The following is a 113,497-nucleotide window of genomic DNA, read 5'->3' on the forward strand; positions in this document are numbered from 1 at the left end:
CTCGGCCAGCCGCGGGTGATCGTCGCGATGATGTGCGGCATGATCGCCTTCGCGCTGATGAGCCTGGTGATGACATCCACGCCGCTGGCCATGGTGGGCTGCGGCTACAGCCCGGACGACGCCGCCGACGTGGTGCGCTGGCACGCCTTCGCGATGTTCGCGCCCAGCTTCTTCACCGGCAACATCATCGCCCGCTTCGGCCAGCTGCCGGTGATGGCGGTCGGGCTGGCGCTGCTGGCAAGCTGCGGCGTGGTCGCGCTGACCGGCATCGACCTGACCCAGTTCTACGTCGCGCTGATCCTGCTCGGGCTCGGCTGGAACTTCGCCTTCATCGGTGCGACCAGCCTGCTGGCCTCCAGCCACACGCCGGAGGAGCAGGCCAAGGTCCAGGGCCTGAACGACTTCCTGGTTTTCGGGCTGGTGTCGATCGCCTCGTTCAGCTCCGGCGCGCTGCTCAACGCCTATGGCTGGCAGGCGGTGCAATACGCCATGGGGCCGGCGCTGCTGGTGGCCGGCGCCGCCATCGCGTGGCTGTCGCTGCACCGTCGGCGGCAGCGCGCCTGAGCCGGCGGGTCGCGATGGCCGGCAGGCTGCTCCGGGTCGGCGCCGCCCAGTTCGCCAGCACGGTCGGCGCGCTCGACGCCAATGTCGACAGGCACCTGCACTGGATCGGCCGGGGACGCGCCGTCGGGCTCGACCTGATGGTGATGCCGGAGCTTTCGCTGACCGGCCACCATGGCACCGAGGACCTGCTGAACGCCGCCATCCGCCGCACCGACCCGCGGCTGAAGCGGCTGGCCGAGGCCGCCGGCCCGATGGCGGTGGTGATCGGCTTCATCGAGGAGGGACCGGCCGCGCAGTTCTACAACGCGGCCGCGATCCTGCATCACGGCCGGCTGGCCTACCTCCACCGCAAGGTCAACCTGCCGACCTACGGCCTGCTGGAGGAGGGCAAGCACTTCGCCAGCGGCCGTTTCGTCGACACCCATGCGCTGGATGCCGACTGGCGGGCGGGCCTGCTGATCTGCGCCGACCTGTGGAACCCGGCGCTGACCCACCTGGCCTTCCTGCACGGCGCCACGCTGCTGCTGGCGCCGGTCAGCTCGGCGCTGGAGGCGGTCGGCGCCCGCTTCGACAACCCCGGCGGCTGGGCGCTGACCATGCGCTTCTACGCGATGATGTACGGCGCGCCGGCGATCATGGTGAACCGCACAGGCACCGAGGGCGAGCTCAGCTTCTGGGGCGGCTCGCGCATCCTCGATCCGTTCGGCCAGACCCTGGCCGAGGCCGGGCCCGACGAGGCGCTGATCACCGCCGACCTCGACTACGACGCGCTGCGTCGCGCCCGCCAGCAGTTGCCCACCGTGCGCGACAGCAACATCGCGCTGGTCCACCGCGAGACCGAGCGGCTGATCGGCAAGCTCGGCGTGCCGGAGTTCATCCGCGACGACGGCTGAGACGGCGGCGCCGCTACAGCCGGTCGGCGTAGTCCTGGTTGCTGCGCCTGAGCCCGCGGGCGTTGCCGAGCGCATAGTGCTTCGACATGTCGGCGGAATAGCGGCTGGCCGCCGGGCGGCGGCCGATCGCCTCGGCCATCGCGCGGATGTGGTGGGGGCCGGTGCCGCAGCAGCCGCCGATGTAACGCACGCCGGCGGCCAGCGCATCGCGGGCGAAGGCCGCCATCTCGTAGCGGGTCGCCGTGCACGGGTCGAGCGCCGTCGGGAAGGATCGCCCGGCCGGCAGGTCGGCGGCCGCGACCAGCCCGTCGCTGAGCGATTCGAACGTCGCGTGGGCATGGTCGGTCCTGTAGGCGACCGGCAGCGCGGCCACCGGGCAGGCGACGGCATCGACCACGGCGGCCAGATAGGGCTGCATCGTCGCCGGCCCGCGGATGCAGTTCAGCCCGACCACGTCTGCGCCGGCATCGGCCAGCGCCCTGCACGCGTCGGCCGGCGCGAAGCCGTCGCGGGTCCGGCCCTCGCCATGGATGGCGAAGGTGACGACGACGGGAAGGCCGGCCGCCTGCGCGGCCGCGAGGGCCAGCGCCGCTTCCGCCCGCCACGAGAAGGTCTCGGCGATCACGTAGTCGGCGCCCTCGTCGGCCGCCCACGCCACCTGCTCGTCGAACATGGCGCGGGCCTCGCGCGCCGACTGCGGGTCGGCCGGGTCGAAGATGTTGGTGTTGCAGATGTCGGCGGCGAACAGCGTGCCGGTCTCGCGCGCCACGGCGCGGGCCAGCCGCAACCCGCCGCGGTTCATCGGCTCCAGGTCGCCCTCGCGGCCGATCAGGCGCAGCTTCTCGCGGTGCGCGTAATAGGTGAAGGCGACGACCACGTCGGACCCGGCATGGACGAACTCGCGATGCAGGGCGCTGACAACCTCCGGATGCTCCAGCACCACCTCCGGCACGAAGGCGCCGGCCTGGAGGTAGCCGCGACGTTCGAGCTCGAACAAGTAGCCCTCGGCGCACAGCACGGGCCCGGCGGCGAGGCGGGCCATCAGGCCGGGACTGGCAGGCGACTCGGTTCGATCGGGCATCGGCGTTCCCTTCGCACGGCGCCGGCTGCGCCGACCCGACCGCACTGTGGGCGACGGATGCCGCCACGGCAACACTGTTGCGCCCCGGCAAGCGCCGGCGCTTCTTAAACAGAAATAACCGCGCCTGCATTCGAAGTTCAGCGCGGATCGGGCAGACTTGCCTCGTTGGCGGCGAAGTCCCCGCCGCCGCGGAAGCAAGGATTGGATACCATGGCCAAGCTCACGACCCTCGGCACTGTCGCCATCCTGGTCGCCGGCGTCGTTTCCGGCTGCGGCGCCAACCCTGCCGACCGCGCCGTCAGCGGCGCCGCGCTGGGTGCCGGCACCGCTGCGGCCGGGGCGGCCGTCGTCGACGGCAACGTCGGCGCCGCAGCCCTGGTCGGCGGCCTGCTCGGCGGTGGCGCCGGGCTGCTGACCGATCCCGGGCAGGTGAATTTCGGCGAGCCGTTCTGGCGCCAGTAGGCGCCACCCCCCGGCGGCGCGGCCGGTCCGTCCTTCCGTTTCTGCCCCTCCCAGACCGTCCCGTCCCCGGGGCCGGGCGGCAGGACGGACCGGCGCCCGCGACTACTCCAGGCCGGCCTTGCGCAGCCCGGCGACGAAATTCTCCATCTTGTCGTGGTCCTTGTGCGGCAGCACCACGCGCCAGTGCGAGATCGAGAAGGTCGGGTGGATGCGCATCACCTCGTTGGCGTGATAGCGCGCCTCGGACATCATGTTCAGGTGGGCATAGCTCGACGCCAGCAGGCGATGGCCCTCGGTGCGGTCCGACATCTGCTTCACCACCGAGATCGTCTTCTCGTAGTCGCCGAGGTCGAAATAGGCGTCGGCCAGGTACCACAGGTACCAGTCCGGGTAGTACGGGTTCAGCCGCATCGCCCGGATGATCAGCTTCTCGGCCCGCTTGGCGTCGCCGAGATAGGTCAGGGCGTCGCCGGCTTCCGCCAGCAGGTCGGCGTCGTTGGGGTTCAGGTTCAGCGCCCGCTCATAGGCCGCCAGCGAGGCCGAATAGTCCTTGTTGTAGAGCAACGCGAAGGCCAACTCGGCATGCCCGCGCGAATCGTAGGGGTCGCGGCTGACCGCGGCGCGCGCCAGGTCGATCGCCTGCTGCAGCCGCGTCTCCGGCGAATCCGACCAGCGATAGCGCCAGTCCAGGTTGAACGCGCGCGACATCGACGCATAGCTGCGGGCGTAATCGGGGTCGGTCTTGGTCGCCTGTTCGAACAGGCGCCGCGCATGGGCCACCGATTCGCGCCGCCACTGCGAGGCCAGATACTGGCCGCGCAGGATCAGCCCATAGGCCTGCAGGTCGCTCGGCGCGCTGTCGACCAGGCGCCGCCGCTCCGCCTCGCCGACCTGCACGGCCAGGCTGGCCGTGATCCGCTGGGTCATGTCGTCCTGGATCGTGAACACCTCGGACAGCTCGCCCTCGTAGCGTTCCGACCACAGATGCTCCTCGGTCGCCGCCTCGATCAGCTCGACATTGACCCGCAGGCGCCGCCCGTTGCGCTGCACCCCGCCCTGCAGCAGGTAGCGCACGCCCAGCCGCTGGCCGATCTGGTCGACCGGCACGTTGCGCGAGACCAGCACGCGGGCCGAGTGCGTCGCCGTGACCAGCAGGCCGCGGAACCGCGTCAGCTGGTTGACCACGTCGCCGACCACGCCCTCGCACAGATGCTCGTCGCCGGCGTTGCCGGACCGGTTGGCGAACGGCAGCAACGCGATCGAGGCCGATTCGGCGCGCCGGACCTTCACCATCGGGTCGCGCCGCGGCTCGGCGGCAACGATCGTCGCGCCTTCGTCGAAGTCCAGCTCGAACACCTCGACCGGCTCGCCGATGTTCTTCAGCGCCTGCGGGCCCATGGCGCGCGTGCGCCCCGGCATGGAGCCGGCCAGCGCCTGGCGGACGACCTCGGTGATGCAGATGCCGCCCGGCTCCGCCAGGTCCTGCACCCGCACGCAGACGTTGATCGCGTTGCCGTGCAGGCCGCTGTCGGAATCCATGATCTCGCCGACATTGATCCCGACCCGGAAGGCGATGGCGTCCTCCGGCGCGGTCCACACCGCGCTGCGCGCCATTTCGCGCTGCAGCTCGATCGCGAAGTTGGTGGCCTGCGATGCCGTCTCGAACACCGCCAGCACACCGTCGCCGGCGATGTTGGCGATCTGGCCGCCATAGTCGCCGACCAGCGTGCGCAATTGGCCCATCGCCTGGGTCACCCGGTTGAGAGTCGCGTCCTCGTCGCGACTCATCATCCCGGCATAGCCGCAGATGTCGGCAAAAAGGATCGCGGCCAGTTTGCGATCACCACGTTGCGGGATTGGCAGGGCCATGACCGGGCGCTTAAGATCGGACGATTGTTGGCAAGAATCCCCAGGGGCGCATGGCATCGCGGCGCCCGCTCAAATGCTACCGCAACACATGAACAGCGAGCAACGCGTCAATTCTCCAGGACCGCCTAGCCAATCGCAAAGATTCGACCGAGTCATCATGAGCGGATCATTAAGCAAATGTCACATTCGGTACCGGAATGGGCCCGGTTTATCGAGCCCGACCCGTCGCAGCCTGTTCACTGGCGGCTGCGCCGGGCCAAGGAAAACGATCACCCATTCTGCGAACGCCTTTACGTGATGACGATGGAACCGCTGTTGCGCCCGCTCGACGCGTGGAAGCCGGCGGACATGCTCGAGAAGCTGCGGTCCTCGTTTCGGCTGAGCGACGTCCTCGTCGTCGTTGCGGACCAGGCGGACGCGGGCTGGCTGCAGGTCACCGACGACGGCAGCGGCCTGATCCTGAACCAGATGCATCTGCTGCCGCAATGGCGGGCGCGCGGTATCGGCTCTTCGATCCTCGACGGTCTCATCGCCTATGCCCGCCACCACCGTCGCCGGATCGCGCTGTCGGTCGCACACAACAACCGCGCGCGGGCCCTTTACGAGCGCAAGGGCTTCAGTCAGGTCGCCCGCGAAGACTGGCGGCTCGACCTCGAGTTCGTCCCGCGCTAGCGCCACCCGGCAGGCCGGCGCGGCACGCGCCCGGATGGTGCCGCGTCGGGCGATGCCATTCTTCCTTCAGAAGCCGGGAACCGTCGAACGCGCCAACGGCGGTCGGTTTGCCATGCCGCGCAGCCGCACGACGCCGGAGGATCGGCCGGCGTCAGTCGTCGCCGCGACCGCGCGCGTGGCCGCCGGCACGGGCGTGACCGCCCGCCCGCGCGTGACCGCCGGCCCTGGCGTGGCCGCCGGCGGCAACCGACGAGGCGCCGTCGTCGTCCAGCTCGACGCCGAGCAGGATCTCGCCGATCGTGCCGGTGTCGACCTCGATCCGGATCGAGAAATCGGCCTGGTCATAGGCCCAGACCCGGATGCCGGCGGAGAACTGGCCGTCACGCCCGCCGACCCCGGACAGGTCGACGAAACCCGCATTGCGCGCATCGTCGGCCAGGCCGCCTGCCGGACTGACGCTGCCGCGGGCCTGTTCGGGATCGCGGCCCTCGCCATGGACCAGCATGATCACCGGCCGGGCCAGATCGTAGTACTGGCCCTCGTAGCTGAAGCCGTAGATGCGCGCGAGCCGGGCATCCTTGTCGGCGAACTGCTTGCGCAGGAACTGGTTGGTTCCGGCCTGCTGCGGACCCGGCGCATTGCCTTCGGGCGCGTCGGGATCGCCCCCGCCCTTCAGCTCGGCGCCGGCATTGATCACCAAGTCTCTGATTTCACGACCGAAAAGATGAACCATTGAGGAATTCAGTAGGGATTCGAAAACAGGCATCGTGGACCACTATCAATCTGGATTGAACAGGAGCGAATTGCGAAAAAAGGGCAAATCCGAGGCTGCCTGCTTCACCCGCCGCATACAATCGCGCGTCTAGCGCAAACGGGCGATCCCCCCTTTTACACCGCGAATTGAAACATGCCGCCGACGGCAATGCAATGGCCGTTTTGCGACAATGGCGCCGTCATCGGGCGTCAGCGTTCGCGCGGACGTTGCATGGCTCTGCGAAAATGTCTTGCCGCGCCTGGGGCCGAGCGGAACGTCGCCGATGCGGCGCCAGGCGAAATTCTCGCCGATCGACTTGCGATAGCGGCCGCCGGTGAGCACCGCGTCGGCCTCGATCACCGCCTGCTCGACGTCCGAATAGCCGATGCAGTTGCATTCGAGCCATTCCCACACCAGCGCCAGATAGCGGCCGACCAGGTCGCGGGTCTCGGTCAGCGCGCTGCGAAAGCCGGCCGGATCGACCGGATAGAGCCGGTCGAACCACGCCTGGATCTCGTCGGCCATGTGCGGCATCCCGGTGATGCCGTCGGCCATCTCGGCCAGCTGGCGCGGGATCAGGCCGCGGTCGCGCAGCTCGCGGTGGAAGATGTCGACCAGCAGGTCGAACAGCGCGCCGGTCAGCGGCTGGGCCAGCAGGTGCTCGTCGTCCCAGCCGTCGACGAAGGCGGTCATGCGGACGTCGTTGCTGGCCAGCCTGATCTGCGCGCTGTTCGACAGCTCGCCGAACCGGTTGAGCTCGTTCAGGGCATAGAGGTTGCCGCGGGTGCGCGCCATCAGCCGGTCGAGAACGGAGTCGAAGTGCAGCAGCGCGACCAGCGCCGCCATGTCGGCGGCGGATTCGTGGAAGCCGAAGAATTCGTCGTTGGCCACGTCCAGTTCGGGCAGGCCGACCTCCTGATACACGATCAGGTGGCCGAGCTCGTGGGCGACGATGTCGAAATTCAGCGCGAACGGCCGACGGCCGCCATCCTCGTCGCGGTGCGCGCCAAGCTCGAGAAAGCCGTAGCCGGCCTGGGCATTGTCCCAATCCTCGAACAGGCTGACCTCGAGCCGGTCGATGCTGTCGGCGAAGTGCCAGGGAATGGTGCGGCCGAAATAGTCTTCCCAGATGTCGAGCACGAACCGGGCCGTGCCATAGGCATGCACCAGGGGGAAATCGGGCGAATCGACCGGAATCCGGTCGAGATGGCCGTCGCCGTCGGGCACGACGCCGAAGCCGACCGGCCCGGTCCAGGGCGGCAGCGAGAGCCGCGAACCGGCGGGGCCGCCGCCGACGAAGCCGTACGGCGCGATCTTGCCGATCGGGCTCAGCGCCAGGATGCGGTCGTCGCACGGGCCCGGGCCGACGCTTCCCGACGGCGGGCGCAGCGTCACGGTGTCGGGCACGAGGTCCGGCTCGGCATAGGGCGGAATCGGAAACAGCCTGACACGGGTGCCGTGGCGTTGGTGCATGAGGTCGTGTCCAATATCACTTGCCCGGGCGGCCCTGCTGGGATCGGCTAGGTCTGCGCCAGCGCCCGGTAACGATGTTCTCGACGCAATATTCGGTACCACGCCTCGCGGTTGTCGAGTCCAATCTCGCGACAGAAGGCATCGAGGTCGTCGGGAACCGGCGCGCCGAGCCCCGCACCGAAGTACCAATCGACCAGCGCGGCGGCGCTGACCGCGGGGCCGGAACCGGCGCCGTCCAGCGCGGCCCGCTTGGTTGCGGCCCGGGCGGCGAGCGGCCCGTAGCGGCCTTCCGCGCCGAGTTCGTCGAGCATCGCGCCGGCCAGCAGGTCGGCGTGACGGCCGGCCGCCGCGGCCACCGCCGCACGGCCCGCCAGCACCCGGCCGAGCGCCTCGCCGGTCAGGCCGTTCTCCGCCATCCACGCCTCCAGACCGGCCCGGGTCATCAACCCGTGGCGCAGCCGCAGCGCATTGAGCGCGGCGGCGAGTACGGTCGCGTCGTCGTCGCCGGCGGCGGATTCGACCGCGCCCTGGGCGGCCAGCCGCAGCAGAGCGGCCGCCGCAACCGCGCGGTAGTCGCCGGGACGCAGCCGCAATTCGTCCAGCACGTCCGCGTCGCGCACCTCCGTGGCCGGCCGCTGCGCCGCCTCGCCGATCGCGCGCCGATGCAGGCGGTCCCACACGTTGGTCCACGCCAGCCGGTAGCGCACCGGGGTGGCGGGGCGGCGGTCCGCCGCGATCGCCTGCAGCTGCGCGAGCAGCGCCAGCGCGTCGTGCCGCTTCTGGTCGACCCGGCCGGATCCGAGCCAGTCCCGGAAGTCGTCAAGGACCATGCCCTGTGCCGCCGCCGCATCCAGCACCGCGTCCCAGCTGCGCCGCTTGTAGAAGATCGCGCGCGCGGCCTCGACCAGCGCCTCGGCCGCGGTCGCGTCGAGCACGCCGGCCTCGCGGGCGGCGAGCGCGGTGGCGTGGACATTGACCAGCGGCTCGGACAGCGCCGGATAGCCGACCTCGCCCGGCCCGTGGGTCAGCGCCACCGCGTCGTCCTGCCAGAACACGCCGTCGCGGTACCATTCGAACACGCGGCCGACCCCGATCATGCCGAAGCCGTGCAGCTCGGCCGCGCGCAGTGCGCCCATGCTGCTGCTGCCCAGCACCGGCACGCCCTCGGCCATCGCCCACAGGATCTCCTTGTGCCAGACCGCCGGAACGCTGTCGAAATAGCCGTCGACGATGCCGATGGCGGAGGCACCGCGGCGCACGGCGCGCACGACGTCGCCCTGGCGGACCGGCGGCAGCAGCTGCAGGCCCGCCGCGGCGGCGCGGTCGCCCGGCCGCAGGCTGGGGCCGACGAAGACGACCGCGGTCATCCGTCGTCGCCCAGCAAGGCCCGCGCCCGCCGCCCGGGCACATATTCGGCATGGGAGTCGATGCCCTCCAGGCCGGGCACGACGACCCGTGCGATCGCGATGCCGTGGGCCGGCTTCGACAGGTTGACCGCCAGCACCCGGTCCAGCCCGACGGCGGCGAGCCGGCCGCGCACCCAGCGCAGATCGGCGGCGGCACTGTCGGACCGGTAGTCCGGCACGTCGCGGAAATCGGCCAGCGGCGTATCGGCATCGCCCAGCAGCGCGCGCAGATAGCGCATGCGTGCGCGGCGGCCGCTGTCGGCATAGGCCGCGTCGCTGAGGTCGTCGCGTGCGCCGGAGATATAGGTCAGGCGGATCTGCGCCGCCTCGGTGATCGCGCGCACCGCGGCCACCGCCCGGCACGGATGGGTGCCGGTGCCCAGCGTCGGGTTGGCCTCGACCGCGTCATGCTCCCATGTGCCGCAGGCGAAGCTGGCCACGCCGACGTCGCCGGTCACGTCCCACAGCGCCGCGGCGATTCCGGCGGCCTCGAAGCGCTGCAGCAGGTCGGCGGCGAGGCCGGAATCGATGGTGGCGGGGTCGATCCGCGCCGCGGCACGCAGGTCCGGCGGGCTCAGGTTCCACAGGCTGACCGCGTCGCGCTCGATCACCTCGCACAGGCCGTGGCACACCGCTTCGGCCAGCGTGTTGCCGGAGGCGAGGCCGTTGGTGCTGGCGTCGAAGCAGCCGGCGTCCGGCGGCATCGGCTGGGCATAGTTGGTGTGGACGACGTCGTAGGGCACCGCCACTGCCTCGCCGCTGGCCAGGTCGACGGCGTCGACCCACAGCAGCGGGCGGTCGTCGTCGAATGCCGTGCCGGCCATCAGCGGCAGGTCGTGCGGCTCGACCGTTGCCAGGACGCGGGCGATATCGCGGCGGCTGCCGTAGCGCAGCGGCAGGTCGATGTGTTCGGCATGATGCAGCTCGATGCCTTCCATCACGCCGGACGCCCGCGCCGCGTCCAGCGTAGCGCCCTTGCCCTGGGAGACGGCGAGCGAGCGGCTGTTGGGCCGGTGCACCATCACCACCGGGATGCCGACGTTGTCGAGCCCGGTCACGTCGGCGACCCGGGTGATGCCGAATTCGGCCAGCCTCGGTTCGACGCGCCGGAAGGTCTCGGCCGGGTCGCAGGCCCGGTGCGCGCCGGCCAGGTAATGCTTCGCCGACCGCGACTCGTCGGCGGCCTCGGCCAGCAGGATGCGCAGGGGATCGGGAAGCGTCATGGCTTAACGGGGTCTGCTCGGTCCGGTCGGCGTGCTGTTCGGGCGCGATGCCCGCAGCATCCCCGATGGCGCCCGCCCGCGCCAGCCCCTCTGCGCCGCGCGTCAGCCGAGGCCGTGCAGGATGGCGGCCAGCTTGGGGATGGTGCGGTTCATCTCCTCCTCGCGAATGCCGGCATAGCCCATCAGCACGCCGCGATAGGCGGGCTCGGCGAAATAGTAGACCGACAGCGGGGCGAGGTTGACGCCGCCGCGAATGGCGGCCGCCGCTACCGCGCGGTCGTCGACCGGTCGGCGCAGCAGCGCGGCGACCTGGATGCCGGTGCGCCCGTCGATCGGGTCGAGCCAGTCGCCGAGATGGCGGTCGAGCAGCGCCAGGAAGTGCGCCCGGCGCCGCCCGTACAGCCGGCGCATGCGGTTGAGGTGGTGGAAGAAGAAGCCGCGCTCCATGAAGTCGGCCAGGGCCGCCTGCAGCAGCAGCGGCGGGAATTGGCCGGTGCCGGCGATCGCCGGCTTGATCCGCTCGGCGAGCGTGCCCGGCAGCACGGCGAAGCCGAGCCGCATGGCGGGGACCAGGGTCTTGGCGAAGGTGCCGACATAGATCACCCGCTCCTCGTCGGTCAGCCCCTGCATCGCCGGCAGCGGCTGGCCGCGGAAGGTGTATTCGCCGTCGAAGTCGTCCTCGATCACCCAGGCGTCGGCGGCGCGGGCGATGTCCAGCACCGCCAGCCGCTGCTCCACCGGCATGGTGGTGCCGAGCGGGTGGTGGCACGACGGCGTCAGGTAGATCAGCCGCGGCGGCGGCGCGGCGGCCGGCATCTGCCAACCGTCGCGGGTGACGCGAAGCGGCGCCAGCCGGGCGCCGGCGGCGAGGAAGGCGCCGCGCGCACCCAGATAGCCGGGCTCCTCCATCCACACCGTGTCGCCCTCGGCCAGCAGCAGCCGGGCGAGCAGGTCGAGCGCCGCCTGGCCGCCGGTGGTGACGACGATCTGCTCGGCGGTGCAGCGCACCCGCCGCATGGTGCCGAGAAAGGCGGCGATCATCCGGCGCAGGTCGGGGTGGCCGGCGACGTAGTGATAGCCGAACAGGTCCTGGCCGCCGGTGTGGGCGCGCCGCGCCAGCAGGCGGCCCCAGGTCTTGAACGGAAACTGGTCGAGCTCAGGCGTGCCGGGATGGAAGGCGGCATGCTCCGGGATCGTGCGAACCCTGGGCTGCGCCGCCATCAGCGCGCCGCGGGCGGACAGGTCGGGCATGCGCCGGGCCGCCGCCGTGCCGTCGCCCGCCGCCCCGGCCGGCAGGCCGACGTCCGCGACCCGGAAGCCGGAGCCGCGGCGCCCCTCCAGCAGGCCCTCGGCGACCAGCTGGTCGAGCGCGTTGACCACGGTGTTGCGCGAGATCGCCAGCTCGCGCGCGATGGTGCGGGTCGACGGCAGCCGCGACCGCACCGCCACCGCGCCGCCGAGGATCAGCTCGCGCAGCTGGTCGCACAGCTGCCGGTGCAGCGGCTTGGCCAGCCCGGCCTCGAGCGCGATCAGGTCGAGCGGATAGCTGAGCTGGCTGTCGATTGGACCCATCGTGCCGGACCGGAAAGCTGCGTTCTTCAGGTCCAGTCTAGGCGATCTCGCGCCGTCGCGGTACCGCGCCCGAGCACGCCGCCCCGATGACGCCGCCCGGCCCACGAATGTCACCCATGTCTCAGGTACGGTCCGTTACCCATCTCTCCGGGCCGGACAGATGAAACTAGATGCCCAGCGTCCGCGCGGTGTCCGCCGGCCCCATCGTGCACTGCCCGGTTGCCGGCGATCCGCAGCTGGTGGAACAGGTCGGCGACGTCCCGCGAAATGATCCAGTCGGCCGACAGGCGCCGCAGGACGTCGACAGCCTTCTCATCGGCGTCCGGCAGCCGCGCCGTCCGCGCTGCCACCTGCTGGGCCAACAGCTCCGAGAACTGCCGCAGCTTGATCAGGCTCGTGCTGGGGTCCTCGGCGAAATAGCGCTCGGCCAGCGCCGCATGACGGACCAACTGCGCATCGTACTGCGCTAAGAACCCGAAGTTGTCGGACCGTACGTCCATTGCCCCACTGCTCGATCTCGCGCAGTGAGATTAACGAAGCGAGTCATATTCAACAAACGGTTGGTACCGAATTTCGAGCGAGCGTCAGATGGCTGGCCGGCGCCACCACACGATCTCGGCCCTTCCTGAACGGTTCAGACGAGCCCGTGCGTCGGCCTTAACGCCGGCAATGAAACTGGTGCCCGGCGATGAGCGGATACCAAGTACCGCCCATTCGCTTGGACATCAATGTTCATTTGACCATCCCGTCGGGTTGTCAGGACATGTCTTTGCGGATGTCCCGAAATTGGATCGGGCAAGTAGGTCACATCTGGCAGCCCCTTGACCCGGTGTCGGTACCAAGCGTCGGTCTCCTGGCTATCGTATTGCCTACGGTCATCCGAGAAAATTACAGCCTCGGGTCGACAAATACTGAAGACCTCGTCACAGGTACCGCTCAGCCTGCCATGGTGTGAAGCGACAAGCAGGTTCACCGTGGCCAAGTCCCGCACAAACCACCGATTTCGCAACAGCGCTCGCCAACCGGCTGTCTCTAGATCGCCGCCGAACAAAATTGTGAATGGTCCGTAGCGAACGAATACAGCCAAGCTCAGGTTGTTGGTGTCCGAAAAATTGACCCCGAACTGGTTGGCGGCAACGCGTGAACGCCGCCAGCATCAGGAATGCGCTTACCGACAAAACCCGCTCCGAAGTGACTGATGATCTGATGCGCCGCCCGTAATCATGCCCATGCCATGTTCGCGCTTCATTGACGCAAGGGCTGCGGCTGTCACTGTCGGATTGCTAGCGAATGCTCTTATGGCGTCCCTTGCGCCGGACACCAAACCCCCTGACGATCTTCATCCAGGTTCTGTGCGATCAAGAGATCAATGATCTGGCCACCGAACGTCACACTGGGGTCCCGATGTCCACCTCCTTGTGTTTATCCATGGCGTCCGAACCTCCATTAAAGGCGGAGCATTGAGCACGACCCATGCCCGACATCAAAAATCTCAATCCTCATCCCGATCCTCCGACGACGCACCATGCCCACCCAGCGCGCCTCGACGGCATAGAGGCGATGGACCAGGTACCGATGGAACAAGCCGAGCCTCGACAATACCGGCCGCTGCCGCCTGTATCAGGGCTGCGCACGCAAGCTCTGGTCGAGTCGCCACGGACCAAGAGCGTAACAGCTGCCGCGAGCCCGACCCGCACAGCAACGAGACGAACGCGAGGTTGTGGCAGAAGCCGTACAGCCGCAGGAACTCCTGCATACGCGGGCAACCGCCATAGCGTCCTTCCCCGCATGCCTGTACGCAGACCAGAAGATCGCCTCGCCCGGATCGGCCGGTTCCGCCCGGTCCTCGCATCCTCTCGATCCGCCGCGAACCGTAGCATCCAGCGGGCGGAAGTACTCGGCCAGCAACGACCGCGCCGCGACGCCTGCCACCCGGTCGGCGGAGCCGAACTCGCGAGCACGGTGGCGGGCTGGCCAAGAATGCGCCGTTCGACCAACCGTTCGAGCAGCCGTCGACGGCGCAGCCATGATCTGCCCAACGACGTACGCGCGGCGATCACACCATTTCGCCCGGCACTGACCACTGCGTCGCCAACGACGAATGCACTGTCGAACCAGAGGTCGATGGTCGCCAGGCAGCGAACCCGCTCGCGATATAGGCGAACACGTCGCAGTCGGAGAATCGCAAGACTCGTCCATGACGTCGGGGCATATACCAGATCGTGTGCCCCAACGCGAGTCCAGGTCGCCAGCCGGCAGTGCAACGCGAATGCTTTCGCCAAAGAAACCGCTGAAACGGCATGGATATAACTGCAATCATCGACCGCCCCCGTGGGGGAACCGTCATCGCCAGTCGCGCAGAGTCTACTGGCCTGTGCAGGACCGAAAGCAAGCGGACGGGCATGCTTTCCCATAGCTCCCCGGCTTGGCGCCAGGGCGGGAGCGTCTCTGTAACTCATTGATTTCATTGCCGGCTGAGGGACTGACTCCCCGACCTACTGATTACAAATCAGCCGCTCTACCGAAGCCGAGCTTGCCGGCCTGCGTCTGTTGCGCGACGCCGTCCGCGCGACGCGGGAACGCGCCGCGCTCGGCGGCAACCGCCGTCGCGCGCCGGTATCGATACGCGCGGCGCCGCCGCGCAAGCGCTCGCCTCAGGTGATGGCGCGCCGATGCGCGCGGCGGCGGTGCGCAGCCGCGGGAGGAAATCGCGCAGCATGGCCGACTTCGACACCCGCGCCGCCTGGGTGCTGATGTTGATCGCAGCCATCGGCGCGCCGCGCCCGTCGCAGATCGGCACCGCGATCGAGCGCAACCCTTCCTCCAGCTCCTGGTCGACCAGCGCGTAGCCGTGCTCGCGGGTGGCGCGCACGCGCTGCAGCAGCGCCGCCGGGTCGGTCAGCGTGCGGCTGGTGAAGCGGCTGAGCTGCGCCTTGGCGCAGTAGGCCTGCCATTCGCGCTCGCCCAGCGCGCCGAGCAGCACCTGGCCCATCGAGGTCGCATGCGCCGGCAGCCGGCTGCCGATCCGCAGCACCACCGACATGATGCGGTGCCGGGCGGCGGAACGGGCGACATAGACCACGTCGGCGCCGTCCAGCACCGCGGCGGAGCAGGATTCGTTCAGCGCGTGGGTGACGTCCTCCAGATAGGGCCGGGTCGCCTCCCAGAAATCCAGCGACGAGAGATAGGAAAAGCCGAGGCTGAGCACCTTCGGCGTCAGCGCGAAGAACTTGCCGTCATAGGCGACGAAGCCGAGCTGGTGCAGGGTGAGCAGGAACCGGCGCGCCGCGGCGCGCGTCAGCCCGGTGCGCTCGGCCACCTCGGTCAGCGTCATCCGGCTGGCGTCAGCACCGAACGCCTGGATCACCGCGAGCCCGCGCGCCAGCGACCCGACGAAGTCTCCCGACCGTTCCGGTGCGGCGCGTTCCTGCTGCATGGGCTGATCCGTGATCAAGTTTGTGCGATATGCGAACAAATGTTTGATATGCGAACAACGTCGTTGACGCAAGGGTCGCACGACCCCTAGCGTATTGGAAAGCGAACTGCGCGACACGCAGGTCGAGACGAGCCCGGCTGCGGGCCGCGACGCAAGGGAGGGCTGCCATGAGTGGCGCACGCGCTGAGCCCGGCGGTCGGGCACATCCGGCCGCCGACTTCGAGTACACCACGGTCTTCGGCTCGCTGGCCGACTTTCGCAAGGGCGGCGTCGACGTGCTCGACGACGACCCGAAGAACTATGTTTTCTCCAACGTGTTCGAGGTCGCGTCCGCGGCGGCACCCTACGAGCGCGTCGTGGTGGCGAAGAACATGGAATATGTGATCGAGGCATTGCGGGCCGACGGCACCTCGCCCTGGTTCGCCAACGCCCATGACGAATTCGCCCTGTGCATGGACGGCACGGTCGAGGTGCATCTGCTGAAGCCGGACAAGCTGCCGCTGGCCGCCGACGCGGACGGCGGCCACCGGCTCGACGAGCCGCCATCCGGCCGCAAGATGGGACGCCTGGTGCTGCGCCGCGGCCATATGGGGCTGTTGCCGGCCGGCTGCGTCTACCGTTTCGCGGCGGCGGCCCCGGGCGTGCTGACCATCCAGACCGTGCAGGGGCCGGCAAGCGTCGAGAAATGGGCGGACATCTGCCTGAAGTGACACCGATCCCGCGCTGACCGACGGAGTGATTCCATGACCGAGATCGTCGACATCCAGCAGGCCTTCGAGGAACGGCCGGCCGACAATGCGACCGGCTACCGCTCGTTCAAGGCCGGTTCCTTCGCGTTCCGCCGCGATGAGTATTTCGCGCATATCGAATGGCCCAAGGGGCGCCATGTGATGGCGATCGACGCCTTCCTGCGCGCGCTGATGCGCGATGTCGCCTGGGGCTTCTTCTACGGCACCGTCAACTTCGACTCGGTTTTCGGTACCACCAACCTCTACGGCCAGGTCGACATGTTCGCCGGCCACTACAACGACGCCTATCGCAAGGCGGGCATCGACTGGCAGGAGCGCTTCGAGTCCGAGGACCTGATGCAGATCTTCAAGGCGATGATCGCCGACTGGACCAACCGGGGTTACGACCCGTTCGCCGCACCGCAGGAGACCGAGGACCCCTGGGGCCGCAAGAACGGCGACAACGACGGTGCCGTGATGCGCCAGCGGGTGACGGCGAAGCGCATGGTCGGCCTGCCCGGCGACACGCCGCGCCGCTCCGACGCCGCCGGCTATCCGGTCAACCGCATGTTCCGCGATGTGAGCCAGGACGAGCCGACGGTGGAGGTCGAGCCCGGCTTCGAGAACGAGGTCTCGGCGTTCAACCTGTTCGCCTACCTGTCCCGCTCCGACGTGACCTGGAACCCGAGCGTATGCTCGGTGCTGCGCGAGAGCCTGTACTGCCCGACAACCGAGGAGTTCATCCTGCCGGTCGAGCACGGCAACGACCGGGTCGAGTGGTTCGTGCAGCTGTCCGACGAGATCGTCTGGGACGTCAAGGACAAGGCGACGGGCAGGCCGCGCGCCAAGGTGACGATGCGAGCCGGCGACGTCGCGGCCATGCCGGCCGACATCCGCCACCAGGGCTATTCGCCGAAACGCTCGATGCTGCTGGTCTGGGAGAATGCGAGCCCGCGGGTGCCGGCGATGATCGCCAAGGGCGAGGCGCCGGTGGTGCCGGTGACGTTCTAGGCTAACGGAACCACGTGACGGCCGGGCCAGCCCCGGCCATCTCCTCGGGAATGAGAGACGACGGCCGGCTCGGCGCTTCATCGCCAGCGGGCAGTGCGCGGCGCCGGACGAATCCGGGCCTGACGATCCCGGGTATTGCAGGGGAGAGCGTGCGCGGATGGCGCTGCAGACCAAGCTGCTGATCGGCGGGACATGGGTCGACGGACAGGCGGGAGGTACGATTCCCGTGATCAATCCGTTCGACGGCACCACGATCTGTGCGATCGCCGAGGCGCGCGCCGCCGATGTCGATGCCGCCGTCGCGGCGGCAAAAGCGGCGTTTCCTGCCTGGGCGGGCCTGGCCGCGCACGACCGCGGCCGGCTGCTGCTCAAGCTCGCGGACCGGATCGAGGCCGAGGCGGGCGAGCTCGCCAAGCTGGAATCGATGGACACCGGCCATCCGATCCGCGACTGCCTGGCGCTCGACGTGCCGCGCACCGTGCTGTGCTTCCGCTATTTCGGCGGGATGGCCGACAAGCTGGAGGGCAGCGTCGTTCCGGTCGACGCCGGCTTCCTGAACTGGGTCCAGCGCGAGCCGATCGGCGTGGTCGGACAGATCGTGCCGTGGAACTTCCCGCTGATGTTCACCAGCTGGAAGATGGGCCCCGCACTGGCCGCCGGGAACACCGTGGTGATCAAGCCGTCGGAGCTGACGCCGCTGTCGACGCTGAGGATCGGCGAGCTGATGCTGGAAGTCGGCATTCCGCCCGGCGTCGTCAACATCGTGCCCGGCTATGGCGACCAAGCCGGGCAGCGCATCGCCGCGCATCCGGACATCGGCAAGATCGCCTTCACCGGCTCGACCGCCACCGGCCGCCGGATCGTGGAGGCGTCCGCCGGCAACCTGAAGAAGGTCCAGCTCGAACTCGGTGGCAAGGGCCCCAACATCGTGTTCGAGGATGCCAACCTGGCGGCGGCGGTCGGCGGCTCGGCCTGGGCGATCTTCCACAACCAGGGACAGGCCTGCATCGCCGGCTCGCGGCTGCTCCTGCACGAGCGGATTGCCGACGCCTTCCTGGACAGGTTCGTCGCCCTGGCCCGCTCGATCCGGCTCGGCGATCCGCGCGACCCGGGCACCGAGATGGGCCCGCTGACCTCGCGGCTGCACCAGGAACGGGTGCTGGCGTTCGCGGAGATCGCCCGACAGCAGGGCGGCGAGATTCTGACCGGCGGCAAGACGCCGGACGATCCCGCGCTGGCGGCCGGCTGCTTCGTCGAACCCACCGTCGTGCGTGCGCATCCGGACGATCGCGTGGCGCACGAGGAGGTATTCGGCCCGTTCGCCAGCGTGTTCACATTTCGCGACGACGACGAGGCGCTGGCGCTGGCCAACAACACCCGCTACGGCCTGGGCGCCGGCCTGTGGACCGCCAACCTGCAGCGGGCACACCGCTTCGCCAAGGGCATCCATGCCGGGATGGTGTGGATCAACTGCTACAAGCGGGTCCATCCAGGCTCGCCGTTCGGCGGCTTCGGCGAGAGCGGCTACGGCCGCGAGATGGGCTTCGAGGCGATGCGCGAATACACCCAGCCGAAATCGGTCTGGGTCAACGTCGACGCCCAGATCCCGCCGTTCTATCGGAGGTGACGGGATGGCCGAGATCACCACGCTGAGCGAAGCCGTCGCCGGCCTGGTCAGGGACGGTGACACCGTTGCTCTGGAGGGGTTCACCCATCTGATCCCCTTTGCTGCCGGCCACGAGATCATCCGCCAGCGGCGCACCGGTCTGACCCTGGTCCGCATGACGCCGGACCTGATCTACGACCAGATGATCGGCATGGGCTGCGCCGACCGGCTGGTGTTCTCGTGGGGCGGCAACCCAGGCGTGGGTTCGCTGCATCGCATGCGCGACGCGGTCGAGAACGGCTGGCCGAAGCCGCTGGCGCTGACCGAACACAGCCACGCCGCAATGGCCAACGCCTATGAGGCGGCGGCGGCGGGCATGCCCGCGGCCTTCTTCCGTGGCTATGTCGGGGTGGAACTGCCGCAGGTGAACCCGGACATCCGCTTCATCGACTGCCCGTTCACCGGCGAGCGGCTGGCCTGCGTGCCCGCGCACAAGCTGGATGTCGGCATCATCCATGCACAGAAGGCCGACCGGCGCGGCAACGTGCTGCTGGAAGGCATCGTCGGGGTGCAGAAGGAAACGGTGCTCGGCGCGCGGCGGTCGATCGTGACGGTGGAGGAAATCGTCGACGAGCTCGGCGGCGGACCCAATGCGGTGATCCTGCCCGCCTGGACCGTCTCGGCGGTGGCGGAGGTGAAGGGCGGCGCCTACCCCTCGTTCGCGCACGGCTACTACAAGCGCGACAACGCGTTCTACAAGGGCTGGGACGCGATCGCGCGCGAGCGCGACACCTTCCTGGCCTGGATGACGGCCAATGTGCTGGAGCGGCAGGAGCCGCTGCGGAGGGCGTCGTAATGCCGGCAGCGTATCCAGGAAAACCGCGTCATGACCGGGGTTGTCCCGGCCATCTCCAGGCAAAGGCGTCCTTGTCCATGGAGATGCCCGGCACAACGCCGGGCATGACGGACGGTTCTATTGGGCCGGCGCAATGACCGATGCCTCCTATTCCGCCGAGGAAATGATGACCGTCGCCGCGGCGCGGGCGCTGAAGAACGGGCAGGTCTGCTTCGTCGGTATCGGGCTGCCGAGCGCGGCCGCCAATCTGGCCCGGCTGACCCATGCGCCCGACGTGGTGCTGATCTACGAATCCGGCACGATCGAGACCCGGCCGGACGTGCTGCCGCTGTCGATCGGCGACGGCGAGCTGTGCGAGACCGCGCTGGTGACCGTGTCGGTGCCCGAGATGTTCCGCTACTGGCTGCAGGGCGGCCGCATCGACGTCGGCTTCCTCGGCGCGGCCCAGATCGACCGTTTCGCAAACCTGAACACCACCGTAATCGGCGACTACGACAACCCCAAGGTGCGGCTGCCCGGCGGCGGCGGTGCACCGGAGATCGCCACGGACAGCGGCGAGGTGTTCATCATCATGCGCCAGACGGGCCGGGCGTTTGTCGACAGGATCGACTTCGTCACGTCGATGGGGCACGCGGCCGGCGGCGGCTCCCGCGCCGAGGCGGGGGCGCGGACGAAGGGCCCGACGGTCGTGGTCACCGATCTGTGCGTCATGCGCCCGGATCCGGAGACCCGCGAGCTGACGGTGACGGCGCTGCACCCGGGCGTCACCCGCGCGCAGGTGGGCGCCGCCACCGGCTGGCCGGTGCGTTTCGCCGCGACCGTCGACGAAACGGCCGCACCGACCGAGCTTGAACTGACGGTGCTTCGCGCCCTGCACGAGCGGACACGCAAGGCGCACGCGGAGGCCGCCTGAATGCAGGCCTTCACGTTCAAGGGCATTCCGGCACGGGTCGTGTTCGGCAGCGGCACGGTGCGGCAGGTGCGCGCCGAGGTCGAGCGGCTCGGCGCCCGCCGCGCGCTGGTGCTGGCCACGCCGCAACAGGCGGCGCAGGCCGAAGCGGTCGGCGCATTGATCGGCGACCTGTCGGCCGGCGTCTTCGCCGAGGCGGCGATGCACACGCCGGTCGAGACCACCGAGCGGGCGATGGCCCGGGTGGCCGAGGTCCGTGCCGACTGCACAGTCGCCGTCGGCGGCGGCTCGACCACCGGCCTCGGCAAGGCGATCGCGCTGCGCACCGACCTGCCCCAACTGGCGGTGCCGACCACCTATGCCGGGTCCGAGATGACCGACATCCTCGGCCAGACCGAGGCCGGGGTGAAGACCACGCTGCGCAGCCCCAAGGTGCTGCCCGAGACCGTGCTGTACGACGTCGACCTGACCCTGGGCCTGCCGCGCGGGCTGACCGGTTCCAGCGGCGTCAACGCAATCGCCCACTCGGTCGAAGCGCTGTATGCCGGGGACTGCAACCCGGTGATCGCCGTGGTTGCCGAAGAGGGCATCCGCGCCCTGGGCCGCGCCCTGCCGGCCCTGATGCGCGCGGCGGACGACGCGACCGCGCGATCCGATGCGCTCTATGGCGCCTGGCTGTGCGGAATCGCGCTCGGCGGCGCGGCAATGGCGCTGCATCACAAGCTCTGCCACACGCTCGGCGGCGCGTTCGACTTGCCCCATGCCGAGACCCACACCATCGTGCTGCCGCATGCGGCGGCCTACAACGCCGGTGCCGCACCGGCCGCGATGGCGCGCATCGCGACGGCGCTCGGTGCGACCGACGGACCGCGCGCCCTGTACGACCTGACCCGCGCCATCGACGCGCCGCGCAGCCTGCGCGAACTGGGCATGCCGGAGAGCGGCATTGACCGGGCGGCCGTCCTGGCGGTGCAGAGCGCCTATGCCAATCCGGCCCCGGTCACGCGCGACAGCATCCGCGGGCTGATTGCCCGGGCGTGGGCCGGCGAGCCGCCGCAATGAACACAACCGTGGGAGGGACGACATGACGATACCGTTGAACCGCAGCCGCTTCAGCCGCCGGCGCCTGCTGCAGGCCTCGGCGGCCGGCGCCGGCACCGCCGCACTGGCCTCGCACCTGCCGAAGCCGGCGATCGCGCAGTCGGGCACGATCAGGATCGGTTACGTCAGCCCGCAGACCGGCCCGCTGGCGCCGTTCGGCGAGGCCGACAGCTTCGTTCTCGCCCAGATGCGGCGCGTGTTCGCCGATGGGCTCGAGATCGACGGTACCGTCTATGCCGTCGAGATCATCGACAAGGACAGCCAATCCAACCCCAACCGCGCCGCTGAGGTCGCCGGCGAGCTGATCCTCGACGACGAGGTCAACCTGATGCTGGTCGCTTCGACGCCGGAGACCACCAACCCGGTCAGCGACCAGTGCGAGATCAACGGAGTCGCCTGCATTTCCAGCGTTGCGCCGTGGCAGCCGTGGTTCTTCACCCGCGGCGGCGACCCGGTCAGCCCGTTCCAGTACACCTATCACTTCTTCTGGGGCCTGGAGGACGTGATCGCGGTGTTCACCCACATGTGGGACAAGGTCGCGACCAACAGGAAGGTCGGCGGCCTGTTTCCCAACGACGGCGACGGCAATGCCTGGGGCGACCCCAGTATCGGCTTCCCGCCGGTGCTGACCGAGAAGGGCTACAGCCTGCTCGATCCGGGCCGGTACCAGAACCTGAACGACGATTTCACGTCCTACATCTCGGCGTTCAAGGAAGACGGTAGCGAGATCGTCACCGGCGTGATGATCCCGCCCGACTTCACCACGTTCTGGACTCAGGCCAAGCAACAGGGCTTCACGCCGAAGGTGGCCTCCGTCGGCAAGGCGATCCTGTTCCCGGTCGCCGTCGAGGCGCTGGGCGACCAGGGCCACAACCTTTCGTCGGAGGTGTGGTGGACGCCGACGCACCCGTTCGCCTCGTCGTTGACCGGACAAAGCTGCGCCGACCTCGCGGCCGAGTTCGAAAGCGAGACCGGCAAGCAGTGGACCCAGCCGATCGGCTTCGTCCATGCCCTGTTCGAGGTCGCGGCGGCGGCATTGCGTGCGGCCGGCGGCCCGGACGATGCCGACGCGATCATGGCCGCCGTTGCCGGCCTGCAGATGGACTCGATCGTCGGCCGGCTCGACTGGACCGCCGGTCCGGTGCCAAACGTGGCCAAGACCCCGCTGGTCGGCGGGCAGTGGCGCTTTGTCGACGGCGCGCATCCCTACGACATCGTCATCACCTCGAACGAGACCGCTCCGGACATTCCCCTTGGCGGCGAGATGGAACCTATCGTCTGAGGATGCGGATCCCGGCTGGCTTGATCCCGCCGATCGTCGTCCCCGGGCTCGACCCGGGGACTTCCCCGGCAACGAGGGATGCCGTCCCTGGCGGATCGCGCGCGGCGGCGACCGACGGGCCGGCGCCCGTCGGTGAGAGATGCCCGGTTCAAGCCCGGGCATGACGTCCCCACGTGTCGGATAGCGCGCATATGGTACCGGGGTGTTGATCCAGCTCGACAAGGTGACCAAGCGCTTCGGCGCGGTCGTGGTCGCGGACGGGCTCGACATCGCGCTGACCGACGGCGAGGCGCTCGGCGTGCTCGGCCCGAACGGCGCCGGCAAGTCGACGATGTTCAACCTGATCACCGGCGGCCTGCGGCCGGATTCCGGGCGCATCCGCTTCGACGGCCACGACATTACCGGGCTGAAGCCGCATGTCCGCTGCCGGATGGGCATCGGCCGCAGCTATCAGATCCCGCATCCCTTCGCCAAGATGACCGTGTTCGAGAACCTGCTGGTCGGCGCCGCCTTCGGCACCGGCGCGGCGGAGCGCGAGATCCACGAGCTGTGCGGCCAGGTGCTCGAGCGCACCGGGTTGCTGGACAAGGCCAACGTGCCCGCCGGCCGGCTGACCCTGCTTGAGCGCAAGCGGCTCGAGCTCGCCCGCGCGCTGGCCACCCGCCCGCGCGTGCTGCTGCTCGACGAGATCGCCGGCGGTCTGACCGAGGGCGAGTGCCGCGAACTGGTCGCGGCGATCACAGCGGTGCGCGCGGAAGGCGTCTCGATCATCTGGATCGAGCATGTGGTTCACGCCTTGCTGTCGGTGGTCGATCGGCTGGTCGTGATCAATTTCGGCAGGCTGCTGGCCGAAGGCGCGCCCGACACCGTGATGGCCGACCCGAAGGTGCGCGAAGTCTACATGGGCATCGCGGCCGAATGAGCGGGCCATTGCTGAAGACGCGCGGGCTGACGGCGCGCTATGGCGACTTCCAGGCGCTGTTCGGCATCGACCTGAGCGTCGACGAAGGCGAGACGGTCGCCATCATCGGCGCCAACGGGGCCGGCAAGAGCACGTTCCTCAACACGATCTGCGGCCGGCTGGGCGCGACGCCCGAAGCCGTGCACTTCGCCGGCGCCGCGATCGGCGGCCAGCCGCCGCATCGCGTCGTGCGCCGCGGCATCGCGCTTGTACCCGAAGGCCGTCAGCTGTTTCCCTCGCTGTCGGTCGAAGAAAACCTGCTCATGGGCGGCTGCGTCGACCGGCCCGGCCACTGGACGCTGGACAGCGTGTACGGGCTGTTTCCGGTGTTGCGCGAGCGGCGGAACGCTCCGGGCACCGCGCTGTCGGGCGGGCAGCAGCAGATGGTGGCGATCGGGCGCGCCCTGATGGCCAATCCGCGTCTGCTGCTGTGCGACGAGATCAGCCTCGGCCTGGCGCCGACGGTGATCAAGGACATCTACGCCGCGCTGCCGGCGATCAAGGCGGGCGGCGCCGCGCTGCTGATCGTCGAGCAGGACGTGCAGCAGGCGATGGCGGTGGCCGACCGCGTCTACTGCTTCCAGGAGGGCCATGTCTCTCTGACCGGCCGGCCGGCGTCGCTGACGCTCGACCGGATCACACAGGCCTATTTCGGGGTCTGAGCGGTGGAGTGGGTCAACGCCATCGTACAGGGAGTGCTGACCGGTGGGCTGTTCGCACTGTTCGCCACCGGGCTGTCGCTGATCTTCGGGGTCATGCGCCTGGTCAATCTGGCCCATGGCGACCTGATCATCCTGGCCGCCTTCCTGGGCCTGGCCGCGGTCGAGGGGCTGGGGCTGCATCCGCTGCTGGCACTGGCGATCGTGGTGCCGGCGATGTTCGCGCTTGGCTATGCCCTGCAGCGCGGCGTGCTCAATTTCACCCTCGGCAGCGGCGACATCCTGCCGCCGCTGCTGGTCACCTTCGGCCTGTCGATCGTGCTGCAGAACGTGCTGCTGGAGGGCTTCTCGGCCGACACGCAGCGCCTTCAGGCCGGTGCCCTGGAAACGGCCAGCATAGAGATCGGCGCCGGCCTGTCCGTCGGATGGCTGCCGCTGCTGACCTTCGGCGTCGCGGTCGCGGTGATCGGCGCGCTGCAGCTGATGCTGTTCGGCAGCCGCATCGGGCGCATCTTCCGGGCGACCTCCGACAATCCCTCGGTGGTGCGGCTGATGGGCATCGACAACCGCCACATCTTCGCGCTGGCCATGGCGATCTCGCTCGCGGTCTGCGCGGTCGCCGGCATCCTGATGGGCATCCGCACCAACTTCACCCCCGAGATCGGCCCGGCCAGGCTGTTGTTCGCCTTCGAGGCGGTCATCATCGGCGGCCTCGGCAACCTCTGGGGCACGCTGGCCGGCGGCATCATCCTCGGCGTCGCCCAGGGGATCGGCGCCGAGATCCACCCCGGCGCCCAGGTATTGGCCGGGCATATCGCATTCCTGGCCGTCCTGGCGGTCCGCCCGCAGGGCCTGTTCCCGCGGCTCCGGGACTGAGGCGATGGCGCAGCGCTTTTCCGTCGCCACTTCGACGCGCACCAGCCGCATCGCGCTGCTGGCGCTGGCCGGCCTGCTGGCCGGCCTGATCGCCGGGCCCTGGTGGCTCGGCCGTGGCGACATCCGGCTGGCGGTCGAAATCTGCACCTATCTGACGCTCGCCCAGATGTGGAACCTGCTCGCCGGCTATGCCGGGCTGGTCTCGGTCGGACAGCAGGCGTTCGTCGGGCTCGGCGGCTACGGGCTGTTCGCCGGCGCCGTGTTCCTCGGCGTCAATCCCGTGCTCTGCATACCCCTGGCCGGCGTTGCCGCGGCGCTGATCGCGATCCCGACCGCAGCCGTGGTGTTCCGGCTGAGGGCGGCCTATTTCGCCATCGGCACCTGGGTGGTGGCCGAGGTCTACATGCTGGTGCTCGCGCAGGTCACGGCCCTGGGCGGCGGTTCCGGCATGAGCCTGCCGGTCGATGTCGTCAAGGCGATCGCCGCCGACAACGACGGCCGCGACCGGGCGGTCTTCTGGAGCGCGCTGGCGCTGGCGGTCGGCTCGGTCGCCCTGGTCTATGCGCTGCTGCGCTCGCGCCACGGGCTGGCGCTGACCGCGATCCGCGATTCCGAACCGGCGGCCGAGAGCGTCGGCGTCGACAACGCCCGCACCCGCTACCTCGTCTACGTCGCCGCGGCTTTCGTCACCGGCATGGTCGGCGCGCTGGTCTTCATCGCCAAGCTGCGCATCTCGCCGGAGGCTGCCTTCAACGTCGTCGACTGGACCGCCTATGTCATCTTCATCGTGGTGATCGGCGGCGTCGGCCGGATCGAAGGTCCGATCGTCGGCACCGTCGTGTTTTTCGTCCTGCGCGCCTTCCTGGCCGATCTCGGCGCGGTGTATCTGATTGTCCTCGGCCTGCTGGCGGTGGTGGTGATGCTGTTCGCGCCGCAGGGGCTGTGGGGGCTGGTCGCCGACCGTGCCGGCCTCGAGATCTTTCCGGTCCGTCGACGCCTGATCGTGCACAAGGAAGCCGTGCCATGACCGAAGCCTTCATCTGCGACGCCGTGCGCACGCCGATCGGCCGCTTCGGCGGCGCACTCGCCGGGGTCCGCGCCGATGACCTCGCCGCCCATCCGCTGCGGGCGCTGATGGCGCGCAACCAAGGGGTCGACTGGGCCGCCGTCGACGACGTGGTGCTCGGCTGCGCCAACCAGGCCGGCGAGGACAACCGCAACGTCGCCCGGATGGCGCTGCTGCTGGCCGGCCTACCCGACACGGTGCCCGGCAGCACGGTCAACCGGCTTTGCGGCTCCGGCCTCGACGCCGTCGGCAGCGCGGCCCGCGCCATCAGGGCTGGCGAGGCCCGGTTGCTGGTCGCGGGCGGCATTGAGAGCATGTCGCGGGCGCCGTTCGTGCTGCCGAAGGCGGACGCGCCGTTCTCGCGCAACGCCGAGATCTACGACACCACCATCGGCTGGCGCTTCGTCAACCGCGCCATGCACGCGCGCTACGGCACCGATTCGATGCCGGAGACGGCCGAGAACGTGGCGGCGGATTTCGACGTTACGCGCCAGGACCAGGATGGCTTCGCGCTGCGCTCGCAGCAGCGCGCGGGCCGGGCGATTGCCAGCGGCCGGCTAGCGGCCGAGATCGCTCCCGTCGCCATCCCGCAGCGCAAGGGTGGCCCGCTGACCGTCGATGCCGACGAGCATCCGCGGCCGGACACCACGGCGGACGCGCTTGCCAGGCTGCCGACGCCGTTCCGCGCAGGCGGCACGGTTACCGCCGGCAATGCCGCCGGCGTGAACGACGGCGCGGCCGCGCTGGTCATTGCCAGCGAAGCGGCGGCGAGCCGCCATGGCCTGGTTCCGCGGGCACGGGTCGTCGGCATGGCAACGGCGGGGGTGGCGCCGCGCATCATGGGCATCGGGCCGGTGGATGCGTCCCGCCGCCTGCTGCAGCGCACCGGGGTGACGCTGGGCGACGTCGACGTGATCGAGCTGAACGAGGCCTTTGCCGCCCAGGCGCTGGCGGTCGCACGCGCGCTCGGCCTGCCCGACGACGCCGAGCACCTCAACCCGAACGGGGGCGCGATCGCGCTGGGCCATCCGCTGGGCATGTCGGGCGCCCGGCTGGCTCTGACGGCCACCGAGGAGCTCCAGCGCCGCGGCGGGCGCATTGCGCTGTGCACGATGTGCGTCGGTGTCGGCCAGGGCATCGCGATGCTGCTGGAGCGCGTGTGAGGTCCCGCGCTTCGCAGGGCGGGTAAGGCGTGGTTTCCCTGCTCGCCGGCCGCTGGCACGACCGGCCGCATGCGCCGGCGCCGGGCACCGCGCTTTGCCGGCTCGACGACATTGCCGACCCGGGCGTCAAGGAGGTGCGCTTCGGCACCGGCCGCGACGCGTTCTCGCTGATCGTCGTCCGCTCAGCGGGCGCGGTTGGCGCGTTCCTCAACATCTGTCCCCATTTCCAGCTGCCGCTGAACGCGCCGGCGCGGCCAGACCGCTTTCTCACCGCCGACGGCAGCCGGCTGAAATGCGCGCATCACCTGGGCCTGTTCGATCCGGTGAGCGGAGTCTGCGTCGACGGCCCGCCCCTTGGCGACCGTCTGGTTGCGGTCCCCGTCGTGGTCGACGGCGGCTCGGTGCGGATCGACAGCGGACTGCCCGGTCCCGCCTGAGCGCACAGGTCGCCGCCGCCGCGCAGTAGCGGCCGCGGTCGAATCAAGCCTTCGAAAGGCGACGCAGGCAAACCCGGTCCTTGCGCCCGGAAGCGGCGTTGCCGCTCGCCCGGCCGCGTTCGCATTGCCCGAAGTCGCGGCGTCCGGCGCGCGGCAACGCTGTTGACAAATGCGCACGCGGCCCGCAACATGTTCGTAATACAAACAAATGTTCGCTATACGAACATTTCTGCTGCCGCGGCGATCCTCCGGTCGTCCGGCCGTCGGACACTGTGTCGCGGCGCGGAGGGGGCGCCGAGGCGAGGGAGCGTCAGATGTCTCGGGGAGGGACGGACGATCACCGGGCGACGCGCGCCGTGGCGAGCGGTCAGCGCATCCGCATGCGCTTCGCCGCGATCTGGATCGCCCTTGTCGTCCTGGTTGCCGTCAGCGCCGTACTGGTGCCGCGCAGCCTGCAGGCGACATCGATCCTGGCCATAGCACCGCTGGCCGCCTTCCTCGCCATGACGGCGATGGGCGAGGCGCTGGTGCTGATGATGCGCGGCATCGACCTGTCGATTCCTGCGGTGATCACCTTGTCCAGTTCCGTCATCCTCGGCATGACTGGCGGCGAGAATGGCGGCCTGGCGCTCGCCATCGTCGTGGCCCTGGCCCTGTCGCTCGTCGTCGGGGTGATCAACGGCGTGCTGGTCGCCCTGTTCAAGCTCAATGCCCTGATCGTGACGCTCGCGGTCGGCACGATCCTGACCGGCCTGGTCCTCTGGTATCGCGAGGGCGTGGCCCAGGAAGCCAGCGTGCCGCCGCTGCTCGCCGACTGGGGCGAGGCCCGGTTCCTGTCGATCAACTCGGCGATCTGGGTCGCGGCGGCGCTGACGGCCGTGCTGACCGTCGGCCTGCGTCTGACGACGGTCGGCCGCCGCTTCGTCGCCGTCGGCGCCAACCCCAGGGCTGCCTGGATCGCCGGCCTGCCGGTAACGCGCCATCAGGTCGCCGCCTATGCGATCGCCGCGACGCTGTATGGCGTGGCTGGAATCCTGCTGGCTGCGTTCATCCGCAATCCGACGCTGGAAGTGGGCGCCAACTACCTGCTGGCGCCGATCGCGGCGGCCGTGCTCGGCGGTACCGCCGTGACCGGCGGCATCGGCAGCATGATCGCCATCGGCGGCGCGGCACTGTTCCTGACCCAGCTCGGTCAGATCCTGCGCATGCTCGATCTGTCGACCGCGATCCAGTTCATGATCCACGGCGTGGCGATCGCGCTGGGCATGGGGCTGGCCAACCTGCGAGCCGGCACGCTGCACGCAGCCCTTTCCCGCATTTTCGGCCGAACGGCCGACAGGATCGCAGGCGCGCCCTAGCCGCCTGCCGGGCAAATCCGAGGGCAGGCCAACTGCCCCACGCAAAACAACGGTGGAGGAGACGACGATGCCCGAGTGTGCAGTGAGAACACCCTTTCTGGTCGCCGGCGGCCTGGCGGCCGGCATGCTGGCCGGCGCGGCCCAGGCCCAGGATGCCGACCTGATGATGTCGGCGATGGGCACGACCGATAACATCGGCCCGGTGGTGCTGGAGGCATTCCGGCACGCCAGCGAGCAGCTGTCGCCGGAGGACCGCGAGCTGGCGCTGAAGTGCTGGAACGACAACGACTGCGAGACCGGCCGCGGCGAGCTGACCGTGGCGCTGGCCGACGGCTTTGGCGAGAACGTGTGGCGCCGCGTCACCCACATGGAATTCGTGATGCAGGCGCTGACCTATCCCAACGTGGGGCGGATCATCTACACGTCGGCCCGCGGCGACGCCAGCAAGGCGATCTCCGACATGCGCAGCCTGATCGTGCAGGGCGCCGACGTGATCATCACCTTCGTCGACTCCGGCCCGGCGCTGCTGCCCGCGATCAAGGAAGCCACCGACGAGGGAATCCTTGTGGTGCCCTACATCGCCGGACCCGGCGGCAATGCCGGCGAGGACTATCTGACCTTCGTTGCCGAGGATCTGTGCGAGCTGGGCCGCCAGTTCGTCCAGTTCGTCGCGGAAAACAACAGCGACGACGCGGTCGAGCTGGTCGAGCTGGGCGGCACGCCCGGCAACCCGCTCAGTTCCGCCTGGCAGGGCTGCTCGGAGGAGGCCATCGAGCAGGATCCCCGCATGCAGCTGCTCGGCAAGGCCGACACCAACTGGACGCAGGAAGGCACCTTCGAGGCGATGTCGAGCTTCCTGTCGCAATATCCCGACATCGACGGCGTGCTGTACGAGTATGCCGACGGGTTCCGCGGCGGCGTGCGTGCCTACGAGGCAGCCGAGCGCGCGCCGGACGTCATCGTCACCCTGCGCACCGACGAGCAGGGCCTGTTCTGCGACTGGGAGGCCGCAAACGACCCGAACTTCCGCATCTTCTTCTCGTCCGGCGGCACCTTCCAGGCCCGGATCGCCCTGACCGCGGCGATGATGAAGCTGGACGGTGCGGATGTGCCGCCGCACGTGGACGTGCCGTTCCGCATGAAGGAGGTGCAGACCGGCATGTGCGATCCGAGCCTGCCGGACCAGATGCCGGTGTCGTCGGCCGTCGACGCCGACATGCTGGCGCGGATGTTCCAGTAGGAACGGTCATCGCGACCGCGGCCGTCCGCCGAGGCCGGCCGCGGGCCGCCATCCGCCCGAACCCGCGTCGAAATGGAATCGAAACGATGACCGCGCCCCGGCTCCGGCTCGCCGGCGTCAGCAAGCGCTATCCCGGCGTGCTGGCGCTGGACGACGTCACCCTGGCGTGCAGCGCGGGCGAGGTGCACGCGATCCTGGGCGAGAACGGTTCCGGCAAGAGCACCCTGCTGAAGATCGCCAGCGGCGCGCTGGCGCCGGACGCCGGCACCGTCGAGATCGACGGCCAGCGGCTGGACGAAGCCAACCCGGTGAAGGCCAGGCAGCTAGGCCTCGCCACCGTCTACCAGGACAATTCGCTGATCCCGGAGCTGACGGTCGCCCAGAATCTTTACCTCGGCAACGCCGAGTCGGCGCCGGGCTTTTCGGCCATGGCGGCCTGGGCGCGCGACCAGCTGGCGCCCTACGGCGTCTCGATCGACGTCGGGGCCACGGTCGCCGCCCTCTCGCCGGCCCAGCGCCAGTTCCTCGAGATCGTCAAGGCACTGGTCAACAGGCCGAAGATCCTGCTGCTCGACGAACCGACGACAGCCCTCGACATCCACGACGTGGAGGTGTTGCACACCATCGTCCGGCGCATCGTCGCGGAAGGCACCACGGTGGTCTACGTCACCCACCGCCTGCCGGAAATCCTGAGCCTGGCCGATCGGGTCAGTATTCTGCGCGATGGCGCATTCCAGGGCACACACGGCACCGCCGATCTGTCGGAGGATGCCCTGATCGCGCTGATGGTCGGCCGGCCGATCGATGCGGAGTTCCCGACCAAGACCGGAGCGCAGGACGCGGTGCGCCTGGCCGTGCGCGACCTTGCCGGCGGCCGGTTCGCGGGTGTCGGCTTTGAACTTCGCCGCGGCGAGGTGCTCGGGCTGGCCGGCGCCGAAGGCAACGGGCAACGCGAGGTTCTGCGCGCGCTCGCCGGCTTCGAGGATGCACAGGGCAGCCTGACCCTCGACGACCGGCCGGTGCCGTTGAATGCGCCCCGGCGGTCGATCGACGCCGGGATCATGATGTTGAGCGGCGACCGCGCCGGCGAATCGATCTTCGCGGACCTTGGCGTGCGCGAGAACATGACGGTCCAAGTGCTCGACAGCTTCGCCAAGGCCGGTTTCGTCGATGGCGGGAGCGAGCGCCGCCGCGCCGCCGCGCTCGTCGACCAGCTGGACGTGGTCACCGCCTCGCTCGACCAGCCGATCGGCGCGCTGTCCGGCGGGAACCAGCAGAAGGCGGTGATGGCGCGCAGCTTCCTGCATCGCGCGTCGGTCGTGCTGGTTGACGAGCCGACCCAGGGCGTCGACGCCAAGGCACGGTTCGACATCTACCAGGCGCTCCGGTCGAAGGCGGCCGACGGCACGGCGTTCGTCATCCAGTCTGCAGACGCGCTGGAACTCGCCGGGCTCTGCGACCGCGTGCTGGTGTTCTCGCGCGGCCGGGTGATCCGCGAACTCGAAGGCGACGCGGTGACGGAGCCGAACATCGTCGCATCGTTCCTGACCTCGCGCGCGACCGAGGCCGGCCGGCCCGACGGTGCACCTGCCGCGACATCGCCGCGGCCGGGAATCCGCGACCGCTGGTGGAGTCCGCTCGTGTTCATGGCTCTGCTGGTCCTGTTGGTCGGCGCCTTCGCCACCAGCCAGGCCGACACCTTTCTGACCACGCTGAATGCGCGCCATCTGCTGCTGGCGACGGTTCCGCTGGCCCTTGTGGCGATGGCCCAACTCAACGCCTTGCTGGTCGGCGGTTTCGACATGTCCGTCGGCTCGTTAATGAGCGTCACGGTGGTCTCGGCATCGTTCCTGATCGCCGCCGAGGCAAGTGCGTTCGCGGTCGTTGCCGGCACCCTCGCCTGCCTGGCGATCGGCGTCGCCGTCGGCGTCGTCAACGGCGGCATGATCCGCCGCCTGCGGATCAACCCGGTGATCACCACCATCGCGACGCTGAGCGTCCTGCAGGGCATCGCCCTCTATCTGCGCCCGACGCCGGCCGGCTTCGTCAGCCCGGAATTTGTCGACGTGCTGACCACCCGCGTGTGGTTCGTCCCGTGCTCGATCCTTGTCCTGATCGCCTTCGCCGTCGCTGCGGACTGGTGGCTGTATCGCAGCCGCGGCGGACTTGCCCTGCGTGCGACCGGCTTCCGCGAGGAGGCGGCGCGGCGCAACGGCGTGCGTACGGGTCTGGTCCACATCCGCGCCTATGCCGTCTCGGGGCTGCTCGCGGCGTTCGCCGGGCTGTTTCTGGCGTCCGAGGTCGGTGTCGGCCACCCGACCGTCGGCGCAACCTACACGCTGATCGGCATCGCCGCAGCCGTGCTTGGCGGCGCGGCATTGACCGGCGGGCGCGGGTCGTTCCTCGGGGCGCTGCTGGGCGCGCTGTTCTTCGCACTGATCATCAACATCATGCCGTTCCTCGGCATGAGCACGGCCTTCGGCAGCATCCTCAGTGGGGCGCTCACCCTGATTGCCGTGCTGCTCTATGCCGGCAAGCTGCCGCTCGTCCGGCTGCGGCGGCTGATGCGGCCGCGCCCGGCGATCGCACCATCGCTGGCCCGCAATGCCTGAGCGGAACGGAACCAAGGGGAGGAGACACAGATGACGACGCAACAGACCATCGCCGCCCGGCGGTCGCCGCGCCCGGCCGCGGCACGCGGGCCTTATGACGGCAGTTTCGACATGGTGGTGGTCGGCGGCGGGGCGGGTGGCCTCGCCTCCGCCCTGTTCAGCGCGTGGCAGGGCAACAGGGTGCTTCTGCTCGAGAAGGCGCCGGTGCTGGGCGGCACCACGAAGAAGGCCGCCTTCTGGTACTGGGTGCCGAACAACGAGGCGATGCGGGCCGCCGGCACCGCCGACCCGCGCGCGGACTGTCTGCGCTACATGGCGCGGCTGTCGCGGCCGGAGGTCTACAACCCCGAGGACCCGCATCTTGGCGTGACGCCGTGGGAATACGCTCAATATGAGGCCATCTACGACAACGCCTCGGTCGCGACCGAACTGCTGGCGTCGAAGGGCGCACTGGAGTACCGCCACTGCGCCGCCGTTCCGGACTACTGGGCCGAACTGCCCGAGGACAAGGCGCCGACCGGCCGCGTGCTGTTGCCGAAAGGCGCGCGGGAATCCATGTCCGACGGCGGCGAGGTCGCGATCCGCACCATGTCCGCAGCGGCGGAGGCGGCTGGCGTCGACATCCGCACCGGTCATCGGGTCCAGCGGCTGATCGTCAATTCCGCCGGCGCGGTTGTCGGTCTGGAGGCGGAGACCGGCGACGGCCGTGCCTGGCGCTTCGGTGCACGCAAGGCGGTGATCTTCGCCAGCGGCGGCTTCACCCACGACGAGGAGCTGCGCAAGAACTACCTCAGCGCACCGGTGCTGGGCGGCTGCGCGGCGACCACCAACGAAGGCGACCTGGTCTACATCGCCGGCGCGGTCGGCGCCGCGATGCGGAACATGAACTACGCCTGGATGTGCCCGATCGTCCTGGAAAAGGCCCTGGCGCACGACCCCGGCCTGATCGGCACCTTCTCGCCGTCCGGCGATTCGATGATCTACGTCAGCATGGACGGCGTGCGTACCACCAACGAGAAGCTGGCCTACAACGAGTCCGCCCAGTCGTTCTTCCGGTGGGACCCGACCACCAGCTCCTATCCCAACCTGGTCCAGGTCGCGATCTGGGACCAGCGGTCACAGGATCACTGCGCCTCGGACGAGTACGGCCGGTTCATCGTGCCGGCAGGCACCGACGACCGCCATGTGATCAAGGGCGACACGCTCGACGCCCTGGCCGGGGCGATCGGCGAGCGGCTGGGCCGGTACAAGGCCCGTACCGGCGGGCTGATGCCGTCCGCCGACTTCGCGGCGAACCTGAAGGCAACGATTGCGCGCTTCAACGAATTCGCCCGGACCGGCAAGGATCTCGACTTCCAGCGGGGCGACCGCATCGTCGAGCAGCTGTTCAACGGCCCGGTCGCCGAATCCCCCACCGCGCCGAACGCGACGATGTATCCGATCAGCGACAGCGGGCCCTACTACGCGGCCCTGCTGACCGGCGGCAACCTCGACACCAAGGGCGGCCCGAAGACGATGCCGGACGGCAGGATCGTCGACGGCAGCGACACGCCGATCCCTGGGCTCTACGGCGTCGGCAACTGCGTCGCCTCGGCCTCGGCCCGGGCCTACTGGGCCGGCGGCGCCACCCTCGGCCCGATCATCGCCTTTGCCTATCTGGCGGCCAATGCAGCGCACGCCGAACCGCCGAAGCTGCCGAACTGAGACCACATCCCGCCCGCGCCCAACGCGCATAGCCACGGCGGCCGGCCGGCTGGCCGGGCCGTCCAACCCGGAGGAGGAAAGCATGGCACTGTGCACCCAGACGATGACCGACGAGCAACGCAAGTCGGTCGCGCTCGAATATTTGAAGGCATTCGACAATGGCGGCGTCACCTCGACCGGCGGCAGCATCCTCGACCTGTTCGCCGACGACGCCCAGGTCTATTTCCCGAAGTGGGGCGTTGCCACCGGCAAAGAGCAGATCGGCAAGCTGTTCGGCGACGTCGGCGGCACGCTGAAGTCGATCAAGCACCATTTCTCGCACTTCAACTGGATCTTCTCGGGCAGCGACCTGGTCGTCGCCGAGGGCACCAGCGAGGGCGAGCACCGCGACGGAAAATGGTTGGCGGGCCAACCCGAGCACGGGGCCGGGCGCTGGTGCGACGTGTTCGAGATCCGCGACTGGAAGATCCATCGCTGCTTCATCTATCTCGACCCGGACTACGCCGGAAAGGACACCGGTCGCTATCCCTGGCTGGGGTGAAGCCCGAAACGCAGACCCGCCCGACGGCTCGTCACCGCCGGCCTCGCCGGCCGGCGGTGACGTCCGATGCGCCGGCTCAGAGCACGTATTTCAGCGCGACGAAGCCGGCGACGATCACCACGACAACCAACAGCGTGAACTCGGTCTTGTTGCGCTCGAGCAGTCCCTTCAGCGGCGGGCCGAAAAAGTAGAACACCACCGCCATGCCGAAGAAGCGCACGCCGCGGCCGACCGCGCAGACCAGCAGGAACATCGGGAAATCGTACTGCATGAAGCCGGCGGCGATGCAGACCAGCTTGAACGGAATCGGCGTCAGCGCGCCGATCAGGATGGCCAGCGCGCCGTTCCAGATGTCGCCGGCGAAATCGGCCTGCACCTCGGCGAAACCGGCCTGCAGCCCGTAGAGGTCGATCAGCCAGACGCCGAGCGTGTCGTAGGTCAGCAGGCCGATCAGATAGCCGATCACACCGCCGAACACCGACGTCAGCGCCGCGACCGTGGCGACCAGCCAGACCCGGGCCTTGTTGACCACCATCATCGGGATCGCGGCCGCGTCCACCGGGATCGGCAGGATCGCGCTCTCCAGTGCCGAGACGATGCCGAGCAGATACAGCGCCTTGCGCGTCTCCGCGTAGTGCATGCAGTACTCGACCGCCGCGCCGATGCGCAGGAAACGGGGCAGGGCCATGGGCTGGCGGGGTCCTTTCAGGCGCGACTCGCGGCGCAGCCCCTATATAGGCGCTTATCGAACGGCCCGCATCGCCGAGTCCGTGACGATTCCGTATCGGCGGGGATCAGAGCGCGAAGGCCAGCATCGCGTCGTAAAGGGGGCGCGCCTGCGCCGCCAGCCGGGCGGCGGCGCCGTCCAGCGCCGGCGGCGGCGCCTCGGGCGGTGCGAACCCGGTGGAGGTGAGCACCGCCCCGTACCAATGCGCGGCCCAGACCCCGTCCTCCGGCCGCGGCCCCGGCGGCCAGTGCAGCATCGCCGCGTCGAACGCGATGCCCAGCCGGCCGCACAACGCGGTCAGGCAGCCGTGTGGGTCGGCGCGCACCCGCCCGGCGTCGAGCACCGGCGGGGCCGCACCCAGCCGATCCGCGACCCGGTCGAACAGGTCCTTCTGCGCGCCGAAGCCGATGTCGGCCAGCGACGGGTTCTCGCGCTTGGCGGCATAGCTGGCGACGACATGGGCAGGGTCGCGGATCAGGAACACGTTGGCGACGCGGTCGACCCAGTCGCGCGGGAACCCGGCGATCATGTGGTGGCACATGTGCTTCTGGTAGAACACAGGCCGGCCGCCCGGCACCGGGCCCAGGCAGCGGGCGACCACCGCGTCCGGGTCGGTCTCGCCGTCGGCGATCACCGCGTCGCGCATCGGATGGTCGAGGCCGGTCGCGGCCAGATAGGCGGCATAGAACGGCTCGTCGACCACGGCGCAGTCGACGCGCGCGCCGAAGCTGCGCATCAGCGCGGTCGACAGGTTGCGCGGTCCCGACCACATCGCGATGCGCAGCGGTTCGGCCATGCGCGGCGGCCCTATTCCACCGTGACGCTCTTGGCCAGGTTGCGCGGCTGGTCGACGTCGGTGCCCTTCAGCACCGCGGTGTGATAGGCCAGCAACTGCACCGGAATGGCATAGAGGATCGGCGCGGCCAGCTGGTCGACGGCGGGCAGCGCGAAGGCCGCCGCGGCCTGGCCGGCGAGCCGGTCGACGCCCTCCTGGTCGGAGAACAGGATCACCTTGCCGCCGCGCGCGATCGTCTCCTGCACGTTCGACAGCGTCTTGTCGAACCAGGCGTCGTGCGGCGCGATCACGATCACCGGCACATGCTCGTCGATCAGCGCGATCGGGCCGTGCTTCATCTCGCCGGCGGCATAGCCCTCGGCGTGGATGTAGCTGATCTCCTTCAGCTTCAGCGCGCCCTCCATCGCGATCGGGTAGCTGACGCCGCGGCCGAGATAGAGCACGTCGCGCGCCTCGGCGACCGTGGCGGCGACCGCGCGGATCGCCTCGTCGTGGTTCAGCACCTCGGCGATGCGCGCCGGCAGCTCGGCCAGCGCGTGGGTCAGCCGCGCCTCGCCGGCCGCGTCGATCGCGCCGCGCGCCCGCGCCGCGGCCACAGCCAGCGCCGCCAGCACGGTGAGCTGGGTGGTGAAGGCCTTGGTCGAGGCGACGCCGATCTCCGGCCCGGCATAGGTCGGCAGCACCACGTCGGCCGCCCGCGCGATCGAGCTTTCCGGCACGTTGACCACCGCCATGATGTGCTGGCCGGCGTCGCGGCAATAGCGCAGCGCGGCCAGCGTGTCGGCGGTCTCGCCGGACTGCGAGACGAACAGCGCGGCGCCGCCTTCCGGCATCGGCGCCTCGCGGTAGCGGAACTCGGAGGCGATGTCGATCTCCACCGGCAGCCGGGCGATGCGTTCGAACCAGTATTTCGCCACCATGCAGGCGTAGTAGGCGGTGCCGCAGGCGCTGAGCGTCAGCTTCGGCACCGCGGCCAGGTCGAACGGCAGCGGCGGCAGCGCCACCGTCTGGCTGGCCGGGTTGACATAGGCCTGCAGCGTGTCGCCGATCACCGCCGCCTGCTCGTGGATCTCCTTCTCCATGAAATGGCGGTGGTTACCCTTGCCGATCAGCGCGCCGGACAGCGCGGTCTGGCGGACCTCGCGCACCGCGTGGCGTCCCTCGGCGTCGCGGATGTCGGCGCCGTCGGCGGTGACCACCGCCCAGTCGCCCTCGTCCAGATAGGTGATGCGGTCGGTCAGCGGCGCCAGCGCCAGCGCGTCAGAGCCGATGAACATCTCGCCGTCGCCATAGCCGATGGCAAGCGGGCTGCCGCGGCGGGCGCAGATCAGCTTTCCCTTGTGGCCGGCGAAGATCATGCCCAGCGCGAAGGCGCCCTCCACCTCCGACAGCGTCGCCTGCGTCGCCTGTTCCGGCGTCATGCCGCGGTTCAGGCAGTCGGTCAGCATCACCGCCACCACCTCGGTGTCGGTGTCGGTCTCGAAGTTGTGGCCCTGCATCCGCCGGCGCAGCGCCATGTAGTTCTCGATGATGCCGTTGTGGACCAGCGCCACCTTGTCGGTGCCGTGCGGATGGGCGTTGTTCTCGGTCGGCGCGCCGTGGGTGGCCCAGCGGGTGTGGCCGATGCCGGTGGCGCCGACCACCGGGCTGGCCTCGATCGCCGCGGCCAGGTTGTCGAGCTTGCCCGGCGCGCGGCGGCGGTCGATGTGGCCGTTGTTCAGCGTGGCGATGCCGGCGCTGTCATAGCCGCGATATTCCAGCCGGCGCAGCCCCTCGACCAGCCGCGGCGCGGCCGGCGCGGTGCCGACGATGCCGATGATGCCGCACATTTCTCAGCCCTCCTTGCCCCCACCGCTGCCCCCGGCCTGACCATGGGCCTGGCCTTGAGCCTTGCGCGCCGCCCGCTCGGCGCGGAAGCGCGGGGCGTATTGCTCGATCTCGGTCTGGCGGCCGCGCGCCACCGCCAGCGCGTCGGCGGGCACGTCGCGGGTGATGGTGCTGCCGGCGCCGACGATGGCGCCTTCGCCCACCGTCACCGGCGCGACCAGCGCGGTGTTGGAGCCGACGAAGGCGCCGCGGCCGACCACGGTGCGGTGCTTCAGATAGCCGTCGTAGTTGCAGGTGATGGTGCCGGCGCCCAGGTTGGCGTCGGCGCCGATCTCGGCGTCGCCGACATAGGACAGGTGGCTGATCTTGGCGCCCGCGCCGATCGCCGCGCTCTTCACCTCGACGAAATTGCCGATCTTGGCCTTGGCGCCCAGCGCGGCCCCGGGCCGCAGCCGGGCGAACGGCCCGACCGTGGCGCCGGCGCCGACGTGGGCGCCCTCGATGTGGCTGAAGCCCTTGATCTGCGCGCCGGCCTCGACGCTGACGCCGGGACCGAACCAGACCTGCGGCTCCACCGTCACGTCGGGCGCGAGCCGCGTGTCGAAGCTGAGATGCACGCTGGTCGGGTCGACCAGGGTGACGCCGGCCTCCATCGCCGCCGCGCGCAGCCGCGCCTGCATCGCGGCCTCGGCCCGGGCCAGCCCGGCGCGGCTGTCGACGCCCATGGTCTCGACCGCATCGGCCTCGACCACCGCGACGTGGCGGCCGTCGGCCCGCGCCACCGCGACGATGTCGGTCAGGTAGTATTCGCCCTTGGCATTGGCGTTGCCGATCGCGGCGAGGTAGCGGGCCAGCACGCGCCCGTCGATCGCCATCACGCCGGAATTGCACAGGTCGGTCGCGGCCTCGGCGCCGGACAGGTCCGCCGCCTCGACGATCCGCTCCAGGTCGCCGCCGGCGCCCAGGATCAGGCGCCCGTAACGCGCCGGGTCGGCCGGGCGGAAGCCCAGCACCACAACGGCCGGGTCGCCGGCGGCGGCGCGCGCCGCCAGCATCCGCGCCAGCGTGTCGCCGCTGATCAGCGGGGTGTCGCCGAACAGCACCATCACGGTGCCGGCGAAGCCGAACAGCTCGTCCAGCGCGGCCTTGACCGCATCGGCGGTGCCGCGCGCCTCGATCTGCACCGCGGTGCGCACCGGCGCCACCGCGTCGGTCACCGCCTGCATGCCGGGCGCCACCACCACCGCCAGCCGGGCCGGGCCGAGCGCCTGCACGGCGGCCAGCACGTGGCCGATCATCGGCCGGCCGGCGACCGGGTGCAGCACCTTGGGCTGCGCCGAGCGCATCCGCGTGCCCTTGCCGGCGGCCAGCACGACCGCTGCGAACTCCTGCGTCGATGTCAAGCTGTCATGCCCCGGGCGATTCGGCCTCGTTCCATGGCGCGGCACGCTGCCATGCGCGCCGCGCTTGACCAAAGTCAATATTTGTTACCGTGTGTTGCGCCATGCCCGCCGCCGCGCCGCCCCCGTCCAGCCGAGGTGCCATCCTGTTCGACCTGGACGGAACCCTGGTCGACACGCTGCCCGACCTGGCCGGCGCGGCCAACGCCTTCCTGGCCCAGCACGGCCGCCCGCGGCTGGCGGTGGAGCGGGTGCAGGCGATGGTCGGCGACGGGCTGCTGGCGCTGGCCGCGCGGGTGATCGCGGCCGGCGGCATCCGCCCCGCCGGACCCGAGGAAGCGGCCCGCCACGCGCTGCGCTTCCGCGCGCTCTACGAGGCCCGCGGCCACCGCGGCTCCGCGCTCTACCCCGGCGTGGCGGAGACGCTGGCGCGGCTGGCCGAGGCCGGCTTCGCGCTGGCCGTCTGCACCAACAAGACCGAGGCGATGGCGGCGCAGCTGCTCGACCAGCTCGGCATCGGCGGCCGCTTCGCCACCGTCGGCGGCAGCGACAGCTTCGGCGCGCGCAAGCCCGACCGTGCCCATGTGCAGGGCATGCTCGACCGGCTCGGCCAGCCGCCGGCGCGCGCGCTGATGGTCGGCGACAGCGCCAACGATGTGCGCGCCGCCTCCGGCGCCGGCGTGCGCTGCATCGTCGTCGCCTACGGCTACGGCCTGCAGGGCGCGCTTGCCGCCGGGCCGGAGACCGTGATCAAGGCGTTCGACGAGTTGCCGGCGCTGGCCGCCGGCCTGCTGCCGGCCTGAGCGCTACTGCGCCTGCGCCGTCTCGCCGACGAACGGCGTGAAGCCGGTCAGGTGCACGCGCACAGCGCCGTAATTGGTCTCGGTCTCGATCCGCACCGGCACGAACGGCGCGCCGGCCACCGGCTGGGCCAGGAAGATGTCGGCCACCCGCGGATCGTCGTCGACCCGGCCATAGGCGGCGCCGTCGTCGACCGTGATCCGGCACAGGATCGCCGGCCCGGAATAGGCGCCGTAGCGCGAGCCCGGCGCCTCGCCCGGCCCGCGGTCGACCGCGGTCACGGTGAAATAGGACTTGCCGTCGTACAGCACCTGGGTGCCGCCGCAGGCGTTGGCGGCGCCGACCTGCAGCAGCAGCGCGACGATGCCGCTGAGCGGATCGATCGCGGCGGCCTTGACCGCGGCCGGCACCGTGCTGGTGTCCTCCGCCGCCGGCGAGGGGTTGCCCTGCGCGTCGGCGATGACGCCGTCGGCATAGGCGATGCGCGCCCAGCGCTCGCCGTCCTCGCTCGACTTGACGAAGCCGGCCGGCACCACCGCGCCGCCGGCGGTCAGCCCGTTGGCGGAGACGTCCATGTGCCATTCGCTGAACACGGCATAGACGCCGACCAGGTCCAGCGCCGCGTCCAGCCGGTAGCTGCCGGGCGCGACCTCGATCCGCGCCTGCATCTCCACCGCGCGGGTGCCGCCGGCATAGACGTCGTAGGACAGCGCCAGGCCGTCGGCCCAGGCCGCCGCGGGCAGGAGGCAGCAGCCGATGGCGGCGGCCGGCAATCGCAGCAGGGTCATTGCGCTCAACTCGTTTCCAGTTGGGGGGTGGCGCAACAGTGCGGCGGAAATGGTGCGGAAATGTGGCGGCGTCAGCCGGCCGGCGAATCCCCGCTGTCGTCGCCGCCATCGTCCCGGCCGGGCGTGCTGCCGGACGCGCGGCCCGACGGGCCGTCGGCGGCGTCGGCGCGCCCGGTGTCGGCGCGCCCCGGGGCCTTGCGGCGGCGCAGGTTGGCACGCAGCGCCGCCGCCTGGCGCTCGCGGCGCAGCGCGGCAGCGGACTTCGGCGTCTCGGTCATCGCCGTGCCATGCCGCGCCGCCCGCGCCCGGTCAAGGCGAAAGCGCGCTGCGCCGGCGCGGGATTCGCACTAGACTTGGCCGGCAACAGCGGGAGCAGGCCATGGCCGTACAGCCGAAGCGGGTGAGCAGGCAGGAACTGGACAGGCGGATCGACCAGGCGCTGGGCCGCGCGGAGGCCGACCTGGTGATCCGCGGCGCGCGCTTCCTCAACGTCGCCACCGGCGAACTCGACCGTGGCGACATCGCCATCTGCGGCGACACCATCGTCGGCACCTATGCGGACTATCGCGGCGCGGTGGAGATCGACGGCCGCGACGCCGTGGTCGTGCCGGGGTTCATCGACACCCACGTCCACGTCGAGTCCTGCTGCATCACGCCGCTGGAGTTCGACCGCTGCGTGCTGCCGAAGGGCACCACCACCGCGATCTGCGACCCGCACGAGATCGCCAACGTGCTGGGCGAGGCGGGCCTCGGCTATTTCCTGTCGGCCAGCGAGGGGCTGGCGATGGACCTGCGGGTGCAGCTGTCAAGCTGCGTGCCGGCGACCGACCTGGAGACCTCCGGCGCCCGGCTCGACGCCGCCGACCTGCTGCGCCACCGCGACCACCCCAAGGTGATCGGGCTGGCCGAGTTCATGAACTTCCCCGGCGTGTTCGCCAAGGACGAGGCAGTGCTGGAGAAGCTCAGCGCCTTCAGCGGCGGCCACATCGACGGCCACGCCCCGCTGGTCGGCGGGCGCGAACTCAACGCCTATGCCGCCTGCGGCATCCGCAACTGCCACGAAAGCACCGGCCTGGAGGAGGGACGCGAGAAGCTGCGCAAGGGCATGCAGGTGCTGATCCGCGACGGCAGCGCGTGCAAGGACGTGGTCACCCTGACCCCGCTGATCGACCCGGTGACGGCGCCGTTCCTCGCCTTCTGCACCGACGACCGCAACCCGCTCGACATCGCCGAGGAGGGTCATGTCGACCACCTGATCCGCACCGCCATCGCCCACGGCGCCGACCCGGCCGCGGTCTATCGCGCCGCCTCGTGGTCGGCCGCGCGCGGCTTCGGGCTCGCCGACCGCGGGCTGATCGCGCCGGGCTGGCGCGCCGACCTGGTGCTGCTCGACGACCTGCACGCCTGCGCCGTGCGCCAGGTGATCCGCGCCGGCACGCCGGTGACGCCGGCGCTGTTCGACGGCCGGCCGGCGCCGGCCGCCGTCGGCCGCCGCTCGATCAGGCTCGACCCGGTGACGCCCGCGGTGTTCGCCACGCCGGCCGCGGCGACCGGCAGCGGCACACATGGCAGCGGCGGCACCGTGCCGGTGATCGGCATCGTCCCCGGCCAGGTGGTGACCGAGCACCGCCGGCTGGAGCTGCCGGCCTTCGGCGGCCTGCGCCGCGCCGATCCGGCCCGCGACATCCTGCATGTCTGCGTGCTGTCGCGGCACGGCCACAACCGCAACGTCGGCCGCGGCTTCGTCCAGGGCATGGGCCTGGCCCGCGGCGCGCTGGCCAGCTCGGTCGGCCACGACAGCCACAACGTCATCGTCGTCGGCGCCGACCCCGCCGAGATGGCCCGCGCCGTCAACCGCCTGATCGAGATCGAGGGCGGCTTCGTCGCCGTCGCCGGCGACGGCGTGGTCGGCGAGGTGCCGCTGCCGGTCGCCGGCCTGATGTCCGACCGCCCGTTCGAGGAGGTCGCCGACGGCCTGCGCCGGCTGCGCGCCGCGGTGAAGGCCCTCGGCTGCCCGCTGGCCGAGCCGTTCCTGCAGATGGCCTTCCTGCCGCTGGCGGTGATCCCGCACCTGAAGATCACCGACCGCGGGCTGGTGGACGTGGATCGGTTCGAGCTGGTGGCGGCTTGAGGGGAAGAATCCGAAGGCGCTCAGCACAGTTCCCTCAGCGCGCCGGCGATGATGTCCTGCAAGCCTCGGTAGTCCTGTCGCTCGAAGCGCGCGACGGAGGCCTCGAACCAGACAGCGATCCGGCGTATCGCAAGGACGTAGCCGTTCCGCTGCGCCCACAGTTTCAGGAACAGACGCAGAGTGCGGCCATTTCCATCGCGGAAGGGATGAAGCGCGTTGATCTCGCCGGCGTGACCGCGGCCCTGACGGCGAAGGGCCCCTATCGGTCAGGGTCTCGTTCGCGGGGACGCTTTCGGTTCCGCTCAAGGTTGACCGCCCGGCAAAATAACTGGCACCGCACCGATGTAGAGAGGCAGTGGCCCGGCGTACAATCCAGTGATGAAATGCCCATCGAGATGAGGCGACACTCGGTATGCGGCATAGGTATCAGGCTCGAAGCGAGCCAGGTGGGTCGTGCAGGTCGGCAAGTCCTGAGGACATCCCCGGGCAGTACGGATCGGTCACTCCGCCGCGGCACTCGGGCGAAGGCCGCGCAGCTCATGGCCCACACCCGCTGATCCGCTCCTCGGGCGACAGCGCCTCTCCGTCGAGCGCCGCAAAGAAAGACCTCTCGTCCTCGGTCAGGCACAGGCCCTCGATGAGGTTCGCCTCAGCCTCCGCATCGGCCTCGCTCAGCGGCACATGTTCCTTGCGATCCATGGGCGAGAGATTGATCATCCGGCCTTTCTCACACCGGCCGTCGCAGAGGCCGAACACGCATGATCAGCAAATGCGGAGCCGGTTGATATGTCCCAGAATTCACGGGCATCGTTTGAAGGCGGTAATTCGCCGCGAATTCATGCGCACGACCGCCTTGAAGGAAGCCGGAAGGTCTCCGTGAAATGAGGCGTCTTCTGTCAGTTGGATGAATTCCACGAGGCGTTGGTAAACCGCCTGAGCCCATGAACATTCGCCAGCTACAAGAAGACGGCCGTCTAAGCCCAGAGATGATTTCTCTCATCGACTCTGCGTTGCTACAGCAGCGAATCCCTGTGGTAAAGTGCAAAATTTTGATGTCCTTTCGATCTCCAACTGACTTCGATATTGCTTGTTCCAGGCGTGTTTCAACGGTATCGAACATTTTGGCGTGAAAAGCTTGCCATCGGAAATCCCCCAATTTGAGCAGTTCTGTGGCATTACAGGCAAGACGAAGACTCGGCGCCACCACCAACGGACAGATCATAATACGTGAATAACTTGTGTCAAACTGGAACTTTCCCTGAAGACCTCATCCGCTCGATTCTATGAAATTTTGTGCTTCCGCGATCATATACAACTGATGATCAAGATTTTCCATTCCTTTGGATTATCGTCCTCAATGAATTGGCAATTAAGCGGGATTTCAGCCGTTGATGACTATCACTCTGCGCGGCAGGGACGCAAAGTAACGCTATGGCAGTTTCAACGTGCGTGGACCGTGACTGCATCGACGTCCTGATTTTCGACGCCGCGAGGGGCTCAACCTAAATGGTTGGTGACGCCTGCGGCGTCTCGACCGAATTGAACTGTCAACAGAAATAGCAAGAATCGAATGCGCTTTCGTCATTCCTAACGGCGAACCCTGCGGATGGGCGCATATTGGCTATCTCTGGACCGACAATTGGGATGACTGGTTCGAGTTCAGCACATATACGTGCTACCTATTTCGATACAGAAGGCGTGCCGATCTCGGCGGTGTGAAAATCGGTAATTTGTGATGAGGGACAACGCGAAATTACACAAATTTGGACATCTCGACAACCGCTCTCTCTTCGGTCAGGACGCCATTATTACGAAGGATCGACACTCGTTCAGAAACTGGTCAGGCCTTCCGCTTTCATTAAGATCTGGTTGCCTCCGAGTACCTCTCGGGCACCGAGGACCGGCACCTCGCTGATGAGCCGCGAACGATGCGGCCGCCCGTATCGTCGCCGGCGGTGCACGCCTGAGCGGACTCGCATTTCGGTACGTGGGCTGCACAGTTCTCCATCAGCCAACCCAAGAATGCCACGGACCACCCCCCGCAACGCCTTCCCCGCAAAATTCCGCAATTCCGGGGACACTATGGGCAACTCACTTGCTTCCCGCCGCCAGATTACGGGGCCACTGCACTTTTCTTGGGTCAGCCCGGATCGGCTGCACACCGCACAGCGGCGCCGGCGCAGCACGCACTTGCGACCCCGGCACCCGCAGTCGCGTCCGGCTGACCTCCCCTCGCCCGGCCATCGACCGTCTTTCCGCATGAACCGATCGATGCGCCGGGGCGACATAGTTTTGCCATGATCCGGAACCGAAGGAGGACATCATGCTGAAGCGTCTCACCATCGCCGTCGCCGTGCTCGGCCCCGCGCTTGCCGGCGGCCCCGCCTTCGCGATCAACAGCGATCCCTGCGGCGACATCGTCTGCGACAACGACGGCACCTGCCTGGCCTGCTGGGAAGAGGGTTCGGACGACGTCGTCTGCTCCGAGAACTCCTGGCTCGAGACCAAGCTGATCTGCGACAGCGACGAATTTGCACTGCCGCTGCAGCTGACCGCGCCGACGTTGCCCGAGATCCGCCGCTTCGACCTGCGCACGATCCCGCCGCAACTGACGGCCGACGTGCCGGCACAGCCGCGGACCCCGTCGCCGAACCGCTGACGGCCGGGCGCGGCCAGGCCGGTCGAGGCCTGGCCGCGCGGCCTGCCCGGCTTGGCCCCGCCAATTGTGTGCGCGGCGTCACCGCATTGCCGCATTTCCGCCGCAACCGCTTCCCACCTGACGATCACCGGCGCAGGGGTTGCGCCGACGCAACGGGAGACGGGGCCATGCGCGCTTTGCTGGTCTTCAGCATGATCCTGTGCGCGTGCCTGGGTTCGGTGATGGCCGGCCTGTCCTACGATCCGGCGGTGGCGCCGTCGGTGAAGGCGGTCGGCGAGTAGCCGAACCGGGCCGCGCCGGCACGACGGTGCGGGATCGCCAACGCAGCGACAAGCGAGGTTAGGCCGGGGTTAATCGCCCGCGGCTAGGATTGCGGCCGGCCGCGTCGCGCCCGCCCGTCCGCTCCCGCGTGGGCGGGGGTGGGGACGGCGGGCCGCAGCCACCGCGCAGCCGCACCAGGCCGGAGCCGCACTTGGATAGCATCGACCACGCCCCGATCCGCATGGCCACGCTGGGCGACGTGCTGGCCGCCGCGCAGGACCATGCCTCGGCCCGCGACGTCGCGGTCACGCTCAACCGCATCTACTTCCTGTTCCTCGACACGGTGAAGGAGGTGCTGGGCAATTCGCGCTGGCGGGCGAAGCGCGCGGTGGTGCACGCCGCCACCGCGGCGGTGGCGCGCGAAGTGCTGCCGCCGCAGGACCTGTGCGTCCATCTCAGCGACGACCAGTATCTGCTGATCTTCAGCGACGGCCGGGTCGAGGACCTGGCCGGGCGCTGCAAGCGGCTGGTCGACACGCTGGAGAAGCGGCTGTTCGGCGAGAAGGGCCAGGGCCGGGTGCAGCTGCGCACCGCCACCGAGGTGTTCGCCGAGCGCGTGGTCGACGACCGCAGCGTCGACCCCGACCTGGCCGGCGCGGCCGACGAGCTGGTCTGGGACGACGAGATCGAGACCACGGCCCCGCCGGTGCAGGGCGGCTCGATGTTCTCCGACGTCGCGCGGGCGGCGCGGCGCACCAACCTGCTGGAGATGCTGGGCGACGCCGAGGACGAGTCCGTCGTCTACGACTACCTGCCGGTGTGTCACGTCCGCGAGGGCCGCATCGCCAGCTATGTCTGCCGGCCGCGACGCGGCGTCGGCATGCTGGGCGAGACCGGCTACGACGTGCTGGGGCCGGCGCCGGAAACGCCGGCGATCAACCGGCTTGACAGCCACGCGATCGAGGAATGCCTGTTCGCGCTGAAGAAGGTCTGCGACGGCGGCGGCCGGGTCAACATCATGACCTCGGTCCATTTCGAGACGCTGGCCGGCCGCGCCAGCCGGGCCGAGCTGAAGGCCTTCCTGGCGGCGGTGCCGCGCCGGTTCGCCCGGCTGCTGACGCTGCACCTGGACGCGTTCCCCGACGGCATCCCCGAAGGCCGGCTGGCCGAGATCACCGGCGGGCTGACCCAGTGGGTGCGCGGGCTCGCCGCCTCGATCCCGATGGCGGAATGCCCGACGCTGCAGACGCTGGTCCGGCGGGCGGAGCTGTTCGCCGCCGCCGGCATCGGCATCGTCAGCCTCGACTTCGCCGACGCCGACATGGACGCGGGCAGCGTCGGCCGCGCCGCGAAGCTGGGCGAGGCGATGGCCCGGCGCAGCGTGGCGGTGGCGGCGGTCAACGTCGGCTCGCGCGTCGCCCTGCGCCAGCTGGCCGCCGGCGGGCTGGCCTATCTCGGCGGCCTGGCCGTCGGCGCACCGCAGAACCGGCCCGACGCGCCGCGTCCGTTCCGGCCGTAGCCGCGCGCCGCACGCCGCACGCCGTACTGTGGCCGGAGCGCGGGTCCACAGCGACCGATGCACCGCCGTGAGCCGTATCACAGTAAAACCCGATAGTGACCGTCGTCACGATTTTCGATAGCCGAATTTGTTTCTTCCTGATCCCAAATTCTTCCCGGCGCGTAACCGTATCGTCTGTCGAGATCGGCGGCCGTTGTTGCGCAGCCTCGAATATTCGCCGCTGCCGCCCTTGCTCGACCGGCCATCGGCGCGGGTTCGGCCCGCGGCGGTGAACGGGCCGCGCATGGCCGCGCGACCGACCCACAGCTGGAAAGGAATTGACCGATGGAAGCGCAGAATTTCTCGCTGGCCTCCCTGCTGGCCTTCAACGGCAGCGACGGTCCCGTCCGGGCCGGTTCGGGCGACGACCAAGACAAGAAGCCGACGCCGGGGCAGCGCACGCTCGAAGGCTTCGTGCTGCAGGTCTATCTGGGGCTGCTGGCCGGTGCACGTGTGGTCGAGGCGGCCACGATCAGGGAGTTCACCGGCAACAACCTGCCGGCATTGGTGTTCGTCATCACCGATCGAACCGGCAACACCTACATCTACAATCCGGACGACGGCAGTGTCCTGACTCCGGGGGGCACCCTGGACGGGCCCACCGCCTTCTTCCTGCCCAACGGCGGGTTGCTGCTGGCACCCGGCCTGGCGCGCGGCCCGTTTCCGCAGCAGCCGCGCTGACCGCGCGGGCGCGGGCGAACCCCGCCGGCCGCCATCCGGCATCGGGCGGCGGCCGGATGTCCCGGTGCCGCGCGATGTCGCCGCGCCGTACTTGACGCGGCTCGCCGGGAGTGGTGAACGTCTGTGGCCGGCGAGAGCGAAGCGCCGGCGACCGGAGGAAAGCCACGATGCCCGACGACAGCACGCCGAATTCCAAGAGGCCGGCCAACGAGCGCGTCCGCTATGACCGCGACTTCACCAGCACCCGCGCGCGCGACGGCGGGCTGCGGTCGACCGAATGGTTCGGCAAGCTGGACAAGGACGGCTTCACCCACCGGTCGTGGATGAAGAACCAGGGGCTGCCGAACCACCTGTTCGACGGCCGGCCGGTGATCGGCATCTGCAACACCTGGTCCGAGACCAATCCCTGCAACGCCCATTTCCGCCAGCTGGCCGACCGGGTGAAGCGCGGCATCTTCGAGGCCGGCGGCTTCCCGCTGGAATTCCCGGTCACCTCGACCGGCGAGATCATGATGCGGCCGACGGCGATGCTGTTCCGCAACCTGGCCGCGATGGATGCCGAGGAATCGATCCGCGCCAACCCGATCGACGGGGTGGTGCTGCTGGTCGGCTGCGACAAGACCACGCCGGCGCTGCTGATGGGCGCGGCCAGCTGCGACCTGCCGACCATCGCGCTGTCGGGCGGGCCGATGCTGAACGGCTATTACCGCAACGAGCGGGTCGGCTCCGGCACCAGCGTGTGGAAATACGACGCGATGGTGAAGGCCGGCCAGATGAGCGTGGCCGAGTTCATGGAGGCCGAGAGCGCGATGTCGCGCAGCCACGGCCACTGCATGACCATGGGCACCGCCTCGACGATGGCCTCGATGGTCGAGGCGCTGGGCATCGGCCTGCCGACCAACGCGGCCATTCCCGCCGCCGACAGCCGGCGCTATGTGCTCGCCCACATGGTCGGGCGGCGGATCGTCGAGATGGTGCGCGACGACGTGCGCATCTCGCAGATCCTGACCCGCAAGGCGTTCGAGAACGCGATCCGCACCAACGGCGGCATCGGCGGCTCGACCAACGCCGTGATCCATCTGCTCGCCATCGCCGGCCGCGTCGGCGTCGACCTGACGCTGGACGACTGGGACCGGCTCGGCCACGACGTGCCCTGCATGGTCAACCTGATGCCGTCGGGCGACTATCTGATGGAGGATTTCTACTATGCCGGCGGCCTGCCGGTGGTGCTGAAGGCGCTCAGCGACCGCGGCCTGCTGCACGACGACGCGCTGACGGTCAACGGCCTGACCATGGGCGAGAACATCGCCGACGCCCACAACTGGAACCCGGACGTGATCAAGCCGTTCGACGCGCCGCTGATGCCGAATGCCGGCATCGCCGTGCTGCGCGGCAACCTCGCCCCCAACGGCGCGGTGATCAAGCCGTCGGCGGCGACGCCGGCGCTGATGACCCACACCGGCCGCGCCGTGGTGTTCGAGGACATCGACGACTACAAGGCGCGGGTCGACGATCCGGACCTGGATATCGACCCGACCTGCGTGATGGTGCTGAAGAACTGCGGGCCGAAGGGCTATCCCGGCATGGCCGAGGTCGGCAACATGCGGCTGCCGGAGAAGGTGCTGAAGCAGGGCGTCACCGACATGGTCCGCGTCTCCGACGCCCGCATGTCCGGCACCGCCTATGGCACCGTGGTGCTGCATACGGCGCCGGAAGCCGCGGTCGGCGGCCCGCTGGCGCTGGTGCGCAACGGCGACATGGTCACGCTGGACGTGCCGAACCGCACCCTGAGCCTGGGCGTCTCGGACGAGGAGCTGGCCCGCCGCAAGGCCGCCTGGACCAAGCCCGACATCGACTGGCCGCGCGGCTATCACAAGCTCTATGTCGACCACGTGCTGCAGGCCGACCGCGGCGCCGACCTCGACTTCCTGGTCGGCAGGTCCGGCGCCCCGACCCCGCGCGAAAGCCACTGAGGTGCAATGGGGCTGGCCGGGGGGCGCGCGACAGCGCGCCCGCCGTCAGCCGGCCGCCTGCGCCTGGTCCGCGGTCCTGGCCGTCTCCGGCGTGCCGGTGACGATCAGTTCGAGCACCTCGTGCTCGGTGGTGCTGGCGATATAGCGATCGCCGACATTCTCGCCGCGCTTCAGCACCATCACCCGGTCGCCGACCTCGAAGATGTCGGTCAGGCGGTGCGAGATGATGATCTGCGCCACGCCGTGCTTCTTCAGCTCGACCATCGTCTCCAGCAGGCGCTGCGTCGCCATCACCGACAGATTCGCCGTCGGCTCGTCCAGGATGATGACCTTGGGGTCGAACGAGATCGCCCGCGCGATGGCCACAGACTGCTGTCGGCCGCCGGACAGGCTCTCGACCTTCTGGTAGACCGAGTTGACGTCGACCTTCAGCCGCTGCAGCACGTCGGTCGCCTCGCGGTACATCCGCTTGCGGTCGATGAACATGCCGCGGCGCGGCCAGCGGCCGAGAAAGATGTTCTGGCCGACGTCCAGGTTCCCGCACAGCGCGAAGTCCTGGTAGATCATCTCGATACCGAGCTCGCGGCTTTCGTGCGGGCTGCGGAAGTGCGTGGCCGCCTCGCCGACCAGGACTTCGCCGGAGTCGCGATGATAGGCCCCGGTCAGGATCTTCATCAGCGTCGACTTGCCCGCCGAGTTGTCGCCCACCAGGCCCAGGATCTCGCCAGGCCTCAGCACCAGGTCGACGTCGACCAGCGCGTTGACCGCGCCGAACGACTTGTGGATTCCGCGCATCTCGACGATGGGCTTCGGCCGCGTCGCTGTCTCAATCATGGCTGATCTTCCTTACGGCAGGCCGCCGCGGCACGATTCTCGCCCACAGCAGGCCAAGCACGTTGGCCTGGCGGATCCAGATGTCGATGAGCACGGCCACGATCAGGATCCCGCCGATGAACGTGTTCACCCAGTGTTGCGGCAGCGAATAGGACTGGCCGTCGGCAGTGACGATGTTGAGTTGCAGCAGGGCGCGGATCAGCGTGATTACCGCTGCGCCGGCCAGCGTTCCGATGATGGTGCCGAAGCCGCCGAAGATCGACCCGCCGCCGATGATGACCGCAGCGATCGCGTCAAGCTCGCGGAACTGTCCGGCGACCGGGTTGAAACTGCGGAAGTAGGCGACGTTGATCACGCCGGCGATGGCCGCGCCGAACGCGCACATCAGCAGTGCGGTGACGCGGATCCGGCGGGTGTTGATGCCGGCATAGTCGGCCGCGCGGCGGTTGCCGCCGGTGGCATAGATCTTCTGGCCGAACGGGGTCTGCGCCAGCACCACGCCCGCGACGATGGCCAGCAGCAGCATCAGGATCGACTGGATGCTGACCACGTCGGCGATGTCGCCGAGCAGCCCGTCCGGGCGCGGGATTTCCAGATACGCCAGTATGTCGCCGACCTTGCGGCCGATCAGGTTGAACGGCTCCGCCCAGCCGGTCAGCTGCTGGCCCGCCACGATCCACGAGGCGACCCCGCGTGCGATGTAGAACATGCCCAGCGTCGCGATGAAGGCCGGCAGGCCGAAGCCGACGGCGACGACCGCGTTGATCGCGCCGGCGGCCAGGCCGGCCAGGATGCCGATCAGCATGGCCGAGCCGGGGTCGAGCCCCAGCACCTTCAGGCTGTAGGCCGCGGCACTGCCGGACAACGCCAGGACCGCGCCGACCGACAGGTCGATGTCGCCGCAGGCGATCACATAGGTCAGCCCCAGCGAGAGGATCGCCAGTTCGGTGTAGTTGAGCAGGATGGCGAAGCTGTTGGGCAGGCCGGCCCAGTAGTCCGGGCGCAGGCTGAAGCCGACGATCCACAGCACGACCACCAGGATGATCGCCAGCGCGTCGCGCCGGACCAGGAAGCGGCCGATGCCGCGGGCGGAAATCGAGCGGTCGGCGGTGACGCTGCCCTTGGTCTGCGCGCCCTCCGACGCGACGCCGCCGATCTCCGGCACCCGGGGCGGCGGCCGGCGGAGCAGCCAGGCCACGATGCGCTGCGGCACCTTGCGGCGGATGACATAGGGCTCGATCAGCACGGCCAGCACCAGCAGCGCGCCGATGAAGGCGGGTATCGCGCCGGCAGGCAGGGTCGACGTCGCCTGGACCTGGACAAGCTCGCCGTTGACCTCGACCTCGCGGGTGATCGGCACGCCCTCGCGCAGCACCTTGTGCAGCAGCGCCGCCAGCATCGCGCCGAGGTAGCTGCCGAGCACGCGCCCGCGGCCGCCGAGGATCGAGGCGCCGCCGATCACCACCGAGGCGATCACGATCAGCTCGGTCAGCAGGCCGGCCTGCGAGGTGATGCCCTTGTCCTGCGCGACGGTCATCAGGCCGGCCAGCGTCGCGCACAGCGAGGAGATGACGTAGGCGCGGATGCGCACCCAATTGGTCGGAATGCCGGCATAGGCCGCCGCCTGCTGGTTGCCCCCGGTGGCGTATGTCTCGTAGCCCCATCGGGTCTTGGCCAGCACCAGCGCGCCGACCACAACCACGATCAGCGCGATCGCGATCTGATTGTTGAAGCCCCAGCCGTTGGTCGCGCCAAGATCGAAGAACCAGGCGTTCTCGTCCGCCGCGCCGCGATAGTAGATCGAACGCCCGCCGGTCAGGCCCAGCACGATGCCGCGGCCGATCAGCAGCATGGTCAGGGTGGCGATGAACGCCGGCACCCGCAGGAACGTGACCAGCACGCCGTTGGTCAGCCCGATCAGCGTACCCAGCGCGACGCAGATCACAACCGAGGCCACGACGCCCAGGTCGTACTGGACCGGGTTGAAGCAGATCGAGAAGACGACGCCGATGACGCCGAGCGTCGATCCGATCGACAGATCCAGGTCCTTGTTGGCAATGACGAAGGTCATGCCCACCGCCATCACGCCGAAGCGCGCGGAGTCGCGAAGCAGGGCGTGAAACGCATCCGCAGTGCCGAAAAAATCCGGGTTGAGCAGCGTGCCGCCGAGGTAGAGCAGTGCCATCAGGCACAACAGCCCGGCCTCCCAGCCGCCGACCAGCTGCAGCGGCTGGCGTTGGCTCGTTCGGTCAGCAACGATCGACATGGGCGGTCCTCGCATCCGCGACGCGGGCACGGCAGCGGGGCCGCGCAAGGCATGTTGCCCCGCGCGGCCCCGCAATGCCGAGCCTCAGTCCGAGATCAGTTCTCGTAGCGGCTGCCGACCGAACCGACGGTGTCGCCGGTGACCAGCTGCGCCCGGGTGTCGAGATTGGCGGCGGAGATGCCGCGATCGATCTGCAGGTAGAGCTGCATCACCGGCCAGAAGCCCTGCAGGAACGGCTGCTGGCCCAGCGCACCGGTCAGGTCGCCGGTGCGCAGCGCCTCCTGCTGTGCCGGGCCGAGGTCGAAGCCATAGGCGCAGATCTGCCCGGTCATCCCGGTCTGGGCAACGGCACTGGCCAGCGCCGGCGTGAACACGTTGTTGCCGGCGAACGCGCCGACGACGTCGCCGCGCGATTCCATCAGCGAGATGATGCTGTTGACCGGGTCGTTCATGTCGGCCGAGACGCCGACATTCTCCGGGCCGGCATCGACCTGGAAATTGCCGAGCATGTTGTTGGCCTGCAGCGCGGCAACGATCGCGTTGAAGGCCGAGGTCACGCGGTTGTTGACCTCGATATTGCCCATCGCGGTGTCGTTCGGCAGGATGATCGAGCCGCCGGTGACCCCGCGGTCGATCAGGCACTTGACCAGCGCTTCGCCTGCGATCGCGGCCGCGGACGCATCCTGGCCGGTGTGGCTGATGCCGTTGCGGTCGAAGATCGTCGGATCGTACGAGTTGGTCGTGGCGACCGGGATGCCGTTGGCATATGCGGTCCGGACGATGTCGTCGTAGGCCCCGACCTGCGGGGTCGTCATGATGATGCCGTCAATTGTCGGATCATTGACGATCTGGTTCAGGATCTCGATCTCGCGCGCCGGGTCGTCGGTCGGCGATTCCGAGCCGAGCAGCAGGATGTTGGCGCCGATCATGTTGCCCGCGACGCGTGCGCCGACGTAGACCGGATCGAAGAAGCCGTTGCCTGCCGTGTGCGTCACGATGGCGAAGGTGAGCACGCCGTCGTTCGAGTGGAAATCCCTGGTTCCCGGGGCTTCCGCGGCGGCCGCATCGAAGCTGTAGCCCCCCACCGCCTGCTCCACCGAGCCCGACTGCGCCCAGCCTGCGGTCGTGGTCGCGGCAAGCATCGCCGCCGCTGCAAACACTGTCTGTCTGCCGTTCATTGCTTCCTCCCAGTGAGCGGCTGCGCATGTTGATCCCACGCAGCACACAGCCATGGTACAAGAGGAATCATATTATGAATAGATGTTGATGTGCGCGTTCGCCGATTTCCAGTGCGACTTTTCCCGACGATTTCGACCCTCCGGCCCGGCGCCGAGCCGGCATGGCCCTGAAACATCAGACAAATCCCCGTCGCGACGCGGCGGCATCGGGCGCCATGACGCGGAACGCCCGCTCGCGCGTTGCGTTACGATGGACGGGACGAGCCGGACACGGCTTGGCATCGTGGCCAAGGCCGCTCATATGTTGCGGCAGGCGGGTCAACAGGCTTTGGGAATGAGCGTTCGATGAAAGCCGGCACGCGGCCGTCCGTTTTCCGCCGCCTCTTCGACCGCATGGTGCCGTCGAAGCGCCAGCTGGTCGGCAAGACCATCGAGACGGTGCGCTGGGCCGATCGCCGGATCCCGCGTGTTGCGCGCACGGCGCTTGGCGTGCCGCTGATCATCGGCGGCCTGCTCAGCTTCCTGCCGGTGCTGGGCCTGTGGATGCTGCCGGCCGGACTGGCGCTGGTGGCGCTGGATTTTCCCCGCTCGCGCCGGCGCCTGCTCGACTGGATCGACCGCCAGGAGGTCAAGCTGCACAACGGCGATTACGACAGCAGGAAGAAGGCGGCCTAGGCCCGCCGCATCGCTGGCTCAGCCGCGCACCGGCGCGTTGGCGTTGCAGCCCATCATGTAGCGCAGCCGCGGCGACAGGGTGGCGGCGAATTCCGCCGTCAGCGGCGTGCGCAGGTCGACGAAGGGTTTGATCCAGGCCCGGCCGTACTGGACGATCATGCCGGTGCGGGCCCGGTCTGTGCTGTTGCCGCCGTGCCGGTGCCAGGTCTGCGACAGCCAGATCGCCAGCGAGCCGGCCGGGCCTTCCAGCACCACCTCGTTGTCCAGCCCGGCCTGGCCCTTCGGTGGCTGCCGGCGGGTGTGGTTGGAGCCGCGGGCGACGTGGGTGGCGCCGTTGGCGGCATGGAAGTCGTCCAGCATCCACACCGTCTGGATCGCCAGGGTGAAGTCGGGCAGCGGCTCCGGCATCTGGCTGATCGGCGAATCGAGGTGCCAGCCGCCGCTGTCGGTGCGGGCGCCGACATTGTTGATCGACACGTCGAGCAGCACCGCGTCGCGGCCGAGCTCGGCATCGACGATGTCGAGGATCGCCGGATGCTCGATCAGCGGCGCGAAGGCGGCGTCCTTGTTGATCAGGTTGAAGACCCGTTGCGACCGGCCGCCGTCGAACACCGTCGGCAGGTGGAAGAAGCTGATGCACACCTCCTCCGGCGGCACCGGCCAGGGTGTGTCGAACTCGCGCGCACGGTCGGCACGGATGCGTCGCCGCACCCGCTCGCTCTCCGCGGCGTCGGCAACGAACGGCCCGTATTCGTTGCAGAACTTCTCGTCCCCGGGCAGGGCGGGGCCGTCGCCGGGATCGAACGGGTGTTCGCGCTCGTAGGCGAGCATCGCGTCGACCCGTGCCTTCAGGTCGGCGACCGTGGACCGGTCGAGCAGGCCCTCGACGATAACGAAACCGTCGCGGTTCAACGCTTCGCGCGCTTTGACGGCGTCGTGCGCCGCCAGATTGGCAACACCCATGTCGGCTCCTCCCGCTGCCATGCTCGGTCCGCACTGCCGATGCCGTCAAGGACCAACCGGTGCACGCTGGCACCGGCGCGCCCGCCGCTACATCTGTATTCACCGCGCAACTTGCGTAAATCGCGACGCCGGCAACGCCGAGACGAATGCTGCGGGTGCAAAGGCAGAATTGATGCGACGCAACAAAGCGGCGAGCAAATGGCCAAACGACGAGCCGAACTGCATGTTGCACTTGCGAAAGTGCGGCAGACTAAACGCGTTTAGCCGGCCCGAATCCACGCTTTCCCGGTGAAATGGTCATTGACTCATGTCCGGCAAAATTCAATTATCCGCGCCGGCAGAGACGCTGATCGAAACACCGGCGCTTGCAACGACAGGCGACGAACCGGCGGCTTCGGTCCACGGCCCGAGTGTCTAGGGAGAGACGCGACAACAAGAATTGTCCCGAACTGGGACTGACTGGATACGGCGGGGCGAGCAATCGCTTCGCCGTTTTTGCTTTGGCGGGCCGGCTTGGCACCGCCGGGCCTGGGCCTCAGCCCTTGACCGCGCCGGCGGTCAGGCCCTTGACCAGATAGCGCTGGATCAGCCCGAAGAACACGCAGGCCGGAATCAGGGCGAGCACGCCGGCGGCCATCATCTGGCCCCAGTCGACCGCGAACTTCGAGACGAAGTTCAGCAGCCCGACCGGAAATGTCATCTGGTCGTTGCTGTTGATCAGCATCAGGGCGAACAGCAGCTCGCTCCACGCCGCGATGAAAACGAAGCCGAGCGTCGCCGCCATGCCCGGCAGCGTCAGCGGCAGCACGACGCGCCGCAGCGCACCGGCGCGGGTGCAGCCGTCGATCATCGCCGCCTGCTCCAGGTCCTTCGGGATCCCCTCGAAGAACGACTGCATCAGGAAGGTGGCGAACGGCACGTTGAAGGCGGCGTAGACCACGATCAGCCCGGCCAGGCTGTCCTGCAGCCCCAGCGGCGCCAGCAGCCGGTAGATCGGCGCGATCAGCATGACCAGCGGGAACATCTGGGTCAGCAGCATCACGAAGGCGATCGCCATCTTGCCGCGGAACCGGAAGCGCGAGAAGGCATAGCCGGCGCAGGCGGCCACCACGGTGACGACGGCCGCCGTCGACAGCGAGACGACCAGCGAGTTGCGGAAGAACAGCGGGAAGTCGGACTGGGTCAGCACCCGCTCGAAATTGGCCAGCGTGGTCGCCGACGGCCACAGCGGCACGCCTTCGCTGTACATCAGCGAGTCCGGCGTCACCGCGATCTTGACCAGCCAATAGAGCGGGAACAGCGCGAACAGCACATAGCCGGCCAGCGCCGCATAATGGCCGATGCCGCGCCCCAGCGTCGCCGCCGTTCCGCCCCGCTGCACGATCATGACGCCGCTCCCATCGCCGGCCGCTCACGCCACCGCGGGAATGGCGCGGCGGATGCGCAACAGCAGCGCCGCATAGGCGAGCAGCAGCAGCAGCAGCACCGTCGCCACCGCCGACGCGTAGCCGAAGTCGAGACCCTTGTAGGCGGTGGTGAAGATATAGCTGGATATGGTCTCGGTGGCGTGCGCCGGCCCGCCGTTGGTCATCACCACGATCAGGTCGGCGAAGTTGGCGATCCAGATCGTGCGCAGCATCACGGTGATCGCGATCATCGGCGCCAGGAACGGCAGGGTGACGCGGAAGAAGCGCTGCCACGGCGCGGCGCCGTCGATCGCCGCGGCTTCGTACAGCTCGCCGGGAATGGCCTGCAGGGCGGCCAGCAGGGTGATGGCGAAGAACGGGATGCCGAACCAGACATTGGCCACGATCGGGCCCCACATCGCCAGCGCCGGGTCGCTGAGGATGTTGTAGGGCTGGTCGAGCATGCCGAGGCCGGCCATCCAGTGCGGCAGCGGACCGATCACCGGGTTGAACAGCCAGGCCCAGTTCAGGCCGGACAGGAAAGTCGGCACCGCCCAGGGCAGGAACACCAGCGCCTGGATCAGCCTGCGGCCGGCGAACGGCCGGTTCAGCAGCAGCGCAAGGCCGAGGCCGAACAGAAACTGCAACGCCAGCGAGGCGAAGGTCCACCACAGGGTGTTGGTCGCCGCCGTCCAGAAATGACGGTCGGCGACCAGCTTCTCGAAATGGGCGGTGCCGGCCCAGCCCTGCTCGAACGGGTTCAGCAGCTCGAGATTGCGGAAGGCGAACGACAGCCCGACCGCGAGCGGCACGAACATCACCGCGCCGATCAGCACCAGCGACGGAGCGAGGTAGGTCCAGGGTTCGAGGGCCGCGCCGAGATCGCGTCGCCGCGGCGTCCTTCGGCCAGAGTCGGACGCCGCGGCGACAGAGGCGACTACTGTTCCGCCAGCCATTTCTGCTGGGCGGCGGTCAGGTAGTCGGCCCATTCGGTGACGACGTCGTCCACCGTGCGCTGGCCCAGCAGCATCTCCTGCCCGGTCTGGATCGACAGCACGTCGGCGAAATAGGCGTACTCCTCCAGATGCGCCGGATAGGGCAGCGGCTGCCAGCGCGGGTCGTTCATCTCGGTGAACCAGCCCGCGAACTGCTCGGTCTGGAAAAACGGATCCTGCTCGGCGCCCTTGTGGATCGGGATGACCCCGACGAACTTGGCCCATTCCAGGTTGGAGTCGCGGCTCGACAGGTGCGAGATCAGCGCGAACGCGTCGTCCTTGTGCTCGGAGCTGGCGAACATCGCCCAGCCGGCGTAGCCGATCGACGGATAGGCCTTGCCGCCGGGACCGAGCGGCAGCGGAGCGACCGCGAAGTCCTCGGCATTCATGTACTCGGACACGGCGATCAGCGCGTCCGGGTCCTGGTCCAGCATCGCGCAGGTGCCGGAATAGAAGCCGGCGACGATCTCGTTGAAGCCCCAGTTCACCGAATCGCGCGGGGCACCGCCGCTGGTGTAGACGTCGACCAGCAGCTGGGCGCCCGCCTTGGCGGCGTCGCTGTAGAAGATCGAGCGGCCGTCGTCGTCGAACCAGCGGCCGGAGCCCTCCATCGCCGTCATCGCCAGCAGCCAGCCGGTGGTGCCGCCCGGGCCGCCGCGCAGGCAATAGCCGTACTTGCCGTCGCCGAGCGCCGAGATCGCGGCCGCGTCGGCCTTGAACTCGTCCCAGGTCTCGGGCGGGCCGTCCAGGCCGGCGGCTGCGAACAGCGTCTTGTTGTAGAACAGCGCGCGCAGGTAGAAGCCATAGGGGATCATGTAGGCGGTGTCGCCGACCACGCGGCCGAAGCCCATCGCGGTGTCGTTGATCTCGCCGGTGCCGTCCCAGGCGGCGAGATAGGGCTCCAGGCTCTCCAGCTGGCCGTTGCCGGCATAGAGCGACATCCAGCGCTCCGGCATCTCGACCACGTCGATGGCCTGGCCGCCCTGCACCATCGTCGCCAGCTTCTCGAACGCCTGGCCCCAGGGCAGCGAGATGATCTCGACCGACACGTCCGGGTTGGCGGCCTCGAACTTGTCGACCATGCCCTGCAGCAGCTCGGTGCGTTGCGGGCTGGTGATCACCTCCACCAGGGTCAGCGTGGTCTCGGCCTGCGCCGAGCCGCACGCGGCCGCGGCGAATACCCCGGCCAGCAGCATCCGTTTCATTGCAGCTCTCCCTCCTTGGTTCTCGCTTCGGAACGGGCCGGACCGGTGGCCGCTTGTGCCAGCGCCTGGTCCAGGTCGGCCCACAGGTCGTCGGCCTCCTCGAGGCCGACATTGAGGCGCACCAGCCGGTCCGGCACGCCAAACTCGACAAGAGAGTTGGCCGGTGCGTTCGGGATCGTCAGCCCGATGCGCGCCGGGAAGGCGAGGCTTTCGTGCCCGCCCCAGCTGATGCCGAGGCGGAACAGGCGCAGCGCGTCGCAGAAGCGCGCAATGTCGACATGCGCGGCAAGCGTGACCCCGAACAGCCCAGATGCGCCGGTCAGGGTGCCGCAGCCATCCGGGCCGGGCCAATGCACGGCCTCGACATGCGGCGAGGCGCGCAGCCGCTCGACGATCGTCGCGGTGCTGGCCTGGTGCCGGCGCATGCGCAGGTCCAATGTGCGCAGGCCGCGCAGCAGCAGCCATCCCTCGAACGGCGCCAGCTTCGGTCCCAGCACCGGATAGGTCAGCGTCATGATGCGGGCCATGTGGGCGGCCGAGGTCACGATCACGCCGGCGATGGTGTCGCTGTGGCCGGAGATGTACTTGCTGGCCGAATGCACGACGATGTCGACGCCGTGCGCCAGCGGCCGCTGGAACACCGGTGTTGCCCAGCTGTTGTCGATCACGCTGACCAGACCGTGGCGGCGGGCGATGGCGACCATCGCGGCCAGGTCCTGGGTCCGGAAGGTCAGGCTGGTCGGATTCTCGAGGTAGATCAGCTTGGCGCCCGGGGCCGCCGCCTCGATGGCGGCCGGATCGCCGCCATCGACGAAGTCGACCCGGACCCCGAAGCGGGTCAGCAACAGGCGGAACAGCCTGAACGCGTCGGGATAGACGTCGCGCACGCACACGATGCGATCGCCGGCCTCGACATTTGCCAGCACCGCACAGGCGATGGCGGCCATGCCGGACGAGACCGCGCGTGCCGCCTCGCCACCCTCAAGCACCCGAATCTTCTCCTCGAACGCCTGCACGGTCGGGTTGTCGCCGCGGCTGTAGATGTGGCGGCTGCTGCGGCCGTGGAAGCGCGCCTCCATCTCCGCGTAGGAGGGGAAGGTGAACAGTGAGGTCTGCACGATCGGCGGCACCACCGCGCCGTAGATGCCCGGCGGGTCGTGCGCCAGCAGGGTGCCCAGCCCTTCGCCGTCGAACGTGGGAGCCGCTAGCGGGTCATCGGGGGTCATGGCGCCTTGATCCGGTCCAGGTCGCGGGCGAGAATCGCAAAGATCGCCTCCACCGCCGCACGGCCGCGCGCGCAATCGCGGGCCAGCACGGCGGCGCACAGGTCGGCATGAATGGGATAGGTGTCGTCGCCGAAGGCGGCGTCGCCGAACGGCGCCGCGAAGATCGCGTCGAAGGCGTCGTGCAGCTGCTCGATGATCTGCCCGAAGATCGGGTTGTGGGCCGCCTCGTAGATCGCCCGGTGGAAGATGCGATCCTGCTTCGGCGAGGGGCCGTACCGGTCGTGCGCCTTGGCCAGCGCGGCATAAGTCTCGGCGACGCGGGCCAGCTCCGCATTGGTCGCGCGCTCGCAGGCCAGCGGCACCACCTCCAGCTCCAGGGCCCGGCGCACCTCCAGGGTGCGGCGCAGCGCATCGGACTCCATCTGCACGGTCAGCGGCACGTGCAGCGAGCCGGGCGTGATCGGCGTCTTCAGATAGGTGCCGCTGCCCTTGCGCCGCTCGACGATGCCCAGCGCCTCCCACCGCTTCAGCGCCTCGCGCACCGTCGACCGGCCCACGCCGAGGCGCTCCGCCACCACCCGCTCGGCCGGGAACCGCGCACCCGGCGCCATGCCCGACTGCACCACCAGTTCGGCAAGGCCGGCCAGCACGCGCATGTCGCGCGAATCGAGCTTGATCGGCTTCAGCATGGCCGCGATCTCGCGCGGCGAGCGGACATTTGCGGGTGCGGCCATCGTCGGCGCTCCTGTGGCGACAGCCGAGCATGGTCAAGTTGTCAGACCAATTCAAGGCCCATTTCCGTAGCCGCAACATGGTCGCAGTGCGGCATCCGGCGGCCTGGGCCTATGCCGGCCTCAGCGTCTGTATCCGCGGATCGCCATGGGAAAGAAAACCCGCGAACTGCAAATGATTTGCAATTGCAAAAACAATCCGCTTATCATGTGCCGCATCGGACAGGCGCCGGGGAGAGCGGTCGTCATGCAGGATCACGCAACGGAAGCGATGGAAGCGGAGCCCGGCCGGGGCCTGGCGGAGCCGCAACGATGGCATCTCTGCCACCTGCCCTTCGGCGCACAGATGCTGATCTGGGCGATGCGGATGTGGGTGAACGACGAGGTTCCGGCGGCGGAGCGCTGGGCCACCATCCGCCAGGCCTTCGCGAAGATTGGCGCGGCGGACGCGACGGTGCCGTTCCTGCGCCTGCTGGAGACGATCCAGGCCGGCGCGCGCGGCCCGGTCCTGATCGGCGAAGGCGGCTGCGGCGTGTTTCCGGACGAGATCCGGCTGGTCGGCGCCATGGTCGAGGCGATCGACGCGCGTGGCGAAGTCCGGCCGGCACCGGCGACGGCGCGCCTGGACCGGCTGCTGGCGCCCGGCGCGCGGCGCATTGCGCGCCGTCACCTCGAAGACCTCGGCCGCGAACTCGGCGTGGCGGGCCTGCGCTTCCCGCGCGCGATCGCGCTGAGCGCACCGGTGGCTAGGCCGGCGAGCCAGGCATTGCACTGACCGGGCGACGGCGGAGCGCGCCAACGCCCACGACACGGCATCGCGCACCGGCCGGCTGTTACATTTCTGGAATGATACCAAGTTGCAATTGTGCCGTGCTCGCCCCATATCTCTGGCACAGGCTGCCGCGAGGAATGGCGGCAGCGCGCCCGAATTCGGACGGAAAAACGGAAGGAGAGACGACATGAAGCAACCCGGCGACCGCGTCCCGCAGGTCACGTTCAAGGTCCGCGTCGACGGCCAGTGGCAGGACTGGACCACCGAGCAGCTGTTCAGGGACAAGACCGTTGTGGTCTTCGCCCTGCCCGGGGCATTCACCCCGACCTGCTCGTCCACCCACCTGCCCGGCTACATGGTCGGCGCCCAGGCCCTCCGGCAGGCCGGCGTCGACGCGATCTACTGCCTGTCGGTCAACGACAGCTTCGTGATGAACGCCTGGGCCAAGGACCAGGGCATCGACGACGAGGTGACCATGCTGCCGGACGGCAGCGGGCACTTCACACGCGGCATGGGCATGCTGGTGAACAAGGACGATCTCGGCTTCGGCGAGCGGTCCTGGCGCTATTCGATGCTGGTCCGCGACGGCGTGATCGAGAAGATGTTCGTCGAGGACATCGATGCGCCGGGCGATCCGTTCGCCGTCAGCGACGCCCCGAACATGCTGGGCTACCTGCAGGCGAAGGCCGCCGCCTGATCGCGGCGACCGGACGCGCCGCGACCCCTTGATCGGCGGTCGTCCCCTGGTGCATTGATCCGGCGCGGCGCACGCGCCGGAACAACAACCAGCGGGAGGCCGCCGATGTCCATGCCGATGACCACCACCGTCTATCCCTGCCTGCGCGACAAGGTCGTGTTCATCACAGGCGGCGGCATGGGAATCGGCGCCTCGCTCGTCGAGCATTTCTGTGCCCAGGGCTCGGCGGTCGCCTTCGTCGACATCGCGGAAGCGCCGTCGCGCGCCCTGGTCGACCGGATCGCGGCCGACGGCCACCGCAAGCCGCTCTTCCTGCCGTGCGACGTGCGCGATATCGCGGCCTTGCGCGCGGCCATCGCCGAGGTCGCGGCGACGCTCGGCACCATCACCGTGCTCGTCAACAACGCCGCGCACGATGAACGCCACAAGCTGGAGGACGTCACGCCGGAATACTGGGACGAACGGTTCGACGTGAACCTGCGTCACCAGTTTTTCGCCGCCCAGGCTGTGGCCGAGGGCATGAAGGCCGCCGGCGGCGGCTCGATCATCAACTTCGGCTCGACCAGCTGGATGATCGGCCAGGGCGGCATGGCCGCATACACAGCCGCCAAGTCGGCCAACCTTGGCCTGACCCGGTCGCTGGCCCGCGATCTCGGCGAATTCAACATCCGCGTCAACTCGATCGCGCCGGGGTGGATCATGACCCAGCGCCAGATCGAGAAGTGGCTGACCCCGGAAGGCGTCGAGGAGCTGATGCGGCGCCAGTGCCTGAAGCGCAAGCTGCAGCCGGCCGACATCGCCCGCGTGGTCCTGTTCTTTGCCTCCGAGGACTCCAGCGCGATGACCAACCAGAGCTACATCGTCGACGGCGGCTGGGTCTGAGCGCAGCCCGCCGAACCCGGCGCGGCGCATGACGGAAACGTCATCGTCGCGGTCCGTTTCAGCCCCTGGCAGCCGCTTGCCAGCGCGTCGCGCTGTTCCTATAAGGGCGCAACGGACGAGTCGCAGGACTCGGCTGGAATCTTGATGTTGTTTTACCGGTGCCACTGGCACCCCGTCGAAGAAGTGCGCCGCCGGCTCATTTTTTTGACACAGTTTGAGTGGCTGTTCGCGTGACGACGGCGGCTGACGCAAAGACGCAGGGGCGTCGAGGTCCTGGCACCGTTGCAAAAACAAGGGGAGTTCACGCCATGCGAATGAAGGCTCTGGCCGCGGTAGCCGCGTTGCTGCTGGTGGCGGCCTGCTCGTCCGACGACGCCAGCACGGCGGCCCAGGGCTCGACCGGAGTGACCCCGGTCTCGACCACCGGGCCCGTCCCCGGCACGCAAGGCGACCTGAACCAGACGATCGGCGACCGCGTGTTCTTCGATACCGACCAGTACAACCTGCGTCCGGACGCGCGGGCGACGGTGGATCGCTGGGCCGCCTGGCTGCAGCAGTATCCCAACGTCAACATCACGCTGGAAGGCCATGCCGACGAGCGCGGCACCCGCGAATACAACCTGGCGCTGGGCGATCGCCGCGCCAATTCCGTCCGCGACTACCTGATCGCGCTCGGGGTCAGCGGCGCCCGGATCGCCACCATCAGCTACGGCAAGGAGCGCCCGGCGGTGCCGGGTTCCAGCGAGGTGTCCTGGCAGCAGAACCGCCGCGCCGTTGCCGTCGTCAACTGACGAGGGATCCGGGCCGCGCACAGCCGGGAGGGGAGGCATGCGCAACCGCATCGTCGCTTTTGGCAGGATCCCGGCGCTCGCCGCCGGGATCGCTCTGACATTCGCCGCCCCGGCCGCGGCCCAGGACTCCGGCGCCGTCGCGCTGGTGCTCGACCGGCTGAATGCTCTCGAGACCCAGATGCTGGCGCTGACCAACCGGGTCGAGCAGCTCGACTATCAGGTGCGCGAGCTCAACAGCCGGGTCGAGCTGCTGTCGCGCGACGTCGATTTCCGCTTCAGCGAGCTCGGCGGCGCGCCCTCGGGCGTGACCGGCGGCAGTAGTCCCGCCCCGCAGACGCCGCAGACGCCGCCGCGGCTGGAAACGCCAGCGCTGGGTACGACCGGCAGCACGACCGGCGTCACGCCGCCCACCCTGTCGAACGGGACCGGCGGCAGCGCCGCGCCCGGCACGCCGGAGGCGGAGTTCCAGGCCATCCGCGCCATGCTGGACAACCGCGACTACGCCAACGCGGACGCGGCCCTGCGCACCTTCATCAGCGCCAATCCCAACCATCCGCTGTCCAGCAGCGCATTCTTCTGGCTGGGCGAGATCTACTACGACCGGGCCGACTACCAGCGCGCGGCGGAGACCTATGCGGCCGGTTTCGCCAACTACCCGGCCGGCTACAAGGCGGCCGACACGCTGCTGAAGCTGAGTCTGGCGCTGATCGAGCTGGGCCGGGCGCCGGACGCCTGCGCCACGCTGAACAAGCTGCGCAGCGACTTCCCCAGCGCGCCGATCAACGTGCAGCAGCGCGCCGACCAGGCCCGGATCAGCGCCGGCTGCAACTGACCCGGCGGCCCGGGCCGACCGCAGGCGGCCGATGGCGTCCGAAATCCAGCCCGACGAGTTCGCGGCCCTGATGGGCCGCTTCGCGCCGTTCGAGCGCCGGCCCACTGTCGCGGTCGGCGTGTCCGGCGGCGCCGACAGTCTGTGCCTCGCCCATCTCGCCCACGCCTGGGCGCAGGCCCGCAACGGCGCGGCGATCGCGGTGACGGTCGACCACGGCCTGCGCCCCGAGGCGGCCGACGAGGCGCGGCAGGTCGCGCAGTGGATGGCCGCGGCCGGCATCGCCCACGCCATCCTTTCCGGCACGGCCGACGCGGCAGGCCCCGCCGGCAACGTGCAGGCCGCCGCCCGCGGGCTGCGGCTCGGCCTGCTGGAGGCGTTCTGCCGCGACCGCGGCATCCTGCACCTGCTGCTGGCCCACCACCGCGACGACCAGGTGGAAACGCTGCTGCAGCGGCTGGCCCGCGGCAGCGGCGTGCACGGGCTTGCCGCCATCGTGCCGGAGAAGGCGTTCCGCCATGTGCGCGTCCTGCGGCCGCTGCTCGACCTGCCGCCCGGCCGGATGGCGGCGACCCTTGCCGCCCGCCGGCTGCCCTGGATCGAAGATCCCAGCAACCGCGACCGGCGTTTCGACCGCGTCCGCCTGCGGCAGGCACTGGCCGCCATCGCCGCCGACGACGCGCGCCTGGCCGAACGGGTCGCCCACACCGCCGGCGCGATGCGGCGCAGCCGGCGCATCCTCGACCGCCACATCGACCGTTTGCTGGCGCGCAGCGTGACGCTGTCGCCCCTGGGCTTCGCCGAAGTCGACGGACCGTCGCTGCTTGCCGGCGATCGCGACCTGGCCGCGCGCGGGCTCGGCCTGCTGGTTGCGACCGTCGGCACCGCGCCGCATCCGCCCCGGCGCGAAAGCATGCTGCATTGGCTGCACCGGATCGCCGACCCCGCCTCCGGTGGAGCGACCCTGGCCGGCGCCCAGCTCAGCCGCTGGCGGGAGGGGTGGCTGGTCCACCGCGAGGCCGCCGCCGCCGCACCGCCGCTGACACTCGCGCCGGGCGAACGCGCGCGCTGGGACGATCGTTTCGATTGCGAATTGGATTGCCGGGCCGACGCGGCGGTGACGATCGCGGCGCTGCGCGACGTCGACCCGGCCGACGACGCGATCCGGGCCGCCGTCGAATCGGTCCCCGTGCCGGTGCGCCCCTCGCTGCCGGTGGCGCGAGTCCTTGACGGCGCGGCCTGGCTCCCCCACCTCAATGCTGGACGCAAGGCCCCGTCTGCGCTTTATTCTGCGCTGAAAGTCGCCTTTTCCCCGCCCCGGCCAATGACGGACCCGATCGGTCCAGGACAGCGGGCGCAGAATGGTGGCGCGCAATTCGGGGTGGATGACATCGGCGCCTAGGCGCCCGCAGCGGCCGGACCGCGGCACGCGCAATCGGCGTGCCGCAGGATGGCGGAGGAAGGTCAGGCACTTGAACAACTTCGGTAAGACCATCCTGGTCTGGGTGATCATCGGGCTCCTGTTCCTGGCCCTGTTCAACCTGTTCAGCGGCTCAGGCAGCAGAACCGCGCAACGCACAATCCCCTACTCGGACTTCGTCACCGCGGTCGACCAGGGCCAGGTCAGCGACGTCGAGATCGAGGGCCAGACCATCACCGGCCAGTTCGCCCAGGGCGCCACCTTCCAGACCTATGCGCCGGACGATCCCGGCCTGGTCGGGCGGCTGACCGACAACGGCGTGCGCTTCACCGTGAAGCCGCCCGAGGAGGGCATGCACCCGCTGCTGTCGATCCTCGCCTCGTGGCTGCCGTTCATCATCCTGATCGGCGTGTGGATCTTCTTCATGCGCCAGATGCAGTCCGGCGGCGGCCGGGCGATGGGCTTCGGCAAGTCGCGCGCCCGCCTGCTGACCGAGAAGGTGGGCCGCGTCACCTTCGACGACGTCGCCGGCGTCGAGGAGGCGAAGGAGGAGCTGGAGGAGATCGTCGAGTATCTCCGCGACCCGCAGAAGTTCCAGCGCCTCGGCGGCAAGATCCCGAAAGGCGCGCTGCTGGTCGGCCCGCCCGGCACCGGCAAGACGCTGCTGGCGCGCGCCATCGCCGGCGAGGCCAACGTGCCGTTCTTCACCATCTCCGGCTCGGACTTCGTCGAGATGTTCGTCGGCGTCGGCGCCAGCCGGGTGCGCGACATGTTCGAGCAGGGCAAGAAGAACGCGCCCTGCATCATCTTCATCGACGAGATCGACGCGGTCGGCCGCCATCGCGGCGCCGGCCTGGGCGGCGGCAACGACGAGCGCGAGCAGACGCTGAACCAGCTTCTGGTCGAGATGGACGGCTTCGAGTCCAACGAGGGCGTGATCCTGATCGCCGCCACCAACCGGCCGGACGTGCTCGACCCGGCGCTGCTGCGGCCCGGCCGCTTCGACCGCCAGATCGTGGTGCCCAACCCGGACATCCTGGGCCGCGAGCAGATCCTCAAGGTCCACATGCGCAAGGTGCCGCTGGGCCCGGACGTCGATCCGAAGGTGATCGCCCGCGGCACGCCCGGCTTCTCCGGCGCCGACTTGGCCAACCTGGTCAACGAGGCCGCCCTGATGGCCGCCCGCCGCGGCAAGCGCCTCGTCACCATGGCCGATTTCGAATCCGCCAAGGACAAGGTGATGATGGGCTCCGAGCGGCGCTCGATGGTGATGACCGAGGAGGAGAAGACGCTGACCGCCTATCACGAGGCCGGTCACGCGCTGGTCGGCATCCATTCGGAGGCGAGCGACCCGCTGCACAAGGTGACGATCATCCCGCGCGGCCGCGCGCTGGGCGTGACCATGATGCTGCCGGAGCGCGACAAGTACGGCTACACCTTCCAGGAAGTGACGTCGAAGATCGCGATGATGTTCGGCGGCCGCGTCGCGGAGAACCTGGTCTTCGGCTCGGAGAAGGTCACCACCGGCGCCGCCGACGACATCCGCCAGGCGACCAACCTGGCCCGCAAGATGGTCACCGAATGGGGCATGTCCGATCGGCTCGGGCCGCTGCGCTACTCCGGCGATCAGGAGGAGGTGTTCCTCGGCCATTCGGTGACGCAGACCAAGAACGTGTCCGACGCCACCGCCAAGATCATCGACGAGGAGGTGCGTCGCATCGTCGAGGACGGCCAGAGCCGGGCGGAGAACATCCTGACCGGCCATCGCGACCAGCTCGACCTGCTGGCCAACGCACTGCTCGAATACGAGACCCTGTCCGGCGACGAGGTCCACGCACTGCTGCGCGGCGAGGCGATCCACCGCGACGACGGCAGCAAGGGCGGAACCGCGACCCCGCCGCCGCCGCGCTCGTCGGTGCCGACCAGCGGCAAGGGCGCGGCCGGCGGCAAGGGCATCGGCCCGGAGCCGGAGCCGCAGGGCACCTGACCGGCGGCCGGCTGGCCGGACTTCCGAACGACAAACGGGCAGCCGGCGGCTGCCCGTTTTCGCATGCAGGTCCGGCGGAGGCGGGGACTCAGCCGCAGATCTGCACGGTCTGCGTCGTCATCGCCTCATAGCCGCACTGCGCGGTCGCCGAGACCTCGCAGTCCGTGGTGGTCACCGTCTCGGTGCAGCGGCAGGCCGACGCCGTCAGCGCTGCCGGCAGGAACACCGGGTTCCGGTAGACGCCGGGGCTGTTGTAGTTGGTGGCGCAGCGCTGCTCGCCGCTCGACTGCAGCTGCTGCAGCGCCACCTCGCAGGCCAGCTGCTGCTTGTCCGGGCCGAGCGAAGCCTGGCCGACCAGGGCGACCGAAGCCGTCTCGGTCACCCAGGCGGTCTGCTGGCTGGGCACGCACTGGCCCGGCGGCGGCGTGACGCCGCCGGTCGACAGCACTTCCACGGTCTGTCCCGGCACGAAGCCGGCGCCGCTCGCGCCGCTGCCGGTCGAGCCGCCCGCGCTGCCGCCCGAGGAGCCACCGACACACGCGGCCAGCGCCAGGGCGGGAACGACCGCCAGCAGGCCGCGCAGGGTCCAGGCAGGGGGATGGTTCATGTTATCCTCCAGTTCGTGGCGTCCCGCGGCGGGACGCGCCGCGCCGACCGGTCGGCGTGTCCGCATTGAACCAGAGCCTCAGCGCTGGTGCCACTCTTCCGTCAGCGGCTTGGCACCATTGAGCTCGCCATAGCCCGCACCGGTGGTGCCGGTCGGGTGGGGACCGAAATAGCGGGGGTCGCAGGCATCGGCCTCGGGCTGGAAGCGTACGTCGCACGACAGCCGCACGCCGCCGTCGGCCGCATGGTTCTCGAACGCGCCGTGCAGCAGGTACATGGCGAACACGACCAGATCGCCGGGCCGGAAGTCCGCGGTCAGCAGGCGAGTGCCGCGCGCGGCCGCGAAATCGCCGGGATGCTCGGTCAGCGCGTTGCGGCGATGGCGGTCGCGGGCGACGTCGTAGCCCTCCACCGCCGCCCTGACGTCGGGCCAGCGGTGCGAACCCTCGACGACAAACAGCGGCCCGCGCTCCACAGGCACCGGACCCAGCGCGATCCAGCAGGTCACCACCCGTTCGGTCTCGCGGGTGAAGAACGGCTTGTCGCAATGGATGTCGGTATGGCGGCCGGTCACGCCGGGGCGCAGGAACACGAAATCGAACGGCCGCGCCGGCACGCCCAGGATCTCGCTCATCAGCGCACGTAGCGCCGGCCCGTGCGTCACCGCACGCATCGCCGGCTGCTCGCTGACCGCCTGCCAGAAGACGCCCTTGTCGGGTGCCAGTGCAGCGCGGCGCGAGCGGCCGGTGGCGCGGGTGTCGCCAGCCGGATCGACCACTTCGTCCATCTCCGCCAGCCGCCCGAACACGCCATGCCGGGCCGCATCGGCCAGTGCCGGCGCGACCGCGCCGCGCAGGAAAAGGTAGCCGTCCCGCTCCAGCCGGGCAGCGAGCGCGCCGGGCTGCCCGACCAGGGGTGCCGAATCGGCGAGCGCGCCCAGCATCGCCGTCTCCACCGGGCGCCCCATGGCCCTGCACCGCCCGCCGAACCCTTCGCCCGCTTCGTCCATCGCTACGCCCCCAGCAATGCTGCCGGCCCCCAGCATAGCCGCCGATCGGCTTCCGCGCAGCGCGGCGTTCGGCCCCGCGTTCGCGGCAGTGGTCGGGGTCCTGCCGCCGGTGTCGCCGCGCGGCTGTGATCGCGCTCACGGCCCGCCCAGATTGCGCCGGATTCGGCCCCCACCTGTCCCGCGGGAAGAGAAGGAGAGGTAAGGATGGCCAGCTACTCCGACTACGGTTCTCGGCGCGACGGCGCCCGCATCCGCAGCAGCGCCGACCTGGAGCGCATCCAGCGCCGCATGCGCGAGGATGGCATCGCGCTGGAGGAACGCGGCGGCGCCGGCAAGGCGCTGCTGCTGTCCGGCCTGATCGCCGCCCTGGCCACCTACATCGCGCTGGCCGAGGATGCCAGCGGCGCCTCCGCCCTGCTCAAGGCCGTCGGCACGCTGTTCAGCTAGGCGGCTGCCGCGTCCATTGGCACGCCGAGCCAGCGCGCGGCCTCTTCCGCCACCCGATCATGCTCGATCGCCCCGCGCACGTCGCGCATCAGGCGGTTCATGTAGGCGATGTTGTGCGCCGTGAGCAGGGTCTGCGCCAGGATCTCGTCGGCCTTCAGCAGATGATGGATATAGGCGCGGCTGTAGCGCTGCGAGATCGGGCAGTCGCTCTCCGCGTCCAACGGCTGCGGGTCGTCGCGATAGCGGGCGTTGCGCAGGTTGAGGTGGCCCTGGCCCGGCCTCAGTCCCTCGGCCTCCGCCCGCGCCGGGCGGATCAGCGCTGCGCCGTGGCGCGCCACCCGGGTGGGCGCGACGCAGTCGAAGGTATCGACCCCACGGGCGATGCCCTGCCAGATGTCGGCGACGCCGCCGATGCCGAGCAGGTGCACCGGCCGCGCGCTGTCGGCAAGCCCGCGCATGGCATGGCCGACCACTTCGGTCATCTCCGCCTTGGTGCCGCCCAGGCACCCGCCGACGGCGATGCCGAACAGGTCGCGCGACAGGGCGAACTCGACCGCCTCGCGGCGCAGGTCGTCGTAGATGCCGCCCTGGATCACGCCGTATAGCCGCTGCGTCGCCGGCCCGCCGAGGCGGTCGAACGCGGCGATGCAGCGGTCGGCCCAGCGGTGGCTGAGCTGCATCGAGCGCGCGGTGTAGTCGCGGTCGTCGTGATAGGCGGTGCACTCGTCGAACACCACGATCAGGTCGGCGCCGAGCCTGTGCTGGATCTCGATCGAGCGCTCCGGCGTCAGCGCGATGACGGCGCCGTCGATATAGGAGCGGAACACCGCCCCCTCCTCGGTAATCTTCAGCAGGCTCCTGTCGCGCGGTGCCTGGCGGTTGCCCTTGATCTCCTGCGCCACCGAGCCGTGGCCCATGGCGAACACCTGATAGCCGCCGCTGTCGGTCAGCATCGGCCCGTCCCAGCCGGTGAAGCGGTGCAGCCCGCCCATCCGGGCGACCAGCTCCGCGCCCGGCTGCAGCATCAGGTGATAGGTGTTCGACAGGATGATCTGGCTGCCGGCGGCCTTGACCTGGTCGACGGTCGCCGCCTTCATCGCCGCCTTGGTGGCGCAGAAGATGAACGCCGGCGTCTCGATGACGCCGTGCGGGGTCGCCAGCCGGCCGCGCCGCGCCCGGCCGGGCCAGCCGTCCAGCCCGGTCGCACGCGCGGTGACGGTGAAGGAGAAGTCGGTCGCGGCGGTCAGCGGATCGGTTCCGTCGGTCTCAGGCCAGCCACTGGCCGACGCGGCGGCCCTCGCCGTCGGTGAAATCGCCGCTGACCAGTTCGACCATGTCGTAGAGCCACCACAGCGCCAGCCCGCCAAGCGTGACCAGCTGCAGCGCGCCGGTCGCACGCCGGCCGACGGTGAAGCGGTGGCCGCCGAACAGGCCCAGGATCAGCCCCATCGCCAGCACTTTCAGCCGCGGGTGCGGGCTCAGCGCACCGCCGCGCCCGCCGCGGCCCGGTCTCTGCCCGCCCCACGGCTTGCGCCGCCAGAAGGCGCGCGCGGTCGACGGCCGCAGGTGGTAGACGCGCACCGGTGTCGCGATGTTCTTGACCTGGTGCAGGCCATCGTCGGTGCAGTCCACGTCCAGCTTGTGCACGATCTGCTCGTGCACCGCCGCGGTGATGCAGATGCCGCCCGGCTCGGCCAGCGCCTGCACCCGGGCCGCGATGTTGACGCCGTCGCCGAACAGGTCGCCGTCGCGCAGGATGACGTCGCCGATGTTGATGCCGACGCGCAGGCACATCTGCCGGTCGGCCCGGCGCTCGCGGTTGACCACCTGCATGCCGTCCTGGATCTCGCTGGCGCACAGCACCGCCGCGACCGCGCTGCCGCATTCGACCAGGAAGCCGTCGCCGGCACTGTTGACCAGCCGGCCGCCGTGGCGGCCGGCCGTCTGCTCGATCAGCGCGCGGGTCCAGTCCAGCGCCTTCAGGGTGTCGGCCTCGTCCAGGGCCATCAGCCGGCTGTAACCGGCCACATCGAGACTGACGATCGCGGCCAGCCGGCGCTCGAAACCCTGCTCGGCCTCGTCGTCGTGCAATCGCGCCGCCAGCGCCATCGCCCCAATTCCCCTTGTCGTGCCCGGCTTCTGATACGGCCGTACCTTGTCCAATATGGACCCTGCGCCGCGACTTCGCCACCTGTCGGTGGCGGGCGTCACAGGTCGCCTTCGCGCACCGCCACCCGGTCGGCCGGCGGCAGGCACCAGCGCGCGGCATAGATGAACGGCGTGTCCAGCAGCGCCACCGCCACCCGCAGCACCCAGGTGCCGAAAATGTAGGTCCAGATCACCGTGTCCAGCGGCAGCGGCTCGGCCGGCAGCACGATCCAGGCCAGCAGCGAGAATACCGTGTTGTCGATCAGGGCGGACAGGATGGTCGACACGTTGTTGCGCAGGTACAGCATGCGCCCGCCGGTCAGCCGCCGGATCAGGCGGTACATCCACACGTCGTGGAACTGGCTGGTCAGATAGGCGGCCATGCCGGCGATGAAGAACACCGGCGCCGGTGTGAACACCGCGGCCAGGTGGTCCTGCATGCCCAGCGCCCATTCGTTGCCGGTCGCCGCCGCCACCTCGGGCGTCAAGGGCGCGAAGCCCATGCCGAAGAACATGAACAGGATGAAGAACAGCAGTCCGAAGAAGCCGATCCATACCGCCCGGTGCGCCCAGTGCCGGCCGTAATATTCCGCCAGGATGTCGGTGCACAGATAGGACGAGGCGAACAGCACGGTGCCCAGCGCCACCGGGTCCGGCATCACGGCGAAGTCGACGACCTTGAGCACCTGGATGTTGGCGCCGATCACGGCCAGCAGCATGAACACGCACAGCCCGGCCGGCCCGAACAGCCGCAGGAACAGCAGGATTCCGCCGAAGCATGCCAGCAGCTGCGCGATCCAGATCACCTCCGGCGGCAGCGCATTCAGCGCGGCGACCCAGTGCGACGGATCGATCGCGTCCATGTCGATGGCTTTGCGGTGGCCTCAGGGCAGCGGGGCGTGCCCGCCTGCCCGGCCGGCTCGGGTCAGGCCCCGGCCAACTTCACGTCGGCGCCGGCGGCCTTGGCTTCCTCGACCCGCTTGCGCAGCTTGCGCAGGTCGGCCGGCAGCCGGGTCGGCGCGGTGCCGAGCAGATAGGCGTCGAGCCCGCCGCGGTGTTCGACCGTACGGATCGCGCGGGTCGACAGCCGGATCCGCACGCTCTCGCCCAGCGTCTCCGACATCAGGCTGGCCTGCTGCAGGTTCGGCAGGAACCGCCGCCGGGTCTTGTTGTTGGCGTGGCTGACGTTGTTGCCGGACTGCACGCCCTTGCCGGTGATGATGCACTTGCGCGCCATGGCGAACGCTCCAAACACGAGAATTGCGGCCGACCGACAAACGGGCGGCGTGATCCAACACGATACCGCGCGGAAAGAGCGGGCCTTATACGGGCGCCGTCCGGCGAGGTCAAGGGCGCTGCGGCGGGCCGCGACCCGCGGCGCCGGCCTATTTCGCGCCAACCGCCTTCCGGTCGAGCAGGGCCTCGGCCGTGGCGCGCAGCCGCGCCCGGTCGCGCAGGCTGAGGCCGTCGAACACGGTCTGCTGGCTGCGATGCATCCGCATCGCCGCCGCGATCATCGCCTCGCGCTCGCGGCCGGCCGGCGGCATCGCCGGCTCCGGCGCAGCCGTTGGCGCCGGGCGGCGCGATTCGGCGGCGGTGCCGGCGGCAAGCCGGCTCTGCGTCCGCGCGATCAGGTCGGTCAGCGCCGACTCGCGGTCGAACGCGCCGCCCTTGACATGGCCGCGGGCGTCCGGCCCCAGCGCCTTCGCGATCATGGCGTCGAGCCCGCTCGGTGCCGGTCGTTCGGCGGCGTCGCGCCGCGGCTGCCGCACAGGGCCCGGGGCAGCGCGCCGGTCGGCGGCGGCTTCGTGCTCCGCATCCTCGCCGGAACGGTCCGGCGCGGCCCGGCGCTCGGCGAATAGCCGGTTCTCGCGCTGTGCCATGGCGTGGGCCAGCAGGACCGCGCGGCCGCGCGGCTTGCGCGACCCGGCGCCGGAATGGGTGGGCTTGTTCTGGTCAGACGGCATCGGCCGGCTCCTCGGCATTTTCGCGGGCGGGCGGGGCGGCCCCGTCCTCACCCGACTGCTGTTTCGCCCACATCGCCGCATAGACGCCGCCGCGGGCGAGCAGCGTGGCGTGGCGCCCGCGCTCGACGACCTGGCCGTCGTCCATGACGATGATCTCGTCGGCGTTGACCACGGTGGACAGGCGATGGGCGATCACCAGCGTGGTGCGGTTGGCGGCGACCGCGGCCAGGCTGGCCTGGATCGCCTTCTCGGTGGTGGAATCCAGCGCCGAGGTCGCCTCGTCGAACAGCATGATCGGCGGATCCTTCAGGATCGCCCGTGCGATCGCCACCCGCTGCTTCTCGCCGCCCGAAAGCTTCAAACCGCGCTCTCCCACCGTCGTGGCGTAACCGTCGGGCAACGTAGTTATGAATTCGTGAATGCGCGCCATCCGCGCCGCATTTTCGATCTCGGCCTCGCTGGCCGAAGGCCGGCCATACTGGATGTTGTAGTGGATGGTGTCGTTGAACATCACCGTGTCCTGCGGCACCACCCCCAGCGCGGCGCGCAGCGATTCCTGGGTGACGTCGCGGATGTCCTGTCCGTCGACGCGGATGGCGCCGTCGTCGACGTCGTAGAAGCGGAACAGCAGCCGGCCGATGGTCGACTTGCCGGCGCCGCTGGCCCCGACGATCGCCACCATCGTGCCGGGCGCGGCGGCGAACGACAGGTCCTTCAGGATCGGCCGGCGCGGGTCGTATCCGAACGAGACATGGTCGAAGGCGATGGCACCGCCCGCCACTGCCAGCGGCACGGCGCCGGGCCGGTCGGCCACCTCCGCATTGGTCCGCAGCAGCGCGAACATGTCTTCCATGTCGACCAGCGAGCGCTTGATCTCGCGATAGACGAAGCCGAGGAAGTTCAGCGGCATGTACAGCTGCAAGAGGTAGGTGTTGACCATCACGAAGTCGCCGACCGTCATGGTCCCCGCCGCGGCCCCGTTGGCGGCCATCACCATGATCAGAGTCAGCCCGCCGGCGATGATCGCGGCCTGGCCGACGTTGAGGAAGGCGAGCGACACCTTCGCCCGAACCGCGGCTTCCTCGTAGCCGCGCATCGCCACGTCGTAGCGCGCCGCCTCGTGCGCCTCGGCGCCGAAATACTTCACCGTCTCGAAGTTCAGCAGGCTGTCGACCGCCTTGGTGTTGGCCTCGGTGTCGCGGTCGTTCATCTCGCGCCGGTGCTTCAGGCGGCGCTCGGTGACCACCAGCGTGAACGCGATGTAACCGGAAACCGAGACGAAGGTGACCGCGGCGAACCAGAAATCGAACAGTGCCCACAGGATCGCGCAGACCAGCACGATCTCCAGCAGCGTCGGCAGCACGTTGAACAGCATGAAGTCGAGCAGGAACTCGATGCCGTTGGTGCCGCGCTCGATCACCCGGCTCAGCCCGCCGGTGCGCCGTTCCAGGTGGAAACGCAGCGACAGCGCGTGCAGATGGCCGAAGGTGCGCAACGCGACGGTGCGCATGGCGCGCAGGGTGACGCGGGCGAAGATCGCGCCGCGCAGCTCGCCGAACAGGATCGAGCCCAGCCGCGCCAGCCCGTAGCCGATGCTCAGCGCCAGCGGGATCGCGGCGGCGACCGTGCCGGCGTCGAGCCCGGCGGCGTCCTCCGCCCGCGTCTCCTCCATCGACGTCAGCGCGTCGACCGCGCCGGCCAGCAGGATCGGCGTGTAGACGGTCAGCAGCTTGGCGGCGACCAGGCAGGCCAGCGCCGCCATCACGCGCAGCCGCATGCCGCGCGCGCCCTCGACCGCGGGGCCGGGCCACAGGAACGGGGCCAGCGTGCGCAGTGTGGCCCAGTGCGAGCGTTTCGGCGGGGTTCCGGCGGGGCCGCCCAGCGGCGGCGGGGAGGGCGGGTTCAACGGCACATTCCCTGGCATGAACTCCTTGGTCGGCGCATGCGGCGTCCCTATTCTAGCCTTCATATGACGGTCACGGGGAAAACGGCCAGTGCGGGCATCACAGGCGACCGGCCGGATCCGCGCCGGCAGGCGCGGACCGGGTGGCGGCGATGAGCGTCTTTCAGCCTGAAGACCCCGCCGCCGGCTATAAGGGCGGCCGGGCCCTGCTGCGCGCGGCCGAACGCGACGGGGTGCGGCTGTGGTGCCGCGCCAAGCTGCTGGCCTACGGCGTCATCGCGCTGTGGCTGGCGGCCGAGAACCCGTTCCCGGAGGCGTTCTGGTTCCTGGGTACCATCGCCGTCTTCTCGGCGATGGCCCTGAGCCTGATCGCGATCAGCCGCCGGGCCTGGTTCCGCGACTGGATCGCCTATGGCTATGCCGGCATCGAGGCGATCATGTGCGTGGTCGTGCTGATGACGCCCAATCCGTTCGCGGCGATGGAAATCCCGATGACGGACATGCTGCGCTTCACGCCGATGGTCTATCTGTTCGTGTTCCTGGCCTCGACCGCGCTGACCCTGGCGCCGTGGCTGGTGATCTGGGCCGGCGTGATCGCGGCGGCGGCATGGATCGGCACGGCGCTGCTGGTGCTGGCGGTCAACGACGACGCCTTCGCCCAGGTGTTCGTCGATCCGGCGATCGAGAATTGGGCCGACCTGTCCTTCGTCTACCAGCCGAATTTCGTCAACCTCGGCCGCCACATCGAGGAAACGCTGGTGATCCTGGTGGTGACCGGCGTGCTGGCCGGCTCGGCCTGGCGCGCGCGCCGGCTGATGATCGAGCGGCTGCGCTCGGAGCGGGCGCGGCTGAACCTGGCGCGCTATTTCGCGCCGGCCCTGGTGGAGGAGCTGGCCCGCGACAGCCACAACCTCAGCGAGATCGCCGAGCACGACGCCGCGGTGCTGTTCGTCGACATCGTCGGCTTCACCAAGCGCTGCGAGGGCATGGGCGCCGCCGCGACCATGCGTTTTCTGCGCGCCTTCCACCGCCGCATGGATGCGGCCGTGTTCCGCCACGACGGCACGCTGGACAAGTATATCGGCGACGCGGTGATGGCGACCTTCGGCACGCCGCGGGCCGGCCCGCGCGACGCCGCCAACGCCCTGACCTGCGCCGTGGCGATCCAGGAGGCGGTGCACGAATGGAACCGGCAGCTGATCGACGCCGGCGCGCCGCCGGTCAGCGTCGGCGTCGGCGTGCACTACGGCCCGGTGGTGATGGGCGACATCGGCGGCGAGCAGCGGCTGGAGTTCGCCGTCATCGGCGACACGGTCAACGTCGCCAGCCGTCTCGAATCGCTGACCCGCCAGCGCCATGCCGAGATCGTGGTCAGCGAGGAGCTGATGGCGGCGGCGCGCGCCCAGGGCGTCGATCCCGCGCTGACCGAGGGCTTCGTGCCCGGCGACCGCATCAGCCTGCGCGGCCGCACCGAGCCGATCGCGATCTGGCAGCGCCCGCGCCGCGAGGCCCTGGCCGGCGCAGCCGCGGAATAGCTGCCGGCGCAGCGAACGGCCGGGTCTCAGTTCCAGACGAAGCGGCGCATCACCCAGTCGGGCGCGACATGGTGGACGTCGGCCAGCGCCTGCACGCGGTCGAGCGCGACCGGCCCGCCGTCGTCGAGGCCCAGCGCCTCGCCATGGATGCCGTCGGCGACCAGCACCGGCGCGATGCCGGCGCCGCGCGCGCCGGGAATGTCGGTGGTGAAGCTGTCGCCGATGCCGGCGACACGGCTGCGGTCGGCCACGCCGAGCAGCTCCAGCGCAGCGTCGTAGACGCCGCGGTGCGGCTTGCCGTGATAGAGCACGGTGCCGTCCATGCGTTCGTACAGCGCGCCCAGCGCGCCGGCGCAGAAATGGCGCTCGCCGTTCTGGATCACCTCCAGGTCCGGGTTGCCGCAGACCATGACCATGCCGCGGATCGCCATCCGCTCCAGCAGGCCCAGATAGCTTTCGAGGCTGGCGCCGGTGCCGCCCCAGGCGGTGACTACCGCGAAGTCGGCGTCCTCCAGGCTGTCGACCACGGTGACGCCGTCGCCGTCGGGCATGATGCCGGCATTGTAGTCCGGGCCGATCATGAAGCAGCGCTGGCCGAGTGCCCTGTGGGCGTCGTCCGGCCGCTCGCGCAACGCGCGCCAGGTCGCCTCGCCGGACGACAGCAGGTGATTGTAGGCGCCGTCGGGCACACCCATCTCGCGCAGCCGCTCGACCAGGTGGTCGGAGCGGCGCGGCGCGTTAGACAGCAGGCAGACCCTGCGGTCCGACCCGATCAGCCGCTGCAGCGCGTCGACCGCGCCCGGGAAGGGCCGGGCGCCGTCGTGGATCACGCCCCACAGGTCGATGACATAGCCGTCGAATCGGTCGGCGATGTCGGCCAGGCCGGCAACAAGCTGCATGAGGCGCTCCGGGAACGATGCGGGATGCGAGGTCCGGCCCGCTGCATGCGCCAGCCGGCGCCGCAGGTCAAGCGCCCGACAGCGCCAGCCGCGCCGCCTTCGCCATCACCGACGGCAGGCCGGCGTCCAGCACCCGGTCCAGCGGGACCCAGTCGCCCGGCGCGATCGCCGCGTCGGCGGAGGCCGTGCCGGACCACAGGGCCAGCGTCAGCTCGAAGTGGGTGAAGCCGTGGCGGACGCCGGCGCCGAGCGGCTGCCAGTCCGCCAGGAGCCGGCGCGGCCCGCATCGCCTCCGCCGCCGGCCACGGCCGCGTCCGCCACTCGGTGCCGGGCAGGCCGAGCATGCCGCCGAGCCGCGGGCCGGCCGGCGGACCAGCAGTACATGGCCGTCGCGCACCAGCCAGAAGGCGACGCCGTGCCGCTGCGGCCTCGCCTTCCTCGCCGCCTTCACCGGCCGGTCGCCGACGGTGCCGGCGGCTCTGGCCCGGCAGGCCCGCATCCACGGGCACAGGCCGCAGGCCGGCGCGCGCGGCGTGCAGACGGTCGCGCCGAGATCCATGGTCGCCTGCGCGAAATCGCCCGGCCGGCCGGCGGGCACCATCGCCGCCACCAGCCGCGCCACCGTGCGCTTGGCGCCAGGCAGCGGCCGGTCGAGGTCGACCAGCCGCGCGATCACCCGCTCGACATTGCCGTCGACCACCGCCGCCGGCCGGTCGAAAGCGATCGCCGCGATGGCGGCGGCGGTATAGGTGCCGACGCCTGGCAGCGCCCGCAGACCGTCCTCGCTGTCGGGAAAGACGCCGCCATGCGCGGCGGCGACGGCCTTGGCGCAGGCGTGCAGATTGCGCGCGCGGGCGTAGTAGCCGAGCCCGGCCCAGGCCGCCATCACCGCCTCCGACGGCGCGTCGGCGAGCGCCTCGACCGTCGGCCAGCGGTCCAGGAACGCCTCGAAATAGGGCTTCACCGCCGCCACGGTGGTCTGCTGCAGCATGATCTCGCTGAGCCAGACGCGATAGGGATCGGGCTGGCGCCAGGCCGGGGCGCGCCAGGGCAGGTCGCGGCCGTGTGCGTCGTACCAGTCGAGCAGGGCCGCGGCCAGCCTGGCCGGGGCGTCGGGCAGCGCGGGCTCGCGATCGCTCATCACGCCGGCATGGCGATTCGCGGCTGCGCGGTCAAGCCGGTTGCGCTAGTGTCGCCGCGCGCGCAACCGCCATCGTGGAGCACCGGAAAGCCTTGCCGAACCAACCGCACGACACCGGGGATCGCCGCGGCGGCCGCGCCCGCCCGATCGGCCGGCTGGTGGCGCGGGTCGCGGCGCCGGCGCTGAAGAAGCGCGGCCTGACCCGGGCGGAGCTGCTGGTCGACTGGGCGCAGGTGGTCGGTCCCTATTTCGCGGCCCACACCGCGCCGCTGAAGCTGAGCTTCCCGCGTGGCCGCAGCGATGCCGGCGTCCTGCAGCTGGCGGTCGCGCCCGGCCTGGCCGTGGCCATCCAGCACGAGGCGCCGCGACTGATCGAACGGATCAACGGCTGGTTCGGCCATGCCGCGATCGGCCGGCTGACGCTGACGACGGCGGGCCCGCCGGTACGGGCCGCACGACGACGCATGCCGGCGCCGCCGGCCGCGGCGGCGATGCCGGCCGCGGTCGCAGCGATGGACGAAAGCCCGCTGAAACTCGCGCTGGCACGGCTCAACCGCCACTTCGCCGGGCGGACCGCGGCGGGCGATTGACCGCGCTCACGCGCCTTTAATTGGCCCAATTGACGCCGGCATGCTGTCATGGTTGCGGCGGCCGCCGCCGCTCTGCACCCTTGCCAGCGCCGCTGCCCCGGCGCTATCCTGATCAACATATAGGGGTTCCTGGATGACGACATATCATATCTCGTGGGTGGCCGGCGCCGCCATTGCCCTGGCGCTGATGCCGGCCTTCGCCCAGGACGATGCGGCGGAGCCGGCCGACGAAGGGTCGACAACCGAGGCGACCGTCACCGAAGCGCAGCCGGCCGATGCGGATACGACCGAGGCCGATGCCGACCAGCCGGCGCCCAGTCTGCTGGAGCTGCAGCCGACCGACCGGGTGCTGGGCGACCGCGACGCCCCGGTCACCATCTTCGAGTTCTCGTCGCTGACCTGCCCGCACTGCGCCGCCTTCCACAACGAGACGCTGCCGCGGATCGAGGCGGAGCTGATCGACACCGGCAAGGCCAACCTGGTGATCCGGCACTTCCCGCTGGACCAGGTCGCGTTCCAGGCCGCCACGGTCGCCGACTGCGTGCCCGAGGCGCAGTACTACACCTTCATCGCCGTGCTCTATTCCACCCAGCCGCAGTGGGCGACCTCGAGCAACCCGCTGCAGTCGGTGCTGCAGACGGCGATGCTGGCCGGGGTGCCGCAGGCGACGCTGACCGCTTGCGTCGCCGACGAGTCGATCGGCAACACCATCCTGTCCACCCGCCTGCGCGCGCAGTCCGAGCTGGACGTGGGCTCGACCCCGACCTTCTTCGTCGGTGGCGAGGAGATCCGCGGCGCGCAGGATTTCGACACCTTCGCCGAGGCGGTCGCCGCGGCGACGCCTGCGGAGTAGCGTCGAGACGTGGTCCAGTTCACCCGCCTGCGCATTGCCGGTTTCAAGTCGTTCGTCGAGCCCACCGACGTGGTGATCGCGCCGGGGCTGACCGGCATCGTCGGCCCCAACGGCTGCGGCAAGTCGAACCTGGTCGAGGCGCTGCGCTGGGTGATGGGCGAAAGCTCGGCTCGGCAGGTGCGTGGCGGCGAGATGGAGGACGTCATCTTCGTCGGCGCCGCCGGCCGGCCGCGCGCAACCACGCCGAGGTGACGGTGCTGCTGGACAACGCCGACCGCAGCGCGCCGCCTGCGTTCAACGATCATGCCGAGATCGAGATCGCCCGCCGCATCGCCCGCGGCCAGGGCTCGGCCTACAAGGTCAACGGCCGCGAGGCGCGGGCCCGCGACGTGCAGGTGCTGTTCGCCGATTCCTCCACCGGCGCCCATTCCGCGGCGATGGTCGGCCAGGGCCAGGTCGCCAACCTGATCAACGCCAAGCCGACGCAGCGCCGCGCGGTGCTGGAAGAGGCCGCCGGCATCACCGGGCTGCACGCCCGCCGGCACGAGGCCGAGCTGCGGCTGCGGGCGGCCGAGTCCAACCTGGAGCGGCTGGACGACGTGATGGCCGCACTGGACGAACAGCTGAAGAGCCTGAAGCGGCAGGCGCGGCAGGCGACCCGTTATCGCAACATCTCCGACCACATCCGCAAGGCCGAGGCCGGGGTGCTGTACCTGAAGTGGCGCCGCGCGACCGCCGCGCGCAAGGCGGCCGCCGACGCGCTGCGGGCAGCCGAGGCGGTGGTGGCCGAGAAGGCCGAGGCAGCGGCGCTGGCCGGCGTCGTCCGCACCCGCGCCGCCGAGGCGCTGCCCGACCTGCGCCGCCGCGATGCCGAGGCCGCGGCCGCCGTGCAGCGGCTCGACCTGGCCGCCGGCCAGATCGACGAGGAAGAGCGCCGCAACCGCGACGCGGTCGGCAATGTCCAGCGCCAGCTGGAGCAGATCGACCGCGATCTGGAGCGCGAGACCGCGCTGCGCGCCGACGCCGACGCCGCCCTGGCGCGGCTGGCGCAGGAGCAGGCGGCGCTGCGCGCGGCACAGGACGGCGAGGCCGAGGCGCTCGCCGCGCTGGCGATGCAGATCGACAGCCTGTCCGCCGCGCTGGCCGACGACGAGGCTGGATTGGCCGCGGTCACCGAGGCGCTGGCCGGCGACGAGGCGGCGGATGCGGCCGCACGGCGCGAGGCCGAGCAGCTCGACGCGAGCGTCGCGCGGCTGCAGAGACGGATCGGCGAGCTGCAGGGCGAGGCGGACGCGCTGCGCCGCAAGATGGCGGAGGCCGACGACCGCGGCGCGGCCGCGGAGGGCGTCGCCCGGGCCGAGGCCGCCCGCACCGAGGCGCGCGAGCGGGCCGATGCCGCCGAGGCGGCGCACGGCGCGGCGCGGCGCGACCACGCCGCGGCCCAGGAGACAGCCCAGCGCCTGCGCACCGAGCGGGCCGGATTGGATGCCGAGGCGGCCACCCTGCGCCGGATGCTGGACGCCGGCGGCGACAGCCGCTGGCCGCCGGTGCTCGACGCGATCAAGGTGAAGCGCGGGTTCGAGACCGCCCTGGCCGCCGCCCTCGGCGACGACCTGCAGGGCTCGGTCGAGACCGAGGCGCCGCTGCACTGGCGCGAGGTCGCATCGCCGGACGGGCTGCGCCCGCTGCCGGGCGGTTGCCAGCCGATGAGCGACATCGCCCGCGCACCCGCGGCGCTGAAGCTGCGGCTGTCGCAGATCGGCGTGGTCGCGGACGATGCCGACGCGGCCGCGCTGGCCGCGGCGCTGGCGCCCGGCCAGCGGCTTGTCGCCCGCGACGGCCGGATGTGGCGCTGGGACGGGTTCCAGGCCGCCGCCGGTGCGCCGACCGCCGCGGCGATCCGGCTGGAGCAGCGCAACCAGCTCGACGCGGTCGAGGCGAAGCTGGCCGAGGGCGCCGGTGCGCTGGAAGCGGCCGAGGCCGCGCTCGCCGCGGCGGCCGGCGCGCTGACCGCGGCCGACAGCGCCGACCAGATCGCCCGCCGCGCATTGAGTCAGTGCGACCGCACGGTCAACGAAGCCCAGTTGCGGCTCGGCCAGGCCGAGCGCCGCGCGGTGGAGGCCGAGGCACGGCTTGCCGGCCTGGCCACCGCCGCGGCCGAGGCGGAAGAGCAATTGGCCGAGGCGCGCGGACGCCGGCAGGCGCTCGACGGCAGCCGGATCGGCGAGGAGGAATCAGCCCGGCGGCGGCAGCGGCGCGACCGTCTGCGCGCCGAGGTGGCGGAGCGCCGTGCCGGTCTGATCGATGCCCGCGCCCGCCGCGAGCAGGCGGTGCGCGAGGCGGAGTCGCGGAGCCGGCGCCTGGCGACCATCGACGGCGAGCGGGCCGAGTGGCGCGGGCGGGTCGACAATACCGACGGCCGGCGCGCCGATCTGACCGCGCGGCGCGACGACAGCACCGCCACGCTGCGCACCCTGGGCGAGGTGCCGCAGCGCATCGCCGAGAAGCGGGCCGGCCTGGCCGAGACCCGCCGCGGCGCCGAAGCGGCGCGGCGCGAGGCCGGCGATCGTCTGGCCGAGGCCGAGGCGGCGGCACGGGCCGCGGACGAGGCCGCCCGGACCGCCGATGCGGCGCTGGCCGAGGCGCGCGAGCGCCGCGTCCGCCACGAGGCGACGCTGGAGGCCGCCGACGCCGGGCTGACCGAGGCCGGCCAGCGGATTGCCGAACGCATGGAATGCGCCGCCCACGAGTTGCCGGCGCGTGCCGATCTCGACCCCGACGACGTGGCGCTCGACTCTCCCGACCTGCTCGCCCGGCTGGACGACCGCCTGGTCAAGCTGGTCCGCGAACGCGACGGGATGGGCCCGGTCAACCTGCGCGCCATCGAGGAGGCGGAAGAGCTCGAGGCCCGCATCGCCGGGCTGGCGACCGAGCGCGACGACCTGGTCCAGGCCATCGCCCGGCTGCGCCAGGGCATCGGCGCGCTGAACCGCGAGGGCCGCATGCGGCTGACGGCGGCCTTCGAGAAGGTCAATGCGCACTTCCAGTCGCTGTTCCACCAGCTGTTCGGCGGCGGCCGCGCCTATCTGGAACTGTCCGGCTCCGACGATCCGCTCGAGGCAGGCCTGGAGATCATGGCCTGCCCGCCGGGCAAGCAGCTGCAATCGCTGTCGCTGCTGTCGGGCGGCGAGCGGACGCTGACCGCGCTCGCCCTGATCTTCGCGGTGTTCCGCACCAACCCGGCGCCGATCTGCGTGCTCGACGAGGTCGACGCGCCGCTGGACGACGCCAACGTCGACCGCTTCTGCCGCCTGCTCGACGAGATGGTGCGCACGCTCGACACCCGCTTCCTGCTGGTCACCCACCACCGGCTGACCATGGCCAGGATGGACCGGCTCTACGGCGTGACGATGCCGGAGCGCGGCGTCAGCCAGCTGGTCTCGGTCGACCTCGGCGCCGCCGAACGCATGCGCGCGGCATAATCGCGCAAGCCGCCGCGGCCGCCGGCGGGGCTCGGAAAACCACAGAATCCGGCGTGATTCCGGCGGTGCGCCGGGCCGGTTTCGTTACCTTGACATCCCAGGGACCCCACCGTAATGTCCGCCCGCCCGAACGGGTTTCCGGCCGTCTTGCCGGGGCGCGGTCGGGACGAGGGGGCCCACGGGGCGGCTGCCCGTCGAGCGTCGATCGAGGATGGCGCGCCAGGACGATCACGATCGGCTCTCCGAGCTGGAAAAGCGCATCAGCGCGCTCAAGACCAGCGAGGAAGAGCGGAGCGGCGATCACGTCCGGCGCGCAGGCATGTCCGGCATGGGCGCCGGCATGCGCATCGCGGTCGAACTGGTCGCGGGCTTGGGCGTCGGTGTCGCGATCGGCATCGTGCTCGACCGTTGGCTCGGCACCAGCCCCTGGCTTCTGATCGTTTTCTTCATCCTCGGTTCGGGGGCCGCCTTCATGAACGTCTACCGCATCGCCAAGCGCATGGAGAAGCGTGCGAAGGAGGCGCGGGAGGCGGCGGAGCGAGAGGCGGCGGACCGCAAGGCGGGGCGGACCAGGGATTGACCGGCCCGGCGCGGGCCGCTTGACGGGTAGGCGATGGAACACGAGACCGAACAGACGACCGAGCAGCTGGAAGAGGCGGTCGGCGGCGCCGACGCGGTGCACACCGTGGTCGACGAAGCCGCGGCGCATGCCGAGAGCCATTCGCCGCTCGAACAGTTCACCATCAAGCCGCTGTTCGAGGTGAACCTGGGCGGACTGGACGTTTCGTTCACCAACTCGTCGCTGTGGATGGCGATCGCGATCGCGGTGGTGACGCTGCTGTTCTTCTACGCCACCCGCGCGCAGCGGCTGGTGCCGACGCGCCTGCAGGCCCTGGCCGAGATGCTGTACGGCATCACCGCCAACATGGTGCGCGACAATGTCGGCAGCGAGGGGCGCAAATATTTCCCCTTCATTTTCACGCTGTTCATGTTCGTGCTGTTCGGCAACCTGCTGGGGCTGATCCCCTACAGCTTCACCTATACCAGCCATATCGTCGTGACCTTCACCATGGCGGCGATAATCTTCGTCGCGGTGACGGTGATCGGAATCGTCCGGCACGGCCTCGGCTTCGGCAGGCTGTTCTTCCCCGAGGGCGCGCCGCCGGCGACCGCGGTGGTGCTGATCCCGATCGAGCTGATCTCCTACCTGTCGCGGCCGGTCAGCCTGTCGGTCCGACTGTTCGCCAACATGACCGTCGGCCACGTGCTGCTGAAGGTCATCGCCGGTTTCGTGATCGGCATCGGCGCCTCGATGTTCGTGGTTCCCGGCATCATTCCGTTCGCGCTGCTGGTCGCGGTGACGGTGCTGGAGCTGCTGGTCGCGGTGATCCAGGCCTATGTGTTCGCGATCCTGACCTGCATCTACCTGCACGACGCGCTGCACCTGCACTAGGCGCCGCGGCGGGCAGCCGTTTCACCCATCCGTCAACGAACACGTTTCAAGACCTACGAAAGGACCTCTGGCATGGAAGGCAATATCGTTGAAGGCCTGCGCTTCGTCGGTGCGGGCCTGGCCGCCATCGGCATGATCGGCTCCGGTATCGGCGTCGGTACCGTGTGGGCCAGCTACATCTCGTCGCTGTCGCGCAACCCGGCGTCGAAGGACGACATCGGCGCGACGATCTGGATCGGCTTCGCGACGACCGAGGCGATCGCGCTGTTCGCGCTGATCATCGGCATGATCGCGCTGTTCGTCTGATGCCGCTGCGGATGCCGGCGGCCCGATGCCGCCGGATGGCCGCGCCCCGACTGCTGTCCGTCTGAGCCGGACCGGAGCCCGCTACAGTGCCACAAGTCGATACCACCACCTTCCCGAGCCAGATCTTCTGGCTGATCGTGCTGTTCGCGATCTTCTACTGGATCGTGGCCAAGCTGATCCTGCCGCGGATGACCTCGCTGCTCGAGCTGCGGCAGCGCACCATCTCCGGCAATCTGGAGCGGGCGGAGGCGGCGCGGGCCGAGGCGGAAACCGTGCTGGCGGCCTATGAGCAGGCGCTGTCCCAGGCCCGTGCCCAGGCGCACGAGACGCTGAAGGCGGCGCACGAAGCCATCTCGGCCGAGGCCGCGCGCCGCGAGCAGGAGCAGGCGGCCGACATCGCCCGCCGCCTCAACGAGGCGGAGCAGCGGATCGCCGAGGCGACGGCAGCGGCGCGGGCGACGGTCGGCGAGGCGATCGCGGAGGTCACCGCCGACGTGGTCGGCCAGATCAGCGGCAAGAAGCCGACCGCCAAGCAGGTCGAGGACGCCGTGGCCGCGGCCCAGGCGTCGGCCGGCTGACCACCGGCGAGAGGGAGAGCGCAGCATGCTCGAGAATCCGGAGACATGGGTCGCCATCGCATTCGTGGTGACGGTGATCTTGATCGTCTGGAAGGGCGGCCGGTCGATGATGAAGACGCTCGACGACCGCGCCGAGGCGGTGCGGGCCGAACTCGACGCGGCCGAGAAGCTGCGCGAGGAGGCCCAGCACATGCTGGCCGACTACCAGCGCCGCCAGCGCGATGCGATCAAGGAGAGCGAGGCGATCATCGCCCAGGCCCGCACCGATGCCGAGGCGCTGATCGTCGACAGCCGGTCGAAGCTGGAAGAGACGCTGAGCCGGCGCGAGCAGCTGGCACTGGACCGGATCGCACAGGCCGAGGCCAACGCCCAGACCGAGATCAGGGCACAGGCGGCCCAGATGGTGATCGCCGCCAGCCGGCAGATCCTGGCCAAGCAGCTGGACGGTGCACCGGGCGACGCCCTGGTCGACGGCGCGATCAAGGACCTGCCCAAGCACCTGCACTGACGGGGCGCGCATCGACAGGGGTCCGGCGCGCGCCCGGCCCGCCCCGGACCTGACGCCAGCCGTAACTTTTCGTGAAGATCAATTGAATATCGCGGCCGGCGGCGGGCGATTAGGTTTGGCTTGCCGCATTTGCCGTCTATATCGTTCGGCGATGCCCCTGGCAGGTAACCCCGAGGCAGCGTGGAGACGGGCGAGGACATGACGGAAACGCGACGGATGGATACCCTGGTGAGCGAGGTCAAGGACCGGCTGGGCATGGTTGCCGAGCCCGAGGCCACGCTGCGCCGTCCGACCCGCGCGGAGGCCGAGGCTGCGGTCCGCACGCTGATCCAGTGGGCCGGCGACGACCCGGCGCGCGAGGGCCTGCTCGACACGCCGTCCCGCATGGTGCGCGCCTACCAGGAGTTCTTTGCCGGCTATGGCGAAGACCCGGCCGATGTGCTGGGCCGGACCTTCGAGGAGGTCGAGGGCTATGACGACATGGTCGTCCTGCGCGACATCGCCTTCGTATCCCATTGCGAGCACCACATCGTGCCCATTGTTGGCCGTGCCCACATCGGCTACCTGCCGGTCGGCCGCGTCGTCGGCCTGTCCAAGCTGGCGCGGGTGGTGGAGATGTTCGCGCGGCGGCTGCAGACGCAGGAGAAGCTGACGGCCCAGATCGCCGGCGCGATCGACACGGCGCTGCGTCCGGCCGGCGTGGCGGTGCTGGTCGAGGCGACCCATCACTGCATGGCCAGCCGCGGCGTCCAGCAGGCCGACACCCAGACCTACACCACGCGGTTCACCGGCCGTTTCGCCGACGAGCCGCGCCAGGAGCAGCGTTTCATGACGCTGGTGCGCGGCGATGGCCGGCGCTGAATCGGCGCATTCCGGATCGATGTTCGCCCGCCGCATCAGCGTCGAGCAGGTCGAGGAAGGCAACGAGCTGGCGCCCAGGTTCGACGCCGACGGCCTGCTGCCCTGCGTCACCACCGATCATGCTTCCGGCGAGCTGCTGATGCTGGGCTACATGAACGCCGAGGCGCTGCAGAAGACGATCGAGACCGGCGAGGCGCACTATTTCAGCCGTTCGCGACAGGTGCTGTGGCGCAAGGGCGCCACCAGCGGGCTGGTGCAGCACGTGGTGGAGATGCGGATCGACGACGACCAGGATGCGATCTGGCTGCGCGTGCGCATCGAGGGCGACGCCAGTTGCCACGTCGGCTACCGCTCCTGCTTCTATCGCTCGGTGCCTACCGGGGCCGACGTGCCGGCGGGCGGCGCGGTGACGCTGCGGTTCGAGGAGCACGCCAAGACCTTCGATCCGGTTGCGGTCTACGGCGACGCGCCCAATCCGACGAAGCTGTAGCGACCCGAACCGGCCCGCCCGGCCCATTGGCCGAAAAGCCCTGTTTACGTCCCTTTTTCGAATTCGTGCTCTCCTGTGCGGCCAAGCGTCATTGCCGATCAGGGAGAGAGAGCAATGTTTCGACTTTCGCCAAGGTCCGCCGCGGTCGCGGCCTCCGCCCTCGGTCTCGCCCTGCTCGGCGGGTGCTACACCGACGGCTCCGACAACAGGATCGTGGTCGCCAACGCCGCCTTCGACGACTACGATGTCGAGGCAGCCATTGCCAGCCTGGATGCCAAGGCCAACGACCGGATCGCCTGGCTTCGGACGATCACCGAGATCCTGGTCTGGACCGACATGGCCTATGACCTCAAGACCTATTGGGCCACGCCGGCGGCAGGCCAGGCTCTGCGCATGATCAACGGCGAGGACAACGCCTTCGCGTATATCAACAGGCTGGATCGCGAAAGCGGGACCAACGCCGGCTTGATGGAGAGCATGCTGGAGCATCTGGTCACGCGCACCTGCCCGCAGATTGCCGAATGTCCCGCCAGCGTGGTCGACGTGCTTTACGGCCGCCGGCAGATCGCGACGGCCGAGTTCGACGAGTATGTAAGGCGCGCACGTTGTACCTTTGGCAGCAACGGGGCATGTACGACGACGACCACCGCGACCGGGAACGAGGGCAACAACGGCGAAGGCGCGGCCGGCGGCGGCGATTCCGGCGGCCACGCCATGTGATCCGCCTGCCGCACGCCAGATCCCTGCAGCCGTAGGGGCTCTGCCCCGCAGAGGATCGACACGTCGCTGACCGCAGGGCGTTCGCTCCATGCAGACCGGGCACCCGGTCATGAAAACGGCGGCCCGAGGGCCGCCGTTGCATATTCCGAACCGTTCGATCGACTCAATCGTCGTCGTGGCTACGGCGCGCATGATCGCGATCCCGCTCGCGCCGGCGGCCGCGGTCGCGGTCGCGGCCGCCGCCACCGGCGAAGTCGACGTCGGCCGCATCGCCGCCGCGCGGGGCGAAGTCGCGATCGCCGCCGCCCTCGCGACGCGGACCCCGATCACGGTCGCGGTCGCCGCGGAAGCCGCCGCGATCCCCGCCGCGGTCGCCGCGGTCACGGTCGCGGCCGCCACCGCCACCGCCGCCCTCGCGTCTGGGCCGCTCGGCCACTTGCAGCGCCTCGCCGGTCGCCTGGTCGACGCAGCGCATCGACAGCCGCACCTTGCCGCGGTCGTCGAAGCCCAGCACCATCACCTTGACCGCGTCGCCTTCCTTGACCACGTCGGTGGTCCGCTCGACCCGGCCCTCGGTCAGCTCCGAGATGTGGACCAGGCCGTCGCGGTTGCCGATGAAGTTGACGAAGGCGCCGAAGTCGGTCGTCTTCACCACCTTGCCGTCATAGATCTTGTTGACCTCCGGCTCGGCCACGATGCCCTGGATCCAGTCGATCGCGCGCTGGATCACAGCCGCATCGACGGCGGAGACGTTGATCGTGCCGTCGTCCTCGATGTCGATTTTGGCGCCGGTGGTCTCGGTGATCTCGCGGATCACCTTGCCGCCGGTGCCGATCACCTCGCGGATCTTGTCCTTCGGGATGTTGATCACCGTGATCCGCGGTGCGAACTGCGACACCTCCTGGCGGGCGTCGCTGAGCGCCTTGGCCATCTCGCCGAGGATGTGCAGGCGGCCGTCGCGGGCCTGGGCCAGGGCGATCCGCATGATCTCCTCGGTGATCGAGGTGATCTTGATGTCCATCTGCAGCGAGGTCACGCCCTCGGACGTGCCGGCAACCTTGAAGTCCATGTCGCCGAGATGGTCCTCGTCGCCGAGGATGTCCGACAGCACGGCAAACCGCTCGTCTTCCTTGATCAGGCCCATGGCGATGCCGGCGACCGGCCGCGCCAGCGGCACGCCGGCGTCCATCAGCGCCAGCGAGGTGCCGCACACGGTCGCCATCGACGACGACCCGTTGGACTCGGTGATCTCGGACACCACGCGCAGCGTGTAGGGGAAGGCGTCGCGGTCCGGCATCAGCGGGTGCAGCGCGCGCCAGGCCAGCTTGCCGTGGCCGATCTCGCGCCGGCCCGGCGAGCCCATCCGGCCCGCCTCGCCCACCGAGTAGGGCGGGAAGTTGTAGTGCAGCATGAAGCGCTCGCGGTATTCGCCGGCCAGCGCGTCGATGATCTGCTCGTCCTGGGTGGTGCCCAGGGTGGCGACGACCAGCGCCTGGGTTTCGCCGCGGGTGAACAGGGCCGAGCCGTGCGCGCGAGGCAGGATGCCGACCTCGCTCATGATCGGGCGCACCGTCTTGGTGTCGCGGCCATCGATGCGCATCCCGGTGTCCAGGATCGCATTGCGGACCACGTCGCTCTCCAGCTCCTTGAAGGCGCCGGACACCGCTTCGCCGACCGCCGGGTCGTCGCCGGCCAGCTCTTCCTTCACCTTGCTGCGGACCGCGTCGAGCTTGTCGAGGCGGGCGGTCTTCTGCGGCTCCTTGTAGGCCTCGCGCACGCCGGCCTCGGCCGCTTCGCGCACGCGCGCGGCCAGCGCCTTGGCCTCATCGGTCTCCTGCGGCGCCGGCCAGGGCTCCTTGGCGCTGTCCTCGGCCAGCTCGATGATCAGGTCGATCACCGCCTGCATCTCGCGATGGCCCATGGTCACCGCCTCGAGCATCCGGTCCTCGGTCAACTCCTTGGCCTCGGATTCGACCATCAGCACGCCCTGCTGGGTGCCGGCCACGACCAGGTCGAGGTCCGACGACTGCAACTGCGTCATCGTCGGGTTCAGCACCAGCCTGCCGTCGACATTGCCGATACGCGCAGCGCCGATCGGGCCCATGAACGGCACGCCGGAGATGGTCAGGGCCGCCGACGCGCCGATCATCGAGGCGATGTCGGGATCGTTCTCGAGATCGTGCGCCAGCACGGTGGCCACGATCTGGGTCTCATTGAGGAAACCCTTGGCGAACAAAGGGCGGATCGGTCGGTCGATCAGCCGCGAGACCAGCGTTTCCTTCTCGCTGGGCCGTCCTTCGCGCTTGAAAAAGCCGCCGGGAATCTTGCCGGCGGCGAACGTCTTTTCCTGGTAGTTCACGGTCAGCGGGAAAAAGCCCTGACCGGGCTTCGGCTTCTTGGCGGCCACCGCGGTGCACAGCACCATGGTCTCGCCATAGGTGACGAGCACGGCGCCGTCGGCCTGGCGGGCGATGTGCCCGGTCTCCAGGATCAGGGGGCGCCCGCCCCAGGTGATTTCCTTACGAACCACGTCAAACATCAGATATTCCACTTCATCCGGGCACTCCGGCCCTCTTCCGCATCAAAAGCGGCGGCCCGGCATGCCCGCCCTTCGGGCGATGCCGTCCGCCGATCGTTCCAGCCAGGGGGAAGTGCCGCCGATCGCGCATCGGCCCGGCCGGCGGCGTGTCCATTCCTAGCGCCGCAGCCCCAGGCGCTCGATGAGCTGGCGGTACCGCCCCTCGTCCTTGCGCTTGAGGTAGTCCAGCAGGCGACGGCGCTGTCCGACCATGATCAGCAGCCCGCGCCTCGAGTGATGGTCCTTCTTGTGATTGCCCAGGTGATCGGTGAGGTTGCGGATACGCTCGCTTAGGATCGCGACCTGGACCTCGGGCGAACCGGTGTCGCCCTCCTTGGTCGCATATTCCCCGATCAGTTCCTGTTTCCGTTCGGCCGTAATCGACATCGTGCTCACTCCATAGGTCAGAGGTTCAGCACGCGAACCGGATGGATCTGCGTCACCGGACCGAAACGCGCGGCAAAGGCCGTATGCTGCGGGCCGAAATCCAGGCGGGCAATGGCGATGGGCGTGTCGCCCGCAAGGGCACACACCAAATCTCCATCGCACAGATCCCGGATGGTGTTCAGATCCACGGTTCGAAGCACTTGAACGGCCTGGCCTCGCCGCAGCCGCTCGGCTTCCATGTCGGTCACGGCCAGCGCCGGGATGTCGTCCAGCGCGGTCTTGACCGGCATGACATGCTCAAGACGCGCGGCACTATGCCCCAAAGCCTCTATATCCGAAAGGGAAATCGCGTCGCGCTCGGTGAACGGACCGACCCGCAACCGGCGCAGTGCGGCGACGTGCCCGAGGCAGCCCAGCGCCGTCGCCAGGTCGCGCGCCAGCGCGCGGACATAGAAGCCCTTGCCGCAATCGACCTCGAGTTCCGCCGTGTCCGCATCCGGCACGCCGACCAGCTCCAGCCGCTGCACAGTGACCGGCCGCGCATGCAGCGTGAACGCCTCTTCCGCGCGGGCCAGGTCGTATGCGCGCTCGCCATCGACCTTGATCGCCGAATAGCGCGGCGGCACCTGCGCGATCGTGCCGAGGAAGCCGGGCAGGGCGGCGCGGATCGCCGCCTCGTCCGGCCGCCGGTCGGAGGTCTCCAGCACCGCGCCCTCGGCGTCCTCGGTGTCGCGCCGCTCGCCCCAGCGGATGCGGAAGCGATAAGTCTTGGCGCCGTCCATGACGAACTGCACGGTCTTGGTCGCCTCGCCGAAGGCGATCGGCAGCAGGCCGGTGGCGAGCGGGTCGAGCGTGCCGCCGTGGCCGGCCTTGGCGGCGTCGAGCAGGCGGCGCGCCCGGCCGACCACCGCGGTCGAGGTGACCCCGGGTTCCTTGTCGACGATCAGCCAGCCATGTACCGCCTGGCCCTTGCGCCGGCGCGCCACGCCCTCAGTCCTCCGCCTCGCCGTCGTCGGACGCCGGCGCCACCCTGCGCAGCAGGCGGTCGATCGAGTCCGCGTGGTCGAAGCTTTCGTCCGGCACGAAGCGCAGCCGCGGCAGCGCACGCAGCCGCAGGTGGTGGCCCAGCAAGGTGCGCAGGTGCGGCGCCGCCCGGCCGAGTCCCTGGGCGATCGGCCCGACGTCGTGGCCGCCCAGCGGCAGGAAGAACACGGTCGCGTTCTTCAGATCGGGGCTGATCCGCACTTCGCTGATGGTCAGCGAGACGCCCTGCAACGCCGGGTCGTGCAGTTCCTCGCGCATGAAGATGCTGGCCAGCGCATGGCGGATTTCCTCGCCGACCCGCAGCTGGCGCTGGGACGGCAGGCCGGCCGGGTTCTTTCTCATCGGCGGCTCCAGCGGGCGGCCGGGCAGCGGGCCCGGCCGAATTCGCCCGTTCGGCTACAGCTTCGCGGCGACTTCCTGGACCTCGAAGCACTCGATCACGTCGCCGACCTGGATGTCCTGGTAGTTCTCGAAGCCCATGCCGCACTCGTAGCCGGCCTGGACCTCGCGCACCTCGTCCTTGAAGCGGCGCAGGGTGCCCAGGTTGCCCTCGTGGATCACCACGTCGTCGCGCAGCAGGCGCACCTTCGAGCCGCGGCGGACCACGCCATCGGTGACGCGGCAGCCGGCCACCTTGCCGGCCTTGGTGACCGTGAACACCTCGCGGATCTCGGCATGGCCGAGGAAGTTCTCCTGCAGGGTCGGCGCCATCAGGCCCTGAATCAGCGCCTTGGCGTCGTTGACGATGTCGTAGATCACCGAATAGTAGCGGATGTCGACGCCGTCGCGCTGGGCCATGTCGCGGGCCTGCGGGTTGGCGCGGACGTTGAAGCCGACCACCAGCGCCCCGCTGGCCTTGGCCAGGGTGATGTCGGATTCGTTGATGCCGCCCACGGCCGCGTGCAGCACGCGCACGCCGACCTCCTCGTTGGCCAGCTGCTCCAGCGCCGCCGCGATCGCCTCCACCGAGCCGTGCACGTCGGCCTTCAGCACGATGGCCAGTTCCTTCGACTCGCCCGACTTGATGGCGCTGAACATCTGTTCCAGCGTGCCGCGCGCCTGCGGAGTCGAATCCTGGTCGCGCTTGCGCCGGCTGCGGAATTCCGCCACCTCGCGGGCGCGGGATTCGCTGTCGACCACGATCACGTCGTCGCCGGCCTCCGGCGTGCCCTGCAGGCCGAGGATCGACACCGGCATCGACGGGCCGGCCGCCTCCACCTGTTCGCCGCGGTCGTTGACCAGGGCGCGCACGCGGCCCCACTCCGCGCCGGCAATGAAGATGTCGCCCGGCCGCAGCGTGCCGCGCTGGATCAGCGCGGTCGCCACCGAGCCGCGGCCGCGCTCCATGCGCGATTCGATGATCGCGCCCTGGGCGGGTCCGGTCGCATTGGCGCGCAGGTCCAGCAACTCCGCCTGCAGCAGGATCGCCTCGACCAGCCTGTCCAGGTTGGTGCCCTTCAGCGCGGAGACCGGCACGTCCAGCACGTCGCCGCCCAGCGCTTCGACCTGGATCTCGTGCGCAAGCAGATCGGTGCGCACCTTGTCCGGGTTGGCGTCCGGCCGGTCGATCTTGTTGATCGCGACGATCATCGGCACGCCGGCCGCCTTGGCGTGGCGGATCGCCTCCACCGTCTGCGGCTGGATCGAATCGTCGGCGGCGACGACCAGCACCACCAGGTCGGTCACCTTGGCACCGCGCGCCCGCATTGCGGTAAACGCCGCGTGGCCCGGCGTATCCAGGAAGGTGATCTTGTGGCCGTCGTCGGTGGTCACCTGATAGGCGCCGATATGCTGGGTGATGCCGCCCGCCTCGCGGCTGACCACGTCCGACTTGCGCAGCGCGTCCAGCAGCGAGGTCTTGCCGTGGTCGACATGGCCCATGACCGTCACCACCGGCGGACGCGGCTCGCCGCTGGAATCGTGCTCCGCGGTCAGCTCCAGACCCTGCTCGACATCGGCTTCTGTCACCCGGCGTGCCCGGTGGCCGAACTCGGTCACCACCAGCTCGGCGGTATCGGCGTCGAGCGCGTGATTGATGGTGGCCATCACGCCGCTGCGCATCAGCGTCTTGATCACGTCGGCGGCCCGCTCGGCCATGCGGTTGGCCAGCTCCTGCACCGTGATGACCTCGGGCACCACGACGTCGCGGATGACCTTGGTCTTCTCGCTGGCCCGCTGCTGCTGCGACAGGCGCTGCTTTTCCTTCTCCCGGGCGCGCCGGACCGCCGCCAGCGAGCGCTGGCGGTCCTCGGCGCTGCCGTCGAGGGCCTGTGCGATGGTCAGCTTGCCGGTGCGCCGCCGCGGCTCCGACCGCGCCCGGACCGGCGCCCGCTTGCCGGCAACGGCGCGCCGCTCCTCCTCGGGCTCGGCGGTCGCTTCCGCCGGCTCGCGCGCCGGTGCGTGGGCCGCATGCGGCCGGCGTGCCTGATCCGCGGCCACGGGTGGAACAGCCGCCGCCGGCTCCGCCGGCGCGGGCTGGGCCGCGCTGGTCGCCGCCTCGGCTTCGGCCTCCGCCTTGCGGCGCGCCTCGTCCTCGACGCGGCGCTTGGCTTCCTCGGCTTCGGCCTTGCGACGCTCCTCGGCCTCGATCCGGCGGCGCTCCTCCTCCTCGGCCTGGCGGACCTTGGCCTCTTCGTGGGCCTGGATCGCCTGCTTGAGCGCGCGGACGCGCGACTCCCGCTCGGTCTCGGTCAGGTCGGCGGCGCCGGTCTGCCCGCCGCGCTGGCCCTTCGGCCGGCTGGTCTTGGCAACCTCGACCGGCGGCCGCTCGACGGCGCGCTTGCGCTTGACCTCGACCGCAACGGTCTTGCTGCGTCCATGCGAAAAGCTCTGCCGGACCTGGCCGGTCTCGACCTGGCGGTTCAACTGCAACCGGCCGCGCCCACCCAGGCTGAGCGGCTTCTTCGTCTTGTCGTCTGTACCTTCGGTCATCGAGCCTCGCTATCCCCGCCACCGGCCGTCGCGACCGGGTCGAGTCCCCGGTACCGCGCCAGACGCCCGGCGGCGCCCATCACCTTCGTCGTCATCGGGCCAGCAGCGATCGCGGCGTGCACGCTTTCCTGCCGCCCGAACGGCCTGCCCAGCTGATCCGCGTCGAGAAGGTCCACCAACGGCACCGGCCGGTCCAAGGCCTGTGCCAGCGCCCGCAGCTTCCGCGCCCCATCCGCCTGACGGTCTCGCGCCGACAATAAGACCGATGCGCGGCCCGAGTGCAAGACGGCTCGCACTTTTTCATAGCCGCAGACGGCATCGCCCGCCCGCCGCGCCAGCGCGACGGCGGCGATCAAACGGTCGGTCAGAAGGCCGCCGACCCGGTCGGCAAGGTCGTCGGCGGCGTTGACCGCGGCTTTCGCCGCCCGCGCAAAGGCGCGGCGGCGCACCGCCTCGGCCACCGTGGCCGCGTCCGCCGTGACCCACAGGCCGCGGCCGGGCAGCTTGCCGTCGAGATCCGGAACCACCTCCTGGCCCGGCCCGACGACGAAGCGCAGCAGGTCCGCCGCGTCGCCGCGCGCACCGGTGACGATGCAGCGCCGCTCCGGCTCGTGCCGGAGCCGCCGCCGCGCGCCTGCGCCGGGGGCGTCATCCGCGCATGTCTGGGCTGCCGTGTTCAATCCATTCCCTATCTGCCGGCCGCTGCCGGCGCGCACCGCCGCGTGCCATCGCCATCAGGCCTCGGCCGCCGCTTCCTCGGCCTCGGCGGCGTCGCCGCCCGGTGCCGCGGCGTCCAGGTCGGTGAACCAGTGGGCGCGGGCCGCCATGATGATCGCATCGGCATCCTGCTGGCTCATCGCCCCGGTGCCGAGGATCTCGATCAGCTCGTCGCTGGCCAGGTCGGCGAGGTCGTCGAGCGTGCGCACCTCGGCCTCGCCGAGCTTCACCAGCATGGCGGAGGTCAGGCCCGGCACCTCGGCAAGATCGTCGGAGACGCCCAGCTCGCGCCGGCGTTCGGTCTCGGCGCGCTCGCGCTCTTCCAGGAACATCAGCGCCCGGTCGCGCAGCTCGGAGGCCACATCCTCGTCGAAGCCCTCGATCGAGGCCAGGTCGCCGGTCTCGGTGTAGGCGACCTCTTCGACCTTGGAAAAGCCTTCCGTGACAAGCAGATGGGCAATCACGTCGTCCACATCAAGGGCATCCATGAACAGCTGGCTGCGCGAGTGGAACTCCTGCTGCCGGCGCTCGCTCTCGTCCTCCTCGGTCAGGATGTCGATGTCCCAGCCGGTCAGCTGCGAGGCGAGGCGGACATTCTGGCCGCGCCGGCCGATGGCCAGGCTCAGCTGCTCGTCCGGCACCACCACCTCGATGCGGTTGGTCTCCTCGTCGAGCACCACCTTGGTCACCTCGGCCGGGGCCAGCGCGTTGACCACGAAGGTGGCCGGGTCCGGCGACCACGGGATGATGTCGATCTTCTCGCCCTGCAGCTCGGCGACCACCGCCTGCACGCGGCTGCCGCGCATGCCGACGCAGGCGCCGACCGGGTCGATGCCGGAATCGTTGGAGATCACCGCGATCTTGGCCCGGCTGCCCGGGTCGCGCGCCACCGCGCGGATCTCGATGATGCCGTCATAGATCTCCGGCACCTCCTGGGCGAACAGCTTCTTCATGAACTCGGGGTGGGTGCGCGACAGGAAGATCTGCGGGCCGCGCGGCTCCTGGCGCACGTCGTAGATATAGGCGCGCACGCGGTCGCCGTTGCGGAAGCTCTCGCGCGGCAGCAGCTCGTCGCGGCGCAGCACCGCCTCGCCGCGGCCGAGGTCGACGGTGACATTGCCGAACTCGGTGCGCTTGACCAGGCCGTTGACGATCTCGCCGACCCGGTCCTTGAACTCCTCGTACTGGCGGGCGCGCTCGGCCTCGCGCACCTTCTGGAAGATCACCTGCTTGGCCGACTGCGCCGCCACCCGGCCGAGGTCGATCGGCGGCAGCGGGTCGACCAGGAACTCGCCGATCTCGGCGTCCGGCTTGATCGCCCGCGCTTCCGGCAGCGTCAGCTGGGTCATCTGGTCCTCGACCTCCTCCACCACCTCGCGGTAGCGGGCGGTGGTGATGGCGCCGGTCTTGCGGTCGACGAAGGCGCGGATGTCGTGCTCTTGGCCGTATTTGGCCCGGGCCGCCTTCTGCACCGCCTGTTCCATGGCCTCCAGCACCTCTTCGCGGTCGATGCCCTTTTCGCGGGCGACCGCATCCGCCACCTGCAGCAGCTCGCCGCGCTGGATCGCGTAGTTGTCCATGGTCAGCTCAACCTCCTCGGTTCCCGGCGACGGCATGCGCAGCGGCCGCCTCGCCTTCGTCATCACCCTGCCCGTCGCACCCGGGCCCGGTCAGCGCACCGGGCAGCGTGCCCTTCATCGCGGCCTGGACCAGCGCGTCGGTCAACACCAGCTTGGCGGCGGCGATCTCGGCCAGCGGCACCGCCCATTCGCGGCCGTCGTCGTCGATCAGCGCGACCGGCCCGTCGTCCCCGGCCCGGGTGCCCTTCAGCACCCCGCGCAGCCGGCGGCGGCCGTCGACCAGCCGGGCCAACTCCACCTTCACCTCGAAGCCTGCAAAGCGGTGGAAATCCTTGGGCCGGGTCAGCGGCCGGTCGAGGCCGGGCGAGCTGACCTCCAGCGAATAGGCGCCGCGCACCGGATCCTCGACGTCGAGCAGCGCCGACACCACCTCGCTGATTGCCGCGCAGTCATCGACGGTCATGGTGCGGCCGTCCGCCGGCTCCGCCATGATCGCAGCACTGGCCGGCTGCCGCCGGCCAGCGACACGCGCACCAGCTCGAAGCCCTCATCGGGGCCAGGGCCGGCTCGATCAGGGCAGCCACGCGGGCCGTCAGTTCCAATCCCGTTCCCTCGCGGGCCGTGCGCGCCGGCGTTCGGCGGCGGAAGGCCTTGTTCGTGCCCCGGAAAACAAAAAGGGCGGGCCGCTAGGCCCACCCGTCTTTTCGAACCGGGGTCGTCTCATACATGACGACAACACCTAGATAGGATCAAAGCACGGCCCGAATCAAGGCTTATCGCAGCGGCGGTCGCCTTCGCGGCCGCGCACGCGGCGCTGCAGCCGCAGGAAAAGCGGAGCCCGGCCGGCCTGTCGCGCCTTGGCCTCATAGCGCGTTTCCGGCCAGTCGGGCGAGCGGGCCTGCCAGTCCTCCGGGCCCTCCGCCAGCCAGCGGAAGGCGGGGTGGGGCGGGGCCACCTGCAGCATCCAGCGGATCTGGGTGGGGTCGTCGGACGCCAGCCGCAATTCCGCCGCGTCGGCCATGACCCGCGCCAGCGCATCGAGCGTCTGCGGCGAGACGATGCGCCGCTCGCGGTGGCGGCGCTTCGGCCACGGGTCCGGGAACAGGATGAAGGCGCGGCCGACGCTGGCGTCGGCCAGCCGGTCGATTGCGTCGCGGGCGTCGCCGGCATGGATGCGCACGTTGGCGAGACCGCGTTCCGCGATGTGGCGCAGCAGGCTGGCGACTCCGTTCATGAACGGCTCGCAGCCGATCATGCCGATGCCGGGATTGGCCTCGGCCTGCCACGCCAGGTGCTCGCCGCCGCCGAAGCCGATCTCGAGCCACAGCATATCGAATCCCGCGCCGAACACGTCGCCGGCGCGCAACCCGTCGGGCGGGGCGTCGGCGAGCGGCAGGACGTGGCGCGGCAGGGCCTCGTTCAGCAGCAGGGCGCGGCCGGGTCGCAGCTTGCGCGCGCTGCGCCGGCCATAAAGCCTGCGCTGCTCGGTGGCCTCGCCGCCGCTCACGGCACCCGGCGCATCAGACGTGGAGGGCGGCTTTCAGGTCGTCGACCAGGTCCAGCCTTTCCCAGGAGAATCCGCCCTCGGCGTCCGGCTCGCGACCGAAATGGCCATAGGCCGCCGTGCGCGCATAGATCGGCCTGTTCAGGCCGAGGTGCTGGCGGATGCCGCGCGGGCTGAGGTTCATCACCTCCATCAGCGCCACCGCCAGCTTGTCCTCGTCGACCCGCAGGGTACCGCCGCCGTCGATGTAGATCGAAAGCGGCTTCGACACGCCGATGGCATAGGCCAGCTGGATCACGCATTTGTCTGCTAGTCCGGCGGCGACCACGTTCTTGGCCAGATAGCGCGCCGCATAGGCCGCCGAGCGGTCGACCTTGGTCGGGTCCTTGCCGGAGAAGGCACCGCCGCCGTGCGGGGCCGCGCCGCCATAGGTGTCGACGATGATCTTGCGGCCGGTCAGCCCCGCGTCGCCGTCGGGCCCGCCGATCACGAAGCGGCCGGTCGGGTTGACGTAGAACTCGTCCTCCGGGCACATCCAGCCCTCGGGCAGCACGTCCAGCACGAAAGGCCGCACCAGTTCGCGCACCTCGGCCTGGTCCAGCTTGGGGTCGTGCTGCGTCGACACCACCACCGAGGTGGCGCCCACCGGCTTGCCGTTGACGTAGCGCAGCGTGACCTGGCTCTTCGCGTCGGGCGCGAAGCCCGGCTGGTCGCCGGCATGGCGGGCGACCGCCATGCGCCGCAGAATCTCGTGGGCGAAGTGGATCGGCGCCGGCATCAGCGCCTCGGTCTCGCGGCAGGCATAGCCGAACATGATGCCCTGGTCGCCTGCGCCCTCGTCCTTGTTGCCGGCCGCGTCGACGCCCATCGCGATGTCGCCCGACTGTTCGTGGACGTAGCATTCGACGTCCATGTGCTGCCAGTGGAAGCCCTGCTGCTCGTAGCCGATGTCGCGCACCGCGTCGCGCGCCGCCTGGATCAGGGCATCGTGCGGCACCGCGGTGCGGCAGCGGGTCTCGCCCGCCAGCACCACCTTGTTGGTGGTGGCCAGGGTCTCGACCGCGACCCGCGCCTCGGCGTCGTGGCCGAGATACAGGTCGACGATGCTGTCGGAGATACGGTCGCAGACCTTGTCCGGGTGGCCTTCGGACACCGACTCGCTGGTGAACACATAGCTTCCACTGGCCAAGGTCGCCCCCTTGCTGGTCGTCGAATCGGGAAAGCGCATCCGCCCCGGATGCTGGGGGAATGCGTGCCGCTGTTCAGGCGGCACGCGCAACGCATGATGCGGCCCCGCGACGCCGTCCGGCGCGCACGTGTTTAGGCGGCACCCCCCGGCGCGTCAAGCCGACAGCCGCGCCGCCCGGCGCGCGCCGGCGCGGCCTGTCCCGAAGCGCGGCGGCCGGACGGCGCGCCGCCGCAGGATCTCAGCGGCCGTCGTCCTCGCCGGCCTTGGCCAGCGCCTTGGCCAGTTCGAACAGCCGCTTGCGCACGGCCGGCTCGGTGATCTTGTAGTAGGCGCGGACCAGTTCCAGCGTCTCGCGCTTCGACAGCGGGTCGCCGGCCTCGTAGTCGTCGGTCGCGCCCTCGGCGAAACCGCCGACATAGCTCGACGTGGCAACCTCGCCCGGCATGTCGTCGAAGAAGAAGGACACCGGCACGTCCAGGATGCGGCTCAGCTCGAACAGGCGGCTGGACCCGATCCGGTTGGCGCCGCGCTCGTATTTCTGGACCTGCTGGAAGGTCAGCCCGATGGCCTCGCCCAGTTTCTCCTGGCTCATGCCGAGCAGTGTACGGCGCAAGCGGACGCGCGAGCCGACGTGGACATCGACCGGATGCGGGCGATCGAGCTTGATGCGGGGTTTGCGTACGCCTGCCTTGCGTTTTTGAGCTGCCATACTTTTCACTGCCGTTGGAGTTGAGTGCACGAGGATCGGTTGTATATCACCGTATATGACATGCATTTGTATGCGGTCAACCACGCCGCTGCATGTGGCAAAAGCGCTTGATTATCGCCGAGGTTTAGTAACAGACGATATTACAAAAAAGATATTGGGTTTCCGGCGCCCTGTTCACGTCTGCGGCCGCTGCCGCGGGCGGCGGGCCGCGATCCCCCAGGCCAGCAGGCCGGCAACGATCGCCCAGAACGGCGCTTCGCCCAGCGCGGCATACAGCGTGCCGCCGGACAGCGGCAGGGGCAGGGGCGAATCGACCACGCCGCGCAGGCCCAGGTCCAGCCGCGCGAGCTCGCGGCCGTAGCCGTCGTAGACGGCGGAGATCCCGGTGTTGGCGGCACGGACCAGCGGCAAGCCTTCCTCGATCGCCCGTACGCGCACGATCTGCAGGTGCTGGCGCGGGCCCGGGCTGTCGCCGTACCAGGCGTCGTTGGTGATGTTGAGCAGCCAGGCAGGCTCCGGCCCGCCCTCCTCCTTCGGCCGCGCCGTCACCGCACCCGGGAAGATCGCCTCGTAGCAGATCAGCGGGCTGAACGGCGGCAGGCCATCCAGCGCGATCGTCTGCGGGCCCGGCCCCGGCGTGAAGCCGCCGCCGGAGGCGACTCCGGTGAACGAGATCAGGTCGCCGAACGGTACATACTCGCCGAACGGCACCAGATGGGCCTTGTCGTACGCGGTCAGCACCTGCGCGGTCGGGCCGATCGCCAGCATGGCGTTGTGCACCCGGCGCACGCCGTCGATACCGATGGTTACCCGCGGCGCGCCGGTCAGCAGATAGCCGCCGACCGGCGCCGCCACCGCCAGGTCGGCCAGCCGCACCGGATCGTCGGCCACCGGGAAGGTCACCGCGGTCTCGGGCCAGATCACATGGGTGACGCCGGTCCAGCCCTCGATTTTCGACATCTCGATCTGGGTATCGACATTGGGGTTGCGCAGCGCGTCGGCCCATTTCTCGGACTGGCTGAAATTGGCCTGCACCAGCCGCAGCAGCACGCCGGGCGTTTCCGTCGCCGGGTCGCGCAGGTCGGGGGCCAGGACCAGCCGCACGTGGCCGAAGACCGCGAGCACGGCGATCAGCCCGATCGCGCCGGCCGGCCACGCCCAGGCGCGGCGCGCCACCCGGCCGCTGGTTCCGTCGATGCCGGCCGCGGGCGCCATCATCGCCAGGAAGGTCAGCAGGGTCAGACCGAAGGCGCCGATCAGCGCGTTGGCCTGCAGCATGCTGTCGAACGGCCACCAGGCATAGCCCGGCATGTTCCACGGGAACCCGGTCAGCACCCAGCTGCGCAGCCATTCGCCCACGCCGAGGATCGCCGCCATTGCCGCCACCCGGCTCGGCCCGGCGAAGCGGACCCGGCGCCATGTCCACAGCGCGATGCCCCAGAAGATCGACAGCAGGATCGGCAGGCCGAGCCCCGCGAAGGGGATCATCCACCACCACCGCTCGATATCGACGAACAGCGCGTTGCACACCCACCACAGGCCGGCGACGAAATAGCCAAGGCCGAAGAACCAGCCGGTCCAGAACGCCGCCCGGCCCGGCCTGCGGCTGCGGTTGCAGCCGTCGCCGAGCCAGACCAGCCCGCTCAGCCCGACGGCCAGCCCGATCAGATCGTACAGCGGCGGCATCGCGGTCGCGGCCAGCGCGCCCAGCAACAATGCCGCGAGCTGCCGCTTCCAGCCGCTCAGCCCGGCGAGCCAGGCGACCACCGCAAGGCGCGGTCCCTCGGCCACGGCGTCCTCCGCCGGGCCGGTGCCGGTAGGAGCAGCGGAATCGCGCACCGGGGCGCCTACCTAGCCCAGGCCGGGCAGGTTGCTGACCCGCAGCTTGCGAATCCGACGGGGATCGGCATCCAGCACCTCGAATTCCACACCGGACTGGTGTTTCAGCACCTCGCCACGGGTCGGTACACGATCGGCCAGGGCGAACACAAGGCCACCGAGGGTGTCGAACTCGTCGCGCTCGTCCTCGACCGCAAACGGCGCCACCTCCGCCTCGAAGTCCTCGATCAGCACCCGGCCGTCGACGATCACGGTCCCGTCCGGGCGTTTTTCGATGACCGGTTCGGACGTGTCCTCGTGCTCGTCGCGGATGTCGCCGATGATCTGCTCGACCAGGTCCTCGATCGTGACCAGCCCGTCGACCCCGCCGAACTCGTCCACCACGATCGCCATGTGGGTGCGGTTCTGGCGCATCTCGGCCAGCAGTTCCAGCACCCGCATCGACGGCGGCACGAACAGCACGTCGCGCACGATCGGCTGCAGCGCGAAGCCGTCCGGGCTGCCCCAGGCGTTCATCAGGTCCTTGATGTGGATGAATCCGACCACGTGGTCGAGCGAATCGCGGAACACCGGCATGCGCGAATGCGCCTCGCGCTGCACCGTCGCGACGATCTCGTCCAGCGGCGTGTCGACGGCCAGCGCGACGATGTCCGGCCGCGGCACCATCACGTCCTCGACCGTGATCTCGTGCAGCTGCAGCACGTTGATGATCAGCGCCCGCTCGCTGCCGTCCTCGGTGTCGACCGCCTCCTCGGTCGAATCCTCGACCAGTTCCTCGATCGCCTCGCGCAGGCTCTCGCCGTTGCGCCGGCCCAGCATGGTGCGGATGGCGCGGCGCAGCCAGCCGGACTGGCCGGCCGGGGCGCCGTCGACCGGCGCGGCCGGTCGTGTCGAGATACTCGGAGGGTCCTCGGCCGCGTTGCGGCCACTGCCTGCGCTCACGCTCATGTCCTGCCAGGTCCCGTCTGGCCCCTTCTACGCTCCGATCGGCGCGGCCTGCGCCGTCGACGCATCGGCATAGGGGTCGGCGACGCCGAGCCCGGCCAGGATCGCCGTCTCCAACGCCTCCATGCGCTCCGCCTCCGCCTCTTCCCGATGGTCGTGGCCGAGCAGGTGCAGCACCCCGTGCACGACGAGATGCGCCACGTGGTCGGCCAGCCGCTTGCCATCGGCCTCCGCCTCGGCCCGGCACGTCTCGTAAGCCAGCACCACGTCGCCGAGCAGCAGCGGCATCGCCGCCGCCGGAGCCGCCAGCTCGGCGGGCGTCGCGGCCGGGAACGACAATACGTTGGTCGGCCGGTCCTTGCCGCGCCAGCGCGCGTTCAGGCTGCGCACGGCCGCGTCGTCGTCGAACACCACGGTCAGCTCCGCGATCCGGCCGCGACCCAGCGCGGCCGCCACCGCCGCCCCCGCCGCACGCCGGGCGGTCTCGCACAGCGGTCCCTCCGGCCCGCCCCAGCCCTCGGCCTCGACCAGGCAGTCGACCTGCAACGCGATGTCCGCGCCTTCAGCCATCGCCACGTCCGCCGCCGGTGCGGCCCGCCCGGGCGAACAGGTCGTCGCCCGGCCCGCTGTCGCTCGCGTCGGCCTCGTAAGCATGCACGATCCGCGTGACCAGCGCATGACGGACGATGTCGGCCGCGGTCAGCTGCACGAACCGGATGCCCTGCACCTGGCGCAGGATGCGCCCGGCGTGGTTCAGGCCCGACTGGCTGCCGGCCGGCAGGTCGGTCTGGGTCGGATCGCCGGTGACCACCATCCGCGTGTTCTCGCCGAAGCGGGTCAGGAACATCTTCATCTGCATCGGTGTGGTGTTCTGCGCCTCGTCCAGTATGACGAAGGCGTTGGACAGGGTGCGCCCGCGCATGAACGCCAGCGGCGCCACCTCGATCTCGCCATTCTCCAGCCGCCGGGCGATCTGTTCCGGCGGCAGCATCTGGTGCAGCGCATCGTAGAGCGGCCGGACGTAGGGATCGACCTTGTCGCGGATGTCGCCGGGCAGGAAGCCCAGCCGCTCGCCCGCTTCCACCGCGGGCCGCGACAGGATCAGCCGGTCGACCTGGCCGCGGCCCAGCATCGCCGCCGCCATCGCCACGGCGAGATAGGTCTTGCCGGTGCCGGCCGGCCCGAGCGCGAACACCAGCTCCGAGTCGCGCAGGGCGCGCAGATAGTCCATCTGCCCCGGCGTGCGCGCCTCGATCCGCCGGCGATGGGTCTGGATCGCCATGTCGCCGGCTGCGTCCGGCCCCCAGCCGACCTCGCCCTGCTCCTGCGCCGCCGCGTGCAGCGCAAAGCGGATCGCGGCATCGACGTCGCCCGCATCCAGGCTGTGCCGTTTGCGGACCTGGCGGTAGAGGCGGCTCAGCACGTCGTGCGCCAACGCCACCGACCCCTCGTCGCCGCGGATCGCCATCTCGTTGCCGCGGCCGTGCAGGGTCACGCCCAGCTGCCGCTCGATGCGGACGAGATGGGCGTCATGCTGTCCGAACAGCACGGGCAGAACGGCATTGTCCTCGAATGAAATGACGTCCTTCTCGGCGGCCACGCTGTGTTGGTTCACGCCGTCGCCCGCCGCAGCTGTTGCATGGGCGCATCGACGCCGGCCGCGCCGTCCGGCAGCGGATCGACCAGCCGCGCCGCCAGGCTGTTCGGCATCGCCGCCTCGATCGCCACCGTGCAGACCTTGCCCAGCAGTTCGGCCGGCGCGGATGCGTGAACCGCCTGCATGTATGGCCCGCGGCCGACGAGCTGGCCGGGGTGCCGGCCCGCCCGCTCGAACAGCACCGGCTGGCGGGTGCCGACCGCCGCGCGATTATGGGCCATCTGCTGGCGCCGCAGCTCGGCCTGGAGTTCGGCCAGCCGCGACTCCTTCACCGCTTCCGGCACGGCATCGTCGCGGTCGGCCGCCGGCGTGCCGGGACGCGGGCTGTATTTGAACGAATAGGCCTGGACGAAGCCGATTTCACGCACCAGCGCCATGGTCGCGGCGAAATCGGCGTCGGTCTCGCCGGGAAATCCGACGATGAAGTCCGACGACAGCGCAAGGTCGGGCCGGGCCCGGCGCAGCCGGTCGACCACGCCGCGATAGAAGGCGGCATCGTGGCGCCGGTTCATCGCCGCCAGGATCCGGTCGGAGCCGGACTGTACCGGCAGGTGCAGGAACGGCATCAGCGCCGGCACCGCCCGATGGGCGGCGATCAGCGCGTCGTCGACATCGCGCGGGTGCGAGGTGGTGTAGCGGATCCGCGCCAGACCCTCGATCTCGGCCAGCGCGCCGATCAGCCGGCCGAGCCCCCAGTCGCGGCCGTCGGATCCCGCGCCGTGATAGGCGTTGACGTTCTGGCCCAGCAGGGTGATCTCGCGCGCGCCGCCGGCGACCAGCGCCCGCGCCTCGGCCAGCACGTCCGCCACCGGGCGCGACACCTCGGCGCCGCGGGTATAGGGCACCACGCAGAAGGTGCAGAACTTGTCGCAGCCCTCCTGCACGGTCAGGAATGCGCTGGCGGCGGCAGCGGAGCGCGGCGCGGCCAGCCGGTCGAACTTGTCGGCGACGGCGAACTCGGTCTCGACCCGGGCGCCGTCGTGCGCGCCGGCGATCAGCGCGGGCAGCCGCTGGTAGGACTGCGGCCCGACCACCACGTCGACGAAAGGCGCCCGGCGCAAGATCTCGTCGCCCTCGGCTTGCGCGACGCATCCGGCGACCACGAATCGCCGGTCCGCCCCGTCGTGGCCGGCGCGCAGCCGGCCCAGGTCGGAATAGACCTTTTCCGCCGCCTTCTCGCGGATATGGCAGGTGTTCAGCACGACGAGGTCGGCCGCGTCGGGATCGTCGGTCGCCACATAGCCGTCCGCCGCCAGCGATTCCGCCATCCGCTCGGAATCGTAGACGTTCATCTGGCAGCCATATGTCTTGATGAAAACGCGCTTCGTCACGCTGCTAGCCGTCACGTCGCGCGGCACGTCGATCCGCCATGTAGCCGGGTATGTCGTCGCCTGCCCTTCCGTCGCACCCCGATTCAGGCCCGCCGGTCGATGGCAGCCTAGCGCATTTCGCGGCCGGATGCACGCCGGATGCTCAGGAGGCGGTCGGTGCGTTGGCCGGCTGTGCGGCCGGCTGCGTCGCCGGCGGCGGCGCCAGGCTGCGCTTGCGCGCCCGTTCGATCAGCGCACGGGCCCGCGACCGGCGGCGGATCTCCAGCCGGCCGGACAGGGCGTCCGAAAGCCCCTGCGCGATCACCGTCTCGCAGTGCTGCGCCAGGTCCTTGCGCGAGCCGAAGGAATCGATCCGCACCGGGTCGTGGAAGATCACGTCCACGCCCAGCCGGCCCATGCCGAACATCTGGCCCATGTGCGAGATGATGTCCATGTCGCCGAACCAGGTGAACAGGGGGCGCAGGTGACGGCCCAGCGGCATGCCGTCGAGGCGCGAATAGGCGATGGTGACCGGCTGCACCGTCACCGGCGCGCCGTCGACCTCGATCTGGGCGACCGAGAACAGCGCGCTCTTGAACTTCAGCACGCGGTTGCCCTCGCCGCTGGTGCCCTCGGGGAACAGCACCAGGCTGTCGCCGGCGTTCAGCCGCTCGCTGATCTCCTCCGCATGGCTCTTGGCGTTGGCCGGCCTGCGGTCGACGAACACAGAGCGCTGCAAGCGGGCGAGCACGCCGAAGATCGGCCAATCCCTGATCTCGGACTTGGCGACGAAGGCGACCGGCAGCAGCGAGCCGAGCACGGTGATGTCGAGGTAGGAGGTGTGATTGGCGACGTACAGGGTGGCCTTGCCCTTCTGTGGGCGGCCGTGACGCTGGACCTTGGTGCCCATCGCCCGCAGGCAGTTGCGGTGGTAGAACACCGGTATCCGCGTCGCCGCCCGCTTCGAGACCAGCAGCGCCGCCGCCTGCACCGGCACCATCGCCAGGTTCCACAGCGCGTAGACGAAGATGCGCCCGGTCGCGGTCAGCCGCGAGCCATAGCCCTCGGCCGCGTCGTGGTCCCTCAGCGCGGGGCGCTGCGGCGCCGGCCGCGGGTCAGCGACGGGTGGTTTCATTGCGGCTGCCCGCCACCAGGGTCGCGCCGGTGCCGGCGCGCTCCGCCACGTTGCGCTGGTAGTGCCGGAAGTAGCGGTCGGTGACCAGCTCGGTGTTGACCACGATGCACACGTCGGTGGTGTTGAACTGGTGGTCGACCACGGCGCCGTCGCCGACGCAGCCGCCGAGCCGCATATAGCCCTTGATCAGCGGCGGCAGGTTGGCCCGCGCCCTGCGCTGGTCGACCTCCTCGGCCGGCATGAAATTCATGTCGACCCGGCGCGAAGCCAGCGCCCGCGGCCGCACCGCCGGCGGCGCCAGGTGATAGTGATAGAGGTACGACAGCACCTCGGCATTCTCCTCCGGCCGCGTACCCGGCAGGCTGGCGCAGCCGAACATCACCGCCACGTCGTGATGGATGATGTAGGCCGCGATGCCCTGCCACAGCAGCTGCATCGCCGGGCCGCTGCGATATTCGGCGTCGACGCAGCTGCGCCCCAGCTCGAGGATCTGCTCCGGATAGCGTTGCAGCGGCGTGATGTCGTATTCGTCCGCGCTGTAGAAGCCGCCATGGGCCAGCGCCGTTTCGCGCCGCAGCAGGCGGTACGAGCCGACGACGCCCTCCGGGCCGTCGCCGCGGTCGGCGTCGACCACCAGCAGATGGTCGCAGATCGAATCGAATGTGTCGAAGTCGCGGCCGTGCTGCCGCATCGCCTCCGACGGCTGCGCCGCCATCTCCTCGTAGAACACGCGATAGCGCAGGGTCTGCGACGCCTCTATTTCCGCTTCGGTCGCGGCCAGGCGGACCAACAGGTGGCCGGAGCGGATTCCCTTCCTCAGCTGATCGGACAATGGCTGTGCTTCTCGTTGACCGGCGCGCGCTTCAGGGCCGGCATGCGCCGCGCGGCGCGGGGACCACCACCGGGACTAGCTGCCGCTGCGGCGGCGCTTGCTGCGCACACCGAACAGCTCGAGCCTGTGATCGACCAGTTCATAACCAAGCTTGTCGGCGATCTTGCGCTGCAGAGTTTCGATGGTTTCGTCGCGGAATTCAATCACCTCGCCGGATTCGACATCGATCAGGTGGTCGTGGTGGTCGTCGCTGGCCTCTTCATAGCGCGAACGGCCGTCGCCGAAATCGTGCTTGTCCAGCAGGTTCGCCTCCTCGAACAGCCGCACGGTCCGGTAGACGGTGGCCATGCTGATCCGCGGGTCGATCGCGGTCGCCCGCTGATGGACCATCGCCACATCGGGGTGGTCCTCGGATTCCGAGAGCACGCGGGCGATCACCCGGCGTTGCTCCGTCATCTTCAGCCCCTTGGCGGCGGCCAGCCGCTCGATCCGATCACTCATCCCACCTCGCCCGACCAGCGACGCCTGGTGGCAATATAGTCACTGTGATCGTCGGGGACCAACGCGAACGTCGTTGCGGCCGCTTCGAGCCGAAACGTTTTTCGCCGGCCGCCGCATCGCGCGGCGCATCGCAGCGCCGGCGCGCGTCGAACCGTGCGGGTCGCTGGTCGGCGGGCGCGGGATTGCGGGGCGGTCGCGCCGGCCCGCGTGCCGCGCGCCCCGGACGCAGGCGGCAGCGGTCGGTCAGCGCCGGCGCTGGCGGCTGCCCAGCCCGATCTGCTTGGCCAGCTGGCTGCGCTGCTTGGCATAGTTCGGCGCGACCATCGGATAGTCGGCCGGCAGGCCCCAGCGCTCGCGATATTCCTCCGGGGTCATGTTGTAGGCGGTCTTCAGGTGCCGCTTCAGCATCTTCAGCTTCTTGCCGTCGTCGAGGCAGATGATGTAGTCGGGCGTCACCGACTTGCGGATCGGAACCGCCGGCTCCAGCTTCGGCTGGCTCTCGTCTTGCGTGTCCGTCATCGATGCCAGGGTGGCATGCACGTCCTTCAGCAGCTGCGGCAGGTCCGCCGCCGGCAGGCTATTGTGGGAAACATGCGCCGCCACAATCGAAGAGGTCAGCTTCAACAGCTCCGCCTGGTTGGTCTTCTCGCTCATTTGGCGCCCTTCTGTCAGATCGTTTTCATCTTTGAAACCGACCATCGGTGTGCTGACTGAACTGGCCATCGTCGGCAATGCCGTCTGGTCTGCGGTCGAATTGCGCTTTCAGGTATAGCACTACCACATCCGTTTCAAGTGTTTTTGCTTTGCCCAAGCAATCCAGCTAGCCGGCCAAGCACCAATCAATACATGGGTCGGTTGGCTCAAACGCCACTGGTCTAGACCTGCCCCGCAAGAAACCGCGAAAAATCGTGATTTCACTTGGCGAGTATATCACCGGCCGGTGACATATCACGCCGCAGCACCAGCGCATCGACCCGCTGGCCTTGGCCGCGCGCGTAATAGGCCGGCCGCCGCGCCTGGGCCGCGAAACCCTCGGACTCATATAGGGCGATCGCCGGCGGGTTGTCCGCTGCAACCTCCAGCCAGATCGTGCCGGCGTCCGCCGCGGCCAGGGCGCGGCGCAGCAGGGCGCGGGCCAACCCGCGCCGGCGCAGCGCCGGCACCACCG

The 113,497-nt window shown here is 69.9% G+C and carries 105 protein-coding genes, 1 tRNA gene and 2 pseudogenes (2 of these 108 running past the window's edge); 50 read left to right on the plus strand and 58 right to left on the minus strand.

Annotation, left to right across the window (positions count from 1 at the left end; genetic code table 11):
* On the plus strand, positions 1-564 hold the end of the coding sequence (locus tag R3F55_12985; protein MEZ5668327.1) for an MFS transporter. It extends 648 nt beyond the left edge of the window; 564 of the gene's 1,212 nt are visible here — the last part of the coding sequence; the start codon falls outside the window, past its left edge; its stop codon occupies positions 562-564.
* A gap of 14 nt (positions 565-578) precedes the next feature.
* A complete protein-coding gene (locus R3F55_12990) occupies positions 579-1,457 on the plus strand; it encodes a nitrilase-related carbon-nitrogen hydrolase (protein ID MEZ5668328.1) in 879 nt (292 codons plus the stop codon).
* Between the two features lie 13 nt (positions 1,458-1,470).
* Here the strand turns inward: R3F55_12990 and R3F55_12995 are convergent, their stop codons facing one another.
* A complete protein-coding gene (locus tag R3F55_12995) occupies positions 1,471-2,538 on the minus strand; it encodes a homocysteine S-methyltransferase family protein (GenBank protein ID MEZ5668329.1) in 1,068 nt (355 codons plus the stop codon).
* A 210-nt stretch (positions 2,539-2,748) separates the two neighbouring features.
* Between R3F55_12995 and R3F55_13000 the strand changes: the two genes are divergently transcribed.
* Positions 2,749-3,000 carry a hypothetical protein gene (locus R3F55_13000; protein ID MEZ5668330.1) on the plus strand — a complete coding sequence of 84 codons (252 nt, stop codon included), beginning with the start codon at positions 2,749-2,751 and terminating at the stop codon, positions 2,998-3,000.
* A gap of 102 nt (positions 3,001-3,102) precedes the next feature.
* Here R3F55_13000 and R3F55_13005 read toward each other — a convergent pair whose 3' ends face one another.
* Positions 3,103-4,869, minus strand: a complete 1,767-nt coding sequence (locus R3F55_13005; protein ID MEZ5668331.1) for a tetratricopeptide repeat protein — start codon at positions 4,867-4,869, stop codon at positions 3,103-3,105.
* 177 nt (positions 4,870-5,046) lie between these two features.
* On the opposite strand from R3F55_13005, the gene R3F55_13010 reads away from it, so the two are divergent.
* On the plus strand, positions 5,047-5,541 hold the full coding sequence (locus tag R3F55_13010) for a GNAT family N-acetyltransferase (protein MEZ5668332.1): 495 nt from the start codon (positions 5,047-5,049) through the stop codon (positions 5,539-5,541).
* Positions 5,542-5,692: 151 nt separating this feature from the next.
* On the opposite strand, the gene R3F55_13015 is transcribed toward R3F55_13010, so the two are convergent.
* From R3F55_13015 to R3F55_13050, 8 genes are all read right to left on the minus strand, one after another.
* Positions 5,693-6,241 (minus strand): hypothetical protein, encoded by a 549-nt coding sequence (locus R3F55_13015; protein MEZ5668333.1) that lies wholly within the window; start codon positions 6,239-6,241, stop codon positions 5,693-5,695.
* Between the two features lie 162 nt (positions 6,242-6,403).
* Positions 6,404-7,768, minus strand: coding sequence for a hypothetical protein (locus R3F55_13020; protein ID MEZ5668334.1), 1,365 nt, complete (start codon positions 7,766-7,768; stop codon positions 6,404-6,406).
* 47 nt (positions 7,769-7,815) lie between these two features.
* The gene (locus R3F55_13025; protein MEZ5668335.1) at positions 7,816-9,135 is read right to left on the minus strand and encodes a TfuA-like protein; all 1,320 of its coding nucleotides are present in this window, start codon (positions 9,133-9,135) and stop codon (positions 7,816-7,818) included.
* Complete coding sequence (locus R3F55_13030; protein MEZ5668336.1) at positions 9,132-10,397, minus strand: YcaO-like family protein; 1,266 nt, start codon at positions 10,395-10,397, stop codon at positions 9,132-9,134. Before R3F55_13030 ends, R3F55_13025 begins: the two co-directional genes overlap by 4 nt.
* A gap of 102 nt (positions 10,398-10,499) precedes the next feature.
* Positions 10,500-11,969, minus strand: coding sequence for a PLP-dependent aminotransferase family protein (locus tag R3F55_13035; protein MEZ5668337.1), 1,470 nt, complete (start codon positions 11,967-11,969; stop codon positions 10,500-10,502).
* 110 nt (positions 11,970-12,079) lie between these two features.
* Positions 12,080-12,469 (minus strand): DUF4145 domain-containing protein, encoded by a 390-nt coding sequence (locus tag R3F55_13040; GenBank protein ID MEZ5668338.1) that lies wholly within the window; start codon positions 12,467-12,469, stop codon positions 12,080-12,082.
* A 1,968-nt stretch (positions 12,470-14,437) separates the two neighbouring features.
* Positions 14,438-14,510 (minus strand) — tRNA-Thr (locus R3F55_13045).
* Positions 14,488-15,405, minus strand: a complete 918-nt coding sequence (locus R3F55_13050; GenBank protein MEZ5668339.1) for an IclR family transcriptional regulator C-terminal domain-containing protein — start codon at positions 15,403-15,405, stop codon at positions 14,488-14,490. Before R3F55_13050 ends, R3F55_13045 begins: the two co-directional genes overlap by 23 nt.
* Positions 15,406-15,572: 167 nt before the next feature.
* Here R3F55_13050 and R3F55_13055 point away from each other — a divergent pair, with 167 nt between their 5' ends.
* The 18 genes from R3F55_13055 to R3F55_13140 all read left to right on the plus strand — a co-directional run bounded on the left by R3F55_13055 (position 15,573) and on the right by R3F55_13140 (position 35,516).
* The gene (locus tag R3F55_13055) at positions 15,573-16,115 is read left to right on the plus strand and encodes a hydroxyquinol 1,2-dioxygenase (GenBank protein MEZ5668340.1); all 543 of its coding nucleotides are present in this window, start codon (positions 15,573-15,575) and stop codon (positions 16,113-16,115) included.
* A gap of 33 nt (positions 16,116-16,148) precedes the next feature.
* Positions 16,149-17,144 (plus strand): hydroxyquinol 1,2-dioxygenase, encoded by a 996-nt coding sequence (locus R3F55_13060; protein ID MEZ5668341.1) that lies wholly within the window; start codon positions 16,149-16,151, stop codon positions 17,142-17,144.
* A 163-nt stretch (positions 17,145-17,307) separates the two neighbouring features.
* On the plus strand, positions 17,308-18,771 hold the full coding sequence (locus R3F55_13065; protein MEZ5668342.1) for an aldehyde dehydrogenase family protein: 1,464 nt from the start codon (positions 17,308-17,310) through the stop codon (positions 18,769-18,771).
* A 4-nt stretch (positions 18,772-18,775) separates the two neighbouring features.
* A complete protein-coding gene (locus R3F55_13070; GenBank protein ID MEZ5668343.1) occupies positions 18,776-19,606 on the plus strand; it encodes a CoA-transferase in 831 nt (276 codons plus the stop codon).
* Between the two features lie 133 nt (positions 19,607-19,739).
* Positions 19,740-20,519 carry a CoA-transferase subunit beta gene (locus tag R3F55_13075; GenBank protein MEZ5668344.1) on the plus strand — a complete coding sequence of 260 codons (780 nt, stop codon included), beginning with the start codon at positions 19,740-19,742 and terminating at the stop codon, positions 20,517-20,519.
* On the plus strand, positions 20,520-21,578 hold the full coding sequence (locus tag R3F55_13080; protein ID MEZ5668345.1) for a maleylacetate reductase: 1,059 nt from the start codon (positions 20,520-20,522) through the stop codon (positions 21,576-21,578).
* Between the two features lie 22 nt (positions 21,579-21,600).
* Positions 21,601-22,899: an ABC transporter substrate-binding protein gene (locus R3F55_13085; protein MEZ5668346.1), complete on the plus strand. Its 1,299-nt coding sequence runs from the start codon at positions 21,601-21,603 to the stop codon at positions 22,897-22,899.
* Positions 22,900-23,101: 202 nt separating this feature from the next.
* Positions 23,102-23,821 carry an ABC transporter ATP-binding protein gene (locus tag R3F55_13090; GenBank protein ID MEZ5668347.1) on the plus strand — a complete coding sequence of 240 codons (720 nt, stop codon included), beginning with the start codon at positions 23,102-23,104 and terminating at the stop codon, positions 23,819-23,821.
* Positions 23,818-24,522, plus strand: a complete 705-nt coding sequence (locus R3F55_13095) for an ABC transporter ATP-binding protein (GenBank protein MEZ5668348.1) — start codon at positions 23,818-23,820, stop codon at positions 24,520-24,522. Before R3F55_13090 ends, R3F55_13095 begins: the two co-directional genes overlap by 4 nt.
* Before the next feature lie 3 nt (positions 24,523-24,525).
* Positions 24,526-25,395: a branched-chain amino acid ABC transporter permease gene (locus R3F55_13100; GenBank protein ID MEZ5668349.1), complete on the plus strand. Its 870-nt coding sequence runs from the start codon at positions 24,526-24,528 to the stop codon at positions 25,393-25,395.
* 4 nt (positions 25,396-25,399) lie between these two features.
* Entirely contained in the window at positions 25,400-26,422 is a 1,023-nt protein-coding gene (locus R3F55_13105; protein MEZ5668350.1) for a branched-chain amino acid ABC transporter permease, read from the plus strand.
* Positions 26,419-27,624: a 3-oxoadipyl-CoA thiolase gene (pcaF, locus tag R3F55_13110; protein MEZ5668351.1), complete on the plus strand. Its 1,206-nt coding sequence runs from the start codon at positions 26,419-26,421 to the stop codon at positions 27,622-27,624. The genes R3F55_13105 and pcaF overlap by 4 nt, the downstream gene beginning before the upstream one ends.
* Before the next feature lie 29 nt (positions 27,625-27,653).
* Positions 27,654-28,061: a Rieske 2Fe-2S domain-containing protein gene (locus R3F55_13115; protein MEZ5668352.1), complete on the plus strand. Its 408-nt coding sequence runs from the start codon at positions 27,654-27,656 to the stop codon at positions 28,059-28,061.
* 80 nt (positions 28,062-28,141) lie between these two features.
* On the plus strand, positions 28,142-29,419 hold the full coding sequence (locus R3F55_13120) for an ABC transporter permease (GenBank protein ID MEZ5668353.1): 1,278 nt from the start codon (positions 28,142-28,144) through the stop codon (positions 29,417-29,419).
* A gap of 82 nt (positions 29,420-29,501) precedes the next feature.
* Complete coding sequence (locus R3F55_13125; protein ID MEZ5668354.1) at positions 29,502-30,659, plus strand: substrate-binding domain-containing protein; 1,158 nt, start codon at positions 29,502-29,504, stop codon at positions 30,657-30,659.
* A gap of 86 nt (positions 30,660-30,745) precedes the next feature.
* On the plus strand, positions 30,746-33,271 hold the full coding sequence (locus R3F55_13130) for an ATP-binding cassette domain-containing protein (protein MEZ5668355.1): 2,526 nt from the start codon (positions 30,746-30,748) through the stop codon (positions 33,269-33,271).
* Between the two features lie 30 nt (positions 33,272-33,301).
* Entirely contained in the window at positions 33,302-34,975 is a 1,674-nt protein-coding gene (locus tag R3F55_13135; protein ID MEZ5668356.1) for an FAD-dependent oxidoreductase, read from the plus strand.
* A gap of 82 nt (positions 34,976-35,057) precedes the next feature.
* Positions 35,058-35,516 (plus strand): nuclear transport factor 2 family protein, encoded by a 459-nt coding sequence (locus tag R3F55_13140; GenBank protein ID MEZ5668357.1) that lies wholly within the window; start codon positions 35,058-35,060, stop codon positions 35,514-35,516.
* A gap of 76 nt (positions 35,517-35,592) precedes the next feature.
* Here the strand turns inward: R3F55_13140 and R3F55_13145 are convergent, their stop codons facing one another.
* The 4 genes from R3F55_13145 to glmU form a co-directional block, all read right to left on the minus strand.
* Complete coding sequence (locus tag R3F55_13145; protein ID MEZ5668358.1) at positions 35,593-36,204, minus strand: DedA family protein; 612 nt, start codon at positions 36,202-36,204, stop codon at positions 35,593-35,595.
* A 106-nt stretch (positions 36,205-36,310) separates the two neighbouring features.
* Positions 36,311-37,039, minus strand: a complete 729-nt coding sequence (locus R3F55_13150; GenBank protein MEZ5668359.1) for an HAD family hydrolase — start codon at positions 37,037-37,039, stop codon at positions 36,311-36,313.
* Positions 37,040-37,050: 11 nt separating this feature from the next.
* Complete coding sequence (gene glmS / locus R3F55_13155) at positions 37,051-38,868, minus strand: glutamine--fructose-6-phosphate transaminase (isomerizing) (protein ID MEZ5668360.1); 1,818 nt, start codon at positions 38,866-38,868, stop codon at positions 37,051-37,053.
* A gap of 3 nt (positions 38,869-38,871) precedes the next feature.
* Positions 38,872-40,269, minus strand: a complete 1,398-nt coding sequence (glmU, locus tag R3F55_13160; protein ID MEZ5668361.1) for a bifunctional UDP-N-acetylglucosamine diphosphorylase/glucosamine-1-phosphate N-acetyltransferase GlmU — start codon at positions 40,267-40,269, stop codon at positions 38,872-38,874.
* 101 nt (positions 40,270-40,370) lie between these two features.
* Here glmU and R3F55_13165 point away from each other — a divergent pair, with 101 nt between their 5' ends.
* On the plus strand, positions 40,371-41,069 hold the full coding sequence (locus R3F55_13165; protein ID MEZ5668362.1) for an HAD-IA family hydrolase: 699 nt from the start codon (positions 40,371-40,373) through the stop codon (positions 41,067-41,069).
* 3 nt (positions 41,070-41,072) lie between these two features.
* Here R3F55_13165 and R3F55_13170 read toward each other — a convergent pair whose 3' ends face one another.
* A complete protein-coding gene (locus R3F55_13170; GenBank protein ID MEZ5668363.1) occupies positions 41,073-41,855 on the minus strand; it encodes a DUF3108 domain-containing protein in 783 nt (260 codons plus the stop codon).
* 71 nt (positions 41,856-41,926) lie between these two features.
* Positions 41,927-42,133, minus strand: a complete 207-nt coding sequence (locus tag R3F55_13175) for a hypothetical protein (protein MEZ5668364.1) — start codon at positions 42,131-42,133, stop codon at positions 41,927-41,929.
* A 101-nt stretch (positions 42,134-42,234) separates the two neighbouring features.
* Here R3F55_13175 and ade point away from each other — a divergent pair, with 101 nt between their 5' ends.
* The gene (gene ade, locus R3F55_13180; protein MEZ5668365.1) at positions 42,235-43,986 is read left to right on the plus strand and encodes an adenine deaminase; all 1,752 of its coding nucleotides are present in this window, start codon (positions 42,235-42,237) and stop codon (positions 43,984-43,986) included.
* 20 nt (positions 43,987-44,006) lie between these two features.
* Here the strand turns inward: ade and R3F55_13185 are convergent, their stop codons facing one another.
* Positions 44,007-44,249 carry a Fic family protein gene (locus R3F55_13185; GenBank protein ID MEZ5668366.1) on the minus strand — a complete coding sequence of 81 codons (243 nt, stop codon included), beginning with the start codon at positions 44,247-44,249 and terminating at the stop codon, positions 44,007-44,009.
* 274 nt (positions 44,250-44,523) lie between these two features.
* Positions 44,524-44,703, minus strand: a complete 180-nt coding sequence (locus R3F55_13190) for a hypothetical protein (GenBank protein ID MEZ5668367.1) — start codon at positions 44,701-44,703, stop codon at positions 44,524-44,526.
* Positions 44,704-46,309: 1,606 nt separating this feature from the next.
* Here R3F55_13190 and R3F55_13195 point away from each other — a divergent pair.
* The 4 genes from R3F55_13195 (at position 46,310) to araD (ending at position 51,118) form a co-directional block, all read left to right on the plus strand.
* Positions 46,310-46,645, plus strand: coding sequence for a hypothetical protein (locus R3F55_13195; GenBank protein MEZ5668368.1), 336 nt, complete (start codon positions 46,310-46,312; stop codon positions 46,643-46,645).
* Between the two features lie 472 nt (positions 46,646-47,117).
* Positions 47,118-48,425, plus strand: coding sequence for a hypothetical protein (locus tag R3F55_13200; protein MEZ5668369.1), 1,308 nt, complete (start codon positions 47,118-47,120; stop codon positions 48,423-48,425).
* A 324-nt stretch (positions 48,426-48,749) separates the two neighbouring features.
* Positions 48,750-49,145, plus strand: a complete 396-nt coding sequence (locus R3F55_13205; GenBank protein MEZ5668370.1) for a hypothetical protein — start codon at positions 48,750-48,752, stop codon at positions 49,143-49,145.
* A gap of 167 nt (positions 49,146-49,312) precedes the next feature.
* Positions 49,313-51,118 (plus strand): L-arabinonate dehydratase, encoded by a 1,806-nt coding sequence (gene araD, locus R3F55_13210; protein ID MEZ5668371.1) that lies wholly within the window; start codon positions 49,313-49,315, stop codon positions 51,116-51,118.
* Positions 51,119-51,163: 45 nt separating this feature from the next.
* Here araD and R3F55_13215 read toward each other — a convergent pair whose 3' ends face one another.
* From R3F55_13215 to R3F55_13225, 3 genes are all read right to left on the minus strand, one after another.
* A complete protein-coding gene (locus R3F55_13215) occupies positions 51,164-51,952 on the minus strand; it encodes an ATP-binding cassette domain-containing protein (GenBank protein ID MEZ5668372.1) in 789 nt (262 codons plus the stop codon).
* The gene (locus R3F55_13220) at positions 51,945-54,218 is read right to left on the minus strand and encodes an ABC transporter permease (protein ID MEZ5668373.1); all 2,274 of its coding nucleotides are present in this window, start codon (positions 54,216-54,218) and stop codon (positions 51,945-51,947) included. The genes R3F55_13215 and R3F55_13220 overlap by 8 nt, the downstream gene beginning before the upstream one ends.
* Positions 54,219-54,313: 95 nt before the next feature.
* Positions 54,314-55,396, minus strand: a complete 1,083-nt coding sequence (locus R3F55_13225; GenBank protein MEZ5668374.1) for a substrate-binding domain-containing protein — start codon at positions 55,394-55,396, stop codon at positions 54,314-54,316.
* A gap of 345 nt (positions 55,397-55,741) precedes the next feature.
* Between R3F55_13225 and R3F55_13230 the strand changes: the two genes are divergently transcribed.
* Positions 55,742-56,071: a hypothetical protein gene (locus R3F55_13230; protein MEZ5668375.1), complete on the plus strand. Its 330-nt coding sequence runs from the start codon at positions 55,742-55,744 to the stop codon at positions 56,069-56,071.
* Positions 56,072-56,089: 18 nt separating this feature from the next.
* On the opposite strand, the gene R3F55_13235 is transcribed toward R3F55_13230, so the two are convergent.
* The 6 genes from R3F55_13235 to R3F55_13260 all read right to left on the minus strand — a co-directional run bounded on the left by R3F55_13235 (position 56,090) and on the right by R3F55_13260 (position 62,600).
* The gene (locus R3F55_13235) at positions 56,090-57,034 is read right to left on the minus strand and encodes a phytanoyl-CoA dioxygenase family protein (GenBank protein ID MEZ5668376.1); all 945 of its coding nucleotides are present in this window, start codon (positions 57,032-57,034) and stop codon (positions 56,090-56,092) included.
* Between the two features lie 535 nt (positions 57,035-57,569).
* The gene (locus tag R3F55_13240; protein MEZ5668377.1) at positions 57,570-58,421 is read right to left on the minus strand and encodes a carbohydrate ABC transporter permease; all 852 of its coding nucleotides are present in this window, start codon (positions 58,419-58,421) and stop codon (positions 57,570-57,572) included.
* Positions 58,422-58,445: 24 nt separating this feature from the next.
* Positions 58,446-59,396: a sugar ABC transporter permease gene (locus R3F55_13245; GenBank protein ID MEZ5668378.1), complete on the minus strand. Its 951-nt coding sequence runs from the start codon at positions 59,394-59,396 to the stop codon at positions 58,446-58,448.
* Positions 59,378-60,640, minus strand: a complete 1,263-nt coding sequence (locus R3F55_13250) for a sugar ABC transporter substrate-binding protein (GenBank protein MEZ5668379.1) — start codon at positions 60,638-60,640, stop codon at positions 59,378-59,380. Before R3F55_13250 ends, R3F55_13245 begins: the two co-directional genes overlap by 19 nt.
* A complete protein-coding gene (locus R3F55_13255; GenBank protein MEZ5668380.1) occupies positions 60,637-61,866 on the minus strand; it encodes a PLP-dependent transferase in 1,230 nt (409 codons plus the stop codon). The genes R3F55_13250 and R3F55_13255 overlap by 4 nt, the downstream gene beginning before the upstream one ends.
* A complete protein-coding gene (locus R3F55_13260; GenBank protein ID MEZ5668381.1) occupies positions 61,863-62,600 on the minus strand; it encodes a FadR/GntR family transcriptional regulator in 738 nt (245 codons plus the stop codon). Before R3F55_13260 ends, R3F55_13255 begins: the two co-directional genes overlap by 4 nt.
* A 145-nt stretch (positions 62,601-62,745) precedes the next feature.
* Between R3F55_13260 and R3F55_13265 the strand changes: the two genes are divergently transcribed.
* The 7 genes and pseudogenes from R3F55_13265 (at position 62,746) to ftsH (ending at position 69,975) form a co-directional block, all read left to right on the plus strand.
* Positions 62,746-63,372 (plus strand): hypothetical protein, encoded by a 627-nt coding sequence (locus R3F55_13265; GenBank protein MEZ5668382.1) that lies wholly within the window; start codon positions 62,746-62,748, stop codon positions 63,370-63,372.
* Positions 63,373-63,556: 184 nt separating this feature from the next.
* Positions 63,557-64,045 (plus strand): annotated as a pseudogene (locus R3F55_13270) (peroxiredoxin).
* Positions 64,046-64,183: 138 nt separating this feature from the next.
* Positions 64,184-64,948 carry an SDR family oxidoreductase gene (locus R3F55_13275; protein ID MEZ5668383.1) on the plus strand — a complete coding sequence of 255 codons (765 nt, stop codon included), beginning with the start codon at positions 64,184-64,186 and terminating at the stop codon, positions 64,946-64,948.
* Between the two features lie 308 nt (positions 64,949-65,256).
* Positions 65,257-65,739 (plus strand): peptidoglycan-associated lipoprotein Pal, encoded by a 483-nt coding sequence (pal, locus tag R3F55_13280; GenBank protein MEZ5668384.1) that lies wholly within the window; start codon positions 65,257-65,259, stop codon positions 65,737-65,739.
* Between the two features lie 37 nt (positions 65,740-65,776).
* Positions 65,777-66,571: a tol-pal system protein YbgF gene (ybgF, locus tag R3F55_13285; protein MEZ5668385.1), complete on the plus strand. Its 795-nt coding sequence runs from the start codon at positions 65,777-65,779 to the stop codon at positions 66,569-66,571.
* 31 nt (positions 66,572-66,602) lie between these two features.
* Positions 66,603-67,970: a tRNA lysidine(34) synthetase TilS gene (gene tilS / locus R3F55_13290; protein MEZ5668386.1), complete on the plus strand. Its 1,368-nt coding sequence runs from the start codon at positions 66,603-66,605 to the stop codon at positions 67,968-67,970.
* 70 nt (positions 67,971-68,040) lie between these two features.
* Entirely contained in the window at positions 68,041-69,975 is a 1,935-nt protein-coding gene (gene ftsH / locus R3F55_13295) for an ATP-dependent zinc metalloprotease FtsH (GenBank protein ID MEZ5668387.1), read from the plus strand.
* Positions 69,976-70,063: 88 nt separating this feature from the next.
* Here the strand turns inward: ftsH and R3F55_13300 are convergent, their stop codons facing one another.
* The gene (locus tag R3F55_13300) at positions 70,064-70,582 is read right to left on the minus strand and encodes a hypothetical protein (GenBank protein ID MEZ5668388.1); all 519 of its coding nucleotides are present in this window, start codon (positions 70,580-70,582) and stop codon (positions 70,064-70,066) included.
* A 78-nt stretch (positions 70,583-70,660) separates the two neighbouring features.
* Positions 70,661-71,548: a phytanoyl-CoA dioxygenase family protein gene (locus R3F55_13305; protein ID MEZ5668389.1), complete on the minus strand. Its 888-nt coding sequence runs from the start codon at positions 71,546-71,548 to the stop codon at positions 70,661-70,663.
* Between the two features lie 246 nt (positions 71,549-71,794).
* On the opposite strand from R3F55_13305, the gene R3F55_13310 reads away from it, so the two are divergent.
* Positions 71,795-72,037, plus strand: a complete 243-nt coding sequence (locus tag R3F55_13310; GenBank protein MEZ5668390.1) for a hypothetical protein — start codon at positions 71,795-71,797, stop codon at positions 72,035-72,037.
* Here the strand turns inward: R3F55_13310 and tgt are convergent.
* From tgt to R3F55_13340, 6 genes are all read right to left on the minus strand, one after another.
* On the minus strand, positions 72,034-73,233 hold the full coding sequence (gene tgt, locus R3F55_13315) for a tRNA guanosine(34) transglycosylase Tgt (GenBank protein MEZ5668391.1): 1,200 nt from the start codon (positions 73,231-73,233) through the stop codon (positions 72,034-72,036). The genes R3F55_13310 and tgt overlap by 4 nt on opposite strands.
* A gap of 70 nt (positions 73,234-73,303) precedes the next feature.
* Positions 73,304-74,146 carry an adenylate/guanylate cyclase domain-containing protein gene (locus tag R3F55_13320; protein MEZ5668392.1) on the minus strand — a complete coding sequence of 281 codons (843 nt, stop codon included), beginning with the start codon at positions 74,144-74,146 and terminating at the stop codon, positions 73,304-73,306.
* Between the two features lie 98 nt (positions 74,147-74,244).
* A complete protein-coding gene (locus tag R3F55_13325) occupies positions 74,245-75,048 on the minus strand; it encodes a queuosine precursor transporter (protein ID MEZ5668393.1) in 804 nt (267 codons plus the stop codon).
* Between the two features lie 62 nt (positions 75,049-75,110).
* Positions 75,111-75,422, minus strand: coding sequence for a 50S ribosomal protein L28 (gene rpmB, locus R3F55_13330; GenBank protein MEZ5668394.1), 312 nt, complete (start codon positions 75,420-75,422; stop codon positions 75,111-75,113).
* A 148-nt stretch (positions 75,423-75,570) separates the two neighbouring features.
* Positions 75,571-76,152, minus strand: a complete 582-nt coding sequence (locus R3F55_13335) for a hypothetical protein (GenBank protein ID MEZ5668395.1) — start codon at positions 76,150-76,152, stop codon at positions 75,571-75,573.
* Positions 76,142-78,076 carry an ABC transporter ATP-binding protein/permease gene (locus R3F55_13340; GenBank protein ID MEZ5668396.1) on the minus strand — a complete coding sequence of 645 codons (1,935 nt, stop codon included), beginning with the start codon at positions 78,074-78,076 and terminating at the stop codon, positions 76,142-76,144. Before R3F55_13340 ends, R3F55_13335 begins: the two co-directional genes overlap by 11 nt.
* A gap of 131 nt (positions 78,077-78,207) precedes the next feature.
* Here R3F55_13340 and R3F55_13345 point away from each other — a divergent pair, with 131 nt between their 5' ends.
* Entirely contained in the window at positions 78,208-79,590 is a 1,383-nt protein-coding gene (locus tag R3F55_13345; protein MEZ5668397.1) for an adenylate/guanylate cyclase domain-containing protein, read from the plus strand.
* 26 nt (positions 79,591-79,616) lie between these two features.
* Here R3F55_13345 and R3F55_13350 read toward each other — a convergent pair whose 3' ends face one another.
* Both R3F55_13350 and R3F55_13355 read right to left on the minus strand, forming a co-directional pair.
* Positions 79,617-80,489 (minus strand): TIGR01459 family HAD-type hydrolase, encoded by an 873-nt coding sequence (locus R3F55_13350; GenBank protein MEZ5668398.1) that lies wholly within the window; start codon positions 80,487-80,489, stop codon positions 79,617-79,619.
* A gap of 67 nt (positions 80,490-80,556) precedes the next feature.
* A complete protein-coding gene (locus R3F55_13355; GenBank protein ID MEZ5668399.1) occupies positions 80,557-81,630 on the minus strand; it encodes an A/G-specific adenine glycosylase in 1,074 nt (357 codons plus the stop codon).
* Between the two features lie 92 nt (positions 81,631-81,722).
* Between R3F55_13355 and R3F55_13360 the strand changes: the two genes are divergently transcribed.
* The 12 genes from R3F55_13360 to R3F55_13415 all read left to right on the plus strand — a co-directional run bounded on the left by R3F55_13360 (position 81,723) and on the right by R3F55_13415 (position 91,471).
* Positions 81,723-82,220, plus strand: coding sequence for a DciA family protein (locus R3F55_13360; GenBank protein MEZ5668400.1), 498 nt, complete (start codon positions 81,723-81,725; stop codon positions 82,218-82,220).
* 133 nt (positions 82,221-82,353) lie between these two features.
* The gene (locus R3F55_13365) at positions 82,354-83,073 is read left to right on the plus strand and encodes a thioredoxin domain-containing protein (protein MEZ5668401.1); all 720 of its coding nucleotides are present in this window, start codon (positions 82,354-82,356) and stop codon (positions 83,071-83,073) included.
* Between the two features lie 9 nt (positions 83,074-83,082).
* Positions 83,083-83,325, plus strand: coding sequence for an AAA family ATPase (locus tag R3F55_13370; GenBank protein MEZ5668402.1), 243 nt, complete (start codon positions 83,083-83,085; stop codon positions 83,323-83,325).
* A gap of 2 nt (positions 83,326-83,327) precedes the next feature.
* Positions 83,328-86,555, plus strand: coding sequence for a hypothetical protein (locus tag R3F55_13375; protein MEZ5668403.1), 3,228 nt, complete (start codon positions 83,328-83,330; stop codon positions 86,553-86,555).
* Between the two features lie 211 nt (positions 86,556-86,766).
* Positions 86,767-87,135, plus strand: a complete 369-nt coding sequence (locus R3F55_13380) for an AtpZ/AtpI family protein (GenBank protein ID MEZ5668404.1) — start codon at positions 86,767-86,769, stop codon at positions 87,133-87,135.
* Positions 87,136-87,168: 33 nt separating this feature from the next.
* Complete coding sequence (locus R3F55_13385; protein ID MEZ5668405.1) at positions 87,169-88,008, plus strand: F0F1 ATP synthase subunit A; 840 nt, start codon at positions 87,169-87,171, stop codon at positions 88,006-88,008.
* A 72-nt stretch (positions 88,009-88,080) separates the two neighbouring features.
* Positions 88,081-88,314 (plus strand): ATP synthase subunit C family protein, encoded by a 234-nt coding sequence (locus tag R3F55_13390; protein MEZ5668406.1) that lies wholly within the window; start codon positions 88,081-88,083, stop codon positions 88,312-88,314.
* Between the two features lie 86 nt (positions 88,315-88,400).
* On the plus strand, positions 88,401-88,892 hold the full coding sequence (locus R3F55_13395; protein MEZ5668407.1) for a F0F1 ATP synthase subunit B': 492 nt from the start codon (positions 88,401-88,403) through the stop codon (positions 88,890-88,892).
* Positions 88,893-88,917: 25 nt separating this feature from the next.
* On the plus strand, positions 88,918-89,400 hold the full coding sequence (locus R3F55_13400) for a F0F1 ATP synthase subunit B (GenBank protein ID MEZ5668408.1): 483 nt from the start codon (positions 88,918-88,920) through the stop codon (positions 89,398-89,400).
* A 255-nt stretch (positions 89,401-89,655) separates the two neighbouring features.
* Positions 89,656-90,261, plus strand: coding sequence for a GTP cyclohydrolase I FolE (gene folE, locus R3F55_13405; protein ID MEZ5668409.1), 606 nt, complete (start codon positions 89,656-89,658; stop codon positions 90,259-90,261).
* 19 nt (positions 90,262-90,280) lie between these two features.
* Positions 90,281-90,751 (plus strand): phosphoribosyl-AMP cyclohydrolase, encoded by a 471-nt coding sequence (hisI, locus tag R3F55_13410; GenBank protein ID MEZ5668410.1) that lies wholly within the window; start codon positions 90,281-90,283, stop codon positions 90,749-90,751.
* 114 nt (positions 90,752-90,865) lie between these two features.
* Entirely contained in the window at positions 90,866-91,471 is a 606-nt protein-coding gene (locus R3F55_13415; protein MEZ5668411.1) for a hypothetical protein, read from the plus strand.
* 448 nt (positions 91,472-91,919) lie between these two features.
* Here R3F55_13415 and pnp read toward each other — a convergent pair.
* The 21 genes and pseudogenes from pnp to tsaB form a co-directional block, all read right to left on the minus strand.
* Positions 91,920-94,010, minus strand: a pseudogene (gene pnp, locus R3F55_13420) (polyribonucleotide nucleotidyltransferase).
* Positions 94,011-94,166: 156 nt separating this feature from the next.
* Positions 94,167-94,436, minus strand: a complete 270-nt coding sequence (rpsO, locus tag R3F55_13425; protein MEZ5668412.1) for a 30S ribosomal protein S15 — start codon at positions 94,434-94,436, stop codon at positions 94,167-94,169.
* Between the two features lie 17 nt (positions 94,437-94,453).
* Complete coding sequence (gene truB / locus R3F55_13430) at positions 94,454-95,422, minus strand: tRNA pseudouridine(55) synthase TruB (protein MEZ5668413.1); 969 nt, start codon at positions 95,420-95,422, stop codon at positions 94,454-94,456.
* A 4-nt stretch (positions 95,423-95,426) separates the two neighbouring features.
* Positions 95,427-95,822, minus strand: coding sequence for a 30S ribosome-binding factor RbfA (rbfA, locus tag R3F55_13435; protein MEZ5668414.1), 396 nt, complete (start codon positions 95,820-95,822; stop codon positions 95,427-95,429).
* Between the two features lie 54 nt (positions 95,823-95,876).
* Positions 95,877-98,411 carry a translation initiation factor IF-2 gene (infB, locus tag R3F55_13440; protein MEZ5668415.1) on the minus strand — a complete coding sequence of 845 codons (2,535 nt, stop codon included), beginning with the start codon at positions 98,409-98,411 and terminating at the stop codon, positions 95,877-95,879.
* Positions 98,408-99,091 (minus strand): RNA-binding protein, encoded by a 684-nt coding sequence (locus R3F55_13445; protein MEZ5668416.1) that lies wholly within the window; start codon positions 99,089-99,091, stop codon positions 98,408-98,410. Before R3F55_13445 ends, infB begins: the two co-directional genes overlap by 4 nt.
* A gap of 54 nt (positions 99,092-99,145) precedes the next feature.
* Complete coding sequence (gene nusA, locus R3F55_13450; protein MEZ5668417.1) at positions 99,146-100,708, minus strand: transcription termination factor NusA; 1,563 nt, start codon at positions 100,706-100,708, stop codon at positions 99,146-99,148.
* Positions 100,709-100,715: 7 nt separating this feature from the next.
* Complete coding sequence (gene rimP, locus R3F55_13455) at positions 100,716-101,171, minus strand: ribosome maturation factor RimP (protein ID MEZ5668418.1); 456 nt, start codon at positions 101,169-101,171, stop codon at positions 100,716-100,718.
* A gap of 303 nt (positions 101,172-101,474) precedes the next feature.
* Entirely contained in the window at positions 101,475-102,215 is a 741-nt protein-coding gene (locus tag R3F55_13460) for a tRNA (guanine(46)-N(7))-methyltransferase TrmB (protein MEZ5668419.1), read from the minus strand.
* A gap of 13 nt (positions 102,216-102,228) precedes the next feature.
* Positions 102,229-103,401, minus strand: a complete 1,173-nt coding sequence (gene metK, locus R3F55_13465; GenBank protein ID MEZ5668420.1) for a methionine adenosyltransferase — start codon at positions 103,399-103,401, stop codon at positions 102,229-102,231.
* Positions 103,402-103,639: 238 nt separating this feature from the next.
* Positions 103,640-104,110 (minus strand): helix-turn-helix domain-containing protein, encoded by a 471-nt coding sequence (locus tag R3F55_13470; protein ID MEZ5668421.1) that lies wholly within the window; start codon positions 104,108-104,110, stop codon positions 103,640-103,642.
* A 174-nt stretch (positions 104,111-104,284) separates the two neighbouring features.
* The gene (gene lnt, locus R3F55_13475; protein MEZ5668422.1) at positions 104,285-105,901 is read right to left on the minus strand and encodes an apolipoprotein N-acyltransferase; all 1,617 of its coding nucleotides are present in this window, start codon (positions 105,899-105,901) and stop codon (positions 104,285-104,287) included.
* Between the two features lie 60 nt (positions 105,902-105,961).
* Positions 105,962-106,897 (minus strand): hemolysin family protein, encoded by a 936-nt coding sequence (locus R3F55_13480; GenBank protein MEZ5668423.1) that lies wholly within the window; start codon positions 106,895-106,897, stop codon positions 105,962-105,964.
* Positions 106,898-106,924: 27 nt separating this feature from the next.
* On the minus strand, positions 106,925-107,386 hold the full coding sequence (gene ybeY / locus R3F55_13485) for an rRNA maturation RNase YbeY (GenBank protein ID MEZ5668424.1): 462 nt from the start codon (positions 107,384-107,386) through the stop codon (positions 106,925-106,927).
* A gap of 70 nt (positions 107,387-107,456) precedes the next feature.
* The gene (locus R3F55_13490; protein MEZ5668425.1) at positions 107,457-108,509 is read right to left on the minus strand and encodes a PhoH family protein; all 1,053 of its coding nucleotides are present in this window, start codon (positions 108,507-108,509) and stop codon (positions 107,457-107,459) included.
* Positions 108,506-109,882, minus strand: coding sequence for a tRNA (N6-isopentenyl adenosine(37)-C2)-methylthiotransferase MiaB (gene miaB, locus R3F55_13495; GenBank protein MEZ5668426.1), 1,377 nt, complete (start codon positions 109,880-109,882; stop codon positions 108,506-108,508). Before miaB ends, R3F55_13490 begins: the two co-directional genes overlap by 4 nt.
* A gap of 142 nt (positions 109,883-110,024) precedes the next feature.
* Complete coding sequence (locus tag R3F55_13500) at positions 110,025-110,996, minus strand: lysophospholipid acyltransferase family protein (GenBank protein ID MEZ5668427.1); 972 nt, start codon at positions 110,994-110,996, stop codon at positions 110,025-110,027.
* A complete protein-coding gene (locus R3F55_13505; protein ID MEZ5668428.1) occupies positions 110,977-111,828 on the minus strand; it encodes a GNAT family N-acyltransferase in 852 nt (283 codons plus the stop codon). Before R3F55_13505 ends, R3F55_13500 begins: the two co-directional genes overlap by 20 nt.
* 75 nt (positions 111,829-111,903) lie before the next feature.
* Positions 111,904-112,329, minus strand: coding sequence for a Fur family transcriptional regulator (locus R3F55_13510; protein ID MEZ5668429.1), 426 nt, complete (start codon positions 112,327-112,329; stop codon positions 111,904-111,906).
* Between the two features lie 243 nt (positions 112,330-112,572).
* The gene (locus R3F55_13515) at positions 112,573-112,983 is read right to left on the minus strand and encodes a MucR family transcriptional regulator (GenBank protein ID MEZ5668430.1); all 411 of its coding nucleotides are present in this window, start codon (positions 112,981-112,983) and stop codon (positions 112,573-112,575) included.
* 260 nt (positions 112,984-113,243) lie between these two features.
* Positions 113,244-113,497 carry the 3' end of a tRNA (adenosine(37)-N6)-threonylcarbamoyltransferase complex dimerization subunit type 1 TsaB gene (gene tsaB / locus R3F55_13520; GenBank protein MEZ5668431.1) on the minus strand. The gene runs 877 nt beyond the window's last position, so 254 of the gene's 1,131 nt are visible here — the last part of the coding sequence; the start codon falls outside the window, past its right edge; its stop codon occupies positions 113,244-113,246.

The organism is Alphaproteobacteria bacterium (assembly GCA_041396705.1).
Lineage (GTDB): Bacteria > Pseudomonadota > Alphaproteobacteria > CALKHQ01 > CALKHQ01 > CALKHQ01.

Excerpts from the sequence above, each read along its gene's own strand:
- R3F55_12990 (MEZ5668328.1), top strand. The coding sequence starts at position 579 with ATGGCCGGCAGGCTGCTCCGGGTCGGCGCCGCCCAGTTCGCCAGCACG.
- R3F55_12995 (MEZ5668329.1), bottom strand. The coding sequence starts at position 2,538 with ATGCCCGATCGAACCGAGTCGCCTGCCAGTCCCGGCCTGATGGCCCGC.
- R3F55_13000 (MEZ5668330.1), top strand. The coding sequence starts at position 2,749 with ATGGCCAAGCTCACGACCCTCGGCACTGTCGCCATCCTGGTCGCCGGC.
- R3F55_13005 (MEZ5668331.1), bottom strand. The coding sequence starts at position 4,869 with ATGGCCCTGCCAATCCCGCAACGTGGTGATCGCAAACTGGCCGCGATC.
- R3F55_13010 (MEZ5668332.1), top strand. The coding sequence starts at position 5,047 with ATGTCACATTCGGTACCGGAATGGGCCCGGTTTATCGAGCCCGACCCG.
- R3F55_13020 (MEZ5668334.1), bottom strand. The coding sequence starts at position 7,768 with ATGCACCAACGCCACGGCACCCGTGTCAGGCTGTTTCCGATTCCGCCC.
- R3F55_13025 (MEZ5668335.1), bottom strand. The coding sequence starts at position 9,135 with ATGACCGCGGTCGTCTTCGTCGGCCCCAGCCTGCGGCCGGGCGACCGC.
- R3F55_13030 (MEZ5668336.1), bottom strand. The coding sequence starts at position 10,397 with ATGACGCTTCCCGATCCCCTGCGCATCCTGCTGGCCGAGGCCGCCGAC.
- R3F55_13035 (MEZ5668337.1), bottom strand. The coding sequence starts at position 11,969 with ATGGGTCCAATCGACAGCCAGCTCAGCTATCCGCTCGACCTGATCGCG.
- R3F55_13040 (MEZ5668338.1), bottom strand. The coding sequence starts at position 12,469 with ATGGACGTACGGTCCGACAACTTCGGGTTCTTAGCGCAGTACGATGCG.
- R3F55_13050 (MEZ5668339.1), bottom strand. The coding sequence starts at position 15,405 with ATGCAGCAGGAACGCGCCGCACCGGAACGGTCGGGAGACTTCGTCGGG.
- R3F55_13055 (MEZ5668340.1), top strand. The coding sequence starts at position 15,573 with ATGAGTGGCGCACGCGCTGAGCCCGGCGGTCGGGCACATCCGGCCGCC.
- R3F55_13060 (MEZ5668341.1), top strand. The coding sequence starts at position 16,149 with ATGACCGAGATCGTCGACATCCAGCAGGCCTTCGAGGAACGGCCGGCC.
- R3F55_13070 (MEZ5668343.1), top strand. The coding sequence starts at position 18,776 with ATGGCCGAGATCACCACGCTGAGCGAAGCCGTCGCCGGCCTGGTCAGG.
- R3F55_13075 (MEZ5668344.1), top strand. The coding sequence starts at position 19,740 with ATGACCGATGCCTCCTATTCCGCCGAGGAAATGATGACCGTCGCCGCG.
- R3F55_13080 (MEZ5668345.1), top strand. The coding sequence starts at position 20,520 with ATGCAGGCCTTCACGTTCAAGGGCATTCCGGCACGGGTCGTGTTCGGC.
- R3F55_13085 (MEZ5668346.1), top strand. The coding sequence starts at position 21,601 with ATGACGATACCGTTGAACCGCAGCCGCTTCAGCCGCCGGCGCCTGCTG.
- R3F55_13095 (MEZ5668348.1), top strand. The coding sequence starts at position 23,818 with ATGAGCGGGCCATTGCTGAAGACGCGCGGGCTGACGGCGCGCTATGGC.
- R3F55_13105 (MEZ5668350.1), top strand. The coding sequence starts at position 25,400 with ATGGCGCAGCGCTTTTCCGTCGCCACTTCGACGCGCACCAGCCGCATC.
- pcaF (MEZ5668351.1), top strand. The coding sequence starts at position 26,419 with ATGACCGAAGCCTTCATCTGCGACGCCGTGCGCACGCCGATCGGCCGC.
- R3F55_13130 (MEZ5668355.1), top strand. The coding sequence starts at position 30,746 with ATGACCGCGCCCCGGCTCCGGCTCGCCGGCGTCAGCAAGCGCTATCCC.
- R3F55_13135 (MEZ5668356.1), top strand. The coding sequence starts at position 33,302 with ATGACGACGCAACAGACCATCGCCGCCCGGCGGTCGCCGCGCCCGGCC.
- R3F55_13140 (MEZ5668357.1), top strand. The coding sequence starts at position 35,058 with ATGGCACTGTGCACCCAGACGATGACCGACGAGCAACGCAAGTCGGTC.
- R3F55_13145 (MEZ5668358.1), bottom strand. The coding sequence starts at position 36,204 with ATGGCCCTGCCCCGTTTCCTGCGCATCGGCGCGGCGGTCGAGTACTGC.
- R3F55_13150 (MEZ5668359.1), bottom strand. The coding sequence starts at position 37,039 with ATGGCCGAACCGCTGCGCATCGCGATGTGGTCGGGACCGCGCAACCTG.
- glmS (MEZ5668360.1), bottom strand. The coding sequence starts at position 38,868 with ATGTGCGGCATCATCGGCATCGTCGGCACCGCGCCGGCCGCGCCGCGG.
- R3F55_13165 (MEZ5668362.1), top strand. The coding sequence starts at position 40,371 with ATGCCCGCCGCCGCGCCGCCCCCGTCCAGCCGAGGTGCCATCCTGTTC.
- R3F55_13170 (MEZ5668363.1), bottom strand. The coding sequence starts at position 41,855 with ATGACCCTGCTGCGATTGCCGGCCGCCGCCATCGGCTGCTGCCTCCTG.
- R3F55_13175 (MEZ5668364.1), bottom strand. The coding sequence starts at position 42,133 with ATGACCGAGACGCCGAAGTCCGCTGCCGCGCTGCGCCGCGAGCGCCAG.
- ade (MEZ5668365.1), top strand. The coding sequence starts at position 42,235 with ATGGCCGTACAGCCGAAGCGGGTGAGCAGGCAGGAACTGGACAGGCGG.
- R3F55_13190 (MEZ5668367.1), bottom strand. The coding sequence starts at position 44,703 with ATGATCAATCTCTCGCCCATGGATCGCAAGGAACATGTGCCGCTGAGC.
- R3F55_13195 (MEZ5668368.1), top strand. The coding sequence starts at position 46,310 with ATGCTGAAGCGTCTCACCATCGCCGTCGCCGTGCTCGGCCCCGCGCTT.
- R3F55_13205 (MEZ5668370.1), top strand. The coding sequence starts at position 48,750 with ATGGAAGCGCAGAATTTCTCGCTGGCCTCCCTGCTGGCCTTCAACGGC.
- araD (MEZ5668371.1), top strand. The coding sequence starts at position 49,313 with ATGCCCGACGACAGCACGCCGAATTCCAAGAGGCCGGCCAACGAGCGC.
- R3F55_13215 (MEZ5668372.1), bottom strand. The coding sequence starts at position 51,952 with ATGATTGAGACAGCGACGCGGCCGAAGCCCATCGTCGAGATGCGCGGA.
- R3F55_13220 (MEZ5668373.1), bottom strand. The coding sequence starts at position 54,218 with ATGTCGATCGTTGCTGACCGAACGAGCCAACGCCAGCCGCTGCAGCTG.
- R3F55_13225 (MEZ5668374.1), bottom strand. The coding sequence starts at position 55,396 with ATGAACGGCAGACAGACAGTGTTTGCAGCGGCGGCGATGCTTGCCGCG.
- R3F55_13230 (MEZ5668375.1), top strand. The coding sequence starts at position 55,742 with ATGAAAGCCGGCACGCGGCCGTCCGTTTTCCGCCGCCTCTTCGACCGC.
- R3F55_13235 (MEZ5668376.1), bottom strand. The coding sequence starts at position 57,034 with ATGGGTGTTGCCAATCTGGCGGCGCACGACGCCGTCAAAGCGCGCGAA.
- R3F55_13240 (MEZ5668377.1), bottom strand. The coding sequence starts at position 58,421 with ATGATCGTGCAGCGGGGCGGAACGGCGGCGACGCTGGGGCGCGGCATC.
- R3F55_13245 (MEZ5668378.1), bottom strand. The coding sequence starts at position 59,396 with ATGGCTGGCGGAACAGTAGTCGCCTCTGTCGCCGCGGCGTCCGACTCT.
- R3F55_13250 (MEZ5668379.1), bottom strand. The coding sequence starts at position 60,640 with ATGAAACGGATGCTGCTGGCCGGGGTATTCGCCGCGGCCGCGTGCGGC.
- R3F55_13255 (MEZ5668380.1), bottom strand. The coding sequence starts at position 61,866 with ATGACCCCCGATGACCCGCTAGCGGCTCCCACGTTCGACGGCGAAGGG.
- R3F55_13260 (MEZ5668381.1), bottom strand. The coding sequence starts at position 62,600 with ATGGCCGCACCCGCAAATGTCCGCTCGCCGCGCGAGATCGCGGCCATG.
- R3F55_13265 (MEZ5668382.1), top strand. The coding sequence starts at position 62,746 with ATGGGAAAGAAAACCCGCGAACTGCAAATGATTTGCAATTGCAAAAAC.
- R3F55_13275 (MEZ5668383.1), top strand. The coding sequence starts at position 64,184 with ATGACCACCACCGTCTATCCCTGCCTGCGCGACAAGGTCGTGTTCATC.
- pal (MEZ5668384.1), top strand. The coding sequence starts at position 65,257 with ATGCGAATGAAGGCTCTGGCCGCGGTAGCCGCGTTGCTGCTGGTGGCG.
- ybgF (MEZ5668385.1), top strand. The coding sequence starts at position 65,777 with ATGCGCAACCGCATCGTCGCTTTTGGCAGGATCCCGGCGCTCGCCGCC.
- tilS (MEZ5668386.1), top strand. The coding sequence starts at position 66,603 with ATGGCGTCCGAAATCCAGCCCGACGAGTTCGCGGCCCTGATGGGCCGC.
- R3F55_13300 (MEZ5668388.1), bottom strand. The coding sequence starts at position 70,582 with ATGAACCATCCCCCTGCCTGGACCCTGCGCGGCCTGCTGGCGGTCGTT.
- R3F55_13305 (MEZ5668389.1), bottom strand. The coding sequence starts at position 71,548 with ATGGGGCGCCCGGTGGAGACGGCGATGCTGGGCGCGCTCGCCGATTCG.
- R3F55_13310 (MEZ5668390.1), top strand. The coding sequence starts at position 71,795 with ATGGCCAGCTACTCCGACTACGGTTCTCGGCGCGACGGCGCCCGCATC.
- R3F55_13320 (MEZ5668392.1), bottom strand. The coding sequence starts at position 74,146 with ATGGCGCTGGCGGCGCGATTGCACGACGACGAGGCCGAGCAGGGTTTC.
- R3F55_13325 (MEZ5668393.1), bottom strand. The coding sequence starts at position 75,048 with ATGGACGCGATCGATCCGTCGCACTGGGTCGCCGCGCTGAATGCGCTG.
- rpmB (MEZ5668394.1), bottom strand. The coding sequence starts at position 75,422 with ATGGCGCGCAAGTGCATCATCACCGGCAAGGGCGTGCAGTCCGGCAAC.
- R3F55_13335 (MEZ5668395.1), bottom strand. The coding sequence starts at position 76,152 with ATGCCGTCTGACCAGAACAAGCCCACCCATTCCGGCGCCGGGTCGCGC.
- R3F55_13340 (MEZ5668396.1), bottom strand. The coding sequence starts at position 78,076 with ATGCCAGGGAATGTGCCGTTGAACCCGCCCTCCCCGCCGCCGCTGGGC.
- R3F55_13345 (MEZ5668397.1), top strand. The coding sequence starts at position 78,208 with ATGAGCGTCTTTCAGCCTGAAGACCCCGCCGCCGGCTATAAGGGCGGC.
- R3F55_13350 (MEZ5668398.1), bottom strand. The coding sequence starts at position 80,489 with ATGCAGCTTGTTGCCGGCCTGGCCGACATCGCCGACCGATTCGACGGC.
- R3F55_13355 (MEZ5668399.1), bottom strand. The coding sequence starts at position 81,630 with ATGAGCGATCGCGAGCCCGCGCTGCCCGACGCCCCGGCCAGGCTGGCC.
- R3F55_13365 (MEZ5668401.1), top strand. The coding sequence starts at position 82,354 with ATGACGACATATCATATCTCGTGGGTGGCCGGCGCCGCCATTGCCCTG.
- R3F55_13380 (MEZ5668404.1), top strand. The coding sequence starts at position 86,767 with ATGGCGCGCCAGGACGATCACGATCGGCTCTCCGAGCTGGAAAAGCGC.
- R3F55_13385 (MEZ5668405.1), top strand. The coding sequence starts at position 87,169 with ATGGAACACGAGACCGAACAGACGACCGAGCAGCTGGAAGAGGCGGTC.
- R3F55_13390 (MEZ5668406.1), top strand. The coding sequence starts at position 88,081 with ATGGAAGGCAATATCGTTGAAGGCCTGCGCTTCGTCGGTGCGGGCCTG.
- R3F55_13400 (MEZ5668408.1), top strand. The coding sequence starts at position 88,918 with ATGCTCGAGAATCCGGAGACATGGGTCGCCATCGCATTCGTGGTGACG.
- folE (MEZ5668409.1), top strand. The coding sequence starts at position 89,656 with ATGGTTGCCGAGCCCGAGGCCACGCTGCGCCGTCCGACCCGCGCGGAG.
- hisI (MEZ5668410.1), top strand. The coding sequence starts at position 90,281 with ATGTTCGCCCGCCGCATCAGCGTCGAGCAGGTCGAGGAAGGCAACGAG.
- R3F55_13415 (MEZ5668411.1), top strand. The coding sequence starts at position 90,866 with ATGTTTCGACTTTCGCCAAGGTCCGCCGCGGTCGCGGCCTCCGCCCTC.
- rpsO (MEZ5668412.1), bottom strand. The coding sequence starts at position 94,436 with ATGTCGATTACGGCCGAACGGAAACAGGAACTGATCGGGGAATATGCG.
- rbfA (MEZ5668414.1), bottom strand. The coding sequence starts at position 95,822 with ATGAGAAAGAACCCGGCCGGCCTGCCGTCCCAGCGCCAGCTGCGGGTC.
- infB (MEZ5668415.1), bottom strand. The coding sequence starts at position 98,411 with ATGACCGAAGGTACAGACGACAAGACGAAGAAGCCGCTCAGCCTGGGT.
- nusA (MEZ5668417.1), bottom strand. The coding sequence starts at position 100,708 with ATGGACAACTACGCGATCCAGCGCGGCGAGCTGCTGCAGGTGGCGGAT.
- rimP (MEZ5668418.1), bottom strand. The coding sequence starts at position 101,171 with ATGACCGTCGATGACTGCGCGGCAATCAGCGAGGTGGTGTCGGCGCTG.
- R3F55_13470 (MEZ5668421.1), bottom strand. The coding sequence starts at position 104,110 with ATGGCAGCTCAAAAACGCAAGGCAGGCGTACGCAAACCCCGCATCAAG.
- R3F55_13480 (MEZ5668423.1), bottom strand. The coding sequence starts at position 106,897 with ATGAGCGTGAGCGCAGGCAGTGGCCGCAACGCGGCCGAGGACCCTCCG.
- R3F55_13500 (MEZ5668427.1), bottom strand. The coding sequence starts at position 110,996 with ATGAAACCACCCGTCGCTGACCCGCGGCCGGCGCCGCAGCGCCCCGCG.
- R3F55_13510 (MEZ5668429.1), bottom strand. The coding sequence starts at position 112,329 with ATGAGTGATCGGATCGAGCGGCTGGCCGCCGCCAAGGGGCTGAAGATG.
- R3F55_13515 (MEZ5668430.1), bottom strand. The coding sequence starts at position 112,983 with ATGAGCGAGAAGACCAACCAGGCGGAGCTGTTGAAGCTGACCTCTTCG.